The following is a 115,343-nucleotide window of genomic DNA, read 5'->3' on the forward strand; positions in this document are numbered from 1 at the left end:
TGCTGTTGTTCGTGATCGTCGGCCTGCTGATGGCGGTCGCCGTCGTCGCGAACGTCATCGTGGCCTTCCGGACCCGCCCGCGGGTCGCCCTCGCCCCGTCGCCGAGCCCAGGCTTCGAGCGGTACGGCGAACTCCTCCAGCAACGCGGAAAGATCGCCGTCGGAGTGCTCGCGACGCTGATGCTCGTCTTCGGCGGCTCGGCCGCGTCGGGGGAGTGGAAGGTCTTCCTCGCCTGGAAGAACCGGACCTCGTTCGGCGTCACGGACAAGCACTTCAACAAGGACATCTCGTTCTTCGTCTTCGACTACCCGTGGCTGCGCGTCCTGCTCGGCTTCGGCTACTCGATCGTCCTGCTGTCCCTGGTCGCCGCGATCATCACCCACTACCTGTACGGCGGGTTCCGCCCGTCCGCGAAGGGGCAGAAGGCCTCCGGCGCGGCCCAGGTGCAGTTCTCCGTACTGCTCGGTCTTCTCGTGCTGCTGAAGGCTTTCAGCTACTGGCTCGACCGGTTCGGCCAGACCACCGCGGACAGCAGGCTGTTCACCGGTATCTCCTACACGGGTGATCACGCGGTCCTGCCCAGCAAGGAGATTCTCGCGGTCATCGCCGTCCTGTGCGCCGGCCTGTTCTTCGCGAACGTGGTCCGCAAGACCTGGCTGCTGCCGGGCGTCGGCACCGTCGTACTGATTCTGTCGGCCATCCTGCTCGGCGCGTTGTGGCCGGCCTCGCTGCAGCAGCTCCGGGTGCGTCCGAGCGAGCCGGTGAAGGAAGCGCCGTACATCACGAAGAACATCGAGGCGACCCGGCAGGCGTACGGCCTGGAGAACACCAAGGTCATCAACTACGAGGCGAAGACGACGGCCCAGGCGGACCAGTTGGCGGCCGACGCCGAGGTACTGCCCGGCATCCGGCTGATCGACCCGACCGTGGTCGGCCCGACGTTCGAGCAGCTGCAGCAGGTCCGCGGCTTCTATTCGTTCCCGACCGACCTGGACGTCGACCGCTACAAGATCGGCAACCAGGTCCGCGACACCGTGATCGCGGTCCGCGAGGTGCAGGTCGACCGGTTGCCGGCCGGCCAGCGCAACTGGAACAACGACCACACCGTCTACACGCACGGGTTCGGCGTGGTGGCCGCCAACGGCAACCAGCGCGCCTCCGACGGTACGCCGGTGTGGTCCTCCAAGGACCTGCCGCCGACCGGCCAGCTCGGTGACTACGAACCGCGGATCTACTTCGGCGAGCAGTCCCCGGACTACTCGATCGTCGGCGGCTCGAAGAACGGGCAACCGGTCGAGCTGGACACCCCGGAGGGCAAGAACGGCGGCGACCCGACCCTGAACACGTACTCCGGCAAGGGCGGCGTACCGGTCGGCTCGTTCGGGAACCGGTTGCTCTACGCCACCAAGTTCCGCGACGCGAACATCCTGCTGTCCAGCCGGGTCACGCCGGAGTCGAAGATCCTGTACGACCGGACGCCGCGCGAGCGGGTCGAGAAGGCCGCCCCCTGGCTCACCCCGGACGGTGACCCGTACCCGGCCGTCGTCGACGGACAGGTGGTCTGGATCGTCGACGGCTACACTACCTCGGCGAACTACCCGTACTCCGAGAAGGTCGCGCTGGACGACAGCACCCGCGACACCACCACGGGCCGCGGCACGATCGCGCAGCAGCCGAGCGAGCAGATCAACTACATCCGCAACTCGGTGAAGGCGGTCGTGAACGCCTACGACGGGTCGGTCGAGCTGTACGCGTGGGATGAGAGCGACCCGGTGCTGAAGACCTGGATGAAGGCCTTCCCCGGCACGGTCAAGCCGCGCTCGGAGATCTCGCCGTCGCTGAAGTCGCACCTGCGCTACCCCGAGGACATGTTCAAGGTGCAGCGCGACCTGCTCGCCAAGTACCACGTGACCGACTCGACCACGTGGTACCAGAACAGCGATCTGTGGCGGGTGCCGGTCGACCCGACCCAGGGTGCGGCCTCGGCGGATTCCTCGCCGGTCTCCCAGCCGCCGTTCTACCTGTCGTTGCGGATGCCGGGTCAGACGGATCCGAAGTTCTCGCTGACCTCGGTCTACGTGCCGAACGCCGAGCGGGAGAACCTGACCGCGTTCATGGCGGTCGACTCGGAGGCTTCGTCGCCGGACTACGGCCAGTTCCGGATCCTTCGATTGCCCGGCAACGTGCAGATCCCCGGTCCGGGACAGGTGGCGAACAAGTTCCAGACCGACGACGCGATCAGAGCGGCGCTGTTGCCGATCAACCAGCCGAGCAGTGGCGCAAGGGCGCAGTACGGAAACTTGCTGACGTTGCCACTGGGCGGTGGTCTGCTCTACGTGCAGCCCGTCTATTCGGTGCGGACCAGTGGCGCCGGTAGCTATCCGGTACTGCGATACGTGCTCGTGAGCTTCGGCGATCGAGTGGCCTTCGGCGCGACTCTGCAGGAGGCTTTGACCAAGGTCTTCAATACCGAGGTCAACACCGGCGAGCCGGATCCGAACGGGACCAAGCCCGATAATCCGCCGGCGAACCCGACAGTCAAGCAGGCGCTCGCCGAGGCGCAGGCGGCTTGGGACAACGCGCAGGCGGCCCTCAAGCGCGGAGACCTGGCCGGCTACCAGAGTCAGGTCAACAAGATGAAGGCAGCGATCGACCGGGCGAACGCCGCGGTGACGCCGACGCCGACGCCGACCGGTACTCCTAGTGGCACGCCGACGACGCCGGCCACGCCGCCGACTAGTCCGCCGACGTCGCCGACCAGCTGATCGTTTCAGGCTCCCGAGCCCCGCACCGCTGTCCGGTGCGGGGCTCGGGTGCGTTTGTCCACAGGTCCGAAACCGGTCGCCGGAAGCGGCCTGGTTCGCGGCATCTTCTCAGGCAAGAAAGGACGCCTGCAGCAGGGCAGGCGCCGGTTCCGCCAAGGAGGCAGCCATGTCGCACCACTCCACCCCGGCCCGTACTACGAGGTCCCGCGCCTCGCGAGTGACCCGACGTATCGTCGGCAGCGGCCTGATCGGTGCCGCCACCGTAACCGCAGTGGTTGCGTCTCCGGCGTCAGCAGCCGGCCTGGATCCGCGGTCCGGCGTCCATCAGGCTCCTCCATCGACTCAGCAGAGGGCGTGCACCTTGGACGGATTCGTCATCGACCGGCTGCCCGGCGGCATCGGTTCGCCGAGCGACTTCGAGTACGAGTGGGAGGAGGTCGCCTTCCACAGCAGGGTTTGGGAGACCGGCCCGGACCCGGAAGGTGCCACCGTGGTGGACCTGACCGTGAAGACCATCAGGGGCATGAAGCTGACCGATCTCAGCGAGCTCCGCGACTTCCTGACCGAGTACCACGAGCAGGATCCCGACGAGTGGAAACTCACGCCGGTCAAGGTCGGCGAGTACGACGGGTATCTCGCGACGGACCACGTCTTCTACTTCGTCTCACCCGGTCTCGCGGCCGAGGTCTCGATCGACCGCTCCCGCTTCAGCGAGGACGACCTCCTGACGACAGCGGCCGGGTTCCACCCTGAGACTTCGTCCTCCTGACGGTCAGCCCTGCCGCTGCCCCGGCCACGGAGCAGCGGCAGGCCGGTCGGCCGGACCACGAGCCCGCGCTCACCGTGAACACTTGTACGCGGAGCGTTCTGGTTCAGGTCAGTACCCGAGCAGCCGGTGCAACCGGTGGAACGTCTGAACGAACCCGAGCCGCGGCCAAGCCCTCGAGCTCAACAGATTCGTCACCCGCCAATCCGTCACGACGCTGTCGTACCCGACCTCGGCCGCCCAGTTCAGCACCGCCTCGCCGACCGCTCGCCCGGCCCCGATCCCCCTGGCATCAGGGAAGACGGCCGCAAAGGCAAGGAACCCAGCATTGTCCGGCTGAGCCAGCCCAGCATGGGCACTCGACTTCTCCACCGAGCAACCGATCGACATACCGACAACCCGACCGTTGTGCTCGGCAACAAACGTCATGTACTCCGGATCGTCGATCGACTCTTCCCAGTCGGCCAGCGCCTCTTCCAGCGTGGGCACCTCCCCGGCCGAGAACACCGGCGACAACCCTTGATGCTGCGGCAACACCAGATCAAGCTCGGCCAGTACTGCGACGTCGGCACGCGCGGCACGCCGTACGGTCAATCCCTGGTGCTCCGCATACGGAGTACTAGGCACCGCTCGTACAGCGTGTGCGTGCTGCGAACCGAATCCGAGCCGGAACCACGCGTCGATCAACTCCGGCTCATCGGGCACCAGCGCGAAGTGCGCGATCAGCCCTTGCCCGTACCACTTGGCCGCCGCAGCACCGTAGAGATCCCGCACCTTCTCCGGATCCCGCACCGCGTGCCCAGCGCGCTCCACCCACACGTTTGGTCCCCAGACCGCACCCGGCTTCGGGGCCCCGAGCAAGTACCCGGTGATCTCGCCACCCTCCACCAGCACGGCGCCCGAAGCACCTTCCGTCTGCCACGTGGCGTTGACCTCGACCCGCGCGAGCTCGGGATCCTCATACTCCGCCGGCAGCAACGGATGCCGCCTCCGATGACGCGCATGCCGCTCCGCCAGCAACGCCGCTGCCCCCACCAAATCGCCGGCCTCGAACGGCCGCACCACAAGTCCACCCATAGCCGGACGCTACGCTCATCCTCGCCCCCAGCAACACAAATTTTCCCGCCAACCAGACTCACCAGCCCTCGATTTGGATGCACGGCCAGGATCCTCTAAACTAAAGACACAACGGCGCGGGGTGGAGCAGCTCGGTAGCTCGCTGGGCTCATAACCCAGAGGTCGCAGGTTCAAATCCTGCCCCCGCTACCAAAGAAGGCCTGGACCATACGGTCCAGGCCTTCGCCTTTTTCCAGCAACTACCCCCATGCCCGCAGCACGCTCGCTCCTACGTCACTCACCCGCCGCCAGCTCCCACCCACCCGAGCCGCACGCTCCTCCGTCGCCTGCTCGACAACTGCAACCGAGTCGCCAGCAACGTGAGTCGACCACGCGACCCAGGCCGTGTAATTCGCCGGCACCGTCTTGCTGAGGCAACCACCGTCGATCATGTGTCTTGGTGACCGCTTCGGTTACGGCCGGTGCGGGGTGTGAGCTCGCGTCTCGGCAATCTGGTTCATGCGGACTTGAGGGCGCCGCCGTCGACGAGGTACTCCTGGCCGGTGATGCCGGCGGCGGTCGGTGAGGCCAGGTAGGCGATCAGCGAGGCGACGTGTTCGGGTTCCACGAGCTGTCCGGAGAGGATGCCCGAGTCCGACGCCAGTCGCGCGAGCAGGTCGGCGTGGCTGATCCCTTGCGCCGCCGCGAGCATGCTGCCGATTCCGTCCGGATCGGTCCACACGGGTGTGCGGGTGGGGCCGGGCGTGACTGTGACAACCCTGACACCTTGCGGGCCGAGCTCCTCGGCGAGGGCCTTGCTGTACGCGGTGAGCGCCGCCTTCGCGGTGGTGTAAGGGACCGGCCCGGTGTGCGGCATCCGCGCTCCCAACGAGGAGATGTTGACGACCAGCCCGCGGCGACGTACGACGCTCGAGACGGCGGCGCGGCAGGTGCGCACCGCAGCGAAGAGATTCAGGTCGAAGGCCTTGTGCCACAGGTCGTCGTCGTAGTCGAAGAAGCCCCGCAGGTCGGCGGCGTCACCGCCGCCGACGTTGTTGATCAGGATGTCGAGGTCCCCGTGCTGCTCGAGCACCGCCCGGACCACTTCGGACGGTCCGGTCGCGGTGGACAGATCACCGAGGACGGCCTCGGCGCCGCTGTCGGCGAGCTCGCTCGACATGGTGCGAGCGCAGCCGATGACCGTTGCTCCTTCTGCGACCAGTGCCCGCACGACCGCCAGGCCGATTCCCCGGCTCGCGCCGGTCACCAGTGCGGTCTTGCCGGTCAGCTGTAAGTCCATCATGTCTCCTCGATCCAGGGTGTGCTGTCGGTAACGAGACAAGGTGGCCGGCCGTGCTGTGACATCCGGACCAGCGCGTGTCCGAACGAGCCGTCGACGCATCGACTCCCGAAGGACGGAGGCAGTTCCGGACGAATGTCACAGACGGCGCAGTGGTCCGGATGTCACAGCACGGCCGGCCGCCTTGTCTTGAGCAACGAGCAGCGCAAGTGCGACGAAAGGTGACGGATCATGCGAGTGTTCGTGGCAGGTGGCAGCGGGGTCCTCGGTCGGCGGCTGGTGCCGCAACTGGTGGCCGGAGGACATCAGGTGACGGCAACGACGACGAGCCGATCGAAGTTGGGCCTGCTGTCCCAGCTGGGTGCGCGCGGTGTCGTGATGGATGGGTTGGACGCGGCATCGGTCGGCGAGGCGGTGGCGTCGGCGGAACCGGAGGTGATCATGCACCAGATGACCGCCATCTCGATGACCCATGCCGGCAAGCCCGACATCAAGCATCCCGACAAGTGGTTCGCGATCACCAACCGGTTGCGCTCCGAAGGCACCGACCACCTGCTCGGGGCCGCCGAGGCGAGCGGTGTTCCGCACTTCGTAGCACAGGGGTACGCGAGCTGGAACGGTGCCCTCGAAGGCGGATGGGTCAAGACGGAGGAGGACCCGCTGAACCTCATGGAGGGCACGGCGGCGTACCCCGGACTGGCGATCCTTCGTCGGGTCGAGGAGAAGGTGCTCGAGATCGGTGGTGCGGTGCTGCGGTACGGCGCGTTCTACGGGCCCGGCGCGATCGACGATCAGGTGACACTCGTGCGCAAGCGCCAGTACCCGCTCGTGGGCGGCGGTGGTGGATACAGCTCGTGGATCCACCTCGACGATGCCGCGAGCGCCACGATGCTGGCGGTCGAGCAGAAGGTGCGCGGGGTGTTCAACATCGTCGACGACGAGCCTGCCCCGGCCAGCGCGTGGCTGCCGTACCTGGCCGAGTGCGCCGGCGCGAAGCCTCCGCGGCGGGTCCCGGTGTGGCTCGCCCGGCTGCTGGCCGGCGACCAGGCGGTGCACATGATGACGCAGGGCCGCGCCTTCTCGAACGCGAAGGCCAAGCGCGAGCTCGGCTGGCAGCTGCGGTACCCGTCGTGGCGGGTGGGCTTCAAGGAGGAGCTGGCGTGAGTCGGTCCGAGGAGTTCGAGGACCTGCGACCGCTGCTGTTCTCCATCGCGTACCGGATCCTGGGCAGTGTCAGCGAGGCCGAGGACGCTGTCCAGGACACCTGGCTGCGGTGGGAAGCTTCCGCCACGACGCCCGACTCGGCGAGGGCCTACCTCTCCGCGGCGGTGACCCGGATCTCGATCAACGTGCTGAACTCTGCGCGGATGCGGCGGGAGGCGTACGTCGGGCCGTGGTTCCCCGAACCGCTGCTCGAGGACCCGTACCAGGAGCCGGAGCGCTCGGCCGAGCTCGCCGACTCGGTGTCCATGGCCGCACTCCTGCTCCTGGAGCGGCTCAGCCCCCTGGAGAGAGCGGCGTTCGTGCTTCGTGAGGTGTTCGGTTTCGACTTTCCCGAGATCGCCTCGGCCGTCGGGCGCTCCGAAGCCGCATGCCGTCAGCTCGCGGTCCGGGCCCGCCGCCACATGGACGAAGGCAGGCCCCGCTTCGAGGCAGACGGGAACCAGCGTGATGAACTCGCCGCGCGGTTCTTCGACGCGCTCGCCGACGGAGACGTGAACGGGTTGCGCGAACTCCTGGCAGCCGATGTCAGCCTGGTCGGCGACAGCGGCGGCAAAGGCCCACAGTTCGCCGAGCGCATCGTCGGCGCCCACAACGTCACGAGGGTGCTCGCCGCACTGGGCGGCGCGTTCGCGCGGGTGGGCGGCGTCGTCGAGCCACACCAGCTGAACGGCCAGCCCGGCGGCATCTTCCGCGACCGGGACGGCAAGGTCGTCAACACCTGGACGCTCGACATCCTCGACGGCCAGATCCAGACGATCCGCTCGGTCATCAATCCCGAGAAGCTCGGGCACGTGGGTCTCGTGGCGGACCCCTGGGAGGTCCTGCGCGACGCGCAGCTCGCGCGCAAGGACAGCGCCTCCTCCCCGACACCTGACGCCGACCACCACCTCACTCCCGAGCCAGAACAGCAGGAACCGAGCTGACCAGCACCGGCACCATCCTCCCCATTACCGACCACGGTCCGCCCGAACCAACCTCGATCGAGGGAGGAGGTTCACTCCGCAGGGGGATGGACGCGTGCCGCTTTGCGGAGACCGTGGACCCATGCCGATCTCGACCACTCTGCCGGCTGTGGACGCTTCGGCCGCGCAGGCAGCCGCCGCGGACAGGCGTGCCAGGCGCACCACCTACGTTGCGTACACGGCGCTGGGATGGGTGGTGCTGTTCTTCTCTTTCCACATCTACTGGTACCTCGGCGGCTCGCTCGCGAGCCCCGGCGAGCTGCCGCCCCTCACGCCCGGCACGCACTCGGATGCGGCCGGCTCGGCGCATGCACGAGTTCGGCTGGTTGCCATGATCGTCGAAGTGCCGGTCCTCTCCGCCTGGCCGATCGGTGCGTGGGTGTGTCTCGCGATCGCTCGCGGATGGGCTCGAGGGCGACGTGCGCGGGTCATCAAGGCCCTGGTGTGGGCCGGCTGCGTGGTGCTCCTCCTGCGCGGCGGCTCGGGGATCCTCGACGACGTGACCCGCGCCACCGGCCTCCTTTCCAACGGGATCACCGGTCTCTCCATCGAGGCCACGACGGGCCACGACCATCTCCGCTGGGCCGACTGGACGATCGACGCCTACTTCCTGGCCGGCGGGATCATCTTCTGGCTCCTCGCCACTCTCCACGGCAAGCAGCCAACCCGCTCCCGAAAGCGCCGTGGGCCAGGCTCTGCGGAAGACCGGCCGCTCGGGAACGAGCTCGTCGGAATCGCCGAGTCGGCACATTCCGAGGTCTTGTCCGAGGACACCGTGGCCTTCGAACCCCTCGTGCAGCGGCCGGTGCCCCTGTGGGCCAGGCGTATGGCACACATCATTCCGTTGCTGGTTCTGCCCTCCGCTCTGTGGCGCTGGGCCGTCGCCTTCGGGTTCCCCATGGGCATGGTGAACAGCTCGGGTGATCCTGACGTCTTGCGGGGCTGGCCGGCGGTCTACGTCGCCGGCATCAGTGTCCTGACAGAGCTTGTCGCCTTGACGGCGTTCGGGCTGGTCCAGCCGTTGGGAGAGGAGGTACCGCGGTGGTCGCCGTTCTTCGGCGGCCGCGCGGTCCGACCGAAGGCCGTGATCATTGCCGCCACAGTGGGTTCTGTGGCGCTGTTCTTGATCTGGACCGTAGGGTTCTGGCAGGTCTGGACGAGTGGTCAACCGGGCCCCATGGTCAGCCCGCTCTGGGCGGCCGTCTTCACCATCTGCTACGCGCCCTTGAATCTCTGGGGCCCGGCACTGCTCACGCTGACCTGGGCCTACCATCGCCGCGCGGCAGGATCCGGCTTGGATAAAGCCACGAGCTGAGCAGAGCCGTCTGCGTGGGGCCGGGATCGCCAAGACTCAGCCTGCATTGCCGCAAAGGCACGTACGCGCACGCAATGGGGACACCGGCGCAAGCGTTAGCAATCTGTTCGACGCCGATCCGCGTCGCAGCCCAGCTCGTCGCCCACGGCAATGCCAGGCACCCGCCCCACGCCTACGACTCCCTTGTCCCCACCGTTGCGGTCAACCCCAGGTGGTCGGATGCGAAACCCGCGCCGTTCTTCATCGGCACCTTGTCGGTGAAGATCAGGTGCGCCTTCTCCGCCCGGAGCGAATTGCGCGAGAACAGCAGGAAGTCGATGCAATGAGCCCTCTGCCCAGGGCCCAGGTACTCCGGGTGAAAAGTCGGCGGGCAGTCTTCAAAAGCGTCCGCAAGCCGACTCTTCTCCACAAACTCAGCGAACAGCGAGCTGTCCCGGCTGATGTTGAAGTCGCCAGTGACGACGAGCGGACCATCAATCGACTCGACGATGGACGTGAGCGCCGCGAGTTGGTGGCGATGCACTTCGTAGTACCGGCTCTGCTCGGTCCAGTCCGCGTCGAAGTTCGCGAGCAAGTGGGTGTTGATGACTCGCAAAGAGGGCTCAGCAAGGCGAACCATCAAGCTGCCCTTCCAAGGCGCCGTCAACCGCGACCGGCGGGGGAGCGCCGCAGCCGATCGGCCCGGCAGCCGAGGGAAGCGTTGGTAAACCGTGCCGACCAACCGACGCCGCGACATGGTGACCAAGCCACCGGCCGGTCCGAGGGCCGACGGCCGGTAGCCGGCGTACCGGAAGGAGGGAAGTCCGGCTGTCAGTTGCCGCAGATGCCAATAGGTGAGGACCTCTTGGAAGCTGACGACGTCCACGTCGCCGGCTTCGAAGTACTCGCCGATCGCCCGATAGCGCTCCGCCAGCCTCGAACCGAGCAGCGGTGTCCCGCGAGTGTTGAGCGACGCAACCGACACCCGACTCCCGTACTCCGGCCGCTGACCCATGGCTCCAGTCCTACCCCACGCGCCCGTACTACGAAGCTCGCACCCTCGTCGGCGAGAAGCCGATGGCCGACCGTCAGGCCTCGGATCCAGCGGCGTCGTCCGACAGCAGCCACCGCAGGATCGCCGGGGTGGCGTCGAAATGACCTACATGACCGGCCTCCGGCTGTTCCTGGTGGACGGCCGAAGGGATCTGCTCGGCCAGCCACCGACCGTGGGTCGGCGGAATGATCCGGTCGGCGCCGCCGTGCCAAATGAAGGCCGGTACGGCGATCTCCTGCGGAGCGAATCCCCAGGGCAGACCGAACAACGCCAGTTCGTCGTCGATCCAGCCGTCGATCCCGGGACGCACGGCTTCGGCGTACGCCTCGGTCAGCATGGCGCCTACTTCGGGCCGCTGCAGTACTGCGCGTTCGGCATCGGGCAGCAGTTCGGCGAGGTCGAAGGAGCCGCTGTTGGCAAAGTGCTCCGCCAGCGCGGACCGTCCCGCGAGCGCTGCGGTTGCGCTGTCGCGATTCATCTCCACCATGTCTGCGAACCAGTCCAGCCCCGCAGCGTCGCACGGTGCCGGGCTTGCCAGGGTGGCGACCCTTGTCACCCGCTCCGGATGGCTTGCCGCGAAAGCCAGCGCGTGCGGACCGCCGCCCGAAACCCCGAAGACCGGCAACCGATCGATGCCATAGGCATCCAATACGGCTGACATGTCGGCGGCAGCGTCGGCAACCTGGCGGCCGCGAGCGACGCTGGACGCACCGAAACCCGGCCGGTCGTAGGTGATCAGCCGCACGTTGAGCGCCTCGAACAACTGGCCGTCCGGGTAGCGAGCCAGCCGACTCATCGGAGTCCCATGCGCGTAGAGGACCGGCCGGCCGTCGGGGCGCCCCCATTCCTCGGTCGCCAGCAAACGGCCACCAGCGGCTTTCACGATGTGCACAATCAGACCCTACGGTCGAATCTCGTCACCCCAGCGTCCTTCTCCGATCAGCAGAAAGGGCGCCAGCGTCGGAGGATAGTTGGTCGAAAGTGAGTGCATTCCTCCTCGAAACGGGCCAGTGGTTGCCGACCACAACTGAGTTCAGCCGGGACCTGAGTTTGGTGAGGTGTTCGAGCTGCGCCAACTGGCTGTCGATGGTGAGTGCGGCGATGCGGATCACCACCTTGCGGGCTCCGGCCGCGACGTACTGCGTGAGCTTCTCGGTCACCGCATCGAGTGTTCCGGCCGCGTGGGCCTGGAGTTGTTCCATTTGCTCGATCGGCCAGCCGTAGGTGCCGCGGAAGTAGGTGTCGAGCTCCGACCGGCCACCGTCCGAGGCAGATGTCACCAGCACATTGACGAAAAGCGCCGGGTCGATTGCATCCGGGCTGCGATGGGCAGCCTCGGCCGAGGCGTGTATCGCGGTCAGGCCGGCGGCGTAGTCGGCCGGATCCGGGGGATAGGGCAGCCATCCGTCGTACAGTCGTCCGGTACGCGCCAAGGCTGCCGGTGTGGCGCCGCCGAGCCAGATCGGGATGCCGGACGGCCGGGAGGTCGGCGTCTGCGGGACCAGGTCGGTGAAGTCGAGGACCTCGCCGTGAAACGCGAACGGCTCCTCCCGGGTCCACAGCTCGCGCCACAGCGCCACGATCTCGTCGAGCCGTTTGAAGCGCCTCGCCCATCGCATACACCGGCTCGCCGAACTTGCCAGGAAACCTGCTCCCACGCCGAGCGTCAGCCGGCCGCCGGACAGCAGGTCGACCGAGGCGAGCGTCTGGGCGGCAGGAACGGGGGATCGGAGCGCCGGCAGCAGCGCCGCCGTGCCAAGGGTCACCGTGTCTGTCACCGGGGCGAGGGCGGCCAGTGCGGTCAACGCCTCCAGCCGCGGCGTGAGAAGCGAGTCGGTGACCCACAACGAGTCCAGCCCGGCCTTCTCGGCTTGTACTCCGAACGCGATGGCCTCGCGGGGGTCCCGGTGATCGGACCAGAGCGCTGTTGCCGTCGGCACGAACACGCCGACGGTCAGGGTTTTGTCGTCATTCATACCGAAGAGCTTTCGACGCGAGCCGGCCGTGAGCAATTCCCTCGAGGGAATCGCTGCCCGGTGGAATGAGCGCGCCCGGGCACGGGAGAAGATATCCGGGCCCTAGGCAACTATCGCACGAGCGGCTCGCGCACCAGCGGCTCGACCGCCCGGCGGCTGCGGTGTCGCCGAAGCTCCTGAGCCACGACGTGATCACCGCCGGATGTCCCAGGACGGCGCCGACAATCTGCCCTGGAACTTTGCGCTGGCCCGGCTACGGTGCAGCTCGCCAGCTCGCCAGCTCGCCAGCTCGCCAGCTCGCCAGCTCGCCAGCTCGCCAGCGCGTCCGCTGCCGCACCGCCCTCCTCAACGCGCTCTATGCGTCCACCCTGCGCCAGCCGATGAGGCCAACCAGACCTCGGAAGCCAGCGGTTTGAAGCGGGCGTGCGATGACACCCTGTGGCGGGATACTCACTGGTGTGGACGGCGATCCGGAGTGGGTGTCCGATCGGGGTGGGCTGTGATGCAGGCTGGGCCTGGGGTGGCAGAGCTGGTCCCAGCGGAACTCGTGTACGGCGAGGGCCTGGTCCTCGCGGGGCTCATCATCGTCTTCGTGTTTGTGTTCGTCGGCTACACGGCCGGCGAATGGTTCGTCGGCGCCGGAGTGGTTGCCGCGGTGATCGCGGGGTTGTTCATCTACATCGGCTGGCGCGAACTGGCCGACTATCCGGCGACCTATCGAGACGGTGACCGGCCGGACACTTCGACCAGCGGCACCAGCCTCTACAGCAGTTGGGAGTTGGCCCGCGGGGCGACGGTGAACACCCGGTTCACAGTCGACGCGCCTGATGCCCAGACGCTCTCCGGCGCTCTGCACCAGCACGGCTGTTCGTCCAAGGTCGACTGGCAGGTGTACGCCGACGGCACTCTGCTGGCATCGGGCACTCTGGCGAACCGCGACGACTTCGAATTCAAGAAGGTCGCGGTCCCCGCCGGCAAGGGGCCGGTCGTCGTCAGGCTGTCCGCCACCCGCACCGACTCGAACGACTGCACCACTGAGCTCTCCTGGGAGAACCCTGGCTTCGAGGGTCCGGGCAATGGCAAATTCCGCTTCGTCTTCCCCGTGCCCGACGCCGACTAGCTCCCGGCGTCGCAGCCGACCCACCTCGGATCAGCTGGCTGCCTGGGTGACCAGTTCGGCGATCTTGGCCTCGTTGGCGGCGGTCAGCTCGGTCAAGGCGTAGGCGGTCGGCCACATGCTGCCGTCGTCGAGATTGGCGGGGTCGTTGAAGCCCAGCGTCGCGTACCTCGCCTTGAACTTCGACGCGCTCTGGAAGAAGCAGACGACCTTGCCGTCCTTGGCGTAGGCGGGCATTCCGTACCAGAGCTTCGGTTCCAGCGCCGGCGCGCTGGCCCTGACGATCGCGTGGATCCGCTCGGCCATCGGGCGCTCGTGCTCGGACAGCTCGGCGATCTTCTCGAGTACTTCGGTCTCACCGTCGACCTTCTTCGCACTCGAGCGGCGCGTGGTCGACTTCAGCTCCTTGGCGCGATCCTTCATCGCGGCCCGCTCTTCCTCGGTGAAGCCGTCGTAGGACTTCTCGGCGGTGGCGGTCTTCGTGGTCTTCGGCATCGCAGTTCCTCTCGTGGCGACTTCTGATGTCCACGAGATTAGCGAGCGCCCGGGCCAGCTGACTTCTTGAATCCTGACCGATTGCCGGCCATCCCGCACAGTACGCCGTGGTTGCCGCGGGCATCGAATACGCGGCGCCCCAGACCCCGTACGCCGAGTGCCTCGCCGGCCCCGAATTCCAACTCCTCCGCCTCAGTCGCTCGGTCGCACCGTCGGCCGCCCCCGTACTCTCCGCCACCGACGCACCGACGCACCGACGCACCGACGCACCCACGCACCGACGCGCCGACGACCGATGCGCCGACGATCGACGATCGACGCACGGACGCGCCGACGACCGACGCACGGAGGCGCCGACGCGCGGACGCGCTGACGATCGACGCTGGCCCCTCACCGGCACCCCTTCGCAGCCGCCTCGGTGGTTCTCGGCATTCGCCGCCATCCCGCCGATGAGCACAATCTGATGTTGGTCCGGCCAGGGTTTCGGTTCGGTCTTGTGGTGGGTACCAGATAGGCAGTTAGATGAGCCGCCCCGTCCGCCATTGTTTGTTGGGAGATATCGATGTTCGCCATCATTGCCGCAGTGATTTTCGGGTTGGCACTGATTCTGGATTGGGCCGACGCGCACGTGAGTGACGCGTTCACTCCGCAGACGCTGCTGATGGCCGGACTGCTCTGCATCGCCTTGCATCTGGCCGGTCTCGGGACCTCTGGCCGTCGGTGGGGCCGCAGGCGCTGACCTGTCAGTCGCGGCCGGTGCGGAGGATTCGGCGAAGCGTTTCTTCGCTGCCGATTCCGCTGCGCCGTGCTGCGGCACCGAGGGTTTCGCCGGCTTCGACCAACGCGAGCGCGGCCTCCCGGCGTACGGAGAGGACGTAGGCAGTCGGCGTCATTCCGGTCTGCGCTTTGAAGAGCCGGCTGAGGTGCCGTTCGCTCAACCCGGCCCGAGCTGCCATGCTCGCCAGGCTGTGATTGGTCCCAGGATCGGCCGCGATCTCGTCGCAGAGCAGGCGAAGGGGATCGCGGCGCGGTCGGGGAGTCCGTGCGGGGACGGACAGTTGCGGTTGTGCTCCACGCCGACGCATGAACACCACAAGGTCTTTGGCGATCTCATGCGCCACGACGTCACCGGCGTCCTCTTCGACGAGAGCCAGCGCAAGATCGATCCCCGCACTGACGCCGGCCGAGGTCAGTACCCGCCCGTCGCGCACATAGATCGACTCCTCGTCGACAGTCACGGTCGGAAAGCGCCGCCGAAGAGTGCCGATGTGCCGCCAGTGGGTCGCGGCACGCTTCCCGTCCAGCAATCCGGCCTCGGCGAGTGCGAAAGCACCCGAGCAGACAGACGCGACCCGGCGTGCACCCGCGGCCAACTGAGCGATCGCAGCTTGCAGTGCAGCATCCGGACGTTCGTGCACCAGGCGCTCGCCGCCAGGAACAACCAGCGTGTCCACCGCCGACAAGGCAGCAGCATCAGCCTGTACGCCGATACGCAAGCCACCCGACGTCGTGATGTCCGCGCCACCCGGCGAGCACACCGTCACCCGGTGTCCCGTACCGAGCGCCGCAGCCACGTCGAAAACCTCTAACGGCCCAGTGAGGTCCAACAACCGAACCCCGTCGAACACCAGTACCGCAACCGCTATCTCGCGCCGCCCACTACTCACCCGGCCACTGTAGATCCGCTTGTCTGAGCAGTGCCCGCCTGGAGGCGTCGTCGGGCGTCCAAGTGGTCCACAGCATCCGCTCGCCGAAGAGGCTGCCCTAGAGGGTGTGCTGACTGCGATGCCGGTCCATCGCCCCATCGTCTCCATCGAGGTCTCCGCGTGCTGCGTCGACCAAGCGCTCCGCACCTTCAAGGTCTCGGCCTACTGCGTCGACCAAGCGCTCCGCACCTTCGAGGTCTCGGCCTACTGCCTCGACCAAGCGCTCGGCACCTTCAAAGTCACGCGGTACCGGATGCGGCAGCTCGGCCGCGTTGGCTTTCTCAGCGATGAAGTAAGTCGAGAAAGGCGCTGGTTGCCGGCGACGGGGTGAAGCCACTGGTGATCGCCGAGTAGACCTGGCGAGGTGGGATGTCGTCCGGATGAATCAACACCAGCTTGACGTCCCGCCGTACCGCATCGGCCGCCAGCGACGGCACCATCGTGATACCGATGCCCGCAGCAACGAACCCCTGCTTGGCCATCCAGTCCCGGGCGACGAACCCGATGTGCGGCTGAAAGCCGGTTCGCAGACAGGCGCTGATCAGTGTGTCCTCCGGGTTGGAACTCCCGGCGATCCATTCCTCGTCCCGAAGATCCGTCAGCCGTACCTGACGTCGTCCCGCGAGCCGATGGTCAGCAGGCAACGCGACGTACATGAAGTCGTCGCAGATCTTGCGCAGTTCGAACCCATCGAGATGCTGCCTCCCCGGGAAGCTCACCACCGCGACGTCGGCATCGCCCGCACCAAGAAGCGCCAGTAGCTCCCGAGTGAACCCTTCCCGCAGCGACACCGAAACTCCGGGGTGACGCTGCTGGAACGCCGCGACCGCATGCGGGACCAGTGCGGCGTCGGCAGTGGCGAAGGCAGCTACCCGTAACCGGCCCGTCGCCAGGTCGCGCAGGTCGGCGAGTTCTCGGCGCGCGGCATCCAGCCGATCGAGGACGGCCTGGGCGTGAGCGAGCAACCGATGGCCGGGCTCAGTAAGGCGTACTCCGCGCGGGAGGCGGTCGAACAATGCCGTACCGGCCTCTTCTTCAAGACTTGAAATTTGTCGCGAAATCGCAGACTGGGTGTAGCCGAGCACCGGTGCGGCGGCGGTGAAGGAACCGAGGCGGGCGACTTCGACGAAGACGCGAAGGAGCGGGGTGGAGAAGTCATGCTGGACAGGCATGGCTTCTATGCTAGACATTCGCTACTCACATCGGTCGAGCGTGGCTAGCGTTGCCGACATGGACAAGAACAGCAAGATCGCGTTCCTCGGACTCGGCTCGATGGGCGCGCCGATGGCGCGGCGGGTCGCCGCGGCCGGCTACCCGTTGACGGTGTGGAACCGCTCGCCCGGCCGAACCGAGGGTTTCGCTGCCGTCGCCGCTTCGCCGGCGGAGGCGGTACAGGATGCGGATGTCGTCGTGACCATGCTGGCCGACCCCGCCGCGGTGCGCGAGGTGGTTGCTTCCTTCACGGCTAAGTTGAAGCCCGGCGCGGTACTGGTGGAGGCATCGACGATCGGACCGGCCGCAGTACAGGAAGTTGCAGACCTGCTGCCCGATGAGGTGACGCTGGTCGACGCACCCGTGATGGGGAGCATCGACCGGGCGGCGAGTGGGGAGCTGTCGCTGTTCGTGGGCGGCGACGCCGATGAGGTGATGCCGCTGCTCGAGGAGTTCGGCAGCGTCAACCGCACCGGCGCGGTGGGCACGGGCGCCGCGCTCAAACTCGTGATGATCAATGCTGTGGTCAACGGCGTGGCACTGATCGGCGAGGCTGTTGCCCTCGCGGACGCACTCGGCCTCCCGGAGGACCAGGTCAAGCGCGCGATGGCCGCATCACCTCTGGCCGGACTCGCCGGCCGGGCCTTCGCCGAGGGCGCCTATTTCCCGGTCCGCCTGGCCGCGAAGGACGTCGCGCTCGCCGTCGACGCCGCCGACCTTCCGATCGCCCGCGCTATCCACGACCGCCTCACGGCGTACCCCGATGCCGCAACCGAGGACCTCGGCCAGATCGTCAAGTACTTCAGAGCCTGAATCAAGCCTTCCACCGAAGCTCCGCGCGGTCGGTGGGAATCCACGGCTGGGAGAAGATCAGCGGGTGACGGACATTTCGCCGAGTTCGGACCAGTCGGACTGCGGGACCTCGAAGTTGACGATCTTCGGGGTCGAGGCCAGGTAGGGCGGCAGCTTCTGCTGCGCCGCCTTGAAGTGGTCGGACTGGACGTGGGCTCCGCCGGCGTCGCCGTCGCGGAAGGCCTCGACCAGGACGTACTCGTTCGGGTCGTCGAGCGACCGGGACCAGTCGAACCACAGGCAGCCGTCCTCGTTCCGCGTCGCGGCGGTGAAGTCGGCGGAGATCTCCGGCCAGTTGTCGGCGTGCTCAGGCAAGATCTGGAACTTGGCCGTAATGAAGATCATGACGGAACTCCTAGGCGACGATCGGATGCGACGGCTCGATGCTATCCACCGCCGGCGCCCCGGAGGTGTCACTTTGAGACACCGGTACTACGGGGCGCGGCGGGTGGTGGCGGCCGGGCGCATCAAGCGGCCTGAGCAGCGGCGGTACGACGGTTCGCGCGGTTCTGCTGAGCCCAGACGGCGCGGCGGAGCTTGGCCTTGTCGGGGTACCCGGCGGCTCTGCCGATCTCGTACACGTCATGGCTGCGCATGTTGACCATCGCCGCGACGAACCACACCGGGTTCCCCTCGGCCAGCATGGTGACGATCATCTGACGGGTGGTGTTCTCGGACATCTCGATCTCCTTGCCTGGTAGGTGCCTTCACTGATACGTCGGATCAGGCACCCCGATTTCGACAGGCTCAGAACAACTTTCTTACCCGTACTCCGTGCTCGCGCGAACTCCTCTACGCACAGCTACGACGACTACACGGCGCGACGAATCGCCCGCTGACGCACCCACCCTCGGCACCGACACGTCCACCACCAACCTGCCCCAGCAGGCGCCGGGAAAAAACGAATGCCCCGACCATGGATCGGGGCACTCGCCCGTGCGGGTCCCGGGGGGAGTGGGACCTCCACACGTGGGGGGATCTCGAAACTATCCCGCTCGGAGGGTCATGTCAGAACCATTTCGGCGATTCTCGAAACCTTGTCCGCTGAGCGGTTCGAACTCTGCGCTCAACGGTCGCCGACGGACTGTCCAAAACTTGTTTCAGGTGCTGCCTCAAAGCTAGCACCCTCAGGCCAGTTGAATCACCGCGTCGGCGGCGGCCCTGGTGGCCGCGATCAGTCGCGCGTTCGCCTCGTCGCTGCCGTACGTCCGCTCATGGGCCTCCTCAGCCGAACGGCCGTAGCGTCGGTGCCGGGCCTCGAGTCGCTCGAGCCTGAGGTCGTCGGGGACTTCGACGTACCAGACCTCGTCGAGCAACGACCGAGCCGTTGCCCAGGGCATCGAATCGAGCAAGAGGTAATTGCCTTCGGTGATCACCAGGCTCACCTCCGGCGCGACCGGGATGCTCGCCGCGATCGAGTCTTCCAGTTCACGGTCGAAGCGCGGCGCCCAGATCGTCTCCTCGGCCGACTTCCTCAATCGCTCGAGCAACGCCACGAACCCGTACCCGTCGAACGTCTGCGGCGCCCCCTTGACGGCAGCCAATCCCAGCTCCTCGAGAGCCGACTGCGCGAGGTGGTACCCGTCCATTGGCACGAGAGCGACCGCGTGCCCGAGGCCGGTCAACTCGGCGGTGAGCTGCTCGGCGTACGTCGACTTGCCGGCCGCCGGCGCTCCCGTGACGCCGAGGATCGCGCGTCGGCCCGCCGTCGCCAACTTGATTGCCCGAGCCAGGGCGTCGTCTCGATTCAGCTGCACGAAGAGATCTTGTCAGGCCACCGCCCGCCACCGGCATGCGCCCGCAATACGGTGCCCAGCACCGAGGCTAGGCCAGGTACCCGTCGGGACGGATGAGGATCTCGTCGCCGTCCTTCGCGTGGTAGTGGTCGAAGGCCTCGGGGGAGAGGTATGCGCCCGGCCGGGCGGCGGTCCGTACTACGGTCACTTCGTGCGCGTGCTCCGTCGTCGTGGACGGGGCGAAGCGCAGCAGTGTCTCGTGCGGCCCGCGGAACAGGTCGAAAAGACGCAACTTGTTGCCCTCAGCATCGATCAGCGGTGAGTCCGGCGCGCGGTCGCCGCGGGTGATCGGGCCGGTGTCGGACGGGTCGCGGTAGCTGATGTCGAGCTGGCGGACGTTCTCGCCGCGTTCCAGCGCGGACTCGTCACCGTCCAGGTGCTTCTGCATGAGCTCCGAGCTGATCCCCAGCACCCGAGCAGCATTCGTACGCCGTTCGGTCTCGTACGTCGCGAGCACTTCCTCGCGTCCGTCGGCGAGTTTCCAACCGAGGTTGTACGCGCGTCGGCGACCCCGGTGTTCAGGCCCTGGGGATGGGGGATCGGGGACCGCTATTCCTCTGGTGGTGGGGGGACCTCGGCGCCTTCGCGTTCGTCGCGTTCGGCCCATTCGATCAGGGTGTCGAGGGAGTAGGCGGAGTCGTCGATCGTCGCGTGCAGGTCACCCAGTTCGGCGAAGCGGGCCGGGACGGTCGCGATGGTGAACGCCTTCGGGTCGACGGTGTCGACCTCGTCCCAGTGGATCGGTGTGGAGACCGTGCCTTCCGGGTTGCCGCGGACGGAGTACGCGCTGGCGATCGTGTGATCTCTCGCGTTCTGGTTGAAGTCGACGAACACCTTCGACGGGTCGCGATCCTTGCGCCACCAGGTCGTCGTCACGTCCTCGGGCGCGCGCCGCTCCACCTCGCGTGCGAACGCGAGCGCCGCGCGGCGTACGTCCGAGAATCCGTACTCCGGTTCGATGCGCACGTAGATGTGTATGCCGGAGCCACCCGAGGTCTTCGGGTAGCCGGTCGCGCCCAAGTCGTCGAGCACCTCGCGCGCGACGTGCGCCACCCGGCGTACGCGGTCGAACGGGCAGTCCGGCATCGGGTCCAGGTCGATCCGCCACTCGTCGGGCTTCTCGGTGTCGGCGCGACGGGAGTTCCACGGGTGGAACTCGACCGTCGACATCTGCACGGCCCACGCCACGTGCGCGAGCTCGGTGACGCACAGCTCGTCGGCGGTGCGGTTGTACCGCGGGAAGTGCACGCGGACGGTCTCCATCCACGGAGGTGCGCCGTGTGGCAGCCGCTTCTGGTGCACCTTCTCGCCGGCGACGCCTTCCGGGAACCGGTGCAGCATGCAAGGTCGCTCGCGCAGCGCTCGCACGATTCCGTCGCCGACCGAGAGGTAGTAGTTGACCAGGTCGAGCTTGGTCTCACCGCGGGCCGGGAAGTAGACCCGGTCCGGATTCGAGATCCGCACGGTGCGCTCGCCGACCTCGAGCTCGATGGCCGGCGTCTTCGCTTTGGCCTTGGCCGCCTTGACCGTCTTCGTTGCCTTGGTCGCCTTGGACTCTGCCATGCCGCCAATCTATGCGCCGCCACCGACATCCGGCACTCACCAGCCCCCAGCGCGTCGGCCGCCCACACTCAGCCGCGGCCGGCATGCCGCCGGATCGCCACCGCGCGTCTGCCGCCGGATCGCCCACCAGCGTGTGTGCTGGCGGTACGCCGGCCCGCCGGCCAAGTCTGCGGACCGCCAGCACATCAGTACGGCGTCGACGTGGCGACAGTTGGCCGCCGCTGAGCGTGCATCGGCCAACCGGATCGCCAGGTGGGCGCAGTACTGGTGGCCTGGCGGTCCGGCCTCCGGCGCGGCCGGCCGGGTTAGGTGAGGCGGGTCAGCCAGCCTCGCGGGTCGGGGGTGCGGCCGTACTGGACGTCCAGGAGGGCGGCTCGGATCGAGGCCGTGACCGGGCCGACGCCGTCGTCGACCGTGTGGTCGCCGATGGTGAGGTCCCCGCCGGTCCAGGCCACCCGGCCGATGGGCGTGATCACGGCCGCCGTACCGGAGGCGAACGTCTCGGTGATCTCGCCGCTGCGGATCCCGTCGCGCCACTCGTCGGCCGAGATGCGACGCTCTTCGACCTTGTGGCCGAGGTCTGCGGCGATGTCCAGGACCGAGTCGCGGGTGACACCCTCGAGGATCGAGCCGGACAGCTCCGGCGTGGCGATCCGGCCGTCGGCGTACACGAAGAAGACGTTCATGCTGCCGCTCTCCTCGATCCAGCGGCGCTCGACCGCGTCGAGGTAGATCACCTGGTTGCAGCCGTTCTCGGTCGCTTCGGCCAATGCGGCCAGGCTAGCGGCGTAGTTGCCGCCGCACTTGGCTGCTCCGGTGCCGCCCGGGGTCGCGCGGATCGAGGTGTCCGACAGCCAGATGGAGACCGGCTTGGGACCGGTGTCGAAGTACGGTCCGGCCGGTGAGGCGATGACGCCGAACAGCACCTCACGCGCAGGACGGACGCTCAGTGCTGCTTCGGTGGCGATCATGTACGGCCGCAGATAAAGGCTGGTCTCACCACTGCCCGCCGGAGGCACCCACGCCTCGTCTACGGTCACCAGCGCACGCAGCGCCGCGATGAAGTCCTCCTGCGACACCTGTGGCAGAGCAAGCCGCTGTGCGCTCCGGCTGAACCTTGCCGCGTTCATGTCCGGACGGAACGCCCACACCGAGCCGTCCTCGTGCCGGTACGCCTTGAGTCCCTCGAAGATCTCCTGCGCGTAGTGCAGCACAGCGGCGGCCGGGCTCACCTTCAGCGGCGCGTACGCCGTCACCTTCTGGTCATGCCAGCCGAGCTCGTCCGTCCACGAGGCGAGCACCATGTGGTCGGTGAACGACTGCCCGAAGCCGGGCTTGGTCAGTACCGCCGTCCGCGCCTCTGTCGTCGCCGGCGCGCTCGCCAGCTCCACCTCGAAGTTCCAAGCGTCTGCCACTGCTGCTGTCCCGTTCTGACTCGTCACTCTCGGCACGCTACCCCTGTGACCAGGCAGAGCTCGACCCGCTGCCCACACTGCGGTTGAGATACGGCCTGCGACCCAGTAATTCGCGGTAATCGCGCACGGCAGCTCGCCCGAGCTCCTTGCCCGGTACTGCGGACAGCACGCGGCCGGCCTCGTCGTACAGGTAGTGCGTGTGCCACTGGTCGGGCAGCTCCACCAGCACGCGCATCGCCAGCGCAAGACCGGCCGCGACCTCGCCGTCCACCATGAGGCAACGTGCCAAACGCAGCTCGAGCTCTGCCCGCTCGACGAGGCGCCCAGGGGGACACAGCTCCAGTGCTCGCTCCAGGACCACGTAGCCGGCGGCCGGGTATCCCAGCTCTGCACAGACCCGACCCTCGACACCGTGCACCTTGTACGCCGGCCAGTCGAACAGCCCGCTCGTCTGATGATCGCCCGCTGTCTCGTCAGTCACGGTGAGAAGGTCCTCCACAGCCTTCCAGGCAGCTGCCCCCGACCCCTGCTGAGCCAGAACCAGTGCCCGGGCAGCGTAGGCCTGAGCCAGACAGCCTGACCTGCCACCGACGACCCCATCGCTCGTCTCAGCGGCGTCGTCAACCGGGATCCCGAGCGCGACCGCCTCGTCAGCCAGCGTCAACAGCTCACCGAGCGGCCTGCTTCCGGTCACCCCGCCGGACGCCTCCCAGCCCCTGGCCAGACTCATGGCCAACCGCTCGCCGGAACTGTCAGCAGAGGTGCGGCTGGTCCACCACCATCTCCCGGCGGCTCGACTCTGCCCGAGTGCCGTCAGGGTGAGCGCCACCAGGATGCTCAGCTCAGTCACCAGTACTGCGTGCGTCGCCGATCTGCCGGCCGACCGCTCGGCAGGCAACAACTGCAGGTGGGCGGTCAGCTCTGGGAGCAGCTCGCCGGGCGGAGTCGTAGTGAAGGCGACGGCGAGGTCGGCCACGACTGCGTTCCACTCCTCCTCCGGCCGTGCCTGACCGTAGGAGTCGACCAGTCCGTGCCTGACCGCCTCCAGCAGGTCCGCGCTCATCGCCTGCTCGACCGGGTGGCGGAGCGGCTGAAGCTGGTACGCGGCCGCCGGTGGCTGGGGAACCGGTTGCGCCCGCTGGGCTTGCTGGTAGGCGGTCGTGAGAGTGGTGCCGGTGTTCAGCTCGCGGTCGCACAGTTGGGCGAGGTGAGCCGAGCCCGGCCGCTGTCCACGCTCCACCTGGGACAGGTAGCTGTGGTCGTATCCCACCCGGGTCGCGAGCTGCCGCAGACTCAGAGCGGCCGCTTGCCGGGACTGCCTCAACTGCACGCCGAACGCTGCCTCAGCCACAGGATCCTCCCCCGTTCGAGCTGTGGGCCGACTTCCCCTTCGACTACGGAGGCCGGCTCACTGGTCGCGCCTGGTGGTTGCGGTGCGCACCGGGGACGCTACAAGGGCCTACCGACAAAACAGTGCACAGCGCCAGGCTCCTTGGATTACAGGGGTTTCAGTGGGCTCCAGTGGACTGTGGGCTGCTTGGACAGCCCACAGATCACACCTGGTGGGCGCGGCTCGCGTCGGTGAGGCTTCAAGAGTGAAGCGACAGAACACGACGCAGCAGAAGCCGCGGCTCTTCCAGCTCGTCCGGCACACCGATGTGTCCGGCGTGCGTGGCACGGGCACGCTGGCAGAGGGAGTCGAGTGGTCCGACGGAGCAGTGACACTGCGCTGGCGTGGCCGCTGGCCGGCCACGTCGGTGTGGGACGACGGCATCGAGGCCGTCCTGGCCGTGCACGGTCGCAACGGCCGCACCCAGATCCACTGGCTTGCCACAACCCACCAGCTCACCCAGCAGCAGTCCACTCCCCGCACCGCCGCTTCACACGGCTCGGATTCGCACCGCACAGCGCCCCCGGACAGCGGCTCCCCGCGTGCTGCTCGCACAGCGCCGCCGGGCAGCGGCTCCCCGCGTGCTGCTCGCACAGCGCCGCCGGGCAGCGGCTCCCCGCGTGCTGCTCGCACAGCGCCGCCGGACAGCGGCTCCCAGCAGGCCGCTCGCACAGCGCCACCTGACAGCGGCTCCCAGCAGGCCGCTCGCACAGCGCCACCTGAGAGCGGCTCTCAGCGTGCCGCTCCGGGAAGCACCGGGCGGCTGTGGCTTCCGGCTCCCGGAGTGGACGGTCTGTGCGCGCGGTGCGGACGCGGCTGGCCGTGCCTCGGCTGCGATCCCTGACCGGGCGCGAGACAACGCTGTCAGGGGTCACTGATCCGGTTTAGTGTGTGGAGGGCAGATGGTGCGAGCGCGGATGGATTGGGTGGGCAGTGCGGGGCGAAGAGGAACAGGTGGCAGAGTCGCCTGCCAGCGATCCGCTGGACGAGCTGGACGCGCAGCTGTCGAGGCTGCGCAGTGTCGCCGACGAGTTGCGCGGTTCCCGCGGCAAACCCGTGCTGACGGGGAATCAGGTCGAGTTGATCGAGGACGGCCCGACCCTGCTCCAGACCTACGAGCAGTTGCAGAAGAACGCGAAGCGCGAAGTACGGGTGCTCGATCGGCCGCCGTATGCGACGCCACCGTCCAGTCAGCAGGCACTGGAGCTGAAGCGGTTGAGCGAAGGAGTCGGCTACCGGGCGATCTACGGCACGGAGGTGTTCGAGAGCGAGGACATCATGGGGGTGCTGCCCGAGCTGCAGTCGGCGGGGGAGCGCGGCCGGGTGCTGGCTCAGGTCCCGATGAAGATGGCCGTCGGCGACGACGACACCGCACTGATCGGGTTGACGAAGCGGGCCCCGGCCGAGTCGCATCTGCTGATCCGCTCGTCGGGGCTGCTGGACGGGCTGATCGCCACGTTCGAGATGCTCTGGGCGCTGGCGATCCCGATGCCGGGGTTGCCGTTCAGCGGCGAGTTCCCGGCGCTGCGGTCGCCCGATCGGGACATTCTGCTCCTGCTGGCCGGTGGCGCGACCGACGACAAGATCAGCCGGCACCTGCGGATCAGTCCCCGGACGACCCAGCGCCGGGTCCGCGCGCTGATGGAAGCTCTCGGCGCGCAGACCCGGTTCCAGGCGGGCGTGCAAGCCGCCCGCCGCCGCTGGATCTAGCAGAACCCCGAAGGTGCCCCAGCCGATCTGGCGCGACCACGCTGACGGCACCCGTCCGGGGTCACGCCGCAACGCGACCCCGGCTCGGTGCTGCTAGTTGATCGTCACCACTGTCCCAGCGCGGTTCGGGAACTCGACGAAGCCGATGGAGCGCTGATCAGTCCGCACTCCCGACCACGCCGCCGTCACCTGGAACGGCTTGCCCGCTGCCGGGGTGACCGGCGGCGTGACCTGCAGAGCACTGCCAGAGCTAGCCGTCACGACATTGCTCTGCATCGTGTACTGCGTGGTGTCGGCGCCGGGCGGGTTCGACAGGGTGATCGCCAGCACGCCCCAGACGCCAGGAGCCGGCGCGGCCACAGTTGCCGAGGCCTGGTTCGACCCGTCGCCTTCGAAGGACAGCAACTGCATCTGACCGTTGACCACCTTGTAGAGCACCATCCAGATGCTTCCGGCCGGGTCGACCGTCTTGATGTTCCACTGCACGGCCTTGGTGTCGGCGGTCACCGTCACCGGGTAGTTCGGCAGGTCGGCGTCCGCTGCGCCGGCCGGGACCGCTCCTGGGACGAGCGGTGCCGAGACCACGCCGTACGACCTGATGGGAGTGCCCGCCTTGCCTGCGGTCACGTCGAACGACACCTGGCCGGATGCGCCCGTTCCGCTCACCGAGGCGGGGGCGAGGACGGAGGTCGGCACGACGACGATCGGGCTGCGCACCGACGTACCCGCGCCCTGCCAGGTCAGCCAGCCGCTGGTGGTCTCGTTGGATGCTGCGGTGTCCTGGGTCAGCTTGACCGTGAAGCTGCGAGTCTGGCCAGCCTGCAGGTTCAGGATCGACGGAGTGACGACTGCCTTCATCCCCGGCACCGAGACGGTCGCGCGGTACAGGCCGCCGGTCACCGCGGTGACCCGGCGAGTGATGGTCTGGGTGCCGACCAGTTGGCCGACAGCGATCGAGGGAGCGTTGTAGTCGCTCGGATCGATGGCCGGTACGCCGGTGCCCGTGTTGACCCCGCTGCCTTCCAGGTAGCCGAGCCAGTCGGTGTCACCGGAGTCGTAGACCAGCCCCGGGTCCAACATGCGCGACGGCTGGACCTCACCGGCGCCCCGGGCGAACGGGTCGTTGTCCACCGCACCACTGGCGGTCTTGACGTCGCTGGTGGTCGTCATCAGTGCCGACTTGACCATCATCGGTGTCCAGTCCGGGTGCTTCGCCAAGTAGAGCGCAGCGAGTCCGGCGATGTGCGGAGCAGCCATGGACGTGCCTGAGTAGAACGCGAAGCTGTGCCCGTCGTTGGTGGGCGGTGCAACTGCCGCGAGCACGTTGACACCCGGTGCGGCGAGGTCCGGCTTGAGCAGATCGCCGTGGCTGGACAGGGACGGGCCGCGTGAGGAGAAGTCCGCCATCTGCGGGTACGGCGTGGTCTGGCTCGTCAGGTTGCCAGGAGCGAGCTGCGCGGTAGCGCCCGGCGTACCGGCGTACGCCTTGACGGACAGCGACCCCGGGGTGTTCAGGTGCACTGTTGGTACCGAGTGCGAGTCCGCAACCATGTCCTGGTCAGTGAGGTTGAGAAGGATCATCGCGACCCCGCCGGCGCGCTTGACCTCGGCCGACTTCGCTACCCGAGCGCCGACGCCACGGTCGCAGACCACGATGCGCCCAGCGGCCTTGCCGGCGTCGAGCGTGTTGGGCAGGCACTGCGAAGCGTCGTACGCCGTGGCGTCTGCCGTCTTGGCAGCCTCACCGGTGATGAGCGGCTTGCTGCTCACGTTGGTAGCCACGCTGGTGCTGAGTCCGGCGTACTTCTCCCCGTTGCCGAGGACCGCTGTCGCTTCGTACGGCGCTACTGTGCTCGCGCCGACTGTGGTGACCCAGGGGGAGGTGTTGTCGAGCGACGATGCGTCCGGTCCGGAGTTGCCGCCGGCAGCCGAGACGAAGATGCCCGCCGAAGCCGCGGAGAGGAAAGCGAGCTGGACCGGGTCGGTGTGCTCGGACTCGAAGATGGAGCCGACCGAGTAGTTGATCACGTCGACGCCGTCAGCAACGGCCTGGTCGATCGCAGCGAGGATGTCGGACGTGTAGCCGCCCGAACCGACGCCGTCCTTGCCCTCCCACAGTGCCTTGTACACAGCGATCTTGGCCGCCGGTGCAACGCCGGAGATGGTGCCGAAGTTGATGCCGCCTTCTGCGACGTCCACACCTGCCCTGCCTGCCGCAGTAGTAGCAGTGTGCGTCCCGTGGCCTTCACCGTCACGCGGTGAGGCGTAGTCGGCTCGCGCCTCGGGCGGCGTGGCCCCGAGCCAGGCGTCGCCGAAGTACTTGGCGCTGATCAGTTTCGTGTTGCACAGGTCGGCAGTGAAGTCCTCGCCTGCCTCGCAAGAACCGGTGAAGTCGTTGCCGTCCGCCTTGTGCATGACGATGGTGCTGCCGGACCGGTACGGACGGTACGGGTCCGCGGCGGTCGCAGGCTTGGTGCCCAGCTTGGGACCGGAGAGTGAGGCGCTCTCCGGCCAGATGCCGGTGTCGACGACGCCGACGACTACGCCCTTACCGGCCTCGGCAGTGCCGCCCAGCGCTGACCACACGCCGGTCTTGCCGGACAGCTTGAGGAAGTCGGCGGGCTTCTTGTCGTCCAGGGCGACGTGCAGTTGATCCGGGGTGACGGCGACAACGCCAGGCGTCTTGCTGAGCTGGCTCACCTGCTGGCCGGACAGGTTCGCGGCGAAGGCGTTGATGGCGGTGGAGTAGTGGCGGCTCGCCTTGGCCCCGACCGCGGCAGCGATCTGGTTGTGGCGGCTGGTCAGGAAGCTGCTGTAGCGCTTGGCGTCAGCGCCGGCGGTGTCGACCTTGCGGCCCTTGGCAGGCTTGGTGGCCTTCAGGCCGGCTACGCCTCCCTGGTAGGTGGCGAGCGGCTTGTCGGCCAGCGTCACGACGTACCGGCCGGCGGCGAACTTGGGCAGCCGCAGGGACGCGGCGAGGTTGTCCGGTGGTGCACCGGTCGGGGCGGGGGCCGCGCTGCCGCTCGGTGCGGCAAAGGCGGTGGTGGTGAGGACGGCGGCCGCGATGAGCGCGGTCCGGCGACGCAGTTGATTCACGCGTTTCCTCCAGTGGCGGTGAGGGATTGCGGGAAGCCTGCCAATCCGCGCGTCCGCCCACACCGTTTTGGCTTCAACTAGCCACTGGCGGAAACCCGTCAGCCCCGTCGGGTATCGGACAGGGGCGGGAAACCGACTGGGTGGATCCATTGACCGAGAGTTTTGGAAGCTCTCTACTTAATGGACCCCCACCGCCCGGAGGTTCGGTCATGCGTTCTCGGTGTCTTGCCGCGGTTGTCGCTCTGCTGGTCGTCGTCACCGGCCTGGTGACCGGGGCGACCGGCGCCCAAGCCGCGAACCTGCTGACCAATCCGGGATTCGAGGCCGGTTCGCTGAGCGGCTGGACGTGCTCGGGCGGCTCAGTGATCAGCAGTCCGACGCATTCGGGCGGCTACGCGTTGAACGGCGCGGTGTCGGGCAGCGACTTCGCCCAGTGCAGCCAGACCGTCGCAGTACAGCCGAACACGGCGTACACGTTGTCTGCTTGGGTGCGCGGGTCGTACGTCTATCTCGGCGTCACCGGCGGCGCATCGACCTGGACGCCCTCGGCGTCGGGGTACACGCAGTTGACTGTCGCGTTCACCACTGGAGCCAGCCAGACCTCGGCACAGCTCTACCTGCACGGGTGGTACGGCCAACCGGCGTACCAGGCTGATGACGTGAGCCTCGACGGTCCCGGTGGTACGCCACCCACCGGCGGAGCACCGAGCGCTCCCGGCTCGCCGTCAGTCACCGGTACTACGAACAGCTCGATCGCGCTCTCCTGGGGAGCTTCCAGCGGCACAGTGACGGGGTACCGCGTCTACGAAGGCTCCAGCGTCGTCAAGACGGTCACCGGTACTGCGGCGACCGTCGATGCACTGGGCGCGTGCACGAGCCACAGCTACACCGTTGCCGCGTACAACAGCAACGGAGAATCCGCCAAGTCCTCAACAGCAACAGCGACTACGGGCGGCTGTACCAGTACAGGTCTCGCGAAGCACGCGCTGATCGGCTACACGCACGCCAGCTTCGCCAACGGATCCGGGTACGTCCGGATGGCCGACATCCCGTCCGCGTGGAACATCATCAACCTCTCCTTCGGCGAGCCGACCTCGGTGACGTCGGGCGACATCCGCTTCAACCGCTGCCCGGCGAGCGAGTGCCCGAACGTGGAGAGCGACGCCGACTTCGTCGCCGCGATCCGGGCCAAGCAAGCAACTGGGACGAAGGTGCTGATCTCGATCGGCGGCGCGAACGGCCAGGTCCAGCTCACGACCACGGCCGCCCGCGACACCTTCGTGAGTTCGGTCAGCGCGATCATCGACCGGTACGGACTCGACGGGCTCGACATCGACTTCGAGGGCCACTCGCTGTACCTGAACCCCGGCGACACCGACTTCCGCAACCCGACCACACCGGTGATCGTGAACCTGATCTCGGCGCTGAAGACCCTGAAGGCGCGGTACGGCGCGAAGTTCGTGCTGACGATGGCGCCGGAGACGTTCTTCGTCCAGATCGGCTTCCAGTTCTACGGCGACGGCGGGAACGGCGGCGACAACCGGCGCGGTTCGTACCTGCCGGTGATCCACGCACTGCGCGATTCACTGACCGTGCTGCACGTCCAGGACTACAACTCGGGTCCCGTGATGGGGCTGGACAACCAGTACCACACGATGGGCGGCGCGGATTTCCATATCGCGATGACCGACATGATCAAGGCAGGCTTCGGAGTCGGCACCACCGGGCAGACCTTTCCGGGTCTGCGGGAGGACCAGATCGCGTTCGGCGTACCGGCCGCCACCAGCGCCGGGAACGGCTACACCGCCCCCGCAGCCGTTCACCAGGCGCTGGACTGTTTGGTCAAAGGCCAGAACTGCGGCGGCTACTCGCTGCGCGGTGGTACTTCGCCGTCGTTCCGAGGCTTGATGACCTGGTCGATCAACTGGGACAGGTACTACAACTGGGAGTTCCAGAACAGCCACGCTCCGTACCTCGCGGCCCTTCCGTAACGCCCTCGGCGGAACCGTTCCCAGAAGTAGGCGATCCGCTGGTATGAAGGAGGCATGACAGCGTCGACAACCCGCCCGGTGATCCTCACCGTGGACGACGACCCGGGGGTCTCCCGGTCGATCGCCCGCGACCTTCGCCGCCGGTACGGCGAGGACAACCGGATCGTCCGGGCCGAGGCGCCCGACCAGGCTCTCGATGCCCTTCGCGAACTCAAGCTCCGGGGTGAGCCGGTCGCCCTGCTGCTGGCCGACTACCGGATGCCGGGGATGTCCGGGATCGACTTCCTCGAGGCCGCGATGGACCTCTTCCCGCTCGCCCGCCGGGTGCTGCTGACGGCGTACGCCGATACCGATGCCGCGATCCAGGCGATCAACGTCGTCGACCTCGACCACTACCTGCTGAAGCCGTGGAACCCACCGGAGGAGAAGCTCTACCCGGTGGTCGACTCGATGCTGGAGCTGTGGAAGGCGACCCCGGAGCCGTCCACCGACGAGACCAGGGTGATCGGCCATCGCTGGTCGGCGCCGTCGTTCGCGGCCCGCGACTTCCTGGCCCGCAACGCGGTTCCGTTCCGCTGGATGGGTGTCGATGACGAGGAGAGCAAGCGGCTGCTCGAAGCCGCGGAGGTCGACGGCTCGACCCTTCCGGTCATCATTACGCCGGACGGCGAGGTGCTGGTGGCGCCGTCCGAGTCCGAGCTGGCCGACAAGGTCGGGCTGTCCACGGCGCCGGCCGAGGAGTTCTACGACCTCGTGGTGGTCGGCGGTGGTCCGGCGGGGCTCGGTGCCGCTGTTTATGGCGCTAGCGAAGGGCTACGGACCGTCCTGGTTGAGCAGGTCGCCACCGGTGGTCAGGCCGGCCAGTCGAGTCGCATCGAGAACTATCTGGGCTTCCCGGACGGGGTCTCCGGTGCCCAGCTGACCGATCGCGCCCGGCGGCAGGCGATCCGGTTCGGCGCCGAACTGCTCACCGCCCGTCAGGTGGTCCAGCTCGAATCGCGCGGCTCGGCGCGACGGCTGGTGTTCTCCGACGGCAGCGAGATCTCCGCGCATTCGGTCATCCTGGCAACGGGCGTCGCCTACCGGTCGCTGGAGGCGCCCGGCGTCGACGACCTGTGCGGCCGGGGCATCTACTACGGCTCGGCGACCACCGAGGGTCCGGCCTGCGCCGGCCAGGAGGTCTACATCATCGGCGGCGCCAACTCCGCCGGCCAGGCCGCGGTCTATTTCTCGAAACATGCCGAACGCGTGCATATGCTGGTGAGAGGACCTTCGCTCGAGGCGACCATGTCGTCGTACCTGATCGGCCAGATCTCCGACATCGACAACATCGAGGTGCACACCTGCACCCAGGTGGTGTCCTGCAAGGGATCGGATCACCTGGAGCGGGTGACCTTGGTGAACAGTGCGACCGGGGAGAGCCGGGAGGTGGACACGGAGTGGATGTTCGTGTTCATCGGCGCGGCGCCGCGAACGGACTGGCTGCCGGGTGACCTGCTGCGCGACGAGCGCGGGTTCGTCCTGACCGGACCCGACCTGCACGGGCGGCCACCGGGCTGGTCACTGGAGCGGGAGCCCTATCACCTCGAGACGAGCATGCCCGGCGTGTTCGCGGCCGGCGATGTCCGGGCCGAGTCGGTGAAACGGGTCGCCTCGGCGGTCGGCGACGGTGCGATGGCAGTGACCCTGGTGCACAGATATCTGGAGATGCTCTGATGGCAGTAACTGATACAGACGAACCGCTGCGGCTCAGCATCGACGAGCTCCGCACGCTGTTCCTGTTCGAGAGCCTGACCGACGAGCAACTCGGCTGGCTGTCGCGGGAAGGGCACGTGGAGGCCGTCGAGGAAGGCATCGTCTTCGCCGAGGGCGACGAGGCGACGTGTTGCTACCTGCTGCTCACCGGTGGGATCCGGATGTGCAAGCTGTCTCACGGCGAAGAGGTGGAGATCAACCGCAGTACGCAACGCGGTGTGTACGCCGGTGCCGTCACCGCCTTCCTCGGCGCCGACGAGCGCAAGGCCTACGGCGCGACCATGCGGGTGCTCGAACCGTCCACGTTCTTCGTCATCACCGCCGAGACGATGGCGACGATGATGAACCGCTGGTTCCCGATGGCCGTGCACCTGATCGACGGCTTCGTCCAGGGCATGCGGCGGACCAACGAGACGATGGGCGAGCGGGAGCGGTTGCTTGCCCTGGGCTCCTTGTCCGCCGGATTGACGCACGAGCTCAACAACCCTGCGGCCGCGGCGGTCCGGGCGGCCGCGACGTTGCGGCAGCGGGTGGCCGGTATGCGGTCCAAGCTGGCGATGCTTGCCGACGGCACCCTTGACGCGACCAAGTTGCACACGATCGTCGAACTCCAGGAAGCCGCCGTCGAGAAGGTCGCCAAGGCGCCCGAGCTGTCGCCCCTGGATCTGAGCGACGCCGAGGACACGCTGACCGACTGGCTGGACGACCACGGCGTCAACGCTTCGTGGGATGTCGCGCCGGTGCTGGCCGCGGTGGGGCTCGACGTGCCGTGGATGGAGGAGGTGCTCGCGGCCGTCGGCGACGAGTACCTCGAAGGCGCGGTGCGCTGGTTGATGTACACGATCGACACCGAGTCGCTGATGAACGAGATCGACGACTCGGTGACCCGCATCTCGACGCTGGTCGGCGCCGCCAAGCAGTACTCGCAGATCGACCGGGCGCCGTACCAGGTGGTCGATCTGCGCGAACTGCTGAAGTCGACGCTGGTGATGATGTCCGGCAAGTTGCAGGGCCTGAACGTGGTGAAGGAGTTCGATCCCGACCTGCCGCACATTCCGGCGTACGCGGCGGAACTGAACCAGGTCTGGACGAACATCATCGACAACGCAGTCGGCGCGATGAACGGCGAGGGCACGCTGACGATCCGGACCAAGCGCGACGGCGCCTATGCCGTCGTGATGATCGGCGACACCGGCCCCGGCATCCCGCCGGAGATCCGGAACCGCATCTTCGAGCCGTTCTTCACCACCAAGCCGATCGGCGAAGGCACCGGCCTCGGCCTCGACATCTCCTGGCGCATCGTGGTCAAGAAGCACCACGGCGACCTTCGCGTCGACTCGAAACCCGGCGAGACCTGGTTCAAGATCATCCTCCCGATCGACCCCGACAACGAGATCGAAGCCCAGGCCGACCTGATCTGATCCGGTCGACGGCTAGTTGTCGAGGCGCTTGGCGGCGGCGTCGAGGTGGTGGCGCCACGTTTCGGCCGCCGGGGAGTCGGGCGAGTGGTCGGCGAGGGACAGTAGGCCCTGGACGATCAGGGACGGGAGTACGTCGTCGAGGCCGGTGTCGTGGCCGTAGACCGCGATGGTGGCGGGCCAGTCGTTGGGGTCGACCGAGGTGAGCAGGAACCAGCCGAGGTCGAGGATGCCGGGGGCTGCGGAGACGTCCTCCCAGTCCAGGAGGGCGACTTCGCCGGTGGGGCTGGTGCGGAGGTTCTGGGCCGAGGCGTCGCCATGGACCAAGGTCAACGGGCCGGCGTCGAGAAGTTGGCGCTCGGCGGCGGCGACGTTGCCGACCAGTCGTTCGCCGACAGCCTGGACCGCCGGCGGTAGGTTGGCGAGGCGGGGCCACGTTTCGTCGTACAGGCGTCCGACCAGGTCGACGGCCGCGCCGACCGGCCGGAGCCACGGCCAGCGCCGAACGGCCTCGCCTTCCCAGCGCGAATGGAGCAGACGGAGGGTGTGCGCCGCCCCGTCCGGGGTGGCGCCGGGTGTCCAGGCCGAAAGGTCCTCCAGTTCCAGCAGGGTGCCGTCTTCGGTCTCCTCGGCGCGATAGCAGATCGGCACGCGGATGCCGATGACCGGTGCGATCTCGCGGTAGAAGCGGATCTCCGAACCGAAGATGTCCAGGGCGTCGGCGATCGACCCGGCTGCGGCGAGCTCGCGGCGCTTCACGAAGACGGTCATCGCCTCACCTTCGCAACTCCGCCACCGGACCGCCACTCAATATCAGGGAGTCGGCTGGGTGGATTCGAGGTCGGCGATGGCGGCTCGGGTGGCGGTGGCGAAGGTGCGGAAGAGGTCCAGGGTGGTGTTCTTGCGGTCGGCTCGGGTGTTGGTGCCGAACATTGCCGAGCGCAACGAGGTGGTGAGTTCGAGCTGGGCACCGGCGCCGAGCAGGGTGCGGTTGGCGATGTTGGTGGGTTCGTCGCCGTTCAGGTCGCTGATCGACGCGGCGTCGATCGCCCGGATGCCGGCGGCACCGAGTCTGGTCAGCAACTTGGTTTTGAAGGTGCCGTTTCGGCCGCCGACCAGAACCGCCTGAGCGCCGTCCGCGAGACCTGCTTGCGCCGCAGTACAACCGTGCAGGCTGACTGCGTTCACTGAGCCGGCCGTGAGTGCGCGTGCGACCGGGTCGTCACAGTTCGTCGAGGTGACGTGCAACTCGCCGTTGTTGCTCAGCCGCAGCCCTTCGAACATCCAGTAGTCGTGAACCGGGCCGCCGGCAGGTGTCGGATCCAGGCTGGCCGGGTGATATCCGGCGATCGCCAAGCAGAGTTCCGACGTACCGGCTTCGATTCCACCGCCGTGCGGAGCCAGGATCACGGTGCGCTGTACGGCGTACCGCTGGCTGAGGTCGTCGTCGAACCACTCGTGCCGGCGGTATCGACGCGAGTAGTCGACGCCTTCGACCACGGAAGTGTCGGCGTAGAGCGCGGTGTTCGACGGGTAGCGGTCGGCGGTCGTCGCGGCCGAGGCTGTCAGGCCGCGCGATACGGCGGTCGCAGCAACAGCCAGGCCGAGAAAACCTCTTCGGCTACTACGCATGCCGCCCCTCCCCAGATCCGGTCAACCTCACCAACCTTGGGACCAACGGGATCGTCTCGCCGATCTTCCGGCGTGTCGCCGCCTGCCTCAGCGCAGAGCGGTGCCGTGCGACTGCGCCAGCAGGCTGAGTTCTTCGCGGGTAGGAAGCGACTCCCAGTCGCCGAAAGCGCCTACGCAGAAGGCGCCGCCGGCTGTGGCGCGTTCGAGGCGAGCGGTGATCGGAAGCCCGTCGAGGGTGGCGGAGAGGTACCCGGACACGAAGGCGTCTCCTGCGCCGATGCTGTCGACAACAGTGACCGGGAGGGCGGGCTGGTGGATGGTCCCGGCGCTGGTGTGGGACCAGGCGCCCTTCCCGCCGGCGGTGACGACGACTTCGCTGACCGAGGTGAGGAGTTCGGCGACCGGGTCGGTGGCGTCGGTGAGGAGGTCGAGTTCGTCATCTGAGGCGAACACGGTGTGGACGTGAGGCAGGAGCTCGCGCAGTACCGCGGCAGCGTCCGCGCGCGACCAGAGGCGGCCGCGGTAGTTGACGTCGAGCGAAACCTGGACGCCGGCCGAAGCAGCAGCCCGTACTGCGGACAGCGTCGCGGCGCGGGCCTGGTCCGACAACGCCGGCGTGATCCCGGTGACGTGAAGCAGCCGCGGTCGCGCGTCTTCCAAGGCCGCAAGGCATTCCGCGGCAGTCAGCGTCGAGCCGGCCGATCCGCGCCGGTGGTAGCTGACCCGGGTGATGTCGTGGGCCGGCTGGTCGAAGGCGATGAAGCCGGTGAACGACTCGTCCGAGAAGCGCAGGTACCGGGTGTCGACCCCTTCGGCACGCAACGTCCGCTGGATCAGCCGCCCTGGCTCATCGTTGCCCACAGCACCTATCCACGCGGCCTGATGTCCGAGCCGCGCGAGGCCGATCGCCACGTTGCTCTCCGAACCGGCGACGGACAGATGCGCCTCGCCGCCCATTCTGAGTGCCGTTTTGGACCGGATCGAGACCATCGCCTCGCCGAGGGTGAGAACGTCACTCATCGCTCACCGCGGCCAGGAAGGTGGCGGCGCGCTCAGCCAGGTCGGCTTGGGAGCCGCCGGTGCCGGCGTCGCCCAGCAGGGGAGACCCGATGCCGACCGCGAAGGCGCCGGCCGCCAGGTAGAGGGGGGCCGACTCCGCGTCGACGCCGCCGACCGCGATCAGCGGCGCGTTGGGGAGCGGGGCGCGGAGCTCGCGCAGGTAGCCCGGGCCGTGCAGCTTCGCAGGGAAGATCTTCACCGCGAGCGCACCCGCGTCGAGCGCCGTGACTACCTCTGTCGGGGTCAGAGCGCCACAGAGCAGCGGCAGGCCGAGCTCGACGCTGCGGTGAGCGCCGCGGGTGATCGCGGGCGTCACGGTGAAGCCGGCTCCGGCGGCCGCGATCTCGTCGGCCTGGGCGGCGGTGATCACCGTGCCCGCGCCGAGCAGTACCGACGGGTCGAACTCCGAGCGAGCTTTGGCGATCGCCTCCGTGGCGCCTGGGGTCGTCAGCGACACCTCGAGAGCGGTGATCCCGGCACCGACCAAGGTCCGGACGCACTCGAGCGCCCGGTCCGGTCCATCGGCCCGGATGATCGCCAGCACCTTGCGACGGCTGAGTTCGGCCAGCAGCTCCACGACAGCTCTCCTTCGACGAATTCACGGTAGTTGACACACGCCCGTGGGCGTTTGATCGATCCACACATAGGACGTGCTATGTCTGGCGTTTCAAGCGTGACTTTGGTGGATAAGTTACGAACTAAGCAACTCATCCGGTTGTTTACTTTCCGTTCACCGGAAGGCAGGTCTCCCGCCCCATGCCCAGCTTCCGCCGTTTCCTGATCCCGCTCGTCACGCTGCTTCTGCTGACCGCGGGCCTGACCGCCGCGCCGCTGCAAACCCGGCCGGCCGCGGCCGCCGTGACCCAGACGGTCCTCTTCGACAAAGGTTTCGCCGGCTACGGCTGCTACCGAATCCCCGCGATCGTCCGAACCAGGGCGGGCACCCTGCTCGCCTTCGCCGAAGCACGCCGTACCTGGTGTGCCGACTCCCAGGAGATCGACCTCGTCGTACGCCGGTCCGTCGACGACGGGCGCACCTGGTCGGCTCAGCAGACTGTGCTGTCCGGTGTCGACGGCGACCCGGACGCCGTCTCCACCCGCGGCAACCCGACGCCGATCGTCGATCTCGAGACCGGCCGGATCGTGCTTCTGACCACCATGGATCCCGGCAACGGGACCAATCGTCCGCGGACGCCGTACGTCCAGTTCAGTGACGACGACGGCCTGACCTTCAGTACTGCGAGAAACATCGCCGCCGAGATCGATGACCCGGCCTGGGGCTGGTACGCGACCGGACCGGTGCACGGCATCCAGTTGACGCGCGGCGCACACCAGGGCCGGCTCGTCGCGGGGACGAACTACGACGTCGACGGCAAGGTCGCCGGACAACTCGTCTACAGCGACGATCATGGCGAAACCTGGCACAAGGGCGCCACCGACCTGCGCAACGACGGCATCGTGCCGCAGGAGATCAGCGTGGTCGAGAAGGTTGACGGCGGCATCTATGCCGGTGCCCGGAACAACAACGGCACCGGCGGGAACAGCCGGGCATTTGCCGTCAGCAACGACGGCGGCGAGACCTACGTCGCGCCGTACGCGAGTGTCGACGGGCTGACGACTCCCACGGTGCAAGGATCGTTGCTGCGACTGCGGGCCGTCGACCAAGGTGCGAAGTACAACCGCATTCTCTTCGCTTCGCCGGCGGATCCGGAGCGGCGCAGGTACATGACGATCCGGTCCAGTTTCGACGAGGGCAGGACGTGGCAGTCCGTTGCCGATGGCACCAGGATCACCAGCGACTGGTCCGGGTACTCCGACATGACCGTGCTCGGCACGGGCGAGATCGGGTTGCTCTACGAAGGCGGTACGGTCGATGCCCGCGACCAGATCCGCTTCGCGCGGTTCACCGAGACCGACCTCGGGCTTCCGGATGGTCCGAGCGGTCCGATGACGCCGGACGTTTCCGGGCTGGGGAACAACAGCTACCTGCGCGGCGGGACGACCTCGGTGGCCGGCAGGTTCGGGCAGGCGCGAGATCTGGACGGGGTCGACGACGCGATCCAGCTCCCGTTCGCCGAGTCGCTGGCGGTCGGGGCGGGGGACTTCACCGCGATGGCCTGGATCAAGTACGGCGCCAGTACGGCGAACCAGGCGATCTTCTGGGGTTACGGCATCAACGACTTCTCCCAGTTCTGGCTGCGCGCCGAACCGGGTGACAAGCGGATCCGCGGACTGATCACCACCGGCGGCAACACGGCCGCGGTCGCGACGACGAAGGCCTACAACGACAACGCCTGGCATCACGTCGCCCTGCAGCGCAAAGCGGGAACCCTGTCGATCTGGGTCGACGGCGCTCAGGTGGCGAGTGTCGCCGCACCGATCGGATCGGTCAGCCCGGGCCGGCCGTTCAAGGTGTACGTCGGTCAACGGCTCGACGGGGCGCATCACTTCGACGGGGCGCTGGACGAGGTCCGCATCTATCGGCGGGCGTTGACCTCCGCCGAGATCGGCTCCATCCGGACGACCAACGCGACCACGATTCCCACCGCCGTCCTGGATCTCCCGCTCGAGTAGCACGATCAGACTGGCCTGGCGGACACTACGAGCCGCCAGGTCAGCTCACCCGATGCCGGAACCGTTGCCGCGTCGCCCGGACCGGCTTCGGCGAGGTCGAAGACGCGCCCGAGCATCGGCTCCACCCCGAGACTCCGGTACGGCGTACGCTCGGGAAACCCGCCGAGGTTCCGCCACACGGCGACCGATGTCGGTTGCTCAGGGCAACTGAGCGAGAGGGTCAGCTCAGCGTTCCCATCTCGAACGGAAATGGCCGAGAGATCCACCAGCACACCACCGACCGCCGATCCGTCAGTCGGACCGTACGTCTCCAGTTCGATCCCACCCGGCGACGGCCAACTCGCCTCCGTCCATGGGAGTGAGGGCGTGTTCAACAAAGGTGCAGCCTCTGGATAGAGCCTGCAGATGGTGCAGGCGGGAGCGATCAACGTTGTGCCGACGGAGCAGTCCAGCAAGGCGTGAGCCGTCCAGGTGAAGCGATAACCGGGCGAGGCGATCAGGCGGTAGTCGGCCCAGATGGCGCCTGTTTCGGTGATCTCTGCTGGAGTCTCGCCGCCGTTGAAGCGGCGGAGAAGCACCGCGTCGCCGTACTGGACGACGTCCCAGTCGTCGTCTTCGTCGAGCGAACCCCACGGCTGGTTCCACAAGCCGCCGTGGTCCGGGGTGCCGCGGACGGTCGGGAAACACTCGTCCAGTCCGCCGACGTCGACGTACGACGTGCGTCCCGTCCGTGGTCCCGAAAGCAGACCGGGTCCCGTCCACAACCATTCGCGACCGCCCAGGAACAACGACGTCCACCGGCCGCCGTCGTCCAGGTCGACCGTGACCTCGTTGGCTGGAAGGGGAAGCTCTGTCACCATTCCGCGAAGGATCCGTCCTCGTGTGTCCAGACCGGGTTCCGCCACGCGTGCCCGACCTTGTCGGCGGCGCGCACGGCGTCCTCGTCGACCGTGATCCCCAACCCAGGAAGGGGATTCCACTCGGCATGCCCATCCACCCAGGTGAACGGCGCCGGGTCGGTCACGTACGACGTGAGGTCGCTGCCGGTGTTGTAGTGGATCCCGCGACTCTGCTCCTGGATCAGGAAGTTCGGCGTCGCGAACGAAACCTGGAGACTGGCCGCCAGCGAGATCGGCCCGAGCGGGCAGTGCGGCGCCAGCAACGCGCCGTGCGTCTCAGCCAGTACTGCGATCCGCCGCAACTCCGAGATCCCGCCCGCATGGGAGACATCCGGCTGGACCACGGCGACTCCGGCATCCAGGGCGGGGACGAAGTCCGACCGGTTGTACAGCCGCTCGCCCAACGCCACCGGAACGGTCGAGCTGGCGATCACCTCCGCCAGGTGACGCTGGTGCTCCGGCAGCACCGGCTCCTCCACGAACAACGGATGCAGCGGCTCGACGGCGTGCAGGATCCGTCGCGCCGCGGCGACACCGACCCGTCCGTGCAGGTCGATCGCGACGTCGCGGGAATCACCGAGCACCGATCGTGCGGCCTCGAGCCGGGAGACGATCGTGTTCACCTCACCCAGTGAAGGCGACGGCTGGATCCGGCCCATCGCGTTCATCTTGACCGCGGTCATCCCGCCGGCGATCTGCGCGGCGACCTGGTCCGCGACCTCGGCCGGCTCGTCACCGCCGACCCACGCGTACACCCGGACGCGATCGCGCACCCGACCGCCGAGCAGCGACGACACCGGAGCGCCGTAGACCTTGCCCGCGATGTCCCACAACGCATGGTCGAGCCCGGCGACAGCACTGCTCAGCACCGGACCGCCGCGGTAGAAGCCGCCCTTCGACAGGATCTGCCAGTGCCGTTCGATCTGCAGCGGGTCCTGCCCGATCAGGTACTCCGACAGCGTTTCGATCGCCGTCCGGACCACCTCGGCGCGGCCCTCGACCACCGGCTCGCCCCAGCCGACGACGCCGTCGCTGGTCTCGATGCGGCAGAACAGCCAGCGCGGCGGGACCAGGAACGTCTCGATCCGCTCGATCTTCACTTGCGGCCCCGGACGTCCGAGAGATCCTCGGCCGCCTTCGCCAGCAGCTCGCGCATGGCCAGCTCAGCGCCTTCGGGATCGTGCGCGCGGACCGCGTCGACCACCCGCTGGTGACTGGGCACCGGATCGTCGGAGGGCTTCACCCGATGGACCAGCCGGTCGCGACCGGCCAGGCCGGTCTCCATGATGACCTCCATCTTGGTCAGCAGCTCGTTACCGGTCGCGGCCAGCAACGCCTTGTGGAACGCGAGATCCGCTTCTGCCGCAGCCAGATCGTTCTTCGCCGACGACATCGCGGCGAGCGCGGTGTCCAAAGCCTGCAGGTGCACCTCCTCAGCCCGTACTGCGGCCAGCCGGGCCGCGGCCGGTTCGACGATGCCCCGCACCTCGTGCAGCTCCTCGAGCAACTCCGGGCGGACATCGTCGTCGAAGTGCCAGCGGATCATGTCCGCGTCGAGCAGGTTCCAGTCGGATCGCGGCCGGACGAAGGTGCCGCGCTTCTGCCGCGCGTCCACGAGTCCCTTGGCGGTCAGCACCTTGAGCGCCTCCCGGACGGCGGTCAGGCTGACGCCGAGATCTGCCTGCAGTTCGACCACGTTGATGGTCGCGCCCTGCGGGATCTGGCCCGACAGGATCCGCTGCGCCATCACCTCGACGATCTGCCCGTGCAAACCTCGGGACATCCCGCGCTGAATCCCCGTCACCGGCGTCTCCCCATCCCTCTTGATACAAGCTCTGAACTAACTCCGGTCATGCCGAGTCCTTCACCGCGGACCAGCCGCCGTCGACGACGAGACTGGCCGCCGTGACGAACGAAGCCTCGTCCGACAGCAGGAAAGCGACGGCCGCGGCCACCTCGTCCGGCCGGCCGAGTCGCCCGACAGCGGTCGCCTGAGCACTCTGTTGTTTCCCTTCCGGGGTGACACGGTCCCATGCCGCGGTGTCGACCGGGCCCGGAAGCACGGTGTTCACCCGGATCGATCCGCCGTACTCGACCGCGAGTTGCCGGCCGAGAGCTACCAGTGCCCCCTTGGTGGCCGCGTAAGCGGGATGGCCCGGGATCCCGGCCAAGGCGTGCACCGAAGACACCAGTACTACGGAACCGCCGGTCGCCGCCAGGTCGGAGTACAGGGTCTGGAAGCCGAGGAAGGTGGCGGTGAGGTTGACGTCGAGTTGGCGTTGCCAGGAGCTCGGGGACAGTTCGTGAGCAGGCCGGACGTCGACCATGTACGCGTTGCTGACGAGGCCGTCGATCGGCCCGAGTTCGTCGCGGCCGCGGGACAACGCCTGTGCCCAGGTGTCGGGGGAGGCGACATCACCCAGTACGGCGATCGACCGGCCGGGGATCTCCTTGCAGGGTTGCAGGTCGAGCTGCACGACCGAGGCGCCCTCGTCGAGCAGGCGCTGCACGCAGGCAGCACCGATACCGGTGGCTGCCCCGGTCACCACGATCACCCGCTCAGCAAGCCGCAACGCCAAACCTCCACGCCAACAGTCTCCAACGATGAACGAGGCACCAGTTGATCGTGACCAAATCATCACGTCAAGCGATTTGCTCGTAATTTACGAATTAATATTGACACGCTCGACCGCACGGCTGCAAGATCCTCCGCAGAACGAACCACTCAATCGACTGGCGCGGCGGATCCCGACCGTGCCGCGAGAGCTCAGGAGTACGGGCATGGCAGGTCTGGCAGCTGATCGGCGCACGTTCCTCAAGGGGCTCGGGATGCTCGGGGCCGCGGCCCTGGTCCCGGGCTGCGCGACCTCGACCACCAACAGCAGCGGCAGTAGCGGGAGCGCGAGCGGTGAGCTGTCGCTGCAGTCCAATCTCTCCGCCGAGCAGGCGAAAGCGGCGATGGAGAAGCTGGTCGAGGCCTACGGCAAGACCGGCGGCAAGGTGAAGCTGAACACCGTCGCCTCGGAGATCTTCCGCACCCAGCTGCCGACGTACCTGACCTCTGCCAACCCGCCGGACGTCTACACCTGGTACGCCGGTTCGGTGGCGAACTCGTACGCCAAGAAGGACCTGCTGCTCGACGTCACCAGCGTCTGGGACGGCATGAAGAACTACCCGCAGTCGATGCAGACCCTGTCCACCGGCGAGAACGGGCAGAAGATCTTCGTGCCGACCAGCTACTACTGGTGGGGCATGTTCTACCGCAAGTCGAACTTCGCCAAGTGGGGCGTCACGCCGCCGAAGACCTGGGAGGAGTTCCTCGCCGTCTGCAAGACGATCCAGGGCAAGGGCGTGCCGCCGATCGGTATCGGTCTGGGTGACACGCCGTGGGTCGCGTCGGCCTGGTTCGACTACCTGAACATCCGGATCAACGGCGCGCCGTTCCACCGCCAGTTGCTGGCCGGCGAGGGCCGTTTCGACGACCCGAAGGTGAAGGCCGTCTTCACCAAGTGGAAGGAGGCGTTGCCGTACTTCGACCCGAAGGGCAAGTCGTTCCCGTTCCAGGAGGCGACGTCGGCCCTGCTCGGTGGCAAGACCGGCATGTTCCTGATCGGCACCTTCTTCGCCGACTCCGCGCCCAAGGACGCGCTCGACGACATCGACTTCTTCCAGTTCCCGATCATCGACCCGTCGGTCCCGGTCGCCGAGGAGGCACCGACCGACGGGTATTTCGCCAGCAAGAAGGCGAAGGACCCCGAGGCCGTCGAGAAGTTCCTGGCCTGGCTCGCCACCGCCGAGGCGCAGGAGATCTACGTCAAGAACTCCTCCGGCACGGTCATCCCGGCGAATCCCGACGGCAAGGCCGCCGACACGCCGCTGGTCCGCAAGGGCAAAGCCATGGTTCAAGACGCGAAAGAACTCACCCAGTTCTTCAACCGCGACTCCAGCGACGCCCTCCAGCCCACCGCCGACGCCGCCCTCACCAAGTTCCTCGACAAGCCCCACCAGATCGACCAGATCCTGAAGGACTGGCAAGCAGCGGCCGAGAAAGTGTTCAAGGCGTGACAGCGACCTCGATCGATTCCTTGCCCGAGACTGCGCCCGGGAAGTCGTTTCGGTCGGGCGGCCGTGGGCGGTCCGGGTGGCCCGGGCGGCAGCCGCGGAGCCGGTTGCATCGGATCTCGCCGTTGATTCTGGCGTTCGTGTTCGTGCCGTTCGCGATCGAGGCCGTTTGGGTGTTCTGGCCCGCGTTGCAAGGGTTCTGGTTGGCGTTGACGAACTGGGACGGGCTGACGGCGCCGAAGTTCGTTGGCTTCGGCAACTTTCACGACATGGTCACCGATCCGATCTTCCGGACCGCGCTGAAGAACACCGCGATCTGGCTGGTGCTGTTCGGCGGGCTGAGCGTGATCGGCGGCTTCGGGATGGCGCTGCTGTTGCAGAAGGAGCGTCGCGGCGTCGGCATCTACCGCGCCGCGTTGTTCACCCCGGTCGTCTTCTCGCTGGTCGTGACCGCGCTGATCTGGCGCGTCTTCTACCAGCCCGACGGCCTGGTCGATTCCGTACTACGGGGTGTCGGCCTCGGCAACTTCGTCCGGCCCTGGCTCGCCGACCCCGACACCGCTCTGTACGCCGTCATCCTGCCCGCGTTGTGGCGGCAGATCGGCTACGTGATGGTGCTCTACCTGGCCGGCCTGAAGGCAGTCGACCCCGCTCTCTACGAAGCAGCGAGAGTGGACGGCGCGTCGGCGTGGCAACGCACTCGCTACGTCACGATCCCGCAGCTCAAGGGCGTGAACTCGGTCGTGCTGTCGGTGATCGTCATCGACTCGCTCCGATCCTTCGACATCGTCTGGTCGATGACGAAGGGCGGTCCGTACCACTCGTCCGAACTGCTCAGCACCTACATGTACTCGACCGCCTTCCAGTCCACCCAGCTGGGCTACGCCTCCGCGATCGCCGTGGTGATCTTCCTGCTCGCCCTCGCGGTCATCCTCGGCTACCTGATCCGTGCCTTCCGGGAGGAGACATGACGAACCGGTTCAAGACCTCGGGCTATCACCTGGCGATGGGGCTGGTCTCGTTCCTGTGGATCGCGCCGATCCTGTGGGTGGTGGTGATCTCGTTCCGCAGCTTCGACGACGTCGCCGCGAACGGGTTGGGCTCCTTGCCGCACTCGTTCACCTTCTCGACGTACAGGTCGGCCTGGCAGGACGCGGACGAGTTCAGGGCTTTGATCAACTCGTTGCTGGTGACGATCCCGGCGGTGCTGTTGAGCCTCGGGTTCGCGGCGACGGCGGCGTACGGGCTGGCTCGGTACAACATCCCGTTCCGGCGGACGGTGCTGCTGCTGATGTTGATGGGCAACCTGCTGCCGCCGCAGATCCTGCTGATCCCGATCTCGCGGTTCGTCGAGCTGACCGGGTACTACGACACGTTGTACGCGTTGATCGCCGTGCATGTCGGCTTCGGGCTCGGGTTCTACACGTTCGTGCTGCACGGCTTCATGCGTGATCTGCCGAGGGAGATCCAGGAGGCGGCCACGATCGACGGTGCCGGGCCGGGCAAGATCTTCGGCAGTGTGATCCTGCCGCTGACCCGGCCGGCGCTGGCCGCGCTCGGTGCCTTGTCGTTCACCTGGATCTTCAACGACCTGCTCTGGTCGATCACGGTCATCCGGTCGGGCGAGAAGATGCCGGTGACTCCTGCGCTGCTCGGTCTGCAAGGACTGTTCGTCTCGTCTTGGAATGTGATTGCCGCAGGCACCGTCATTGCGGCCGTGCCGACCCTTGTCGTCTTCTTGAAGTTCCAGAAGCACTTCGTGTCGGGACTGGCGATCGGAGCCGTCAAGTGACTCAGTGGACGTTGCGCGGGGCAACCACGACGTACGTGGTCGAGGTGCCGCAACACGGGCAGTGGGCGCGCTTGGTTGCCTGGGGCCCGCATGCCGTGGCCGACGGGCCGTCGACGGTGGCCCCGGCCGGAACGGTCCACTTCCTCCCGCCGGCAGATATCGAGCCGCTGGAGTACGCCGTACGCGGGGTTCGGTATGCCGCTCCGGCCGAGCTGGTGGTGAGTGGGCCCGACGGGAACGACGAATGCCGGCCGGTCTTCGTGGCGGCTGCGCAAGATGGCGACCACCTGGAGCTGACGTTCCTGGACGAACTGCGGTCGTTGAGGCTCGTCCTGCACTATCGGATGTCTGCGGAGCTCGATGTGGTCGAGCGGTGGGTGTCTGTGCACAACGACGGGTCGGCCGCCTTCACCCTGCATCACCATGATTCGGGCGGCTTCGTCATCCCGACTTCCGGCGGCGCTTACCTGCGCTACTTGTGGGGCGAGTGGAACAGTGAGTTCCAGCAAGCGGCGATCACGCTGCCCCGTGGTCGATTCACGATCGACAGCCGGCAGGGCATCACCGGCCACTCGTACTCACCCTTCCTGTCCGTCGCCGATGCCGACGACCCGTCCGGTACTACGTGGGGCGTGCAGCTCGCGTGGTCGGGTTCTTGGCAGCTGAGCGCGGACGTCGACACCACCGGGCAGACCCGGATCCAGGCAGGCCGGGTGCCGTCTTCACTCGGCCTGCTCGTGGCCCCCGGATCGTCGTGGGTCTCCCCGGTGGCTGTCGGCGCTTGCAGTACCGAAGGACCCGACGGACTGGCGCGGGCGTTCCATGCCTATCAGCGGACATTCGCGCGTGAGCGGACGTTGTCGCACGCGGTCGCGCCGAAGGTCGTCTACAACTCTTGGTTCGCGACCGAGTTCGCTGTGCGGGCCGATCATCAGCTCGAGCTTGCCCGGCGTGCGGCGCGGGCCGGGGTCGAGACGTTCGTGGTCGACGACGGCTGGTTCACCGGGCGGCATGACGACACCGCCGGGCTGGGGGACTGGGAGGTCGACCCGGCCGCCTTCCCGCAAGGGCTCGATGCTTTTATCGAAGACCTGAAGGAAGTGGGGCTCGGCTTCGGCTTGTGGGTGGAGCCCGAGTCGGTGAGCCCGGGGTCGGAGCTCGCGGCCAAGCATCCGGAGTGGATTCTGCGGACGGAAGGACGCGAACCGCTGCTCGTCCGCAATCAGTTGCTCCTCGATCTCAGCCGGGACGACGTCGCGGAGTGGATCTGGGAGACGCTCGACCGGCTGCTGTCGTCGTACGAGATCAGCTATCTCAAGTGGGATGCCAACCGGCCGCGGTTGGACAGCGGGGTGCATCGCGATCTCGACGGACAGGTCGTGGCCAATCTCTACAAGATTCTCGAGCGGATCCGGACGAACCATCCTGGCGTCCTGGTCGAGGGATGTGCCGGTGGTGGCGGCCGGGTCGACCTCGGGATGGCCGCGCGCGTCGACACCCTCTGGCCGAGCGACAACACGGCACCGCTCGACCGGCTCAAGATCCAGCGCGGCTTTCTCACTGGTTACTCACCACACCTGATGAGTTCGTGGGTGACCGATGCCGAAGGCACTCATGACGGTCGCGAGCGGTCGCCGGACTTCAGGTTCCACGTGGCGATGGCCGGCAACCTCGGGATCGGCGCCGACCTGTCCAAGTGGTCCGACGATCAGCTGGCCGCGGCGGCTCGCCACGTGGCGCAGTACAAGGACATTCGCGACGTTGTCGCCGACGGCTTGGTTCATCCCTTGGCCGAAGGTGTGCAGTACGTCGGTGCCGACCGGTCCGTGGTGTTCCTCTGGGACACCGGTGACGGGAACATCCGGGGCACGTTGCCGACGAGACCGCGCCGGATACCGCTGGTGCGGCTGGATCCCGCGAAGTTCTACCGGGTGGGGGATGAGGTCCACCCGGGCAGCTACCTGCTGCAGGTCGGCGTCCGCTGGGACGGCACGACCGATTCGACCTGCCTGGTCGTCGAAGCCCTCGACTGACCTCCGTCCATTTCAAGGCAGCAAAGGAACAAGACGTGAAGAAACCCTCCGCCGTGCTCGGCGGGGCGATCGCGGCCGTCCTGGTGACGGCCTCGCTCGCCACCACCGCAGCCCCCGCCACCGCAACCACCGCAACCTCCGCCACCGCAACCACCGCCACCGCCTCAACCTCCGCGGCCTCAACGACCGCGGCCTCAACCTCCACCGCCTCAACCTCCGCGGCCTCAACGACCGCGGCCTCAACCTCCACCGCCTCAACCTCCACCGCCTCAACCACCGCGGCCTCAACGACCGCCGCCTCGACCACCGAATCGACAGCCGCCGGGTCGACGGCCGCGGCGGTGCTCAGTCCGACGCCGTACATGGGGTGGAACACCTACTACGGGCTCGGTGGCGACTTCACCGAGGCGACGATCCGTTCGGTCGCGGACTCGATGGTGAGTCGCGGTCTGAAGAAGGCCGGCTACGACATCGTCTGGCTCGACGGCGGCTGGCAGGCCGACGAGTCGCGCAGCGCGGCCGGCGACCTCCAGCCCAACCCGGCCAAGTTCCCGAACGGCTTGAAATCGCTCGTCGACTACATCCACAGCTTGGGCCTGAAGGCCGGCATCTACACCGACGCCGGACCTTATATCCCCGGCCGTTGCGGTCTCGGCAGCGGTGGCTACTACCAGCGTGACGCGGACCAGTTCGCAGCCTGGGGCTTCGACGCCGTCAAGGTCGACTACCTCTGCGGCATCGCCGCTAACCTCGACCCGAAGACGGTGTTCACCGAGTTCGCCCACGCGCTCCGCAACAACGCGAGCCACCGGCCGATGATCTTCAACCTGTGCAACCCGGTCACCTCACCCGACTGGGGCAACTACCCGGAGTCGCAGCAGTCGACCTTCTCCTGGTCCTACGCGCCGGCCATCGCGCAGTCCTGGCGGACGTACACCGACGTCGGGTTCCAGGGCGACATCAAGTTCAAGGACGTCCTGCGCAACTACGACGCGAACGCGAGGCACCCGGAGGTCGTGAAGCCGGGCGCGTTCGGCGACCCTGACTACCTTGCTCCCGAGCTCGGCATGTCCGACGAAGAGTTCCGCACGCAACTGACCCTCTGGTCCGTGGCCGCCGCTCCGCTGATGGTGGGCAGCGACATCCGCAAGCTCAGCGCAACCACGATCGGCATGCTCACCGACCCCGATGTCGTCGGGATCAACCAGGACCCGGCAGCAGTCCAGGCCGTTCGCGTCGGAGCCGCCGGTACTACGGAGACGTGGGTGAAGCGCCTCGCCGACGGAGGCCGCGCCGTCGTCCTGCTCAACCGCGGCGACAGCGCCAAAACCCTCACCGCCACAGCGAAAGCCGTCGGCCTGAGCGGTTCACGCTTCACCCTGAAGAACGCCTGGACCAATGCGGTCACCGAGAGCGCCGGCACGATCAGCGCGGCCGTTCCAGCTCACGGTACTGCGCTGTTCCGGGTCTCGCCGGCGACCGGCCTCCTAGGCATCCCGCACGTGACGGCTGGGATCCCGCAGGTGACCAAGGTCGGTACGGACGCGCAGCCGGAAGGTGTCGCGCCGGTCGTTGCCGGCGGCGACGAGCTCACCGCCCAGGTCGTCGTCCGCAACGACGGCCTCCTCCCGATCATGAGCCCGGTCGTCACTCTCACCGGCGAAGCCGGCTGGACCGTGAAGTCGTTGACCACCGCGCCGGCAATCCTTGCTCCAGGCAAACAAGCGACTTTCGTCTTCACAGTGAAGCTGGCCGCCGACGCGACGCCCGGAAATGCGACGCTGACGGCGAGTACGACGTACGGCGCGATCGGGTTCGGCAAGCAGCGGCAGACAACGGTCTCGCCGATCGTGGTCGCACCGGTTCCGCCGACCGGTACCGCCGCGCTGTCGCATCACCAGTGGATCGTCGCTACCAGCGGCTGGATGTCCCCGACGGTCGACCAGAGCGTCGGCGGCGGCTCGCCGATCAGCCTGGTCGGTCAGACCTACCCGACCGGCATCGGTGTCGCGTCGCCGTCCACCGTGCGGTACTACCTGGGCAAGGCCTGCAGCAGGTTGACCGCGACGGTCGGCATCGACGACGCAGTACGGAATGTCGGTCCGGAAGGTGGTACGTCGACGTTCCAGGTGGTCGGTGACGGCAAGGTGCTGTTCGACAGCGGGGTCGTCGATCGTGATCACCCGAAGCCGGTCGACGTCGATCTCACCGGCGTCCGCGTGCTCGACCTGCTGGTCGGCGACGCCGGCGACGGCGGCTACAACGACCGCGCCGACTGGGCGGCTCCGACCGCCACTTGCTGACAGTGCCCGCCTGAACAAGCGGCTCCGACAGCCACCTTGCTGACAGTGCCCGCCTGAACAAGCGGCTCCGACAGCCACCTTGCTGACAGACTCCGCCTGAACAGACGGCTCCGACAGCCATCTGCGGCAGGTTCGGCCTGAACAATTAGATGAGGGGCAGACCGTTTTCGGTCTGCCCCTCGGGTGTGTTTGGGTGGGGTCGATCATCCGCCCGGAGTGTTGTGAGGAACCGCATGAAACGTAAGCAGTGGAAGCTCGGAACCGCCGCGGTGGTGGCTGCCGGTCTGGTCGTCGGAGGGGTGGTGCACGCGGCGACCGCGGACACCGCCAAGCCCGGCGCGCAGCAGTTGCCACCGGCCACCGGTTCGGTTGCCCTGAGCCCCGCTGAACTACTCGCCGCCGCCCCGCCGGCTGCCGCCACCGGCGTGGTCCGTCCCGGTGGCGCAGTGCAGCCGAAGTCGGCCGCCGCGGTCGCCAGAGCCGTCGCCGCCGCGCCGACGTCGGGCAAACTTTCGATCAAGGCTGTCTACCAGAGCACGAACTACAACTGCGTGCCGGCGTCGAGCGCCATCAGCCTCGGCACCTTCGGCGTCAGCGTCACCCAGGAGACGCTGGCCAAGAAGATGGGCACGACCACGTCGGGGACCTGGGACAAGACCGCCCTGCCGGTCATCAACGGCTACATCAATCCGCTCGGGTACTCGGTCTGGGACACCGACACCACCAGTAGCGCGACCAACCTGCTGAACTGGGCGGCGTACGACATCGGCACGCTGAAGCGCGCGCCGAAGATCGGCGTCTGGATGGAGAAGCTGCCCTGGAACAAGGGGCTGAGCGGCCACTTCGGGCACGCGATCCTGATCTACGGCTACGACCTGACGGCCAAGACGCTGACGGTCTGGGATCCGTGGAAGCCCACCGGCGGCACGCACACCCTGACCGCCGCAGCACTGAACGCGACGATGCAGACCGGCGGCCTGTCGTACCTGGCCGGTCACTCGGACGCGGACCTGACCAACGCGGGGGATCTGAGCGGCGACAAGCTCAACGACATGGTCGCGGTGCACAGGCCGACCGGCACGCTCTACCGCTACACCAACAACGCGGCGGGCGCGTTCGAGGGCGGCAGCAACGCCGTGAAGCTCGGCACCGGCTGGAACGGGTACACCGAGTTGACGGGAGTCGGCGATCTCACCGGAGACGGCGTCGCTGATCTGGCGGCGATCGAGAAGGCGACCGGCAAACTGTGGCTCTACCGCGGCCCGGCACTGTCGGCCTCCACCCGGCTGTTGATCGGGACCGGCGGCTGGAACGGGATGCGCGACCTGATGGGCATCGGCAACGTCACCGGCGACGCCCACCCCGACCTGGTCGCGATCGAGAAGTCGACCGGCAAGCTCTGGGTCTACCCGGGCAAGGCGAACGGGCTCGGCACCCGCAAGCAGATCGGCACCAGCTGGACCAGCATGACGAAGCTGGCCGCTGTCGGCGACCTGTCCCGTGACGGCAAGCCCGACTTCGTCGCGGTCGACTCGGCCGGGAAGTTGTGGCTGTACAAGGGCCTTACCTTCGCCGGCGGCACCAGCCGGGTCCAGATCGGCACCGGCTGGAGCGGCATGCGTTCGCTCACCGGCGTCGGTGACCTGAACGGCGACAAGATCCCCGATCTGATCGCGGTCGCGAACACCGGCGGGGACATGTACCTGTACCCCGGCAAGGCGAACGGACTGGGCACCCGCACGAAGCAAGGCAGCGGCTGGAACGGCTGAGCCGGCCGGTGGGTGGTGGTCGGTGACTTCGCGGGAACACCGACCACCACTACTCCTATTTGATCAGATCTCCGACCCGTTGGGCAGCCGCCAGGACGTCCGAATCGTGGCTGTGCGCGTACGCGTCGAGGGCGGTGTCCGCGAACTTGATCACGTGCTCGTCGGAATGCTTCAGCGCGTAATCCATCAGCTCGTCTGCGTGGACACCACCCGCCGGCAATTCATCCCGCGGCAGCGGCTGCGCGGGCGCATACGCGGCAGTGATCGCAGCGCTGGCCGCCCAGACCGACGACAGACTCGGTGCCCACAGTGACTGCGGCAGCGCAGGGAGTGTGTGCAGTACTGCGTTTGGCGCGGTCGCCGTGTGCACCAGGAGCACCGGGCTGCCGTGCCCATGCGTGAGATAGCGCGCCGCGGCCCCGGAGACGAGGTCGGCCAGTTGGCGCTCGACGTCGGCCGGGCTGGTCGGCGTACGGAGGGATCGCAACGACGCCGGCCAGGTCGGCAGCTCGGCGAGCTGGCCGAAGCGGACAGCCACCGTTCCTTGCTGGGACGGGATCCGCGGGATGGCGTCGAGCGCGTCGTTCACCTCGAGCGTGCCTTCAGAGCGTCGGTGACGACCAGGCGCCGCCTCTGCGGCACCCGGCACGCTCCGCATCCGAGCTGCCCAGAACGCGAGACCATGAGCCAGTTCCGTTACGGCGGCCGGGCTCTCGTCGCCACGCAGCAGGGTTCGTACTGCGTGGCTGACGCGGATCACCCCGTGCGTCGCGCCGGCCACGATGCCCGGCAGCAGGCGCGGCCACCAGGTGACCAGCACCTCGCGCCACGGGTGCTCTTGCATCTGTTCCACGAAGTACGCCGACCAGTCACCGATTCGTCGGCCGTCTCCGAGCGCGTCCCGCCAGCTCTCGTCGGTGATGCGGTCGCTCACCGACGGGAGTTCGCTGAGCTTGCCGACGTAGGTGTCGACCCAGCGATGTACGCCGTCCGCGAGACCACGTCGTACGAGGACCTCGACGGCCATCGGGCCATGGTTGGTGAGCGTGTTCTCGCCCCACTCCGGCCCGGTTCGCGCGAACCGTTCGTACGCCTCGTCCAGAATCCCGTCGCTCATGCGCGCAGTGTGCCGAACCCACCTGTAGATCCACTGTGGAGCAAGCAGGTGCGGTGACACATCGGCCGCATCCGAGACCCACAGTGCCCTAGTCTCGGCGTCATGCGGTTCGGCGTACTGGGGCCGGTGGCGGTCTGGACGGACGACGGGGAGCCGGTGCGGATCCCCGAGCGGAAGGTGCGCGCCCTGTTGGCCGAACTGCTCGTGTCCGAAGGGCGAGTGGTTCCCGCCGCGCGGTTGATCGCTGATCTCTGGCCGGAGCGGATGCCACGGGATCCTGCCAACGCGTTGCAGCTGCGGGTTTCGCAACTCCGCCGGGCACTCGAAGCCGCCGAGCCGGGAGCTCGGGACTTGGTGGTCTCGCAGCCGCCGGGTTATCGGCTCGACGCGGTCACGGACGTTGCGGAGTTCCGCTCGCTGGTCGAGGCTTCCGGCGAACTGCGGTCCCGCGCCAGGCGATTGAGCGAGGCGCTCGCGTTGTGGCGCGGTACGCCGTACGCCGATTTCTCGGCGGAGCCGTTCGTCCGGGCGGCCGTGGATCGCCTGGACGAGGAGCGACTCACTGCAGTCGAGTCGCTGTCCGAGCTCCGGTTGGAGCTGGGAGAGCACGCTGAACTGATCGGGGAGCTCGGTGATCTGGTGCGGCGGCATCCACTGCGCCTGCGCTTGCGGGCGGCGTACCTGAAGGCGCTCTATCGAACGGGACGGCACAGCGAGGCGCTCGACAGTTACCGCAGGTTGCGCGAACGGCTCAAGGAAGAGCTCGGCCTGGAGCCGTCTGCGGAGTTGATGGAGCTGCAGCAGGGGATCCTGCGGCAGGACCCCCGACTGGACGCACCGCCGACCCGACGGCGCTCGAACCTGCCGGCTGCGGTGACGGAGCTCATCGGCCGCGAGCAGTTGCTGGCCGAGGCGGTCTCGGCATTGAAGACGAACCGGTTGGTGACCCTGACCGGGCCGGGTGGCGTCGGCAAGTCCCGGATTGCAATCGAGGCGGCGCGACAGGTCGCCGGTGACTTCGCGGACGGTGTCTGGCTGGTCGAACTCGCAGCCTTGGAGCGATCCGACTCGAACGCCGCCGCGGTAATCGGCTTGGCTGAGGCGATTGCCGCGGCGGTGGGCGTCCGGGACCGCCAATTGGCCGATGCCTTGAGCAACCAGTCGGTGCTGCTGGTCCTCGACAACTGCGAGCATCTGGTCGGCTGCGTTGCCGGGTTGATCGGAGATTTGTTGCGCAAGGCCCCCGGTTTGCGAGTGCTGGTGACGAGCCAGGAGCCGCTGGCTGCGAACGGCGAGCGGCTGGTGGTGGTCCGCCCGCTCGCAGTCGAGGCCGCCGCCGAGCTGTTCGTACTGCGGGCGTCGGCGGCCGGCGGTGTGGTGGAGGAGGACTCCGCCGTCGCCGCGATCTGCGACCGGCTGGACGGCCTGCCACTCGCGCTCGAGTTGGCCGCGACGCGGGTCAGGTCGCTCGGCGTCACGGAGTTGTCGGCGCGGCTGGACGATCGGTTCAAGATGCTGGAGTCCGGACGACGTGATGGTCCGCGGCGGCATCAGACGCTGCGGGCGATGGTCGACTGGAGCTGGGAACTCCTGAGCGAGCCGGAACAGGTGGCATTGCGTCGGCTGTCCGTCCACGCGGACAGTTGCACGCTGGAGGCCGCCGCAGCGGTTGGCGCCAGCGCTGAGTTGGTCGGCCGCCTCGTCGACCGCTCGCTGGTGAGCGTCGTGGACGGCCCGCGGTACCGGTTGCTCGAATCGATCAAGCTGTACGCCGGGGAGCGGCTTCGGGAGGCCGGTGAGGCGGCCGAGATCCAGCGCCGGGCGATCGACTGTTACGGCTGTCTCGCGGTCCAGGCCGAGCCGAAGTTGTACGGGCACGAGCAGCGCGACTGGCTGGGCCGGCTCGACGCGGAGACGGCCAACCTGCGCGCAGTACTGGACGCCGCGGTCGCTCTCGGCGATGGCGAGTCGGCGCTGCGATTGGTGGATGCGCTTGCTTGGTACTGGTTCCTGCGCGGGCGGATCGGGGAAGCAGAACGCGCTTTCGCTGCTGCTCTGGGTATTGCTGGAGCCGGTGATGAGGGCCTTAAGCAACGGGTTGTCGGATGGCAGGCGGGAATCCGGCTGCTGAGGGACGACTCGGCGCGTGGGACGGCGGCCCGGACGTTGCTGGCGGCCGACCGGCGGATCAGGGCGCACTGGTTCCTGGGGTTCGCACATCGTGGAGGAGCCGTGGCGGCGACTGTCGAGGTCGTCGACGCGGCGCTGGCGGAGTACGAGTCGGCGGGGGACCAGTGGGGGATCGCGGCGGCGTTGAGCGTGCGCGGGACGCTCGGGCGGGCTCGTGGGGAGTTGGCCGAGGCCCGCAGGGATGCGGCCCGGAGCGAGGAGATCTTTCGTCGGCTCGGTGATCGGTGGGGACAGGTGAAGGCGACGAACAGCCTGGCCGAACTCGCCGAGATCTCCGGCGACTACGAGCGGGCAGCCGAGTTGCATCGCGACGGCGTACGGATGGCCGAAGAGCTCGGACTCTGGGGTGAAGCGTCACTGCGGTTGTCAGGGCTCGGCCGGATCGCCTTGCTGCAAAGGGACTTCGCGGCGGCTGAAGAGTTCCACACCCGGGCGATGAAGCTGGCTGCCGAGCAGGGCAACAAGCCGGCTGAGGAGTTCGCCGAACTCGGACTCGGTCTGGGCGCACGTAGACAGGGCAAGCTCGACATCGCCGAGCGCCATTTCCGCCGCTGGCTCGACTGGCTCCGTCACCTCGACTCGCAGCCCGGCGTACCCCTCGTGCTCGCCGAACTGGGCTTCATCGCCGAGCAGCGTGGTGACGGTTCAGCGGCCCTGGCCCTGCACACCGAAGGCCTGGCGGCAGCCGAAGCGGTGGGCGACCCCCGCGCCCTCGCCCTGGCCTACGAAGGCCTGGCCGGCGCGCACTCACTCACCGATGACGCTCTCGGGGCTGCGCGGTTGCTTGGGCGAGCGGCGCACCTCCGCGAGTCTGTCGGCGCACCCCTCCCGCCGGCCGAGCGCGCCGACGTAGACCGCATCACCAACCGCCTCATCGGGACCCTCGGCAACACCACCTTCACCGCCGAACACACCCGCGGCCGCACGCCCTGACCGCAGCAACCGGTCTTCAAGGCCGCGCGGGCGGCGGGTGGACGGCGGCGGCCAGATCGTCAGCTGTCGGCGGGCAGGTCGAAGTGGGGTGGGCGGCGGATACCCGCGATGGTCGGGATCGGGTCCTTGGTGAGGAAGTCGAGCACGATCCGGTTCACCAGGTCGGGCTTCTCCTGGGTGAGGAAGTGCGACGTCCCCGGTACGACGGCGAACTCGGCGCCCGGGATCGCGTCGTACATCTCCACCGCGTGCGCCAGCGTCACCAGGTCGTCGTCGGAGAACATCACCAGCGTGCGCGCGGTGATGACGCCGAGCTCGGACGCCTGCAGGTTCGGCTCCTTCGCGGCCATCTCACCGATCTTGGTCGCGACCACCTTGAAGTGCTCCTCGCCGTCCGGCGACACCTCGCCGTACGCCGGGCCGAGGAACTGTGCGATCTGGTCGACGTCCCACTCCATCTCCGGACCGGCCTCGCCGGACTTGTTGAAGCCGCCGCTGATCAGCACCAGCCGCTTCACGAGTTCGGGCCGCTGCATCGCGATCAGCATGGCGATGAACGCGCCGTCGCTGTGCCCGACCAGGTCGGCCGGCTCGCCCACGACGGTCTCCAGGAACGCGATCGTGTCGTCCGCCATCACCTGGTAGCTGATCGGCCCCTCGACGTCCGGCGTATGCCCGTGGCCGCGGCGCTCCGGGGTGTAGACGTGGAAGTGCTCGGCCAGCGCGCCGATGTTCGCCGCGAAGAACCTGGCGTCCACCAGTCCACCGTGCATCAGCACCAGCGGCGTGCCCTCGCCGACCTCGTCGTACCACGTCTTCACGGCACCCAGTTGGACGTACTCAGCCATGATTTGAACCCCCTCGTTCGTTGGTAACGCGCAAGCTACCGCAGGTCGGGTGCGGTTGGCCTACCGAGAGGTGGGTACCTCGTGGGCGTGACCAACTCTGCGATCGCAGTCCTCGATATCGACGGGACGCTCATCGACTCCAACTACCAGCATGCGCTGGCGTGGTACCGCGCGCTGCGCTCGGTGGGCGAGATCTTTCCTGTCTGGCGGCTGCATCGGCTGATCGGCATGGGTGGAGACCAGGTCGTCGCTGCCATCGGGGGCGACGACCTCGAGCGCCGGGTGGGCGATCAGGCCCGCGAACAGCAGGGCAAGGAGGTCGACGCGCTACTCGATGAGATGGCGCCATTGCCCGGAGCGCGCGACCTGCTGCTGGCAATCAAGGAACGCGGTCACCGTTTGGTGCTGGCCAGTTCCGCTCAGGAGCGCCACGTCGACGTCTTCCTGGACAAACTGGACGCCCGTGACATCGTCGATGCCTGGACCAGCAGCGCCGACGTCGAAGCCTCGAAACCCGCGCCGGACCTGCTCCACGTCGCCCTGCAGAAGGTCGACGCCCCGCCGGACGCGTCCAGCGTGATGATCGGCGACTCGGTCTGGGACGTCAAGGCAGCAAAGAAGGCCGGCCTCCCCACCATCGTCGTCCGCTCCGGCGGCTTCGGCGACGACGAACTCCGAGCAGCAGGCGCCATCGCCATCTACGACACCCCGGCCGACCTCACCGAGGCTCTGGCCGAGACTCCTCTCGCTTAACTGCCCCGGCCGAACCGCCAGCACATCAGTACGGCGTGGGCCGGCCGAAAGTTGACTGCTGGTGAGCGTGGCACGGCGAAGAGGTCCGCCAGGCAATCGCCGTACTGATGGCCTGGCGGTCCGGGGGTGCGGTCGGAGCGGCCGACGCTGGAGGGCGTCGGGTGCCCATCGCCAGGAATGGGCACCCCTGCGAGTTAACGGTTGCGGTGTCGGTGGGCTACTTCGCGAAGGTAGAGGGCGCTCTGCTTGGGGGTTCGGGTTTGGGTCTCGTAGTCGACGCGGACGATGCCGAAGCGCTTGTCGTAGCCGTAGGCCCATTCGAAGTTGTCCAACAGCGACCAGGCCAGGTAGCCGCGGATGTCGGCGCCTTGCTGGATCGCTGAGGCCACCGCGGCGAGGTGCGACGCGAAGTACGCCGTACGGCCTTCGTCGGAGACGTACCCGTTCTCGTCCGGGACGTCGGCGAAGGCGGAGCCGTTCTCGGTGATGACCATCGGGAGGCCGGGGTAGTCGCGGCTGATCCGGACGAGCAGGTCGGTGAAACCTTCCGGCACGATCTCCCAGTCCATCGCGGTCCGCGGCCGATCAAGCGGCAAGGTGCGGCTGATCGGCAGGCCGTCGTCGCCGACGGTCCGCCCGTCCTCGTCGAAGCCGGTGAACTTCTGGCTGAAGTAGTAGTTGATCCCCAGTACGTCGATCGGCGCCGAGATCGTCGCGAGGTCGCCGTCCTTGACCGGCAGTTCGATCCCCTCAGCGGCAAGATCGGCGATCACGTCGGCCGGGTAGTGCCCGTTCACGAGCGGGTCCAGGTAGATCCGCGCACCCATCCCGTCCGCCCGCCGAGCGGCCTCCAGGTCGGGTTCGGCGTCGCTGGCCGGGTACGCCGTGGCCGCGTTCAGCGTGATCCCGATGTCGATCGGCCGGGTCGCGGCCTCGCGCATCCGCTCGGTGGCCAGACCGTGCCCGAGCAGCAGGTGATGGATGGCCGCGATCGCCGCCGGGTACTCCTTGCGTCCCGGAGCGTGCACGCCGTACGCGTAACCGAGCATCGCCGAGCACCACGGCTCGTTCAGCGTCGTCCAGGTGTCGACCCGATCGCTCAGCGCGTCGAACACCAGCATCGAGTAGTCAGCGAACCGGTACGCCGTGTCGCGCGCCGGCCAGCCGCCTGCGTCCTCGAGCTCCTGCGGCAGGTCCCAGTGGTAGAGCGTCACCCAAGGGTCGATGCCCTGGGCAAGCAGTTCGTCGACGAGCCGGTCGTAGAACCCGATCCCGGCCGGGTTCACCGGACCGGTGCCGTGTGGCTGCACCCGCGACCAGGACACCGAGAACCGGTACGTGTCGAGGCCGAGGTCCTTGATCAAGGCAACGTCTTCAGGCATCCGCGTGTAGTGCTCGCACGCGATGTCACCGGTGTCGCCGTTGTCGATCGCGCCGGGCACCCGGCAGTAGGTGTCCCAGATCGACGGCGTCCGGCCGTCCACGTCGATCGCACCTTCGATCTGGTACGCCGAGGTCGCGACACCCCAGCGGAAGTCCGTCGGGAGACTGGCGATCAGCTCCTGCTCGGCCGCCGGTGCGGTGAACACCGAGCTGGTGGGAAGAGCGGTTGGGTTCATAGTCGTGCGTACGGCGCCCGCCGGTGGGCGAACGCCGTACTGGCTCCCTTCGGGGAAGGTCGTTGTGAGGTGGGGTCAGCCGACCGGTACTCGGCCGGGCAGCCAGCAGGCCACCTGGCGGTTCGGGTCGTTCCTGGCCTCGGGTACGCCGAGCACGGGGATCTCCGTCGAGCACCGGTCGAACGCGTGCGGGCAGCGGGGATGGAACGCGCAGCCGGACGGCATCCCGCGCAGGTCGGGCGGCGAGCCGGGGATACCGGCCAGCTCCTTGCGCGGCCCGCGCAGCGCCGGGAAGGACTTCAGCAGACCCTCGCTGTACGGATGCAGGGAGTCCTTGTACAGGTCGGCCGACTTCGCCTCCTCGACGATCCGGCCGCCGTACATGATGGCGATCCGGTCGGAGAACTCGACCAGGAGCGACAGGTCGTGGGTGATGAACAGGACCGAGAAGTCCAGTCGCTCCCGCAGTTCGACCAACTGGGCAAGGATCTGCCGCTGCATCACCACGTCGAGGGCGGTGGTCGGCTCGTCCATGATGACGACCTGCGGTTCGAGTACCAGCGCCATCCCGATCATCACCCGCTGCCGCATGCCGCCGGACAGTTGGTGTGGGTAGGCATCCATCCGGTCCGCCGAGATACCGACCAGCTTGAGCATCTCGTGGGCACGAGCCAGCCGTGCCTCGGCACTGAGCTGCGGCTCGTGCGCCTTGATCACGTCGAGCATCTGGGTGGACACCTTGTGCACCGGGTTGAGCGAGTTCATCGCGCCCTGGAACACGATCGACGTCTCGGCCCAGCGGAACTTGCGCAACTCGGAGTTCGAGAGCGCCATCACGTCGTACGGGTCCTCGCCGGGCGGGTGGTAGATCACCGAGCCACCGCTGATCACGCCCGGCGGCGGCAGCAACCGCGTGATGCCGTAGGCAAGCGTCGACTTGCCGCTGCCGCTCTCGCCGGCCAGGCCGAGCACCTCACCGCGGTGCAGAGTCAGCGTGACGTCACGGACCGCCTGGACGGACTGATCGCCCAGTCCGTAGTCGACGTTGAAGTCCTTGATCTCGAGCACTGGAGACTTGAGGCCCGTCATCACGCGGCACCCTTCGCTTTGTCGGCGGTCTTGCGCAGGACCGGGGTGACCGGTTCCTTCGCGCTGCTGGTGGACAGGACCGGCGTGAACCCGACCCGCATCCGGACCGTGTGGCCGTCGGTGGTCTTCACCTTGGTGTGACCGGCGCTGCGCAACCGCGGGCTGACGAACTCGTCGATCCCGAAGTTGATCAACGACAACGCGGTGCCCAGTACGGCGATCGCCAGGCCGGCCGGGACGAACCACCACCAGGCGCCCTGGGCGAGAGCCTGCTGACTCTGGGCCCAGAACAAGATCGTGCCCCAGTTCCATTCGGAGATGGTCGAGATGCCGATGAAGGCCAGGGTGATCTCGGACATGACGGCGAAGATCACGGTGCCGACGAAACCGGAGGCGATGATCGCGGTCAGGTTCGGGAGGATCTCGACGGTGATGATCCGCCAGGTGCTCTCGCCGGTCGCACGGGCTGCCTCGACGTAGTCGCGCCTGCGCAACGAGAGGGTCTGCGCCCGGAGTACGCGGGCTCCCCAGGCCCAGGACGTCAACCCGATGACCAGGGCAACCATCAGGTCGCCGGCGCTCGGGATGGTGGAGGCCACGATGATGATCAGCGGCAGCGCCGGGATCACCAGGAAGACGTTCGACAACGCGGACAGGCCCTCGTCCGCGGCACCACCGAGGAAGCCCGAGCTGACGCCGATCAGGACCGACAGCGCGGTGGCGATGATGCCGGCCAGCAGCCCGACGAACATCACCCCGCGGGTGCCGACCAGGACCTGGCTGAAGATGTCCTGGCCGAGGTGCGTCGTACCGAACCAGTGTTTGCCCGACGGCGCCTGGATCAGGTCGCTGCTGCGGGCCGACGGGTCGAACGGGGCGATCCAGGGGCCGATGATCGCGATCAGGCAGAAGAAGGCGAGGACGACGAGACCCGTGGCGGCCTTGGGGTTCGCGACGAAGCGCAACCGCTGGCGCTTGGCCGGGGCGGCTGCCTCGACCGGGCCCTCGGGGGTGACCGCGGTGACGGTGCTGGCTGGTGCGGACATAGGTCAGCCCTCCTTGCGGGTGCGGGGATCGAGCAGCAGGTAGGCGACGTCCGCCACCAGGTTGGCGATCAGCACCGACATCGTGATGACCAGGAACACGCCCTGCATCAACGGATAGTCCTTGGCGCCGACGGCCTGGAAGAGGTTGTAGCCGATGCCGGGGTAGGAGAAGACGATCTCCACCAGCAGCGTGCCGCCGACGATGAAGCCCAGCGAGAGCGCGAAGCCGGAGACGTTCGGCAGCAGCGCGTTGCGGGCGGCGTAGCTGACCATCACCCGTCGCTCGGGCAGGCCCTTGGCGTGCGCGACGGTGATGTAGTCCTCCGACGCGACCGTGACCATCATGTTCCGCATGCTGAGGATCCAGCCGCTGACCGACGAGATCAGGATGGTGATCGCCGGCAACAGGCTGTGCTGGATCGCGCTGCCGATGAACTCGCCGTTCCAGGACGGCACCAGCCCGGGCTCGTAGCCGCCGGACGAGGGGAAGAAGCTGTCCGTGCCGGCCAGGAACGTGATCGCCAGCAGACCGAGCCAGAAGTACGGGATGGACGACAGGAACGTTGTCACTGGCAACAATCCGTCGAGCCAGGAGCCGCGTCGCCAGCCGGCCAGTACGCCGAGCGCCGTACCGATCATGAAGCTGGCGAAGGTGGTGATGCCGACCAGGGCGATGGTCCACGGCAGGCTCTGCTTGAGGATGTCGGAGACGGGGGTGGGGAAGAAGGTGAACGACAGTCCGAGGTTCCCGTGGAAGATCTGGCCCCAGTAGTCGACGTACTGGCTCCACATGCTCGCGTTCTTGTCCAGGCCGAACAGCACGTACAGCGACTGGATCGCCTCGGTGCTCATCTGGCCCTGGAACTTGTTGATCAGCGAGGTGACCGGGTCACCGGGGATCAGGCGCGGGATGAAGAAGTTGATGGTGATCGCGGCCCAGGCCGTGAACAGGTAGAACGCGATCCGCTGCAGCAGGAACTTCACTTCGCGGCTCCTTCCTCGTAGAGCCAGCACGCGGCCCAGTGCTCGCCTTCACCGGAGATGACCGGCAGTTCGAACCGGGGCGGCAGTTCGGTCGAGCACTTCGGCATCGCGTGGATGCAGCGCGGGTGGAACCGGCAACCGGTCGGCGGCGCGATCAGGCTCGGCGGCTCACCGCCCGCCTCGTCTTCCGGCGCGTCCTTCGGATCGCCGACGCGGTCGAGGCGGTCCGGGTCGGGCGCGCTCTCGATCAGCAGCCGGGTGTACGGGTGCGCGGGTTGCTGGGTGACCGTTTCGGAATCGCCGCCCTCGACCAGGCGACCGGCGTACATCACCATCGTCTCGTCCGCGAAGTAGCGCGCCGATGCGATGTCGTGGGTGATGTAGAGAATGGCTAAGTTCAAGCGTTCTTTCAAGTCTCGCAACAAGTTCAGTACGCCGAGGCGGATCGACACGTCGAGCATCGACACCGGCTCGTCGGCCAGCAGGACCTCGGGGTCGGCGCCGAGTGCGCGCGCGATCGAGACCCGCTGGCGCTGACCACCGGACAGTTCGTGCGGGAACTTGTCCAGGTAGCGCTCGGGCGGGGTGAGCTGGACCCTGAGCAGCAGTTGCCTGAGGTTGTCCTCGAGCTCGGCGGAGGTCTTGCCGTCCCGGCCGTGGATCTTCAGCGCGCGGGTCAGGTGATAGCGCACGGTGTGGACCGGGTTCAGCGAGGCGAACGGGTCCTGGAAGATCATCTGCACCTGGCGGCAGTACGCGCGGAACTTGCGGCCGCCGTGCACGGTGATCGTCTCGCCGTGCAGCCGGATGTCGCCCGACGTGCGCGGATACAGCTGGGCCAGCAGACGGGCCACCGTGGACTTGCCCGAGCCGGATTCGCCGACGAGGGCGGTGACCCGGCCCCGGCGAAGCGTCAGCCTCAGGTCGTCCACCGCGTGCACCGCTTTGCGCTCCCGGGTGAAGAGACTGCGCAGCCCCCGGCGTACGGGGAAGTGTTTGGTGAGGCCCTCGGCCTCGAGGACCACCTCGTGGGTGGTCGCCGGTTCTGTGTCGGTCGCCGTCATGACTTTGTCGAACTCCTAGCTTGATCGCGGCACCGCGGCCGGGACCCCCAGGTGGTGGGATCCCGGCCGCGACGTCTTCCTTAGGCGCCTGCGGGCTTCAGGTTCAGGACGATCTGGAGTGCGTTCTGCTGCGTCGGCTGGGCCGGCGCGTACTGGTTCGACTCGTCCGGCCAGCCGACCCAGTGCTTGGTGCTGTACAGACCACCGACGTTGGACGCCGAGGTCGGGATCACCGGCATCTGCTCGACCATGATCTTCTGCAGCGTGTTCAGCGCCGCCGTACGGGCCGACTCGTCCTTGGCGTTGGCGTACTCGTCCAGCGCCTTGGTGGCCTCCGGCGAGTTGAACCGGCCGTAGTTGCCGCTCACGCCGCCCTTGCCGACGGGCTTGAGGATCTTGCCGTCCATGATGTTCTGGTAGATGTCGAACGGCGTCGCGCCGCCGTTGGTCCAGTGCATCGCGGCGTCGAAGTTGCCCTCGTCGATCGCCTTGAACCAGGAGTCCTGGTTCGCCTTGTCGACCGTCGCCTTGATCCCGATCTGGGACAGGTTGTCCTTGATGATCTCGAGGTCGGTGATGTAGTCCGACCAGCCGGCCGGGTCGGTCAGCTTCATCGTGACCGGCTTGCCGGTCGGGTCCTTCAGGGTGTCGCCCTCGAGCTTGAAGCCGGCCGAAGCGAGTTCGGCCTTGGCGCCGTCGACGTCGACCGCGTGCTTCTTGTCCTTGAAATCCGGTGCGATGAACGACTCACCGGCCGGGGTCGGGATGCCCGTGACGGATTCGATCTTCGGGTAGAAGTAACCGGCCTCACCCTGGTTGAAGATGTCGTCGCGGTTGATGACCTTGTCCATCGCGCGGCGCAGGGCCGGGTTGTCGAAGGGCTTGCGAGTGGTGTTGATCCACAGACCGTGGATGCCCAGGTTCGCCGGGAACCAGAGCTTGTGGTGATCCGGGTCCTTGTCGACGTACACGGCCTTGTAGTTCGGGACGAAGACGAAGCTCCACTCCGACGAACCGTTCGACAGCGCCGTGGTCTGCGCGTTGTTGTCGTTGTACGACGTGTAGCGCAGCTCCTTGATCTTCGGCAGGTCCTGCCAGTACGAGTCGCGGACCTCCAGCGTCGTGGTCTGCGGCGTGAACGACTTCAGCTTGTACGGGCCGGTGCCGATCGGGTTCTTGACGACGTCCTTGGTCGGGTCCGCGAAGGTGGACCACTGCTTCTTCGGGACGACGAAGACGGTCAGAACCTTGTTCTGGTTGGTGAACTGCGACTTGGTGAAGGTCAGGTCGACCTTGTTGCCGGAGGCCGTGATGGTCCCGTAGGGGATCGCGTCGGTGTTCAGGCCCTCGTTGTCCTTGCGGAGCTGGAACGAGTACGCCACGTCGTCGGCCGTCATCGGTGAGCCGTCGGAGAACTTGACGCCGTCGCGGATGGTGAGTGAGAGCTTGGTGAAGTTGTCCGACCAGGTCCACTCGGTGGCCAGCCAGGGCTTACCCTTCTCGGCCGGCTTGATCCCGTTGATCATCACCAGCGGCTCGTAGATCATCCAGCGGTAGCCCAGCGAGGCTCCCGACGAGGATCCGAGGAACGGGTTGTGGTTCTCCGTCTGCGGGCCGTTCGGCATGCCCACGTTCAGGGCTGTGACGGCACTGCCGGAGCCGGCGGTGTCCTTCTTCGCATCCCCGTTACTGCAGGCAGCCAGTGTGACTGCCGCGAGCACGCCCGTGAGGGCTAGCGCGACTGAGCGTCGAGCTCGCATCGTTCCTCCTGTGGTTCGTCCAACTGTTGATTGGCGGTTGACGGTCGGATGACTGTCGGGTGGAGCCTGGGGGCCATCGCATCGTGCCGTGAAAGCGCTCTCATGGGAATATCGGCGGCGCTAACAGATCGGTATCGGTGTGTTCTTCACCGGCGGCGGGGCGGGGGCAGCCGCCCCGCCGCCGGAGCTGTGCGGACTACGTCCGGCGGGCGGTCACGGGGGCGGTGGAACTGCGGACGATCAGCGTCGTGGGCAGCACTTTGGGCTCGGCAGGCATCGGCTTGCCGTCGAAGTAGCCCATCAGCATCTGGGCCGCGGCCTGGCCCATCAGGCGCATCGGCTGATGCACCGTGGTCAGCGGCGGCTCGGTGTGCTGGGCATAGGGGATGTCGTCGAAACCGACCACCGACACGTCGTTCGGCACGTTCCGCCCGGTCTCCCGGACGGCCTGGATGGCGCCGCCGGCGGACAGGTCGTTGTGCGCGAAGATCGCGTCGAACTTCAGTCCGGCGTCGAGTGCCTGCTGGACGCCTTTGCGGCCGCAGTCATGGGTGAAGTCGCCTTCGTAGACGAGCTGTGGGTCGAGCTCGATCCCGGCCGCCGCATAGGTGTCGCGGAAACCGTCCAGGCGTTCCTGGGTACAGCCGAACCAGTCCACGCCGGTGATCACCAGCGGCCGGCGGCGGCCGAGTTCCAGCAGGTGCTGGGCGGCTGCCTCACCTCCGGCCCGGTTGGTGGTGGCGACGGAGGGGAAGAGGGGCTGCTTGGCCCGGTCGTCGATCAGGACGACGGGCAAGCCGCGGGAATGCAGTTGTTCGATGTAGGCGAGCGTGCCTTCCGGCTCGATCACCAGCAGGCCGTCGAAGGACTGGGCCGAGACCTGGGAGGCGAACTGCTGCATGGATTCCTCACCGCGGTTGCAGGTGAACAGCAGCAGGCCGTAGCCCGCGGACTCGACCACGTCGACGGCCCCTTGAAGCACCTCGCCCATCCAGGGCCAGGTCAGCGAAGGGACCAGCATGCCGACGATCCGGGTCCGGCCGCGGGCCAGGCCGACGGCCCTGGCGCTGGGTACGTAGCCGAGCTCGGCGATCACCTGGCGGACCCGCTCCGCGGTGCGCATGTCGAGTTCGCCTTTACCGTTCAGGACGCGCGAAACGGTGGTCTTGCTGACCCCGGCGCGGGCGGCCACATCGGCGATGGTGATCGACACTGTCAACTCCCCTCGGGGGCGGTTGGGGGTGTGTTTCCGAATCGTGTCGCTGGGATTCGGAACCGGTTTCGGAAGCGGTTCCGTAGAGTGAAGCCGAGTGAGTCAGCTCACGTCAATCACGACGCGATAACGAATCAAGGCTAAGTTCACGATTTGTAAGAAGTGCGCCGTGCGGGTCGGCACTCGTACTTCCCGGGCGGTCCTGCGGCATGATGGACTGGAGCGCGCGGGGATCGAACCGACGATCTGCCGCGCTGTGCCGGCAGGTCTTCCCGTCGGCGGTTGCATCGGGAGAGCTGACCGAGAGCTGACAAGGGGCGGGTCGACAAACCATGGACGGACGCCGGACCACTGTGCGCGACATGCGGCGGTCCAACCGCTCGGTCATCCTCACCAGCATCTATCGCGAAGGCCCGCTGAGTCGCTTCGAACTCGGTCACCGGACGTCGCTGAGTGCCGCGAGTGTGAGCAATCTGGTCGGCGAACTGCTGGAAGAAGGTGTCGTCGAAGAGGCCGGTTCGGTCGAGTCCGACGGTGGCCGGCCGCGGGTGCTGCTCCGGGTCGCTCCGCGATTCGGGTACGTGGTCGGCGCCGAAGTGGGTGAGACGCGGGTCCGGGTCGAGCTGTTCGACCTCGCGATGAACGTGCTCTCGACAATGGTCTATCCGATCGAGACGCCGAAGCCGGAGCCTGCGCTGGCCGTGAAGCTCGTGCTGGCCGGGCTGGCGGAGGTGCTCCGCGAGGCGCGGGTCGCGCCGGATCGGGTGCTCGGCCTGGGCGTCGCCGTGGCCGGGATCGTCGAGGGTCCGGGTGACGCCGTAGTACACGCTCAGACGCTTGGCTGGGATGCGGTTCCGTTCGGTGCCTTGCTTGCTGCCAAGACGGATATCCCGATCCAGGTGGACAACGGGGCCAACACGCTGGGGCAGGCCGAGATGTGGTTCGGGGCCGGGCGGGGTGCCACGGATGCCGTGGTGGCGCTGGTCGGATCCGGCATCGGCGCCGCGCTCGTCACGGGCGGCTCGAGTTACCGGGGTACTCGCAGCAGTGCCGGCGAGTGGGGCCACACGACGATCATGTACGGCGGTCGCCAGTGCCGATGTGGAGCACAGGGTTGCCTGGAGGCGTACGTCGGCGCCGAGGGAGTGCTCGAGCGTTTCCAGGCGGAGAACGGTGGTACCGCGGCGCCAGGTGCTGACGAGGAGGAGGCCTTCACCGCACTGCTCGACTCGGCCGGTACGTCGAAGGTCGCGGCGAAGGTCGTCGAGGACACCATCGGCTATCTGGGCGCGGGCTTCGCGAACTTGGTCAACCTCTTCAACCCGGAGCGCATCGTGCTCGGCGGCTGGGCGGGTCTGCTCCTGGGTGAGCGCTATCTCCCGCAACTGCGCGAGGCGGTCGGCAAGCACGCCCTCCGCCAGCCCTACGCCCAAGTCTCGATCGAACTCTGCTCCCTGGGCCGCGACGCCGTCGCCCTAGGAGCCGCCACCCTCCCCATCCTCCGCCTCCTGCGCGAAGGCGGCGTTCCCCCCACCCGAACCCTCGCCGCCCGAACCCACTAGCTCCACCCCGTCACCACCACCTCCACCTCCACACATCCGCCGCGCTCACCGGGCCCTCACGCTGCCCACCGCGTCCTCCGCACCCGCATACCGCCGCGTGCTCGGCGCCCGCATGTCGTCGAGTGCTCGGCACCCACATGCCGTCGCGTGTCGGCACCCACATACCGTCGAGTGCTCGGCACCCACATACCGTCGAGTGCTCGGCACCCGCATGCCGTCGCGTGGCTCCGCACCCGCACGCTGCCGCGCCTGGCGGGCGCCGTCTCTCGTGCTCTTGCAATCCTCACCGCGCTCGCCTGGTTGGTGTGGTTCCGGAACCTGGTCGGGTGGGATGTCGGTACTGCGGTTCAGAACTTCAACTATGCTTTGAAAAAACCCGCCTACTCACCCCTTGGGGGTCACCGATGGTCGAGCTCTCCCCGCTCCGGCAGGACTTCGTCTGGGGTACTGCCACCTCGGCGTACCAGATCGAAGGTGCGATCGACGCGGACGGCCGGCTGCCGTCGATCTGGGACACCTTCTGCCGGGTTCCCGGTGCGATCGACAACGGCGACACCGGGGACGTCGCGTGCGACTCCTACCATCGCTGGCGGGACGACATCGACCTGCTGAAGCAGCTCGGCGTGGACGCGTACCGGTTCTCGATCGCCTGGCCGCGGGTGATCCCGGCCGGCTCCGGCGCGGTGAACGCGGCCGGCCTGGACTACTACGACCGGCTCGTCGACGGATTGCTTGCCGAGGGCATCAAACCGTTCGTCACCTTGTACCACTGGGATCTGCCGCAGGCGTTGCAGGACCTGGGTGGCTGGGAGAACCGCGACACGGCGTACCGGTTCTCGGAGTACGCGGCCGTCGTGGGCGCCAAGCTGGGCGACCGGGTGCGGGACTGGGCGACCTTGAACGAGCCGCTGTGCTCGGCCTGGATCGGGCACTGGGAAGGCCGGATGGCGCCGGGGATCACCGATCCGGCGATCGCCGTACGAGCGTCGTACAACTTGCTGCTGGCGCACGGGCTCGGCGTCGCGGCGCTGCGCGAGTCGTCGCCGGAACCGGCCTCGATCGGGCTGGTCGTCAACCTCAGCGGGATCGAGCCGGCCAGCGACAGCGCCGCCGACATCCGCGCGGCCCAGATCGCCGACGGGCACATCAACCGGTGGTGGCTCGACCCTGTGTTCGGTCGAGGTTTCCCGGCGGACATGGTTCAGACGTACGGCGTGGAGTTGCCCGAGCAGCCGGGGGATGCCGAGATCATCGCGGCACCGACCGATTTCGTCGGGCTGAACTACTACTTCCGCCAGATCGTCAAGGCGGACGAATCCGTTCCCCTGCTGGGATTCAGCCAGGTGCCGGGGCCGAACGCCGAGCACACGATGCTCGACTGGGAGGTGCACCCGGCCGGGCTGGAGGAGCTGATCCTGCGGCTGGCCAAGGAGTACGGCGCGGAGAAGATCTACATCACCGAGAACGGTTCGGCCTGGGTCGACGAGCCGGATGCGTCATTCGCGGTGGACGACCCGCAGCGAACCGCCTACCTGGAAGGGCACCTAGCGGCTTGTGTGCGGGCCGTCCAGCAAGGTGCTCCGTTGGCCGGGTACTTCGCCTGGTCGCTGATGGACAACTTCGAATGGGCCTACGGCTACGCGCCGAGGTTCGGCCTGTCGTACGTCGACTACCCGACCGGCACCCGAGTAATGAAGACCAGCGGCAAAACCTACGCCAACCTGATCAAGTCCCACCGAGCCCTCTGAGAGCCCCACAGGCCCCGCTTCCCCTTCTGTGCAAGGGGAAGCGGGGGAGTGTAGGCCGACTCTGCCGACTGGTGGGCGGGCTGCTCCTCAACGATCGCCCTGGACGCAGGCGACCGCCCAGCCTTCCTTCAGACGATGGAAAGAGCCGGGGACGGCCCGGCTCGACCGATGGTGGGCGGAGCGGTCCGCTACGGTCGTTCTGCGCACGGCGCCGCCCGCTTCTCCTTCTGTGGAAGGGAAGCGGGCGGTTTTGGGGTGTGGGTCAGATGGTCCACTTCTGGGCAGCGGTGCCGTTGCAGGTCCAGATTTGGAGGCGGTTGCCGTTGGTGGCGTTGGCGGAGGGGATGTCGACGCACTTGTTGGCCTGTGGGTTCACCAGGTCGTGTGCGGATGAGTAGGTGAATTGCTGAGCGGGGTTGCCGCTGCAGGTGGCTATCTGGAGCTTGGTGCCGTCGGCGGTTCCGCCGCCGGCGACGTCCAGGCACTTGCCGAGGGCCCGGATCGTGCCGTCACCCGGACGGGTCCACTGCTGTGCGGCGGTGCCGTTGCAGTCGTAGAGCTGGACCGCAGTGCCGTCGGCCGGGTTCGCGCCGGCCACGTCCATGCACTTGCCGAGGGCCGAGATCTGGCCGCCGCCGCTACCGCCGCCGCTCAGGCTCGAGACACGGACGTAGTCGACGGTCATGGTCTGGGGCATCACCGTGCTGCCGTCCGGGTCGCCCGGCCAGCCGCCGCCGACAGCCACGTTCATGATCATGAAGAACGGGTGGTTGTAGACCCAGGTCTTGCCGCCGAGGTCGGCCGGCGTGCGCTGCTGGTACTGGATGCCGTCGACGTACCAGATGATCGAGTTCGGCGACCAGTCGATGGTGAAGGTGTGGAAGCCGTCGGCGAACTTCTGGCCGTTGGGCAGGCTGTACGGTGCGCCGATACCGCCGGCGCCGGAGTAGCCCGGTCCGTGGATGGTGCCGTGCACGGTGCTCGGCTCCTTGCCGATGTTCTCCATGATGTCGATCTCGCCCTGGTTCGGCCAGCCGGCACCACCGTCGCCGAGCATCCAGAAGGCCGGCCAGAGACCTTGTCCGCGCGGCAGCTTCATCCGCGCCTCGAAGCGACCGTACTGCTGGGTGAAGGTGGCGGCGGTGAGCAGCCGGGCCGAGGTGTACTCACACGTGCCGTACCAGCAGCTGTGGCCACCGGACTCGCGGCGGGCGGTGATCACCAGGTTCCCGCTGCCGTCGAGAGCGGAGTTGCTGGTGCTGTTGGTGTAGTACTCGCGCTCGTTGTTACCCCAGCCGGAGCCACCGATGTCGTACCGCCACTTGCTGGCGTTAGGTGCCTGGCCGGCCGGGCCGTCGAAGGTGTCCTCCCAGATCGTCGGGCCGACGGCGGCTGCTGACATCGGCGCCGCCGCTGCCCCGGCCGCCGTGGTACCTGCGGTGGCGGGGGCTTGCAGGAAGGCGGTGCCGAGCAGGGCCGCACCGGCGGCGACCATCAGGGTGGAACGGAACCGGGGACGCTGAAATCTCATGCGTGCCTCATTTCTCGCGCGGCCGGATCATGCTCCTGGTCCAGCCGTTGGGGGCGGGGGGCGGACTGTTGCGAGACAGGGAATCGCTGGGAGGCAGCCTGCTGTGAGAACGCTCCCACGTCAAGACCACATATAAATATAAGTCGTGAAAAAAGTGGTACCACGCCGTTGACACCGACATGTACCGATGGTTACCTCGTGCTGACCACCTGTTGCGGCGCGGGCAGACGCCGGTACCCGGGGGTCCCATCCGCCCTGTGAAAGCCCTTGAGCAAAAGGGAGATTCCGCCATGCGCCCCCACGGGATCCAACGACGCGGCCGTCGCCGCAGACGCGTACTTCCTGCCCTCGCCGGCCTCGCGGCCCTGTGCCTGGCCGCCACCGGCCTGAGCGTCACCAATCCACAGCCCGCGCACGCCGCCGGCGAGCAGGTGAACATCTGGCTGACCACCACGAACGACTCGGCCGGCCAGAACGTCACCCGCGGCCTGCAACAGCAGGCCCCGGTCACCTTCGGCCCGGCCGGCGGCACCGCCAACCAGACGATCACGGTCAACGAGAACACGACGTACCAGTCGTTCGAGGGTGGCGGCGCGTCGTTCGCCGACAGTTCGGCGTGGCTGCTGAACAGCAGCAACACGATCTCGGCCGCGACCCGCGACCAGGTGATGAAGGACCTGTTCGACCCCGTGAACGGGATCGGTCTGGCCTTCATCCGGAACCCGATGGGTGCCTCGGACCTGGCCCGGTTCAACTACTCCTTCGACGACACCTGCTGCGACCTGAACGACTTCAGCATCAACCACGACCTGGCCGACGTGGTCCCGCTGACCAAGCAGGCCAGGCAACTCAACCCCGCGGTCAAGGTGATGGGCTCGCCGTGGAGCGCTCCGGCCTGGATGAAGGACAACAACGACTTCGTCCACCGCGGCTGGCTGAAGGCGGAGTACTACCCGATGTACGCGCAGTACTTCGTGAAGTACCTGCAGCAGAACGAGGCCCAGGGCAACCACATCGACTACGTCTCGGTGCAGAACGAGCCGACGTGCTGCGGCAGCGACAGCACCGGCTACGCGTCGATGAACTGGAACGGCGCCGGCCTGCTGAACTTCACCAAGAACCACCTGTTCCCGGCCCTGCACGCCGCCGGACTCAGCACCAAGGTGCTGATCCTCGACTACAACTGGGGCAACTACAACGACCTCGGTTCGGTCCCGATCGCCGACGCCGGACTGCGCGCCGACCCGAACTTCGGCGGGATCGCCTGGCACGGGTACGGCGGTGACGTGAACCTGCAGACCCAGGTCCACAACCAGTACCCCGGCGTCAATGCCTACATGACCGAGCACTCGGGCGGCACCTGGATCCCGAACCAACAGGTCGAGGACATGAACAACCTCATCGACTACACCCGCAACTACGACAAGTCGTGGGTGAAGTGGGGCATCGCCCTGGACGAGGCCCACCTGCCGTACGTCGGCTCCGGCTGCAACGTGTGCACCGGGCTCGTCACCGTGCACCGCAACGACGGCCAGCGCGGCCAGGTCACCAAGACCGTCGAGTACTACACGATGGGCCACCTGACCAAGTTCGTGAAGCCGGGGGCGCTGCGGATCGACTCGACCGCCAACGCCTCGGTCAAGAACGTCGCCTGGAAGAACCCTGACGGCTCCAAGTCGCTGATCGCCTTCAACACCACCGGCGGCAGCCAGTCGGTGCGAGTGAACTGGGGCAGCCAGTCCTTCGTCTACACGCTTCCCACCAAGACCTCGGCGACCTTCACCTGGTCCGGGACTCAGAGCGGTGGCGGCGGTGGCACCACCGGCCAGATCACCGGCCTGGCCGGCAAATGTATCGACGTGGCCGGTGCCAACTCGGCCGACGGTACTGCGGTTCAGCTCTACGACTGCAACGGGACTGCCGCACAGCAGTGGAGCCGTCCGGGCGACGGCACGATCCGTGCCCTCGGCAAGTGTCTCGACGTCGCGGCCGGCTCGACCGCCGACGGCGCGGTGACGCAGCTCTACACCTGCAATGGCAGCGGTGCCCAGCAATGGACCTATACGAGTGGGAAAGATCTAGTGAATCCACAAGCGAACAAGTGTCTCGATGTCACCGGCAACAATTCCGCGAACGGCACCCGGCTGCAGATCTGGACCTGCACCGGCGCCGCGAACCAGAAGTGGAACGCCTGATGCGCCGGCTGCTGGCCGCGGGAGCGGTCATCGCCGTCGGCGCGGGAATGCTGATCTCCTCGGCACCGGCTCAAGCCGCCGAGGCGAGTGGAATCATAACCGGGCTGGCCGGCAAGTGTCTTGACGTCGCCGGTGCGAACTCGGCTGACGGTACGACCGTGCAGCTCTACGACTGCAACGGCACCGCCGCGCAGAACTGGACGCGGAGCAGCGACGGCACGATCAAGGCGCTCGGCAAATGCCTCGACGTGAGTGCCGGCTCTGTCGCCAACGGCGCGAAGGTTCAGCTGTGGACCTGCAACGGCAGTGGCGCACAGCAGTGGAACTACACCTCCGCAAAGGATCTGGTGAACCCGCAGGCGAACAAGTGCCTCGATGTCACCGGCAACAACTCCGCCAACGCCACACCGGTACAGCTGTGGACCTGCGGTGGGACCGCCAACCAGAAGTGGAACGCGCCGGCTCTGCCGGACGGACCGCCGCCGACCGGCGGCGCGGGAATGGGAGCGGCTCCCTACCTGTACCAGGGGTGGGGCAGCCCGCCCAGCCCGGCGACGGTGATGAACGCGACCGGCGTCAAGTGGTTCACGATGGCGTTCATCCTCTCCAACGGGTACTGCAACCCGATGTGGGACGGCAACCGGGCACTCACCGGTGGCGTCGATCAGGCAGCGCTCACCACGATCCGGGCGAACGGCGGTGACGCGGTCGTCTCCTTCGGCGGCTGGTCCGGCGCCAAACTCGGTGAGCACTGCAACAGCGCCGGCGAGCTCGCGGCGGCGTACCAGAAGGTGATCAACGCGCTGTCGCTGAAGGCGATCGACATCGACATCGAGGACACCGAGTTCAGCAACGCGACCGTTCGGCAGCGCGTGATCGATGCGCTGAAGATCGTCGAGAACAACAACCCGGGGATCACCACCTATGTCACTTTCGGAACCACCACCAGTGGTCCGGACGGGACTGGCCAGGATCTGATCCGGCGCGGTGCGGCGTCCGGGCTGGCGCTGGACGGCTGGGTGATCATGCCGTTCGACTTCGGCGGCGGTTCGACGAACATGGGGTCGCTGACGATCCAGGCGGCGAACGGGTTGAAGAACCAGGTCAAGAGTGCGTACGGCTACACCGACGACCAAGCATTCCGGCACATCGGGATCTCCTCGATGAACGGGATCACCGATGTGGCCGGCGAGCGGGTCAACCTGTCGGACTTCCAGCAGATGCTGACCTACGCCAACACCAACCACCTGGCCAGGTTCACCTTCTGGTCGGTGAACCGGGACCGCCCCTGCGGTTCCAGCGGTGGCGGCGACGACACCTGCAGCCAGATCCCGCAGCAGAACTGGGACTTCACCAAGGTCATCGCCCAGTTCCGCCCATGAGCTGAGCTGTTCGGGTGTCCACCCGAGGACACCAGCAGAGCGACCACGCCCGCGCCCCCGGGTGGTGGTCGTTTCTGCGTTTCCGAGGGTGGTGTTGACTCTCCGGTTGCCGGAGGGTGGAAGCTTTGGGCATGACCGCGTCGGTGACTATTGGTGAGTTCTCCCGGCTCACCCATCTCAGTGTCAAGACCTTGCATCACTACCACGAGATCGGGCTGCTGGCGCCGGCTCGGGTCGACCCCTCGTCGGGGTACCGGCGTTACGACACCTCGCAGGTCGATGTCGCGCAACTGATCCGGCGGCTGCGCGACCTGCAGATGCCGCTCGCCCAGGTGCGCGAGGTCGTCGAGGCGCCCGATGTCGCCACCCGGGACAAGACCTTGCGCCACCACCTGGACCAGATGGAGCGCGAGCTGGTCCAGACCCGGGAGGTCGTCGCCTCGCTCCGGTCGATGCTGACCCTGCCGGTGACCGAGTTGTCCGTCGAGTACCGCTTCATGCCGGCGTTTCGTGCGTACGGCGTGCGCGGTCACCTCGAGCGGACCGCGATGGATCCCTGGTTCGAGATGACGTTCGGCCGGCTCGGTGAGCTGGCGGCGAGCCGGCAGATCGCGGCCACCAGCGGAGCGACGTACAGCAATGAGTTCTTCACCGAGGATGCCGGTGAGGTGGTCGCGTTCCTCCCGGTCGCGCCCGATCAGGAGCCGGCCGACGGCGTCGAGCTGATCGACCTGCCCGCCGGGTACTTCGCGATCGCACGCCATGACGGGCCGTTCACCGACTTCGACCGGACCTACGGCGCCCTCGGCAGCCACGTCGCGGAGTACTGCCAAGTCGCGGACGGGCCGATCCGCGAGCTCTATCTGGTCAGCCCGGGCGAGACCGACGACCCGGCCGACTTCCGTACCGAGGTCTGCTGGCCGATCCAGCAGCTCCCAACCCTGAAAGGCTGAATCACCATGCCCATCACCCTCGAACACGTCACCTTCGACTGCACCGACGCGGCCGCGCTGGCCGGATTCTGGGCCCAGGTCCTCGAATCCAGCGTCGATGACGGGGCGAACGAGTTCTTCGCGACCGTGGACAAGGAGGCCGACGGACCGGCCCTGATGTTCATCCAGGTGCCGGAGGAGCGGGCCGGTAAGAACCGGCTGCACATCGACTTCGCGAGCACCGACTGGGCCGCCCAGGTCGACCGCATCGTCGGGCTCGGCGCCAAGCGGGTCGGCGAGTACGACGAGTACGGCGCCCACTGGGTCACCCTCGCCGACCCCGAAGGCAACCTCTTCGATCTCGCCGAGGTCCGCTGACGGTTACGAGGGCCGATACCGGTTGCCGTCGGCAACGGCGTGGCCGGTGTCGGCCAGTTCGCCGAGGACAGCGCGCGCCTGGGCGCTTGACCAGCGGAAGGCGCGGGCCAGTTCGGTGGGGGTGGCGGTCAGCATCGTGTCGAGGTACTGCGCTGCCGCTGCCCTGTGATCGGTGCCGCCACCGACGTCGAACTGCTCGCAGGTGAGAGTGAGCAGCGCCGCCGGCCAGCCGTTCGAGCTTTCCTGTACGCCGGCCGTGGTGACCAGCAGATTCTTCTGGAGTTCGCCGATCGCGCGCTGGTAGCGGTTCTTGTCGCCGAGAAGTTGCCGCAGGGTGGCGCTGGACAACGGCTCGACCGCGAGGGCCGCGGCGATTTCATGGGCGGCCGGCGAGAGGTCGAGGCGCTCGTGGTCGTCCAGTTCACCGTCGCCGGGGTAGAGCGCGGCCAGCAGGGCAGGGGACAGGAAGGAACCGCGGCCGCCGAGATAAGCGCCGTACCAGGCGAGGCCGCGGCGGGGGAGTTCGTCCTTCCAGGTCCAGACGCGTTGCTCGTTCTCGCCCATGCCGCTGCCGAACGGTTCGTCGTCCTCGTCGGCGACCGCCTCCCACAGTGACGGAGCGATCGGCTTCGGCGCAGGGAAGAGCAGCGCGAAGCCGACGTCGTCGATGAACTTGCCGGCCCGCTCCACCGAGCCGATCCGGCGACCACGGACCCACCAGCGCCGAGCGAGTTCTACTGCAGAAGGCATCTACTGATCATCCTGTTCCAGGTGGGCATCGAGGCGTCGAGGCGGCAGTTGCCACCCAAGGAATATAGATCCGCCCTGGTCAGGCTGCCCGCGATGAGGAGCGCGAGAGCTTTCGGTGGGCCGGTTCGGTGTCAGGATGGCGGGGTGGAGTCCTACCTCGAGCGGGCGCCGGTGGCGGCATTGGCGGGGGTGGTGCGGACTGTGTGGATCCAGCGCACCGGCCCGACGGCGTACGCGCAACGGCATTTGCCGACCGGCGGTGTGGAGCTTCACTTTCCGATCGGTGGGCGGCCGCAGTTGCTCGGTCCGTTGACCGGTGCGGAGGTCGAGATCATCCCGGCGCACACCACGATCGTCGGCGTGCGGTTCCAGCCGGGCACTCCGCCGCCGCTGCCGACAGTGCTCGACGATCTGGTGGACCAGCGGCTCGGGCTGGCTGACTTGTGGCGCGGATCGGCGGATCGTCTCGCGGAGGCGATGGCATTGGCCGGTACGCCGGAACGGGCGCTCGGGATCTTGCAGGCCCACTTGGTCCAGGCGTTTCGCAGTTCGGACTCCGATCGCTTGGTGCGTGCGGCGGTCCAGGCGCTGATGCCGTGGCAGCCGGTCAACATCGACGCGCTGGCCAACCACCTCGCACTCTCCAGCAGCCAACTGCGCCGCCGGTGCCTGCAATCGGTCGGGATGACGCCCAAGGTGCTGCAGCGGACGCTGCGATTCCAGGGATTCCTCGCGCTGTTCCAGGCCGGTGCGGCAGCGTCCGGTCGGCGCGGAGCCGACGGCACAGCGGGGCTGGCGATCGACGCGGGGTACGCCGACCAGGCCCACCTCAGTCGGGAATGCCTCCGCTTGACCGGCCTGACGCCACGGGAGTTCCTCGGCGCGAACGCCGACCGCTGCGCCTGCGACCACGACCACTCGGCGTCGTACCGGACCTACCTCGCCAGTCGTCCGGTGCCTGAGCTTGCGCGATTTGTTCAAGATTCGGCCGGCCGGAAGCTCGTAGTTTCGGGGGCGTGACAGAGCTCATCGATCGCCTCGACGGCGAACTGTTCAGTCCGGACTCACCGGGGTACGACGCGGTTCGCCGACCGGTGAATGTGGCGTTCCAGGGCCGGCGCCCGAAGTACGTCGTACGGTGCCGCTCGGTCGCCGACGTCGTCGCCGCGCTGGCCTTCGCGCGTGCCACCAGTGAGCGTCTCGTCCCCCGTGGCGGCGGGCACTGCTTCGCGGGCCGGTCTTCGACAGACGGGATCGTGCTCGACCTGTCGGGCCTCGACGGCATCTCGGTGGCTGCGGACGGGACCGCGACCATCGGGGCCGGTGTCCGGCTCGGGCAGCTCTATGCGGCGTTGCATGCGGAGGGTCGGACCATCCCCGCGGGGTGTGGTCCGACTGTGGGCATCGCTGGTCTCACGCTTGGTGGCGGTATCGGTCTGCTGGGCCGCAGGTACGGGCTGACCTGCGACCACCTGGTCGGGGCTCAGGTGGTCCTCGCCGACGGCAGCGTCGTGGACTGCGACGAGGACCACGAACCCGAGCTGTTCTGGGGTCTGCGGGGTGCGGGTGGCGGTCAGTTCGGGGTGGTCACCGTACTGCGGTTCGCCACCGTCCCGGAGCCGACGGCGACCTACCTCGTGGCGCGCCTGCCGATCACGGCACCCGAGGAACTGGTGGCGACGTGGCAGACCTGGGCGCCGGACGCGCCGGACGACCTCACGGTCAAACTCGTCGTCGCAGCGGAACCAGGCCGGCCCCTCGAGCTGACGCTCATCGGCGCGTCGCTGCTGGCAGAAGGACCGACTCGATCGCTTCTGCGGGAGTTCGCGGAACCTTCCGCGCTGGAGGTGCGCAGGATGCCGTACAGCCTGTTGAAGGAGGCGTTCGACGATCCGCGCGGGCTGCCCGCGATCCGGCTGAGATCGGAGTACTTCTCGCGGTCGATGACCCCGGGGACTGTCGCTGCTCTACTGGGGGCGCTTGACGGCGGCGACGGCCCGCGTGAGCTGAACCTCCACGCGATGGGTGGCGCCTACGGCCGGGTTGCCGAGGACGCCACTGCCTTTGCCCACCGCAACGAGCGCTTCCTGCTCGAGCACGTCGGCGCGGTCACCGATCCGTGGGTGGACGTCTCCTGGTCGATCGCTCACCCGGAGGGGTCCGGACGCGTCTACCCCAACTTTCCCGATCCGGCGCTCGACGACTGGGCCACGGCGTACCACGGGGGCAATTACGCCAGGTTGCAGGCGATCAAGCGCGCCTATGACCCGGATCGGTTCTTCGACTTCCCGCAAGCCATCTGAAGGAGAGCAATGAGCAAGGTCTTGAGTGCTCTGTCCGTCTCGGTGGACGGCTACATCACCGGCCGCGATCCCGGCGAGGGGCGCGGGCTCGGTGACGGATCGATGCTGTTCGACTGGTACTTCGACGGGGACACGCCGAGTCAGGTGTTCGACGGGTTCAAGCTGAGCGAACCCAGCGCCCGAGTGTTCGACGTCGCGGCCGCGCGGGTCGGTGTGAGCCTCGTCGGCCGCAACACCTACGACGATTCCGGCTGGATCAACGGCGGAACCCCGCACCCGGACGCACCACTGGTCCTCCTCACCCATCACCCGTTGCCGGAGGAGCGGGAGCGGCAGACGGTCGTCACGACCGGGATCGAGGACGCCGTGGCGGCGGCTCGTGAGCTTGCCGGTGGCAAGGATGTCGCTCTGATGGGTGGTGGCGTGGTGACGGCGGCACTGGCCGCGGGGCTCGTTGACGAGCTGATCCTGCATCAGATCCCGATCCTGCTCGGCGCCGGCAGGCCGTACTTCCAATCGCTGCCGGAGCACGTGAAGCTCCGGCTCATCGAGGCCGTGCCGGCACCGGGTGTGACGCATCTGCACTACGAGGTCGTCCGATGATCCTCGTCACGGGAGGACTGGGCATGATCGGCGCCCACACAGCTCGCGCGCTGGTGGACCTCGGCGAGGAGGTGGTCGTCACGACGTACCGGCGTACCGAGGTGCCGTCCTTCCTTGACGGGAAGGTCGCGGTGGAATCGCTCGATGTGACCGACCGGGACGCGTTCCTTGCTCTCGGCAAGCGTTATGAGATCAGCGACATCGTCCACCTGGCCGGCACGATTCCCGGCGAGGATCCGGTCGGCTTCTTCCGTGCGGACCTGGCCGGGCTGCTCAATGCGCTGGACGCCGCCCGGAGTTGGGGCGTCCGGAGATTCGCCGTGGCGAGCAGCATCGGTGTCTACATCGGGCGGAACGAGATTCCCTGGCACGAGGAGCTCGACCTGCCGTCGGCGGACCTGCCGCATCTGATCATCGCCTTCAAGAAGGCGGTCGAGCCGATCACCACGCACAGCCTTCGAGGCACCGGTGTCGAGCCGGTGCTGCTGCGGATCGGCAGCATCTGGGGACCGCTGATGGACCCCGAATCCGCGTTCAGCCCGCGGCCGCCGTACATCAGCGCCGTCCTCCGCGGCGAGAAACCACAAGCCCTGTACGCCGACGACGGCGGCGACTGTTGCTACGCCCCCGACGCCGGCCGCGCGATCGCCTTGCTGACAACAGCGGAGACCCTGCGGCACGAGATCTACAACGTCTCCAACGGCCGACCGTCCACCTACCGCGAGTTCGTGGACGCCGTCCAGGCGGCGGTTCCCGACGCTCAGGCCAACTTGCTGCCAGGCCGGCAGAACGGGCCTGGCGACGATCCGTACCTCGACATCACCCGCCTCACCGAGGAGACCGACTTCAAGCCTGCCTTCGACACCACCGCGGCCGTCGCCGACTACATCAGTTGGCGCACAAGCAATCCCCGTTGAGAGTTTCTGCTGTTCGGTACTGTGAAGAAGATGACCACGCTGCAGGTGACGCAGGAGCCGACCGGGGGAGTGGCCGGGTGGGCTATCGACTTGATGGAGAAGCTGGGGGCGCCGGGGGCCGGGCTCGCGGTGGCGCTGGAGAATCTGTTTCCACCGTTGCCGAGTGAGGTGATCCTGCCGCTGGCGGGATTCGCGGCTGCGCGGGGTGATCTCGGGCTGGTCAGTGCGATCGTCTTCACCACGCTCAGCTCGGTCGTGGGGGCGCTGGCTCTGTACGGCGTGGGCGCGGTGCTTGGGCGGGATCGGACCCGCGGGCTGGCCGCGAGGCTGCCGTTGATGAAGGTCGAGGATGTCGACAAGGCCGAGGCGTGGTTCGGTAGGCACGGGCCGAAGGCGGTGCTGATCGGCAGGTTGGTGCCCGTCGTGCGGAGCCTGATCTCCGTGCCTGCCGGGGTGGAGCGGATGCGGGTGGCGGTCTTCTTGGCGCTGACCGCGGTTGGCAGCCTGGTCTGGAACTCCGCACTGATCGTCGCCGGGCACCAACTCGGGGAGAAGTGGCACCTGGTCGAGTCGTCGATCGGGGTGTTCCAGTGGGTCGTGGTGGCCGGTGCGGTGCTCGCGGTCGGCTGGTTCGTCACGGTGAAGATCCGGGCGAAGGCGGAGCCGGACAGATCATGAGAGTCCGGCCCAGGTGTTCGGTATCTGAGAAAGTCAAGTGAACCGCTAGACTTTGGCTAGGCTCGGAGTCTCACCCCCGAACCGCTGGGAGCTGTCCCCGATGCCATCGATCGCTTTCGAGCCCCGGATCGTGCCCGATCCGCCGGTCTGGCCACAATCAGTCGTCACCGTGGTCGGCAATCCCAAACCAGGTTCCCGGACCGCGGCAGCCGCCGCCTCCGTGGCCGAACTGCTGGCCGGCGAGCTCGGTACGCCGTACCGGATCACCGAGTTGGTCGACCTCGTCACGTTCGCCCCCGCGATCTTCCAGGGGGAGGCGGCCGCTGAGGCGGACCGGACCGCGCTGGACGATGCCGTCGACCTGGCCTCATCTGCGTCGGTGCTGGTGCTCGCGACGCCGGTCTACAAAGGCAGCTACACCGGGCTGCTGAAGAGCTTTCTCGATGTTCTGCCGCATCAGGCGCTCGCGGGTTCGGTCGTCGTACCGGTGACGGTGTCGGCCGCGCCAAGCCACAAGTTGCTGGCCGACATCCACCTGCGACCGGTCCTCGCCGAACTCGGCGCCAGCGTGCCGACGCCCGCGGTCGCGCTGGAAGAACGCGACCTGGAGGATCTCCAGCTCGCGGTGTCCGCGTGGGTTCGCAAGCACGCGGGGTTGATCCAGGCCACGACGATCGCCTTGCAGCCGGTTCCGGAGCCGAATCCGGTCAAGTGATGAGGACCTGCTCCACCGAAGTGGAGCAGGTCCTCGGAGGCGTGCGGCGGATGTCTCACCGCAGGCCACCAGCCGCCGCGGGGGATGGTCAGTCGGCGCGAGCGGCTGCTTCGGCCGGGCGGGTGCGCAGGGTGGCGACCGCCGGTAGCAGGATCGAGGAGAAGGTGAGCGTTGCGGCGACGCCGATGATGACCAGATAGATCCACAGCGGTCCACTCGGCACTGCCGAGGTGGAAACCGTTGCGCTGAAGGGGATCAGCGTTGCCAGCGCCACCAGCGTTCCGAGGATGATGCCGGCCAGGGCCACCAGGAAGCTCTCGGTGGTGAGCATCCGTAGTACCTGGCCACGGGTGGAGCCGGTGAGACGTTGCAGACCGAGTTCGCGCCGACGACGCACGGTCGCCGAGGCGAGAGTGTTCACGATCGAGACGGCCGTGTAGGCGATCAGCATGCCGACCAGCAGGTAGTTCACCCAGGCCTGCGTCTTGAGATCCGCGCTGTTCCCGGCGATCAAGGCGTCCCGATCGGAGACCTGTACGCCGGGATGCCTGGCCGCGAGCGCTTGCAGTGGACCGTTGATCTCGGCACCGGTCTTGGCCCGGACCAAGAGCTGCTTGGCCAGCCGGTCCGTGGTGTGCGTGGCCAGCAGCTCGGCCGGCAGCACGATGCTCTCGTAGCCGCGGTCGGCCGCGAAGGTCGCCACGACCCGCAGGTCCACGTGCGCCCCGTCGCCAAGGGTCATCTTGATCGTCGATCCGACGCCTCGCCCGATCTTCGAGGCGACGTAGTCGGGCAACGCGACCGTCGTACCGGCCAGCCCTTCCAGCGATCCCGAGGTGACCTTCACCGGCGCGGCACCATCATTGCCCTGGGCACTGATTCCTCGCAGCGGTGCGCCGTCCTCGTCGAAGGGTGCGTTCCGCGGCTCGTCGATGACTCCGGTGCTGGTCACGTACGCCGAAGCGCTCGCGACCCCCGGCTGTTTGCGAACCTCACCGAGCAGCGCGGGATCGAGTCCGCCCGCGGTGGAGACCAGGACCGCGTCCGCCCGCAGTTCCTTGGTGAACGCCTTCTCGGACGCGTGCACCTGCGTGGTCTGCATGTAGATGTTCGAGGTGGAGATCCCGACCGCGAGCATCACCGGCATCACCGCGGCCGACATCGCCACCGATCGCGCCGTGACATTGAGGATCGCGAGCCGCCCGTTCACCCGGCTGACGGCGTACAGGGGCCAGCGGAGGACCGCCAGCACCGCCTTGGTCCAGAACGGGCCGAGCAACGCGATCCCGATCGCCCAGCAGAGGACGGCCGGCCCGGCGGTCGCACCGGCGAGTGGGCCGGTCATCACTGCCACCGTGACGATCACCAGCGCCAGACCGCCACCGGTGAACAGCAGCCCGAACACGAGCCGCACCCAGCCGAACCACTTGCGCTGCAAGCCGGCTTCGAGCAACGCCTCGACCGGACGGATCTTCGCGGACTTGCGGGCGGCGATCAGAGCGGCACCGATGGCAGCCAGTACCGCGGCGCCCGCACCGGCCGCGAACGGGATCAGGCCCTGGCGGTACTCGACGGCCGCCGAGGCGACCCCGTTCGCCGCCAGCCGGTCGAACAGGAACCGGCCGAGCCACAACCCCGGCACCGTCCCGACCACCACGGCCGGCAGCGACACCAGCATCGCCTCACCGAGAATCATCCGCCGGACCTGGCCCGGCGTCGTACCGATGCCGCGCAACAGAGCGAATTCGCGCTCGCGGTGCTGTGCCGACAGCGCCAGCGTGGAGGCGACCACGAACATCATCGTCATCGCCGCGATCCCGCCGAACGACCCGGCGATCGAGATCAGCGCGGTCTGGAAGGTCGCCGCGTCGGGATGCTCGGCCGATCCGCGGTCGACGCCGCTCATCACGGTGACGTCGCCGATGGCCTTCAGGTGCTTCTTCACCTCTTTCAGATCGGTGCCTGGAGCAACCAGTACGCCGATCGCCGCATAGGTCCCCGGTCGCCCGGACAGCCGCGACGCCTCGTCGTTGGAGAAGAACGTGTGCCCAGCGGGCCCTTGCGCAATACCCCGGACTACGAACGGCGTCGGCCGGCCCTGAGCCAGCAAGGTGACCTTGCTGCCCACCTTGGCGTGCACGGCAGCGGCGGTCGAAGCGTCCAGAACGACCTCGTTCGCGCGGGCTGGCGCAGTACCGGATTGCAGCTTGTACGGCGCCAAGCGGGCCGACGACCAGTCGTGGCCCTGTCCGCCGGCACCGTTCGCCAGCAGCGGAGCCGGGAAGGTCAGCGAGCCGATCGCGTCCTTGACTCCGGCCACCGACCGGATCTTGGGCAGCAACGAGGCGTCGAGGTCGACCTGCTCGGTGAGTGGGGTGGCGTCCTCGGCTCCGGGCCGGAGATGAGTTTGCTTGCCGGTGACAACCAGGTCGGCAGCGGCCAGCCGCTGCGGCGGAACGTTCGACCGGATGCCGGTCTCCAGCAGACCACCGCAGGCCATCACGATCGCGGTACCGAAGACGACGGCCACGAAGGTCGCGATGAAACCGTTCTTGCGGAATCTCAGGGTGCGTACGGCCAGTCGCATCATCGGACGACCGCCCGCAGCCTCGCGGCGGCCCGCGCGCCGAGGTGGGTCAACCGGTCGGCGACCTGCTCGGCCGTCGGCGCGACCAGGCTGCCCGCGAGCATCCCGTCGGCGAGGAAGACCACCTGGTCGGCGTACGAGGCGGCGACCGGGTCGTGGGTCACCATCACGACGGTCTGGCCCTGCGTGCGGACCGGCTCGCGGAGGAGTTCGAGCACGTCCGCGGCGGTCTGGGTGTCCAGCGCGCCGGTCGGCTCGTCGGCGAAGATCACCGCGGGCCGGGCGACCAGCGCGCGGGCGATGGCGACGCGTTGCTGCTGGCCACCGGACAGTTCGCCGGGACGGTTCTTGTGCTTGTCACCGAGGCCTACCCGGTCGAGGACCTCGCGGACCTGGGCACGGTTGGTCCGGCGGCCGTCGAGTTCCTGCGGCAGCGTGACGTTCTGCCAGACGGTCAACGCCGGCAGCAGGTTGAACGACTGGAAGACGAAGCCGATCCGCTCGCGGCGGAGTTCGGTCAACTGGCGCTCGTTCAGGTCGGCCAGCGGCTGGTCGTCGATGACGACGGTGCCCGACGTCGGCCGGTCGAGGCCGGCCGCGCAGTGCAAGAAGGTGCTCTTGCCGGACCCGGACGGGCCCATCACCGCGGTGAACGTCCCGCGGCCGAAGCTGATGCTGACGCCGCCCAGCGCGACGAGGGTGTTACCGCCCTTGCCGTAGACCCGGCGGACGTCTTGCAGAACGACCGAATCATCGGTCCTGGTGGTCTCTTGCTTGCGCCTCATGGCTACCCCTTGCGTACATCCCGACTGACGAGATCGACGCTACGGAGAGTCGGCGGCGCTCCCCAGGGAGCTGAGTAGCCGATCGGGGGTAGGCCTAGCACCCCTATTCGAGGCATACGAGGATGGTTACGACAGAGCGTCCAGCTCGCGCAGCAGGTGACGCCGGACCCGGCGCGACCTCTGCTCGTTCTCCGGCCCGTCGTAGCCTCTGGGTGTCGCCTCGATCACCATGATCAGGTAGAGATACACGCGATAGAGCGCAAGCAGCTCTCGATCCACCGGAGCGCCGTATCCCTCGAGCAGGTCGTCGTCCAGCTCGCTGAACAAGGTGAGCGAGACGAACTCGGCCGTCGGGTCACCCCAGAACGCCCGCTCGCCGTCGATCAGCCCGGTGATCCGGCCGTCCTCGACGAGGATGTTGCCGTCCCACAGGTCGAAATGGATCAGCGAGGCGGTCTGTACGCCGAGGAGCTTTTCCCTGCGGGCCAAGACCTTGGCGCGGATCTGCTCGGCGCGGCAGGGGAGCTCGACGTCGAAGTGGGAGGCGTCGCGGAGGATGTCGTCGATCATCGCCAGGAACGCCTTGTCCCAGCTGTCGACGAGTCCCTTTTGCGGATAGCCGAATCCGCCGTTGGTGATCTTGTGCAACTCGGCGACCAGGCCGCCGAGGTCGCGGCGAAGGCGGGGACGGTCGAGCGGTTCGGTCGCCGAGAACCACGTCGTACCGGGCAGTGCGGTCATCAGCAGGAAGTCGTCGCCGGCGTGAACGACCTCCGGTACGGGGACCTTGCCGCGGGCGGCTCGGTAGAACTCGGTCTCGGTCTGAATCAAGCCTTGTTCATAGGAAAGAACCGGCGCTGCGGGGTCGGGGGACAGCTTCAACATCAGGTCCCCGGCCGGCCGCAGGATCCGGTAGACGGTGTTGAAGGTGCCCTCGCTCAATTCCTCGTACGCCGTGACGCCGGTGGCCGGGTCGATCCCGGCTTCGGCGAGGAGCTTGTCCAGTCCGGCGTCGTCGAGTTGCCGCTTGTTGCTCATCTGAGTCCTTTGCTGCGCAGGAGGTTTCGGCCACCGACGCGACCGGGTGGCGAAAGGTGGGGATCACTTCAGCAGGGCGCTGAGACCGATGCTGAAGGAGCGCGGCGAGACGTCGCCGAGCAGCAGGCGCTGGAGCAGGAAGCCGGGGACGAGGGCGAAGAGCACCTGGCCGATGTAGTCGGGGTCCGCGTCGGCCCTGATCGTGCCGTCGGCCTGGCCGCGCTCGGCGACGGCGACGAACTTGCGGCGGAGCAGGGCGTACTTCTCCCGCGCGATGCCGGCGATCGCGTCGTTGTGCATCGCCTCGGCCCAGGCCTGCAGGGCGACTCTGGTGACGTCGCCGCCGGGTTGCTCCGCGATCTGGACGACGTGCTCGAGGGTTGCTTCCAGCGCGGCCACGGGGGTGAGGGGCTGGTCGCTCGCGAGGATGTTCTCGAAGAGTTTGTCGACGGTGCTGAGTGCCTGGTCGGCGATGGCCGCGACCAACTCGTCCTTGCTCTTGAAGTAGCCGTAGACGGCGCCGGCGGACAGCCCGGACTCGCGGATGACGTCGGCCATCGTCGTCTTGTGGAAGCCCTGCTCGATCGCGCACCGGCGGGCCGCGGCGACGATCTGGTCGTACCGGGCGGCGCGGTGTTCGACGGTGACCTTCGGCATGACCGAAACGTAAAACGAATGCCCGTTCTTGACAAGTCACCAAGCCGAGTCTGTAATAAAGAACGAACATTCGGTTTGAGAGAGGGAGTCCCGGAATGTCTGAGCCACTCGGTGGGCAATCGGGTGCGGAGGAGCGGCGGCCGCCGGTGGTGGTTGTGGTCACCCTGCTGACCGCTGTTCTCACGGTCTTGCTGATCGCGTTCGCGTGGCCGGCCGCCCGGTCCGAGCCGCGCGACCTGCCGCTGGCCGTGGCGGGTCCGGATGCCGCGGTCGCGCAGGTGAGCGCAGGCCTGGAGAGGGCCCGCCCCGGCGGCTTCGAGATCAAGGCGATGGCCGACCGCGGCGCTGCCGTCCGGTCGATCGAGGATCGGGACGTGTACGGCGCGATCGTGCTCGACCCGCAGAACCCCGAGGTGCTGACCGCATCCGCAGGCAGCCCGGCGGTGGCCCAGATCCTGACCCAGGTCGCGGCCGGCCTGGCTGCCCAGAACGGCGGGGTCGCACCGAAGGTGACCGACATCGTGCCGCTGCCGAAGGACGACCCCCGCGGAGCCGGTCTGGCGGCCGGGGCACTGCCGCTGGTGCTGGGCGGAATCATTGGCGCCGCCGCCTTGATTCAACTCCTGAAAAAAGAGCAGAACCGGGTGCCCGCTGCGATCACCTTTGCGGTCACCGGCGCACTCGCGCTGACCGCGGTGCTCCAGTTCTGGCTCGGCTCGCTCGAAGGCAACTACTTCGCCAACGCGAGCGTGATCGCCCTGTCGATCGCAGCGATCAGCCTCACCCTGCTCGGCCTCGAGTGGCTGCTCGGCGTCGCCGGACTGGCCCTCGGCGGAGCCACCATGATGCTGCTCGGCAACCCGTTGTCGGGTCTCACCAGCGCACCGGAGATGCTGCCGACCGGCTGGGGCGCGCTCGGCCAGTTCCTGCCGCCCGGAGCCGCCGGTACGGCGTTGCGCTCGGTCAGCTTCTTCGACGGGGCCGGCTCGGGGCGGCCGTTCGTAGTACTCGGGTGCTGGCTGGTGCTCGGCCTGGTGCTGTGCGGGCTCGGTGCTGCCCGCGACCGCAACCGGCGACCCGCAGTACACGGGCGTCACGAGGCGTCGGCCGTCACGGTCTGACCCGAGGGTCCCGAACCCGTTCATGAGCCGTTGACAACGCGGTGACCGGATCGTTACGAACCGGTCGCCGCGCAGTCGCGTTCTTGCGGGGACAACGTTGTCTACAAACCATTGACTTCACTGGTCCGCGCCTCCTACGGTCACGGGAAAGCCCGACGGGTTTGAGCGGTGGTACCGGGATGACAACGATTGCCCGAAGGTGGACGTGATGGTGATGAAGAACGGTTTCAAGCGGGCGGGTGTACTCGCCGTCGGCGCACTCCTGCTGGGCGTCTCCGCCTGCAGTCAGGGGTCGACTACCAAGACGCCCGAAGCGGGCGGTCAGAGCTCCGGTCCGGCGAACATCAAGATCGCCTACCAGCAGTGGGGCCCCGGCACGGTGATGAAGAACTTCCTCACCGGCGCCAAGACGGAGTACGAGGCGGCCAACCCCGGCTCGAAGGTCGAGATCGTCCCGGTCGTGGCCAGCGAGAACGACTACTACACGAAGATCCAGCTGATGATGCGCTCGCCCAACACGGCGCCGGACATCGTCTACGAGGACACCTTCCTGATCAACTCCGACATCACCGCGGGCTACCTGCGGCCGTTGGACGACTACATCAAGAACTGGTCGGACTGGAACCAGTTCGAGGAGACCGCCAAGGGCGCCGCGAAGGGCCAGGACGGCAAGGTGTACGGCGTACCGGACGGCACGGACACCCGCGCGCTCTGGTACAACAAGCAGCTGTTCGCCAAGGCAGGCCTGCCCGCGAACTGGCAGCCGAAGACCTGGGACGACGTGCTGAACACCGCTCGCACGATCAAGTCCAAGGTGCCCGGCGTGATCCCGCTGAACGTCTACTCGGGCAAGCCGATGGGTGAGGCGTCGGCCATGCAGGGCTTCGAGATGCTGCTCTACGGCACGAAGGACACCCTGTACAACTACGACCAGAAGAAGTGGGTCGTCGGCAGCCAGGGCTTCAAGGACTCGCTGAACTTCATCAAGACCGTCTTCACCGAGGGCCTGGCCCCGCAGCCGAAGCAGTCGCTCGATCCCAACTGGGGCAACAAGGTCGGCAGCGACCTGCTGCCGAACTCCAAGCTCGCGATCGCGCTCGACGGCTCCTGGCTCTACAACAACTGGCTGAAGACCGGCGCGAAGCCGTGGCCGCAGTGGTCCGAGGTGCTCGGCCAGACCGCGATGCCGACCCAGGACGGCAGCGGCAAGGGCAAGGTCAGCCTCTCCGGCGGCTGGACCTGGGCGATCCCGGCCAAGTCGAAGTCGCCGGACGCGGCCTGGAAGTTCATCCAGTCGCTGCAGACCCAGAAGAACGCGACCAAGTACGCCACCGACGGTGCGCAGATCGCGGTCCGCAAGGACGTCGCCGCCGACGCCGGGTACAAGTCGTCGTCGAAGAGCACCCAGTTCTTCACCGACCTGGTCTCGGTCACCGTCTACCGGCCCGCGCTGCCGGAGTACCCCAAGGTCTCCAACGAGATCATCACCGCGATGGAAGCCGTGATGACCGGTCAGTCGACACCGGACAAGGCGGCGACGAACTACGACGACGCGGTCGAGGGCATCGTCGGCGGCAAGGACAAGGTCACCACCTCGAGCAACTGAGCAGCGCCGCTACCCCCTCGAAAGGGACTTCTCAGTGACGACTTCTGCTACCGCGGTACCCGTTCCGGCCGGTCGAAAGGCCGGCCGGAACGGCCGCCCGCGCGGCGCCAACTTCGTGAAGATGATGCCGTTGGCGCCGGCCATCGGACTGATGCTGGTCTTCCTGGCCGGCCCGATCCTGTACTGCGTCTACGCCGCGTTCACCAACATGGCGCTGACCGGCACCGGTGCGGCCAACGTGAAGTTCGTCGGTCTCGACAACTTCCGCAAGGCCTTCGGCAGTTCGGCGTTCACCAACTCGATCTGGCTCACCCTGGTCTTCACGCTGATCTCCGCGATCATCGGCCAGAACACCCTCGGACTCGGCCTGGCGCTGCTGATGCGCCGCTCGCACCGGCTGGTGCGGAACTTCGTCGGGACCGCGGTGATCGGTGCCTGGGTGCTTCCGGAGATCGTCGCGGCGTACCTGCTGAGCGCGTTCTTCAACGACGACGGCACGCTCAACGTGATCCTGCACAAGGTCGGCCTGCCTGGTCAGGACTGGTTGTACGCGGCACCGATCATCGCGGTGTCGATCGCGAACATCTGGCGCGGTACGGCGTTCTCGATGCTGGTCTACTCGGCCGCGCTGAGCGAGGTACCGAAGGAGATCGAGGAATCGGCCGAGATGGACGGCGCGGGCGGCTGGCGCCGGCTGGTGTTCGTGACGGTGCCGATGATCTCGCGCGCGATCATGACCAACCTGATGCTGATCACGCTGCAGACGCTGAGCGTCTTCGGCCTGATCTACGCGATGACCCGGGGTGGACCCGGGACCAAGAGCCAGACTCTTCCCCTGTACATGTACGAGCAGGCGTTCAGCTTCTCGCAGATCGGCTACGGCACCGCGATCGCCTTGGTGATGCTGGCCATCGGCGCGGTCTTCTCGCTGATCTACCTACGTGGACTGAACTCGGAGGCCGCATGATCGCCCGCGACCGGATCAGCAAGCTGACCGCCAATCTGATCCTGCTTGCCCTCGGCATCCTTTTCGTCCTGCCGTTGCTCTGGGTGCTGTTCGCCTCGGTCAACCGGACCGCCGGCCTGCGGGTCGAGCTGCCGACCAGCCCGACTTTCGCGAATTTCAAAGCGGTGCTGAACACCACCACGACGTACCGGCCCGTGCTGAACGGTCTGGTGCTGTGCGGCGGGGCAGCGTTGCTGACGATGGTGTGTGCGGTGCTGGCGGCCTATCCGTTGTCCCGGTTCAAGACGAAGTTCAACCGGCCGTTCTTGCTGACGGTGTTGTTCTGCACGGGATTGCCGATCACCGCGGTGATGGTGCCGGTCTATGGCCTGTTCGTGCAGCTGAACCTGGTGGACACCCTCGGCGGGACGATCATGTTCATGGCGACCTCGTCGCTGCCGTTCGCGATCTGGCTGACGAAGACGTTCATGGACGGCGTACCGATCTCGCTGGAGGAAGCAGCGTGGGTGGACGGCGCGAGCAACATGAAGGCGCTCCGCCGGATCGTCCTGCCGCTGATGTGGCCGGGGATCGCGGTCGTGCTGATCTTCACCTTCATCGGGATGTGGGGAAACTTCTTCGTCCCGTTCATGCTGCTGCTGTCCCCTGAACGGCTGCCGGCCTCGGTGAGCATCTTCACCTTCTTCGGCCAGTACGGCGAACCCAACTACGGCCAACTCGCGGCGTACTCGCTCATCTACACGACTCCGGTCCTGCTGCTTTACCTGTTGCTGAGCCGCAAACTGGGCGGCGCTTTCGCTCTGGGCGGCGCGATCAAGGGCTAGTACTGCGTACTTCGCGTGCCGCGCCGGTTCTTCGGAGCCGGCGCGGTTCGCGTGCGGAACGGACTTGACCCTGACGTCGCGTGAGGGCTCAGGGTGAGGGGTATGGCTGATCACTTTCCTGCTTTTGAGTTGAGCCCTGTTCCTGCGCCGGCGGTCGATGCGGTGGCGCCTGAGGTTCATCGGGGCATCTACGGGATGCCGATGTTCGTGACGCTGCCGACGGCGGATCTCGTTGCTTCCGTCGACTTCTGGATGCAGGGGCTGGGGTTCATCGATCTGTTCACGATTCCCGGCCGGATGACGCATCTTCGGCGCTGGGCGTTCCAGGATGTGCTGGTGGTGCCGGGTGAGCAACCGGCCGCGGCGCCCGCGGCGAGCGTCAGCTTCGCGTGCGTGCTTGGCCAGCTCGACGAGATCGCGGCGGCCTGTGAGGAGGTGTCCCCGGGCTGCACCACGGGGCCGCGGCCGACGCCTTGGAACACTGTTGACCTGGAGGTCATCACTCCCGAGAACACCCGGGTCGTCCTGACGGCTGCCCGTCCGCTCGACCCCGACAGCGCCGAAGCGAAGAATCTTGCCGCTGTCGGAATCGAGACTCCGCGGGTGTGAGCACGACGACGCCGGGGAGGCGAGGCGGGACGGCGTACGGGGCGGTGCGTGGCGTGGCTGGCAGACTGAGCGTTGTGACGAAGGGGGTCGACGCGGTGCCGTCCGACGGGTTGACCGTCGGGGCGGCGGCATCGCTGGTCGGCGTGACCGTGCGGACTCTGCACCACTGGGATGCGATGGGACTCGTCAGCCCGTCCGAGCGCACCGCCGGCGGCTACCGGCTCTACTCCGCGACCGACATCGCCCGCATCCACAGAGTGCTCATCTATCGAGAGCTCGGCCTGCCTCTCGACGGCATCGCCGACCTCCTCGAGGCTCCGGCGACCGAACCGTTGGTCGAGCAGCGCGCACAACTCGTCGAACGCATCTCCCGCCTGCAGGAGATGGTCGCGGCCGTCGACCGGCTGATCGAAGCCAAGAACGCCGGTCTCCTGCTGACCGCGGAGGAACAGGTCGCCATCTTCGGCCGCGACTGGCAGCCGTCCTGGGTCGCCGGCGCCCGCGAGCGCTGGGGCGAGACGGATCAATGGGCCCAGTACGCCGAACGTTCGGCGGAGATGACCACCGAGGACTGGAAGCAGGTCGCGGCGAGCATCTCAACTCTCGACGAAGACCTGGCCGCGGCGAAACGCGCGGGAGTCGTTGCCGGCAGCACCGAAGGCAACGCGCTCGCCGAACGGCACCGAGCGTCCATCGGCGCGTTCTTCGACTGCACCCACTCGATGCATGTGTGCCTTGGTCGCAAGTACGTGGCCGATGCTGGGTTCACCGCCCACTACGACGCCTTCGAGCCGGGTCTCACGCTGTGGTTACGCGATCTCATCAACGCCAATGCCGTTGCCAACGGCATCGACCCCGAAACCGCCACCTGGTCGTGAGGTTCGCGCCCTTGGCTGTGGAAGCATCAGGTGGTGCTGGCGGCCAGCAGAACGAAGACCAGGATGGCGCCGCCGATGAGGAAGAGGGCCAGGAAGACGGTGCCGATGATGCCGGTGATCTGGCCGCCCACCGCCATGCCGCGGTTGTTGTAGACGCCGGGGTTGGCGTCGATCTCGCGGAGCGCCTGGTTCGCCTTCCACCACGCGAAGGGCGACGCGATCAGCACGAAGGTGCAGAGACCGACGAGCCCGAGGACCAGAGAGACGGTCGCGTTCGAGTTGTCGCGCAGCACGCCGTACGCCGGTTGCTGATCCGGGTAGCCGGGCTGGAGCGGGTAGCGAGTCGGCTCGGGACCGGGGTTGGGCGTCCCGGAGTACGGGGGGTCGTCCTGGGGGCGCTCGTACGACATCGGGTCTCCTCTACTCCGGCCAAGGGAGGCCTGAACAAGGATGATCTCAGTTCGGAGGGTGATGGTGCCCCGGTCGCCGAGTTGGCTGGTCGTGGTCTTCGGTCGTCAGGAGATCGACGGCGCGAGATACGTCAACGCGTAGCTGTCGCCGGCACGGGTCACGCGGGCGATACCGGGTGAGTCCAGATGCGCGCCGGCGACGAAGTAGCCCGGCTTGACGAGTTGTTCGAGCAGGGTGGCTCGGGCCGCACGCGCCTGAGTCTGGTCGCCGTCGAATTCCCACGCGACGTTCGGTTGGTCGAACTGCAGTGACGGCACGTGCACGGTGTCGCCCCAGACCAGAAGATGCCCTGTGCTGCTCTGGACGTCGAAGACGGTATGGCCGGGCGTGTGGCCCGCGGTCGGGACAGCTGTGAGCCAGCCGTTGATGGCAACCTCGGCCTCGATCGGCACGACGCGGTCGCGGACCGGCTCCAACCGGTCGGTGAACACCGACTTGTCACCGGCTCCGATCCACACCCGCTCAAGGCGCGGGAACGCCTCGGAACCGTCCGGTGCGATCAGTCCGTGGACGTGGTCCCCGTGCCTGTGAGTGATGGCGACGTCGGTGATGTCGTCGCGCTCGATGCCGGCCTCGCTCATGGCGTCGTAGAGCGATCCCATCGTGGGCTCCAACGCGTTGGATGCGCCGGTGTCGACGAGCACAGACTGCGTGCCGTCGCTGATGCAGAAGGCGTTGACGGACAACCGTAGGTTGCCCTCGGCAAGCGGGACGGTATCCGGGACCGGATCAAGCGGGCTCCCGGTCTCGTCGCGCAGCCGCGTCGGCGGCATGTCGAGGTAGCCGTCCCGCAAACAGACCACCCGCAGGTCGCCGAATTCGAAGAGAGCGTGCCGCCGACCGGCCGAGATGAAACGCATAGATCCTCCACTGCCTGGTCGTCGTCGCTCGCGTCGGTCGATGTTCGCGATGTTGCTTATGGCAACAATTGCGGTGTGCTGGTGTTGCTCTGACGGGCGGGGCCGGCGAAGAGATGACTAGTTGTCGGATCTCGCCTACTCACGCAGCCATCTGGGTCGCTGACAGAAGACACGCTATCTAATGGCTACGGCGATACAGGCGGGGCGCCCGAACTCGTGGCGAGCGCTGGGGCCGACTGGGATCGCCGGAGGTTAGCTGCCACGAAGAGGCGGCTTGGCGGCAGGGGAGGCCAGGGGAGTCGCGCGAGCTGGATCGCCGGTGGGGTTCAGCTGCTGCGACGAGCAGCGGCGTGCTTGGGGTGGGTGGTGGAGCGCCGACATAGGAGGGCGAGGCGGGCGGCTCGGCGGCGAGGTGGCTCGGGGCGGGGCGAGTTGGATCGCCGGAGAGCTTCAGTCGCGACGGAGGAGCGGCGTGTGGGGGTGGGTGGGTCGAGCTCCGACGTAGGAGGGGCGACGCGGGCTGCTTGGCGGCGGGGTGGGCCCGGGGCGGGGGACATGGGTCGCCTGGGAGGTTTAGCTGCGACGGAGGAGCGGCGTGTTGGGGTGGGTGGGGTGAGCGCCGACGTAGGAGGGGCGATGCGGGCTGCTCTGCTCGGGCTCGCGGGGAGCCCGAGCAGAGGCTTTGTCAGAGTTCGATGAGGTTGCCCAGGTTGAGGGCGGTCAGTTGGGGGCGGACGTCTTTGGCTTCGCCGACGACGATGACGAGGAGGCCGTTGGTGCCGACGTAGCGGTTGTAGGCGTCGGTGGCGATCTCGGCGGTGGTGGCGGCGATCTGGGCGAGGTAGGTGTCGGCGAAGTCGAGGGGTACGCCGACGGCGATGTTGCTGCCGACCTGCTGGGCGATGGAGTCGGCCTGTTCGTAGCGCAGGGGAGCGGTGCGGATCAGGTTGTCCTGTGCTTCTTGGACCTCGCGGTCGGTGAGGCCGTCGCGGGCTTCGTGGAGGATGCGGAGCGCCTCGGTGATCGCGGCGCCGGTCACCTCGGTGCGGACGGCGCCGCCGAGGGTGAAGGTGCCACCCTTGCGGGGTGCGTTGAAGCTGCTGCGGGTGCCGTACGTGTACCCCTTCTCCTCGCGCAGCACGGTGTCGATGCGAGAGGTGATCGTCCCGCCCACCACGTGGTTCGCGACAGCGGCCGCTCCCCAGATGTCCTCGCGACGGTCCGGACCCGGGCAGCCGATCAGCAGCTGGCTCTGCACCGAGCCAGGCCGGTTCACCAGTACTACGCGGTCGCCCAGCACGTACTGCGGCTCCGGCACCTCCGATGCGGGACCCGCGGAAGAGGTCCAGTCACCGAAAGCGTCATCGACGATCGCAGCGACATCCACACCGGTGGCATCGCCGGCGAACAGGATCTGCGCACGCGCCGGTCCGATGTTCTCGCGGTAGAACTCGGCCACCTGGACGTTCGTCAGCGGCCGGATCGTGTCCGGCGTACCGGCGGTCGGGCGCGAACGGCGTACGGACGAATCGAAGAGATGGGCCGCGAAAGCTTCGCGGGCGCGGTAGCCCGCGTTGGCGCGCTCCTGGTTGATCTCACCGAGCCTGATCGTCACGTGGCGACCGACGTCCTCTGCATTGAAGGCGGGCCGCGTGACTGCTTCAGCGAGCAGCTTCACGGCCGGTGCCAGATGTGAGGTCGGCACCGAGATCTCGACGTGCAGCGCGTCGGAGCTGACGTCCACCCCGTACGCCGCGCCGTGGCGCTCCAAGGCGGCCGCGAACTCGTTGGCCGACCTGAACTCGGTGCCTTCGTCGAGCGTGCGCGACATGATCGTCGCGATGCCTTCGAGCTCGCGCGGCTCGGCGAACAGCGGCAGCGCGATCGTGACGCGCACGGTGGCGACGTACTGACCGGGCCGGTCGAACACGTGCACCGGTGTGCCGGCCCGGGTGGTCGTCGTGGTCGACAGCGGGAACTTCCAGGGCCGCGGCGGGGCGACCGAGGGCGGTGTGGTCAAGGCCTGGCTGGTCATTCCTGCTCCCCTGCGTTGCTGCGGCGGTACGTCACCTGGGCGCGGCCACCGGCGCGGATCCACTTCGCGGCGGCCTGCTGGACCTGCTCGGCGGTGACGGCGCGAATCTCGTCGATCCTGGTGTTGATCCTGTTCGGGTCACCGAACAGCAAGGCGTGGTGCGAGATCTCGTCGGCGCGGCCGGAACAGGTCGCGAGCTGCTCGAGCCAGTCGCGCTCGTTCTGTGCCTGCACGGTGGCGAGCTCGTCCTCGGTGACGCCGTGCTCGGCGAGCTTCTCGATCTCCTCGACCAGTGCGTCCTCGACCTTCTGCAGGTCGACATCGGCCGAGGCGATCCCGGTCAGCGTGCCGAACGAGACGCCACCGATCAGCGGCAGCGCGCCGCCGGACACCGACTGCGCGATCTGCTCGTCACGCACGAGCCGGCGGTTGAGCCGCCCACTCTGCCCGGCGGCCAGTACGTCGAGCGCGAGCGCCGCGGCGTCCAGCTCGGGCGTGCCGTCGACCGGGAGCCGGAACATCATCGTGATCAGGTCGGACGGAACGTCCTCGACCACGTCGTCGCGCAGTACTTCGGTGAGCGGGCCGATCGTGCCGTCCGGCGCCGGTGGCGGCGCCGGGATCGCCGGGATGTGGCCGAAGTACCGCTTGGCGGCGTCGAACGCGTCCTCTTCGGAGACGTCACCGACGATCGTCAGTACGGCGTTGTTGGGGCCGTAGTACTTCCGGAAGAACGCGTGCACGTCCTCCAGCGCGGCCGCGTCCAGGTCGGCCATCGACCCGATCGTCATGTGCGCGTAGGGGTGGTCGGCAGGGAAGAGCAGCCGCACGAGGCGCTCGTACGAATCGCCGTACGGGCGGTTGTCGTAGCTCTGCCGCTTCTCCTCCTTCACCACGTCCCGCTGGTTGTCCAGGTTCTCCTGGGTCACCGCGTCGAGCAGGTAGCCCATCCGGTCGGCCTCGAGCCAGAGCGCGAGATCGAGACCGCCGCTCGGCAGCGACTCGAAGTAGTTCGTCCGGTCGAAGAAGGTGGTCGCGTTCAGACTCGCGCCGGCGGTCTCCAGCAGGCTGAAGTGCTGGCCGGACTCGACGTTGCGCGAGCCCTGGAACATCAGGTGCTCGAAGAGGTGCGCGAAACCGGTCAATCCGGGTGGCTCGTGCCGCGATCCCACGTCGTACCAGAGGTTCACAGCGACGATCGGCACGGCCTTGTCCGAGCTGACGATCACACGCAGACCATTGTCCAGCGTCTGCTCGGCAAGGGGATAGTTCAGCGGCATGCCGCCACCCTACGTGCTGCGCCGAGGCCACCCCATCCGCGTTCGCCGCGGGCTGAGCGTTTAGGTATTTGAACGCTCAAGAGGTCTTTGGTCCCTAGCCGCGAGGGCCCGCTGTTACCTAGCGTTACCGGCAGTGGTGCACGCGGAGGGGTGCGCACCACAGAACGGGAGGCATTGACATGCAGTTCACTTCACAGTTCGTACCGTGGCGCACGGCAGTCGGGGCCACCATCGTATCGGTGCTCGCACTCGGCCTCGCGGGCCTCGCCCACTCGGACAACAACGTCCACACGACCGACGTCGGTACGTACACGAACCATGCCGCCCCGCCGAACAGCACGTCTCCCTGAGCTGGTCACAGCGCAGTTGAGCTGCGGGGGGTGACCTGACATCAGGTGAGGGCGGCGGCGAGGGGGGCCGCCCTCACGTGGTGTCGTCCCGCAGCAGATCGATCGCTGCCTGGCGGTCCTTCACGCGGAGCTTGCGCAGTACCGACGAAACGTGGACCCGGATCGTGGTCGGCGACAGGAACAGCCGCTTCGACACCTCGTCGGTGCTCAGACCGTCGCCGAGCAGTTCCATCACCTCCCATTCGCGGGAGGTCAACCGGGCCGCCACCTTCGGCTTGTGGCCGAGTCGCGGCCGGCCGGGGGAGCGGAACTCGTCGAGGATGCGCGCGACCAGCGTCCGCGGAATGGCAGCCTCCCCGGACAGTACGCCGCGCAGGGCCGCCGGAAGCCGCGCGGGATCGGTGTCCTTGAGCAGGTAGCCGGCCGCGCCGGCCCGGAGCGAATCGAACAGGTCGGCGTCCTGGCGGGACACGGTCAGCATCACGATCGCCACGTCCGGGAGCAGTCTGCTGATCTCTCCGGCGGCACGGATCCCGTTACCCGGCATGTGAATGTCGAGCAGTACGACGTCCGGTACGTGCTCCTGCGCCAGCCTTACCGCCGCCGGGGCGGTGGCTGCCTCGGCGCACACCTCGAAACCGCCCGCCTCCAACGCTTCCCGGATCCGGGCCCGCAGTTGCGGATGGTCGTCGGCCATGACGACGCGGATCGGCTCGTTGGTCACCATGTCACGGTCACCGTCGTTCCGCGTCCCGGCTCCGAGTGCAGGTCGAACGTGCCCGGCAGAGCCTCGGCGCGTTCCCGCATGCTGACCAGGCCGAACTCACCTCGCCGCGGCGTCCGCACCTTCGGGTCGAACCCGGCACCGTCGTCCGCCACCACCAAAAAGCAACCGGTCTTGCTCCGGTCGAGCCGCACGGTGACCTTCTCGGCTCGACCATGTCGTGCACCGTTCAGTGCGGCCTCCCGCGCGATTCGTACCAGGGCATGACTCTGAGACGGATCGACCGAGATCGAGTCGTCCAGCTCCAGCTCCAGTACGACGTCGTGCCGCTCGGCGATCTGCGCGACAGCGCGGCGCAGTACGGCGCTGAGCGCTTCGTCACCGGTCCGGCCGAGCGTCTCGACCAACTCCCTCGCCTCGTCGACCGCGCGTTCGCTGGCCGCCCGGATCCGGTTCACTCGCGGCTCGTCGACCGTCTCGAACGCTGCGACCTCCGACCGGATGTAGGCCAGCTCCTGCAGCACACCGTCGTGCAGCTCGCGCGCGAGCCGGCGCCGATCCGCCGCGACCGCGGTCTGGGCTCTCGACGTCCAGTACTTGCTGATCTCACGCCCTGCGGCGATCAGCAGCAGGAGATAGCAACCGGTCCGGAGTACGTCACCGCTGTACAGCCAGTCGGGCTGACTCGAGGGAAAGAGCAGGTAGTTCAGCCGGGCCAGTGCACCAAGCACACAAGCAGGCCCGAGCCACCGCAGCAGTACGTCGTTCCGTCCGCGCGCCTGTACTGCGAACGCCGCCGCCGCGACAGCGAAGCAAGTCAGCGTCAGCAGTTGGGCGACCAGCAGCGCCGGATGACCGCTGGTCGAGGTAGCCATTCCTTCGCCGGGCACCCCGAGGTCACGCCTACGGGGCAGGTGCTGCTCCTGCGACAGCAACCCGATGATCAACACAGTCACAGCCGCGGCGACCGGCGCGAGCGCCCACCGTCGCCAACCGGGCCAACTGGCCACGCGGTCCGGCAGCAAGGCCGCCGCAGTGAGCAGCAGGGTTCCCAGTACACGCATCGAGGGTGGCAACCAAAGGTTCAGTACGCCGGACCTGTCGCCTTGCACCAAAGACAAGAGCAACAGCACGTTCGCGCCCCCCAGTAGCGCGAGACCCTGCAGCAGCAACAGGTCCTGCCACCGGTTGGCCCGGAGGAACCGTCCGTAGACGAGATAGGCGAGCAGTAGCGCGACGCAGGCGTCGACTGTCTCGAGCACCAGGTGCCACGCCGCGCTCTGGTACCCGAGGATGCGCTCCGGTCCCACCACCACGATCGCCGTTGCGATCGCCCCGGCAACTCCCACCCCGAAGGTGACCGTCGCAGGATCCACCTTCCGGACCAGTGCGACCGTCTGTCCCGAGGCAGCCAGATCGCTCATGATCACCGACCGTACGCCCAACGCACCCGAGAGCGACAGATCTGGACCAGTTTTCGGCGACCGAAGCACCAGGCGAGTCAAGTGTTTGATCGAGAATTCTGACAACGTCGGCGGCCTGCTGGAGTCTGGTGGCCGTGCTGAGGCTGACCTAGCGTGTGCCGCGTCAAGCTCACTTCAGGGAGGGGATCCGCTCGTGAGAGACATCCGTAGATCGTTGTATGCGGCATCAGGTGCGGTGGCGCTGGTCGTCACCGCCCTGGCCGTTCCGGTGAACGCCGGAGCCGGGGTGACGGCCGTGGCGGGGGGCAACACGGAGTACCTCGTGCTGGTCAAGGCAGGCGCGGACCACGCGCAGGCGCTGGCGGCGGTGCAGGCGGCCGGCGGGCAGGTGACGAAGGAGAATCGGAACCTGGGCACGATGACCGTGCGGGCCGCGGACACCGGGTTCAGTACGCGGGTCTCGGCGTCGGCGGTGATCGACGGCGCGGCTCGCAGTCAGGTGATCGGGAAGCTGCCGCAGAGCAAGCCGGCCGTCATCGAGCAGGAGCACCTCGGCGCGGCCGCGGCCGGTGCGAAGGCCACGGGCAAATCCGTTGCCAAGGGCATGGATCCGCTGGATGCCCAGCTCTGGGGGTTGCGGATGGTCCGGTCGGATCTGGCCCGCACGGTGCAGCCGGGCAAGAAGGCGGTCAAGGTCGGCGTACTGGACTCCGGCATCGACGCGCGCAACCCGGACATCGCGCCGAACTTCGACTGGAAGCTGTCCCGGAACTTCGCTCCGGACCTGCCCGAGATCGACGGCCCGTGTGAGTTCCGTGGCTGTGTCGACCCGGTCGGCTGGGACGACAGCGGACACGGTACGCACGTGGCCGGCACGATCGGCGCCGCGGCGAACGGGCTCGGTGTCTCCGGTGTCGCACCCGGTGTCACGCTGGTGGAGATCCGGGGCGGACAGGACAGCGGGTTCGTGTTCCTCGGCCCGGTCACCGACGCTCTCACCTATGCGGGTGATGTCGGTCTGGACGTGGTGAACATGTCCTTCTACGTCGACCCGTGGCTGTACAACTGCGTGAACAACCCGGCGGACAGCCCGGAAGCGCAGTTGGAGCAGCGGACCACCATCGCGACGATGCGCCGCGCGCTGGGCTATGCGCACGACAAGGGCGTCACGCTGGTCGCTGCCCTCGGCAACAATCACGAGGACCTCGGCAAGCCGCGGACCGACGTCAGCAGCCCCGACTTCCCGGCCGGTACGGCGTACCCGCGGGTGATCGACAACGCGACCTGCCTGGACCTCCCGGTCGAAGGGCCGCACGTCATCGGAGTCTCCGCACTCGGACCGTCCGGCAAGAAGGCCGACTACTCCAACTACGGGCTCGAGCAGACCGACGTGTCGGCGCCGGGCGGCTACTTCCGTGACTACTTCGGTACGCCGCAGTTCCGCACCAACGAGAACCTGATCCTCTCGACGTACCCGGTGAACGCGCTGCAGGTGCAGGGCCTCGTCGACGCGGCAGGCGAGATCACTCCAGCCGGTGTGGCCGGCGGCGTACAGAAGCAGTGTCCTGCCGGGGTGACCGACTACACCGGTTGTGGCTACTACAACTGGCTCCAGGGGACGTCGATGGCGTCACCGCATGCGACAGGTGTCGCGGCGCTGATCGTCAGCGAGTACGGGAAGAAGGGGCCGCACGGCTCGTTCGGACTGTCGCCGGACCGGGTGCAGCAGATCCTGCTCGGCTCTGCGCAGCACCGCGCCTGCCCGGTGCCACCGCTGGTGAGCTACGTGAACGAAGGAAGGTCCACCGAGTTCGACGCGCTCTGTGAGGGCAGCCGGACGTTCAACGGCTTCTACGGCAACGGCATCGTCGACGCCTGGGCCGCCGTCACGCGGTACTGACAGCCGGTACTACGTACGCAAGGCCCGGCGACTGGTTCGTCGGGCCTTGCGGCTTCCGGCTGTTCTAGCCAGAGATGTAGTTGGACAGCTGTTCGCGCTCGAACTCCAGCTCGCCGATCCGGGTCTTCACCACGTCGCCGATGCTGACGATGCCCGCCAGGGCGCCGTCCACGACGACCGGGACGTGCCGGATCCGTCGGTCGGTCATCAGCCGCATCAGGGTGTCGACCAGGTCGTCCGGCGTACAGGTGTGCACCTCCGACGTCATGATCGCGTTGACGCGGACGTCGCCGGCATCCGGCGTACGGTTCAGCAGCCGCACGACGTCGCGCTCGGAGACGATGCCTGCCACCGACGATCCGTCAGGGCTGACGACGAGCGCACCGACGTTGTGCTCGGCCAGCAGTGCGAGTAGTTCGGTAACCGTGGCTTCTGGGGAGATGGTGACGACCTGGTTGCCTTTACCGCGCAATACGTCGTTGATCTTCACGGAGCCTCCTGATGATCGAACCAATACCCAAAGGTAGCGAATCCGGGCCGCGAACGGCAGGTCTGGCAGAATGCGGATCGTGACCGCCGCCTGTCCCGCCCGCCGGAGCCGTGGCCGGACTCAGTCACGCCCGGTGACCGGGTGAGCTGGCGCACGGACCTCGCCGTACTGCGCCATCGCGACGTCCGGATCTTCGTCTCGGCCAGGTTCGTCTCGCTGATCGGCAACTCGATCGCGCCGATCGCCTTGGTCTTCGCCGTGCTCGACGTGTCCGACAAGGCCAGCGCGGTCGGCATCGTACTCGCGGCCCGCAGCATCCCGAACGTGGTGCTCCTGCTGGTCGGCGGCGTCATCGCGGACCGGCTGCCCCGGCACCTGGTGCTGGTCGTCGCCAACACAGTCAGCGGGTTGACGCAGGCACTCGCGGCCGGCCTGGTGCTGTCCGGACACGCCCAGATCTGGCAGCTCGCGGTGATCGAGGCGGTGAACGGGATCGCCTCGGCGTTCGTGATGCCGGCGATGACCGGCATCCTGCCCTCGATCGTCGACCGGAACGAGTTGCCGCAGGCGAACGCCATCTCCGGTTTCGCCCGCTCCGTCGCGACGATCGGCGGCAGCGCGGTCGCCGGGGTGATCGTCGGATTCACCGGACCGGGCGTCGGACTCGCGGTCGACGCCGTCACCTTCGGCCTCGCGGCGCTGCTCGTCTCCCGGCTCACCCTGCCGCACATCGAGCGGGTGCGCTCCTCGATGATCGAGGACCTGCGGGTCGGCTGGACCGAGTTCGTCTCCCGGCAGTGGGTCTGGGTGATCGTGTTGTCGTTCGGCCTGCTCAACATGATCTTCAGCGCCTGCTACGCCACCCTCGGCCCCGTGATCGCGGACGACACGTTCGGTCGCGCGGGCTGGGGTGTCGTCAGCGCCTGCTTCGGCGCCGGATTGATTGCCGGTGGCATCGTGATGATCCGGCTGAAACCGCGGTACCCCTTGCGGATCGGCATGTTCGGCGTACTGCTGACCGCGCCGATCTTCGTCTGCCTGGCCGTCGCGCCGAACACGATCGCGGTCGCCGCGATGGCCTTCGTCGTCGGCATCGGCTTCGAGATGTTCGGCATCGGTTGGGAGACTGCTTTGGGTCAGCACGTCCCGATCGACAAGCTGTCCCGCGTCTCGTCGTACGACATGCTCGGCTCGTTCGTCGCCATCCCCGCCGGTCAGCTCGCCGTCGGCTATGTGGCGGCGCTGGTCAGCATCAAGGCGGTCGAGCTCTACGGCGCGGCGATCCACATCGTGCTCGTCTTCTTGACCCTCGCGGTCCCGTCGGTGTGGCGACTGCAACGACAGTCTGAGGCGAGTTAGTCCTTGTACTACGGGCAAATCCCCCTACGCGACTCCTTCGTCGTCGCTCCCGCCCACCCCTGGGCGCTGCTCCTGCGTCGCAGCTAGACGACTGCGGCCTGGTCGCTGTGCGGCCAGTTCCGCCAGGGTTCAGCTGGTGCGCTCCTATCGCCAACCAGCGAGACGACCAACTGGTCATCACCAGCTCGACCGCCTCGGCTGGTACATCGAGGCGGCGTGTGTAACCTTGCGGGTACGTACCTGAGTGGTTACATTAGCGCCATGGATTTGGTGCTGCACGCGTTGGCGGACGAGAGTCGGCGAACGGTTCTGGAGATCCTGCGTGATCATCCGGCGAGCGCGGGAGAGTTGGCCGAGGCGCTCCCGATCGCCCGGCCGGGCGTGTCCCGGCATCTGCGGGTGCTGCGGGAGGCCGGGCTGATCGACGTACGCCGGGAGGCGCAGCGCCGGATCTACAGCCTCCGTCCGGAGGCGCTCATCGAGGTGGACGAGTGGCTCGCGGAGTATCGCGTGCTCTGGCAGAGCCGGCTCAACGCCCTTCATACAGAGATCGCTCGAGGGAAGAAGGCGCGAACGTGAACATCATCGGGACGATGCGGGTGCTTGACGAGACCCGCGGCGCGGTCCGTGTCGAGGACGTCTACGACACGGACATCGACGACCTGTGGCAGGCATGTACGACACCGGAGCGGCTCGCGCGCTGGATCGCTGAAGTCTCCGGCGACCTGCGGGTGGGCGGCACGATCCATGCCGTCTTCACCAGCACCTGGACCGGTCCGGGGCGGGTCGAGGTGTGCGACGCACCGCATCATCTGCTCCTCACCATGGAGCCAGGCACCGACGATGAGTCTCAGATGGAGGCGTGGCTGACCGAGGAGGGATCGCAAACCAGGCTGGTGGTCGAGGAGCGTGGACTGCCGGTGGACAAGCTGTACCTGCACGGGGCCGGGTGGCAGGCGCATCTGGAGGACCTCGGGCGGTCACTGGCAGAGGACGCCGAGGCCCACCCCGAGCGCTGGTCGGAGCAGACGCCGGCACCGGCGTGGCGGCGGCGCTGGGACGAGTTGACCCCTGCCTACGAAGCGATGGAGGTCAAGTGATGTCCGACGACATCAGACTCAGCGGAACCACGGTGAACGCGCCCGACGCGCTCGCCCTCGCGACCTTCTACGCCGAACTCACCGGCGGCGAAGCGTTGGGCAGCGAGCACTGGGCGACCGTCTCCGGACCGAACGGCTTCATCGCCTTCCAGCAGGTCGACGACTTCTGCCCACCGGTGTGGCCGGGTGCCGACGTACCCATGCAGATGCACCTCGACTTCTTCGTCGACGATCTCGAGGCAACGGGAGCCCGTGCAGTCGCCGCCGGCGCCACCCGGCTCGACTTCCAGCCGAACTCCGACCACTGCTTCGTGTACGCCGACCCGGCCGGCCACCCCTTCTGCCTGTCCACCTGGGACGGCCCACACCTGAACGACGACCCCGACGAGTAGGCGGAAACAGCACCAGGTCTCACGGGAGCCCGAGGCGAAAGCCGACGAAGCTGCCGGAGTAAATAGACGGTAGATGGGAGTGCGCGGCAGATCGCAGACCAGCTCGGGCACGCTCGGCCGTCGCTGAACGACCAAGGCGTGGTTGCTGTGCGACCGCCAGGTCCCAGCGAGAAGATCTCCTCCCGATCAGGTGACGTCGAGGAGCGGGTTCACGCAGCGACTAGGCCGTAGTCGTCTAGCTGTGACGGAGGAGCAGCGTCCCCGGGGTGGGTGGGAGCGCCGACGTAGGAGGTGCGTGGGGGACTACTTCGTGCCGAGCCGGCCCAGTACCTCGTCGTGGAGGCGGCCGTTGGTGGCTACGGCGTTGGGGCCGTTGGGGCCGGGGGTGCCGTCTAGGGAGGTGAAGCGGCCGCCGGCTTCGTCGACGATGATGGCGAGGGCGGCCATGTCGTAGAGGTTGAGTTCCGGCTCGGCCGCGATGTCCACGGCACCTTCGGCGACCAGCATGTACGACCAGAAGTCGCCGTACGCGCGGGTGCGCCAGCAGGAGTCCATCAGGCCGGCGAACTCGTCCTTCTTGCCGAGCTTGTCCCACCCCTTGAGCGACGAGTACGAGAGCGATGCGTCTTCGATGGACGAGACGTCGCTGACCCGGCACGGCTGGGCGGACATCAGCGCGCGGCCGGTCCACGCGCCGTCGCCGTACGAGGCCCACCAGCGCTTGCCGAGAGCCGGGGCCGAGACGACCCCGACGACGACCTGGTCCTCGATCATCAGGCTGATCAGCGTGGCCCAGACCGGTACGCCGCGGATGTAGTTCTTCGTACCGTCGATCGGGTCGACCACCCAGCGGCGGACGCCCCAGCCGGTGGTGCCCTCTTCCTCGCCGACGAAGGCGTCCCGCGGCCGGGCCCGGGCCAGCGTCTTGCGCATCACGTCCTCGACCTTGCGGTCGGACTCGCTGACCGGGGTGAGGTCGGGCTTGGTGGCGACGTGCAGGTCGAGCGCCTTGTAGCGGTCCATCGTGGTGGAGTCGGCGTCGTCGGCAAGAATGTGGGCGAGCCGCAGATCGTCGGTGTGCGAGGGCATGGCGGAAGGCTAGCCTGACCGCGGAGCGAGCGGTCGTCCTGTCCGGCAACGTTGCGGCAAGGTTACGGCGGCGATTGAACCATCCGGGGTAGTTGAACGTGCAGTTAGTGTCGGGACCAACCAAACTGCAGGAGTCGACATGTTCGAGCGCTTCGGGGATCTTCCGCTCCACGTCCTGGTGATCCATCTGACCGTGCTCGTGCTGCCGGTCGGCGCGCTCACCGCGATCGCGTTCGCACTCGTGCCGAAGTGGCGCTGGCTGCTGCGCTGGCCGACTCTCGTGCTCGGGCTGGGCTCGCTGGTCTGCGCGTTCGTCGCCAAGCAGAGCGGTCAGGCCTTCGTCGCGGCGGTCCCCGAACTGGAGCAGTTGGTGAAGGTGCACCGGGCGCGGGGCAACCTGCTGTTCTGGTTCTGCCTCATCTTCGCCGTTGTGATCGTCGTGGCATTCCTGGTGCTCTCCGGTCCGACCGCGCTCGCGAGCGGCAAGGGCAGCAAAGAGACCAAGAGCCGGCCGCTCGAGCTCCTGGTGAGTGCGGCGGTCGTGGTGATCGGGGTCGTGGTCATCTACCAGACCGTCCGCACCGGTGACGCCGGCGCAAAGGCAGTCTGGGACGGCCGGCTACCGGCCAAATAAGGCCCGTACTACGGCGAAGGTGTCTCGACGTCGCGGCCTTCGCGGCTGGCCAGCAGCCGGCGGAACGACGCAACCCGCTCGGCGTCGACCCGGCCTTCGGCGACGGCGTCGTCCAGCGCGCAGTTCGGCTCGGACTCCGAATGCGTGCAGCCGCGTGGGCAGTCCCGGGCCTCGTCCGCGAGGTCGCCGAACGCGTTGATCAGCTGGTCGGGCTGCACGTGGGCCAGCCCGAACGACCGGATCCCAGGCGTGTCCACGATCCAGCCGCCTTCGGGCAGCCGGAGCAGCAGCGCGCTGACCGACGTATGACGGCCGCGGCCGGTGTTGTCGTTCACCACGCCGATCGCCCGGTTGGTCCCCGGCACGAGCGCGTTCACCAGCGTCGACTTGCCGACGCCCGAGTGCCCGACCAGCACACTCGTCCGGTCCAGCAGTTGCTCGCGGAGCTCGCTCAGGTCCCCGTCGCGTTGGGTGGCGACGGACTCGACGCCGAGCGGCCGGTAGATCGACAGCAGATGGTCGGGGTCCGCGAGATCGGTCTTCGTCAGGCAGAGCAGCGGTCGCATACCGGCGTCGTACGCAGCGACCAGGAAGCGGTCGATCAGTCTGGTCCTGGGCTCGGGATTCGCCACCGAGACCACGATGACGAGCTGATCCGCGTTCGCCACCAGCGGCCGCTCGATCGGGTCGTCGTCGTCCGCGCTGCGCCGCAGCAGGGTCTTGCGGGGGAGGACCTCGACGATCCGGGCCAGTGTGCCCTCGTCGCCGCTCGAGTCGCCGTCGAGTTTGACCAGGTCGCCGACGATGACGCCCTTGCGACCGAGCTGGCGGGCCTTCATCGCCGTGACCACCCGGTCGCCCTCGCCGACCCAGCAGGTGTACCGGCCGCGGTCGCGGGTGATCACGAAGCCGGTGACGGCATCGTCGTACGCCGGACGGTCCTTCGTCCGCGGCCTGGTCCGGCGCTTGGGCCGGTCGTACTTGGCTTCCTCGTCGTACCGCGACATCAGCTCACCAGCGCCGACCAGAGATCCGGGAACTCCGGCATCGTCTTCGCGGTGGTACCGATGTTCTCGATCGCCAGCCCGTCCACCGCCAACCCGACCACGGCGGCCGCGTGCGCCATCCGGTGGTCGTGGTAGGTGCCGAAAAGCCCACCGTGCAAGGGTTTCGGCCGGATCTCCAGGCCGTCCGGGGTCTGGTTGACGTCGCCGCCGAGCGCGTTGAACTCGGTCTCCAGCGCCGCCAGCCGGTCCGTCTCGTGGTTGCGCAGATGGGCGATGCCCCGCAGGTACGACGGTCCGTCGGCGAGCACCGCGACGGCCGCGAGCACCGGCGAGAGTTCGCCCACCTCGCTCAGGTCGAGGTCGACGCCCTGGATCCGGCCGGTCCCGCGGACCGTGAGGCCGTCTTCTGACAGCGACACCTCGGCGCCGAAGCGGGTGAAGATCTCCGGCAGTTGGCCGCCGGGCTGGGTCGTCTCGGCCGGCCAGCCGGTCACGGTGACCGAGCCGCCCGTGACGACGGCCGCCGCGAGGAAGGGAGCCGCGTTGGACAGATCCGGCTCGATCGCGGTGTCGAGAGCGCGGATGGGGCCGGGGGCAACGACCCAGCGGTTCGGCTCGCTGTCGTCGACCTGGACGCCACGTTCGCGCAGCATCGCGACCGACATGTCGAGATGCGGCTGGGACGGCACGGGTTTGCCGTCGTGCCGCAGGTCCACGCCCTCGTCGTACCGGGCTCCGGCGAGCAGCAGAGCGGAGACGAACTGGCTCGACCCGGACGCGTCCAGGGTCACCTTGCCGCCGCGAACCGAGCCGGACCCGTTCACGGAGTACGGCATCCGGCCGGTGCCCTGGTCGTCGATCTGCACGCCGAGGGTGCGCAGCGCGCCCAGGATGACGTCCATCGGGCGCTCGCGGGCGTAGGGGTCGCCGTCGAAGGCGACGACGCCGTCGGCCAGGGCGGCCACGGGCGGTACGAACCGCATGACCGTGCCGGCCAGGCCGCAGTCGACCGACGCCGGGCCTTTGAGTGAGCCGGGCGTCACGGTGACCAGGCCGTCGCGCTCACTGATGCCGACGCCGAGGGAGACCAGGGCTGAGCGCATCAGGGAGGTGTCGCGGGCGGCGAGCAGGCCGGACAGGGTCGACGGGCCGTCGGCGATCGCGGCGAGGATCAGAGCCCGATTACTGATCGACTTCGATCCGGGCACGGTGACCCGCCCGCTGACCGCTCCCTGGGGGCGCGGCGCCGGCCAGCCCTCGGTGATCCCCATCTCACTCCTTCAGCTCGGTGCTACCACCCCGAGCCTATCGGGAGTCAGCTGCCGACTCCGCCCTCGGCCGAAGCGCAGCCGGGGGCGAGGTCAGGTGAAGGGGAGTTCCGCCTTGGCGGTGCGGGCGGCGAGCTTGGCCTCGCGGCGGGCGGTACGGGCGAACTGCTTGGTCTCGCGCTTGGCGAGTTTCCCGGCCCGCTTGGTCTCCCGCTTGACCGCCTTCGCACCGTGGGTGGCGCGCCAGGCGACGCCCGGCTTGCCCTCGGTGTCCACCGCGGCCAGCAGCAGGCCGCCCATCAGGCCCAGGTTCTTCATGAACTGGACCTTCTGGGTCGCCTTGGCGGCCTTGTCGGTCTCCTGCCAGAAGCTGTGTCCGGCGAGCGTGGTCGGCACCAGCGAGGCAGCGAGCAGCGCCGCCCCGAACCGGCGGCCCTTACCGCTGGCAAGCGCGAGGCCGCCGAGCACCTGGGCAGCACCGTTGAGCCGCACGAGGTTCGCCGTACTGTCCGGCAGCCGGTCGCCGACCTGGGCCGGGGCGACCTTCTTGATCATCGGCACCATCCGGTCAGTCACCGGCTGCGCCTTCGCCACGAACGGCTCGGGGGAGCGGGCGGCCTTGGCGCCCTGCACGATGAAAATGGTCGACAGCAACGGCCTGGCCAGCGCTCGCACGACAGTCATGTCTCCTTCTTACCTGGTCCGGCTACCTGAACGGCACATCAGGGTGTACCGGTGTGTCTTGTACCCACCTCTAAATCGGGCAGCCGTCCGGTCCACAGGCGTCGGCGTCCGAGCCACCGGGAGCGGTGATCAGGGTCACCGGCTGCCGGTCGGCAGCGGCCCGGCGGAGCGCTTCGGCGAACACCTCGACCGGCTGAGCGCCACTCACGCCGTACTTCTGGTCGATCACGAAGAACGGCACCCCGTTCGCGCCGTACGCGAGAGCCTGCGCCTGATCGGCCGCGACATCGTCCGCGTACTGCGAACCCGCGAGCACCTCAGACACCTGTACTTCGGGTAGGCCGACCTCCACGGCGAGGCGAGTCAGCGTCGCGTGGTCTCCCATCGGCAGGCCCTCGGTGAAGTAGCCGCGCAGGAACCGCTCCTTCAGCCGACCCTGCGTGTCGGCTGCGACCTCACCAGCCTCGGCCAGTTCGCGGGCCAGGTGCAGAACGCGGTGCGCGTCGACGGTGTTTGCCGCCTTCGCGACGTCGAGGTGGAACTCCAGCCCGACCTCCGCCGCGATCGTGGTCACCCGCTCGTTCGCCTGCAGCCCGAACTCCCGGCCGCCGCCGAACTTCTCACCCAGCCTGGTCGCCAGATCCCGCTCGTCGTCGTTCGTCGCCGACGGGTCCAACTGGAAGCTGTGCCAGACCACCTCGGCCTGTTCACCGGACTTGGCCAGGGCCTCTTCGAGCCGCCGCTTGCCGATGTAACACCAGGGGCACACCACGTCGGACCAGACATCAATACGCATGTTCAATGCCAACTGGCCGCCCCGGAGAGGTATTCCCCGGAGCGGCCGGCAGGTGGTAGGTCAGTGCGCGGCCTTCTCGATCAGCTTCGTGACGGTGCCGGCCTCGGAGATCATCACCAGGTGCGAAGCGCCTTGCACCTTGACGATGCGGGCTCCGGCCCGCTCGGCCATGAACTGCTCACCGGCCGGCGGGATCGCTTTGTCACCGGACGGGACCAGCGCGTACTTCGGCAGGCCGGCCGGCGCCGACCGGGCGACCGTCTCGCCGAAGACCGCGGCGGCGACGGGTCGCTGCGAGGCACCCAGGACGGCGGCCTCGCGGGCCGGGAGATCCGCGGCGAACACGGCCCGGAACGACTCCGGCTTCATCACGAGGTCGGCGCCAGCGGCGTACGTGATGGTGTTCGTCGTGTCCGGGCCGATCTCGCTGCCCGGATACTTCGCGTTGAGGGCCCCGATCGTCTCGCCGGCCTGCGGGATGAAGGCCGCGACGTACACGAGCGACTTCACGCCGGCTGTCCCGGCGAGTTCGGTGATCAGCGCACCGCCGTACGAATGGCCGACGAGCACCTTGGGTCCGGGGATGCTCGCCAGGACTCCGGTCAGGTAGCTGGTGTCGCTGGCGATACCGCGAAGCGGGACGGCCGGGACGACGACCTGGTAGCCGTCACGCTGCAGGCGCTTGGTGACGCCGGCCCAGCTGCCACCGTCGGCGAACGCTCCGTGAACGAGGACGATGGTCGGCTTCGGGTCCTTCGGGTGGGCTACTGCGCTGGTGGCGCCGGTGACGAGCAGGGCGGCGCTGGCGGCGACGGCCAGGATGCGGCGGATCATGAGTTGGCTCCGGTCTTCTCAACTGCGGTGGCGATGAAGGCGGCGACGGCGGCGGGCTGGGAGACGGCCACGGCGTGCGAGCCGTCGACCTCGATCGTGGTCGAGTTGCTGCGGGCGGCCATCTTGCGCTGGCCGTCGGGGTGGATGGCCTGGTCACCGGTGGCGACCAAGGTGAAGGACGGCAGTCGCTTCCAGCTGGCCGGGCCGGCCTTCTCCTCGAACGCGGCGGCCGCGATCGGGCGCTGGGTGCGGGCGCCGATCTCGTTGTCGGCGACGTCGGCCGCGAACAGCTTCGGGTAGGCGTCGATGTCGATGCTCAGCCACGGCTCCTCGCCACCGTCGCCGGTCGGCAGCATGTGCGGCACCAGGCCGGAGGCGAAGTCGTTCGCCGGGAACGAGCCGAGCAGGTCCTGCAGGCTCTCGCCCTCGTCGGGCGAGAAGGCCGCCACGAAGACCAGCCCGGTGACGTTGTCCGCCTGGTTCGCGGCGGTGGTGATCACGGCGCCGCCGTAGGAGTGGCCGACCAGGACGACCGGGCCGTCGATCTCGCGGACCTGGGCGGCGATCCGGCTGCCGTCGAGGCCGGGGCCACGCAGTTCGTTGGCCAGGGCGAGGGCGGGGATGCCGCGGCTCTTCAGTTCGCTGATCACGCCGTTCCAAGCCGACGCGTCGGCGAACGCGCCGTGCACCAGGACGACGGTGGGGGTGGTCTCACTCATTTTCGGTTTCCTCGATCTCGTCTGCGGGTTTCCTGTCGGTTTTCCGGCACCGCAAGGAAACCGCGGAAACACGAGTCGGCGGATCGACCGAACAGCGGAACTCGTCAGGCCGGACGACGGCCCGAGGGCGGCCTGCCGCACCCGAATCTCATGCGTTTGGGGGAGACCCGAACCGCCCCAGCACCAGCCGGGTGAGCTGGACCCGCGAATTGACCCCCAGCTTGCCGAACGCGGCCCGCAGATGCGTGCCGACCGTACTCGCGGACAGCACGAGCTCCTCGGCCGCCGACCGGTTCGTATGCCCCTCCGCCACCAGCAGGGCCACCCGGCGCTCCATCGGCGTGAGCGCCTCCCAGCCGGTATCAGGCCGATGCTGTACTGCGGCCCACCGGCGTCGGCGCACCCCGGCTGCCTGCAGCACAGCCTGGACGCGGCCGGCCGCACTGGTCGCCCCATGAGTCGTGTAGGACTCCAGTGCTCGCTCCAGCGTGGCTACACCGGTCGCACGGTCGCCCTGTTGCAGCTCGGCCCGTCCGTACAGTTCCTCGGCCCTTGCCAACAGCAACGGCCTGGTGGTCTCCCGTAGGAGTTCTATCGCCTTTGCGAGGCCAGCCCGGTCGTCTTCGTTGTACGCGGCAACCACTTGCGCAGCGCCACGGAAACCCGGCGCGGGAGTGGCGTCGGCCTGCTCGGCAAGCAGATCCGCCGCCGCCTTCGCACTGCCGGGGTCTGTGACGGCAGCCTGCACCAGGACCTCCGTACGCTCCGGAAAGTCCAGCGGTACTGCGAGTAGGCGGGCCGCTGCGCTCGTGTCGCCGTCCGCGATCGCCAGCAGCGCCCGGATTCCGTCGTCGGCGCCGGCCTGCTCTCGGGCCTCGGACAGGTGGCCCCTGAAAAGCGCTACCAACGCAAGGATCTGCCGGGCGACCGGCTCGGCCGAGTGATCGTTCAGCTCCGACATCCAGCGCAGCGCGGTCGTGGCCGCGTCGGCTGCGTCGAGAAGGTTGCCTGCGGCAAGTTCGAGTCGCGCACGGAGTACCGACAGCTGCGGCGCCAGCCAGGAGTCGCCTGCGGTCAGCAACTCGCCCAGCCGCTTGAGCGCGCCGTCGAGATCGTCGACCTGGGCCCGGCAGAACAACTCGGCCAGCTCGATTCGCAGTACGGGCGGACTGCCGACCTCGGCCGTCGCGGTCGCCCGGGCTTGCGCGTAGTGGTCGCGCGCCACGCCGTACCGGCCGTCGGCCTGGGCTGCCGCACCTGCTGCCAGGAGCTGTACTGAGCGGGCTACTGGATCGTCCGTCTGGAAGGGATGCTCGACGCCGGCCAGGACGCGGTACGCCGTGAGGCGATCGGCCAGGTGCGGGGCAGCGCCCTCGATGGCGAGCTCAGCCCGGTCCAGCTGGCCGGTGGCCCATTGCTGGGGAGCCAGCCGGAGCCGGACCGAGGCTCTGAGGTCAGCTGACACAGGGCCTTGGAGCAGCACGGAACCGCTCAGTAGGTCATCGGCGAAGGCCTTGGCAGCGTCGTACCGGCCGCCGCGCAGCAGGATCTCGACGACATCCTCGCCGACCTCACTGCGCAGTGGGTGATCCGCCGGAGTGAGCTCGAACGTCTGCTGGATCACCTTGATGGCTGTGGTCGACATCGTGGCCAGTAGCTCCTGCGCTGCCTTCCGCAGCGTGCCGATCGCCTCTACGTCACCCGGTGCAGCAGTAGCCAGCAGGTGCGGTGCTGCAGCGGCCGGACCACGCCCGGTCGCCAGTAGTTGGTTCGCGATCGCCCTGTGCAAGGCCCGCTGAGCAGAAGGCGGCACCTCAGCCAGTACTGCGGTACGCAGCAACTCGTGTCGGAACGACACCGTGGCGCCGCCGTCGGCCAGCAGGCCCGCCCGGATCGCCTCGTCCAGAGCGCCTGCCAGCTTGGCGATCGACTCCCTCATCAGCTCGGCCACATCTTCCAGCCGGAACTCGCTGCCGAAGACGGCCGCCGTACGCAACAGGTCGCGGCACAGCTCCGAAGTACTGGCCGTTCTGCGCCGGACGCCTTCCACCAGGCCGTCGGGGAGGCCTTCGTCGGTCAGGTAGAGCCCAGCGATGAGCTGCTCTGCCAAGAAGGGAACGCCTTGTACGCCGCCGAGTCGCACGGACAGACTCGGGTCCACCGGGGCGTTCAGCCGGTCGGCCGCCAGTTCCAGAACGGCGTCGGTACTGAGCGGGGCGAGCTGGATCGAGTGCACGGGGACCTGGTCGCGTACGGCGTCGATCAGCTGGTCGGTCATGCCACCCGGAGTGGGCCTGGTTGCCAGCAGCCACATCACCTTGCACTCGGACAACCTGGCGATGACGACCCGCAGTACGAAGCTTGTCAGCGGGTCGGACCATTGGGCGTCGTCCAGGACGACCAGCGCCACCACACCTTGCAGGCGGCGGTTGATGAGGTCGGCCAGCCGCTCTGCGAGCCACAGCGGCTGGCCGTTGAGCGCAGCGAGCTCCAGGAACTGCTCGGTACT

101 protein-coding genes and 1 tRNA gene (2 of these 102 cut by a window edge) are annotated in these 115,343 nt (G+C 67.8%); 48 read left to right on the plus strand and 54 right to left on the minus strand.

Features of this window, described 5'->3' with window-relative positions:
• Positions 1 to 2,765, plus strand: the 3' portion of a protein-coding gene (locus EV138_RS26190) for a UPF0182 family membrane protein (RefSeq protein ID WP_133981402.1). The gene continues 208 nt to the left of window position 1, outside the view; 2,765 of the gene's 2,973 nt are visible here — the last part of the coding sequence; its start codon lies beyond the left edge, outside the window; it ends in the stop codon at positions 2,763 to 2,765.
• Between the two features lie 361 nt (positions 2,766 to 3,126).
• Complete coding sequence (locus EV138_RS26195) at positions 3,127 to 3,534, plus strand: hypothetical protein (RefSeq protein WP_202866824.1); 408 nt, start codon at positions 3,127 to 3,129, stop codon at positions 3,532 to 3,534.
• A gap of 108 nt (positions 3,535 to 3,642) precedes the next feature.
• Here EV138_RS26195 and EV138_RS26200 read toward each other — a convergent pair whose 3' ends face one another.
• A complete protein-coding gene (locus EV138_RS26200; protein WP_166678685.1) occupies positions 3,643 to 4,608 on the minus strand; it encodes a GNAT family N-acetyltransferase in 966 nt (321 codons plus the stop codon).
• Between the two features lie 115 nt (positions 4,609 to 4,723).
• On the opposite strand from EV138_RS26200, the gene EV138_RS26205 reads away from it, so the two are divergent.
• A tRNA-Met gene (locus EV138_RS26205) sits at positions 4,724 to 4,800 on the plus strand.
• A gap of 304 nt (positions 4,801 to 5,104) precedes the next feature.
• On the opposite strand, the gene EV138_RS26210 is transcribed toward EV138_RS26205, so the two are convergent.
• Positions 5,105 to 5,890 carry an SDR family oxidoreductase gene (locus EV138_RS26210; RefSeq protein WP_238158360.1) on the minus strand — a complete coding sequence of 262 codons (786 nt, stop codon included), beginning with the start codon at positions 5,888 to 5,890 and terminating at the stop codon, positions 5,105 to 5,107.
• Between the two features lie 228 nt (positions 5,891 to 6,118).
• On the opposite strand from EV138_RS26210, the gene EV138_RS26215 reads away from it, so the two are divergent.
• The 3 genes from EV138_RS26215 to EV138_RS26225 all read left to right on the plus strand — a co-directional run bounded on the left by EV138_RS26215 (position 6,119) and on the right by EV138_RS26225 (position 9,388).
• Positions 6,119 to 7,051 carry an NAD-dependent epimerase/dehydratase family protein gene (locus EV138_RS26215; protein WP_133981404.1) on the plus strand — a complete coding sequence of 311 codons (933 nt, stop codon included), beginning with the start codon at positions 6,119 to 6,121 and terminating at the stop codon, positions 7,049 to 7,051.
• A complete protein-coding gene (locus EV138_RS26220) occupies positions 7,048 to 8,034 on the plus strand; it encodes an RNA polymerase sigma-70 factor (protein ID WP_133981405.1) in 987 nt (328 codons plus the stop codon). Before EV138_RS26215 ends, EV138_RS26220 begins: the two co-directional genes overlap by 4 nt.
• A gap of 121 nt (positions 8,035 to 8,155) precedes the next feature.
• Positions 8,156 to 9,388 carry a DUF3995 domain-containing protein gene (locus EV138_RS26225; protein WP_133981406.1) on the plus strand — a complete coding sequence of 411 codons (1,233 nt, stop codon included), beginning with the start codon at positions 8,156 to 8,158 and terminating at the stop codon, positions 9,386 to 9,388.
• Positions 9,389 to 9,560: 172 nt separating this feature from the next.
• On the opposite strand, the gene EV138_RS26230 is transcribed toward EV138_RS26225, so the two are convergent.
• From EV138_RS26230 to EV138_RS26240, 3 genes are all read right to left on the minus strand, one after another.
• Positions 9,561 to 10,382 (minus strand): endonuclease/exonuclease/phosphatase family protein, encoded by an 822-nt coding sequence (locus EV138_RS26230; RefSeq protein ID WP_133981407.1) that lies wholly within the window; start codon positions 10,380 to 10,382, stop codon positions 9,561 to 9,563.
• Positions 10,383 to 10,455: 73 nt separating this feature from the next.
• Positions 10,456 to 11,313: an alpha/beta fold hydrolase gene (locus EV138_RS26235; protein WP_238158361.1), complete on the minus strand. Its 858-nt coding sequence runs from the start codon at positions 11,311 to 11,313 to the stop codon at positions 10,456 to 10,458.
• Positions 11,314 to 11,338: 25 nt separating this feature from the next.
• Entirely contained in the window at positions 11,339 to 12,397 is a 1,059-nt protein-coding gene (locus EV138_RS26240; RefSeq protein WP_133981408.1) for an LLM class flavin-dependent oxidoreductase, read from the minus strand.
• A 502-nt stretch (positions 12,398 to 12,899) separates the two neighbouring features.
• On the opposite strand from EV138_RS26240, the gene EV138_RS26245 reads away from it, so the two are divergent.
• Positions 12,900 to 13,517, plus strand: coding sequence for a hypothetical protein (locus EV138_RS26245; RefSeq protein ID WP_133981409.1), 618 nt, complete (start codon positions 12,900 to 12,902; stop codon positions 13,515 to 13,517).
• Positions 13,518 to 13,547: 30 nt separating this feature from the next.
• On the opposite strand, the gene EV138_RS26250 is transcribed toward EV138_RS26245, so the two are convergent.
• Positions 13,548 to 14,009: an iron chaperone gene (locus tag EV138_RS26250; RefSeq protein WP_133981410.1), complete on the minus strand. Its 462-nt coding sequence runs from the start codon at positions 14,007 to 14,009 to the stop codon at positions 13,548 to 13,550.
• Positions 14,010 to 14,571: 562 nt separating this feature from the next.
• Here EV138_RS26250 and EV138_RS37390 point away from each other — a divergent pair.
• Entirely contained in the window at positions 14,572 to 14,748 is a 177-nt protein-coding gene (locus tag EV138_RS37390) for a hypothetical protein (protein WP_166678686.1), read from the plus strand.
• A gap of 4 nt (positions 14,749 to 14,752) precedes the next feature.
• Here EV138_RS37390 and EV138_RS26260 read toward each other — a convergent pair whose 3' ends face one another.
• The gene (locus EV138_RS26260; RefSeq protein WP_202866825.1) at positions 14,753 to 15,676 is read right to left on the minus strand and encodes a GlxA family transcriptional regulator; all 924 of its coding nucleotides are present in this window, start codon (positions 15,674 to 15,676) and stop codon (positions 14,753 to 14,755) included.
• A gap of 320 nt (positions 15,677 to 15,996) precedes the next feature.
• Entirely contained in the window at positions 15,997 to 16,887 is an 891-nt protein-coding gene (locus EV138_RS26265; RefSeq protein WP_202866826.1) for a LysR family transcriptional regulator, read from the minus strand.
• A 58-nt stretch (positions 16,888 to 16,945) separates the two neighbouring features.
• On the opposite strand from EV138_RS26265, the gene EV138_RS26270 reads away from it, so the two are divergent.
• On the plus strand, positions 16,946 to 17,740 hold the full coding sequence (locus tag EV138_RS26270) for an NAD(P)-dependent oxidoreductase (RefSeq protein WP_133981412.1): 795 nt from the start codon (positions 16,946 to 16,948) through the stop codon (positions 17,738 to 17,740).
• Between the two features lie 57 nt (positions 17,741 to 17,797).
• Here EV138_RS26270 and EV138_RS26275 read toward each other — a convergent pair whose 3' ends face one another.
• The 7 genes from EV138_RS26275 to EV138_RS26305 form a co-directional block, all read right to left on the minus strand.
• Positions 17,798 to 18,124, minus strand: coding sequence for a putative quinol monooxygenase (locus EV138_RS26275; RefSeq protein ID WP_133981413.1), 327 nt, complete (start codon positions 18,122 to 18,124; stop codon positions 17,798 to 17,800).
• Between the two features lie 122 nt (positions 18,125 to 18,246).
• Entirely contained in the window at positions 18,247 to 18,459 is a 213-nt protein-coding gene (locus tag EV138_RS26280; protein ID WP_133981414.1) for a hypothetical protein, read from the minus strand.
• A 447-nt stretch (positions 18,460 to 18,906) separates the two neighbouring features.
• Positions 18,907 to 19,536: a nucleoside/nucleotide kinase family protein gene (locus EV138_RS26285; protein ID WP_133981415.1), complete on the minus strand. Its 630-nt coding sequence runs from the start codon at positions 19,534 to 19,536 to the stop codon at positions 18,907 to 18,909.
• A gap of 67 nt (positions 19,537 to 19,603) precedes the next feature.
• Positions 19,604 to 20,032, minus strand: a complete 429-nt coding sequence (locus tag EV138_RS26290) for an FAD-dependent monooxygenase (RefSeq protein ID WP_133981416.1) — start codon at positions 20,030 to 20,032, stop codon at positions 19,604 to 19,606.
• Positions 20,033 to 20,124: 92 nt separating this feature from the next.
• On the minus strand, positions 20,125 to 21,138 hold the full coding sequence (ligD, locus tag EV138_RS26295; RefSeq protein ID WP_202866827.1) for a non-homologous end-joining DNA ligase: 1,014 nt from the start codon (positions 21,136 to 21,138) through the stop codon (positions 20,125 to 20,127).
• 305 nt (positions 21,139 to 21,443) lie between these two features.
• A complete protein-coding gene (locus EV138_RS26300) occupies positions 21,444 to 22,580 on the minus strand; it encodes a branched-chain amino acid aminotransferase (protein WP_439649011.1) in 1,137 nt (378 codons plus the stop codon).
• A 10-nt stretch (positions 22,581 to 22,590) separates the two neighbouring features.
• Positions 22,591 to 23,904, minus strand: a complete 1,314-nt coding sequence (locus EV138_RS26305; RefSeq protein WP_133981418.1) for a helix-turn-helix domain-containing protein — start codon at positions 23,902 to 23,904, stop codon at positions 22,591 to 22,593.
• Between the two features lie 244 nt (positions 23,905 to 24,148).
• On the opposite strand from EV138_RS26305, the gene EV138_RS37715 reads away from it, so the two are divergent.
• Both EV138_RS37715 and EV138_RS26315 read left to right on the plus strand, forming a co-directional pair.
• Positions 24,149 to 24,787, plus strand: coding sequence for a hypothetical protein (locus tag EV138_RS37715; RefSeq protein ID WP_202866828.1), 639 nt, complete (start codon positions 24,149 to 24,151; stop codon positions 24,785 to 24,787).
• A 110-nt stretch (positions 24,788 to 24,897) separates the two neighbouring features.
• Complete coding sequence (locus EV138_RS26315; RefSeq protein WP_133981419.1) at positions 24,898 to 25,653, plus strand: helix-turn-helix transcriptional regulator; 756 nt, start codon at positions 24,898 to 24,900, stop codon at positions 25,651 to 25,653.
• Positions 25,654 to 25,746: 93 nt separating this feature from the next.
• On the opposite strand, the gene EV138_RS26320 is transcribed toward EV138_RS26315, so the two are convergent.
• Complete coding sequence (locus EV138_RS26320) at positions 25,747 to 28,749, minus strand: S8 family peptidase (RefSeq protein ID WP_202866829.1); 3,003 nt, start codon at positions 28,747 to 28,749, stop codon at positions 25,747 to 25,749.
• A 209-nt stretch (positions 28,750 to 28,958) separates the two neighbouring features.
• Between EV138_RS26320 and EV138_RS26325 the strand changes: the two genes are divergently transcribed.
• The 3 genes from EV138_RS26325 to EV138_RS26335 are packed head-to-tail and all read left to right on the plus strand — an operon-like array spanning position 28,959 to position 33,916.
• Positions 28,959 to 30,740 (plus strand): chitinase, encoded by a 1,782-nt coding sequence (locus EV138_RS26325; protein ID WP_133981421.1) that lies wholly within the window; start codon positions 28,959 to 28,961, stop codon positions 30,738 to 30,740.
• A 54-nt stretch (positions 30,741 to 30,794) separates the two neighbouring features.
• Positions 30,795 to 32,456 (plus strand): NAD(P)/FAD-dependent oxidoreductase, encoded by a 1,662-nt coding sequence (locus EV138_RS26330; RefSeq protein WP_133981422.1) that lies wholly within the window; start codon positions 30,795 to 30,797, stop codon positions 32,454 to 32,456.
• Positions 32,456 to 33,916, plus strand: coding sequence for an ATP-binding protein (locus EV138_RS26335; protein WP_133981423.1), 1,461 nt, complete (start codon positions 32,456 to 32,458; stop codon positions 33,914 to 33,916). The genes EV138_RS26330 and EV138_RS26335 overlap by 1 nt, the downstream gene beginning before the upstream one ends.
• Before the next feature lie 12 nt (positions 33,917 to 33,928).
• Here EV138_RS26335 and EV138_RS26340 read toward each other — a convergent pair whose 3' ends face one another.
• The 4 genes from EV138_RS26340 to EV138_RS26355 form a co-directional block, all read right to left on the minus strand.
• Entirely contained in the window at positions 33,929 to 34,684 is a 756-nt protein-coding gene (locus tag EV138_RS26340; RefSeq protein WP_133981424.1) for a phosphotransferase family protein, read from the minus strand.
• 42 nt (positions 34,685 to 34,726) lie between these two features.
• Positions 34,727 to 35,545, minus strand: coding sequence for a poly-gamma-glutamate hydrolase family protein (locus EV138_RS26345; RefSeq protein ID WP_133981425.1), 819 nt, complete (start codon positions 35,543 to 35,545; stop codon positions 34,727 to 34,729).
• Positions 35,546 to 35,632: 87 nt separating this feature from the next.
• Positions 35,633 to 36,565, minus strand: coding sequence for a sugar kinase (locus EV138_RS26350; RefSeq protein ID WP_133981426.1), 933 nt, complete (start codon positions 36,563 to 36,565; stop codon positions 35,633 to 35,635).
• Entirely contained in the window at positions 36,558 to 37,181 is a 624-nt protein-coding gene (locus tag EV138_RS26355) for a bifunctional 4-hydroxy-2-oxoglutarate aldolase/2-dehydro-3-deoxy-phosphogluconate aldolase (protein WP_133981427.1), read from the minus strand. Before EV138_RS26355 ends, EV138_RS26350 begins: the two co-directional genes overlap by 8 nt.
• A 179-nt stretch (positions 37,182 to 37,360) precedes the next feature.
• Between EV138_RS26355 and EV138_RS26360 the strand changes: the two genes are divergently transcribed.
• On the plus strand, positions 37,361 to 39,178 hold the full coding sequence (locus tag EV138_RS26360) for a sialidase family protein (protein WP_133981428.1): 1,818 nt from the start codon (positions 37,361 to 37,363) through the stop codon (positions 39,176 to 39,178).
• Positions 39,179 to 39,183: 5 nt separating this feature from the next.
• Here EV138_RS26360 and EV138_RS26365 read toward each other — a convergent pair whose 3' ends face one another.
• The 4 genes from EV138_RS26365 to EV138_RS26380 are packed head-to-tail and all read right to left on the minus strand — an operon-like array spanning position 39,184 to position 42,650.
• Positions 39,184 to 40,038: a hypothetical protein gene (locus EV138_RS26365; RefSeq protein ID WP_133981429.1), complete on the minus strand. Its 855-nt coding sequence runs from the start codon at positions 40,036 to 40,038 to the stop codon at positions 39,184 to 39,186.
• Complete coding sequence (dgoD, locus tag EV138_RS26370) at positions 40,032 to 41,177, minus strand: galactonate dehydratase (RefSeq protein WP_133981430.1); 1,146 nt, start codon at positions 41,175 to 41,177, stop codon at positions 40,032 to 40,034. Before dgoD ends, EV138_RS26365 begins: the two co-directional genes overlap by 7 nt.
• Positions 41,174 to 41,881 carry a FadR/GntR family transcriptional regulator gene (locus EV138_RS26375; RefSeq protein ID WP_238158362.1) on the minus strand — a complete coding sequence of 236 codons (708 nt, stop codon included), beginning with the start codon at positions 41,879 to 41,881 and terminating at the stop codon, positions 41,174 to 41,176. Before EV138_RS26375 ends, dgoD begins: the two co-directional genes overlap by 4 nt.
• Positions 41,882 to 41,927: 46 nt before the next feature.
• Entirely contained in the window at positions 41,928 to 42,650 is a 723-nt protein-coding gene (locus tag EV138_RS26380) for an SDR family NAD(P)-dependent oxidoreductase (RefSeq protein WP_133981431.1), read from the minus strand.
• A 208-nt stretch (positions 42,651 to 42,858) separates the two neighbouring features.
• On the opposite strand from EV138_RS26380, the gene EV138_RS26385 reads away from it, so the two are divergent.
• The 6 genes from EV138_RS26385 to EV138_RS26415 all read left to right on the plus strand — a co-directional run bounded on the left by EV138_RS26385 (position 42,859) and on the right by EV138_RS26415 (position 52,036).
• Positions 42,859 to 44,142, plus strand: coding sequence for an ABC transporter substrate-binding protein (locus EV138_RS26385; protein ID WP_133981432.1), 1,284 nt, complete (start codon positions 42,859 to 42,861; stop codon positions 44,140 to 44,142).
• Positions 44,143 to 44,246: 104 nt separating this feature from the next.
• Positions 44,247 to 45,110, plus strand: coding sequence for a carbohydrate ABC transporter permease (locus EV138_RS26390; protein ID WP_238158363.1), 864 nt, complete (start codon positions 44,247 to 44,249; stop codon positions 45,108 to 45,110).
• Positions 45,107 to 45,931, plus strand: coding sequence for a carbohydrate ABC transporter permease (locus tag EV138_RS26395; protein WP_133981433.1), 825 nt, complete (start codon positions 45,107 to 45,109; stop codon positions 45,929 to 45,931). The genes EV138_RS26390 and EV138_RS26395 overlap by 4 nt, the downstream gene beginning before the upstream one ends.
• Entirely contained in the window at positions 45,928 to 47,964 is a 2,037-nt protein-coding gene (locus EV138_RS26400) for an alpha-galactosidase (RefSeq protein WP_133981434.1), read from the plus strand. The genes EV138_RS26395 and EV138_RS26400 overlap by 4 nt, the downstream gene beginning before the upstream one ends.
• 35 nt (positions 47,965 to 47,999) lie before the next feature.
• Positions 48,000 to 50,267 carry an NPCBM/NEW2 domain-containing protein gene (locus tag EV138_RS26410; protein WP_202866830.1) on the plus strand — a complete coding sequence of 756 codons (2,268 nt, stop codon included), beginning with the start codon at positions 48,000 to 48,002 and terminating at the stop codon, positions 50,265 to 50,267.
• Between the two features lie 233 nt (positions 50,268 to 50,500).
• The gene (locus EV138_RS26415; RefSeq protein WP_133981435.1) at positions 50,501 to 52,036 is read left to right on the plus strand and encodes an FG-GAP-like repeat-containing protein; all 1,536 of its coding nucleotides are present in this window, start codon (positions 50,501 to 50,503) and stop codon (positions 52,034 to 52,036) included.
• 55 nt (positions 52,037 to 52,091) lie between these two features.
• Here EV138_RS26415 and EV138_RS26420 read toward each other — a convergent pair whose 3' ends face one another.
• A complete protein-coding gene (locus tag EV138_RS26420) occupies positions 52,092 to 53,153 on the minus strand; it encodes a questin oxidase family protein (protein WP_133981436.1) in 1,062 nt (353 codons plus the stop codon).
• Between the two features lie 102 nt (positions 53,154 to 53,255).
• On the opposite strand from EV138_RS26420, the gene EV138_RS26425 reads away from it, so the two are divergent.
• Positions 53,256 to 56,276: an ATP-binding protein gene (locus tag EV138_RS26425; protein ID WP_133981437.1), complete on the plus strand. Its 3,021-nt coding sequence runs from the start codon at positions 53,256 to 53,258 to the stop codon at positions 56,274 to 56,276.
• A gap of 59 nt (positions 56,277 to 56,335) precedes the next feature.
• Here the strand turns inward: EV138_RS26425 and EV138_RS26430 are convergent, their stop codons facing one another.
• Positions 56,336 to 57,124, minus strand: coding sequence for an alpha/beta fold hydrolase (locus tag EV138_RS26430; RefSeq protein WP_133981438.1), 789 nt, complete (start codon positions 57,122 to 57,124; stop codon positions 56,336 to 56,338).
• 87 nt (positions 57,125 to 57,211) lie between these two features.
• Here EV138_RS26430 and EV138_RS26435 point away from each other — a divergent pair, with 87 nt between their 5' ends.
• Positions 57,212 to 57,877 (plus strand): HAD family hydrolase, encoded by a 666-nt coding sequence (locus tag EV138_RS26435; protein WP_133981439.1) that lies wholly within the window; start codon positions 57,212 to 57,214, stop codon positions 57,875 to 57,877.
• Between the two features lie 194 nt (positions 57,878 to 58,071).
• Here the strand turns inward: EV138_RS26435 and EV138_RS26440 are convergent, their stop codons facing one another.
• From EV138_RS26440 to EV138_RS26470, 7 genes are all read right to left on the minus strand, one after another.
• Entirely contained in the window at positions 58,072 to 59,496 is a 1,425-nt protein-coding gene (locus EV138_RS26440) for a GH1 family beta-glucosidase (RefSeq protein WP_133981440.1), read from the minus strand.
• A gap of 75 nt (positions 59,497 to 59,571) precedes the next feature.
• On the minus strand, positions 59,572 to 60,585 hold the full coding sequence (locus EV138_RS26445) for an ABC transporter ATP-binding protein (RefSeq protein WP_133981441.1): 1,014 nt from the start codon (positions 60,583 to 60,585) through the stop codon (positions 59,572 to 59,574).
• Positions 60,585 to 61,631: an ABC transporter permease gene (locus tag EV138_RS26450; protein WP_112243823.1), complete on the minus strand. Its 1,047-nt coding sequence runs from the start codon at positions 61,629 to 61,631 to the stop codon at positions 60,585 to 60,587. The genes EV138_RS26445 and EV138_RS26450 overlap by 1 nt, the downstream gene beginning before the upstream one ends.
• A gap of 3 nt (positions 61,632 to 61,634) precedes the next feature.
• Positions 61,635 to 62,615 (minus strand): ABC transporter permease, encoded by a 981-nt coding sequence (locus tag EV138_RS26455; protein ID WP_133981442.1) that lies wholly within the window; start codon positions 62,613 to 62,615, stop codon positions 61,635 to 61,637.
• Positions 62,612 to 63,679 carry an ABC transporter ATP-binding protein gene (locus EV138_RS26460; RefSeq protein WP_133981443.1) on the minus strand — a complete coding sequence of 356 codons (1,068 nt, stop codon included), beginning with the start codon at positions 63,677 to 63,679 and terminating at the stop codon, positions 62,612 to 62,614. The genes EV138_RS26455 and EV138_RS26460 overlap by 4 nt, the downstream gene beginning before the upstream one ends.
• An 80-nt stretch (positions 63,680 to 63,759) precedes the next feature.
• Entirely contained in the window at positions 63,760 to 65,439 is a 1,680-nt protein-coding gene (locus EV138_RS26465) for an ABC transporter substrate-binding protein (protein ID WP_133981444.1), read from the minus strand.
• Between the two features lie 196 nt (positions 65,440 to 65,635).
• Positions 65,636 to 66,652 (minus strand): LacI family DNA-binding transcriptional regulator, encoded by a 1,017-nt coding sequence (locus EV138_RS26470; protein ID WP_133981445.1) that lies wholly within the window; start codon positions 66,650 to 66,652, stop codon positions 65,636 to 65,638.
• 362 nt (positions 66,653 to 67,014) lie between these two features.
• Here EV138_RS26470 and EV138_RS26475 point away from each other — a divergent pair, with 362 nt between their 5' ends.
• Positions 67,015 to 68,214 (plus strand): ROK family protein, encoded by a 1,200-nt coding sequence (locus EV138_RS26475; protein WP_238158364.1) that lies wholly within the window; start codon positions 67,015 to 67,017, stop codon positions 68,212 to 68,214.
• Between the two features lie 404 nt (positions 68,215 to 68,618).
• Complete coding sequence (locus EV138_RS26480; protein WP_133981447.1) at positions 68,619 to 69,962, plus strand: GH1 family beta-glucosidase; 1,344 nt, start codon at positions 68,619 to 68,621, stop codon at positions 69,960 to 69,962.
• A gap of 262 nt (positions 69,963 to 70,224) precedes the next feature.
• Here EV138_RS26480 and EV138_RS26485 read toward each other — a convergent pair whose 3' ends face one another.
• On the minus strand, positions 70,225 to 71,493 hold the full coding sequence (locus EV138_RS26485; RefSeq protein ID WP_133981448.1) for a family 16 glycosylhydrolase: 1,269 nt from the start codon (positions 71,491 to 71,493) through the stop codon (positions 70,225 to 70,227).
• 290 nt (positions 71,494 to 71,783) lie between these two features.
• Between EV138_RS26485 and EV138_RS26490 the strand changes: the two genes are divergently transcribed.
• The 4 genes from EV138_RS26490 (at position 71,784) to EV138_RS26505 (ending at position 76,380) form a co-directional block, all read left to right on the plus strand.
• The gene (locus tag EV138_RS26490) at positions 71,784 to 73,688 is read left to right on the plus strand and encodes a ricin-type beta-trefoil lectin domain protein (protein WP_133981449.1); all 1,905 of its coding nucleotides are present in this window, start codon (positions 71,784 to 71,786) and stop codon (positions 73,686 to 73,688) included.
• Entirely contained in the window at positions 73,688 to 75,070 is a 1,383-nt protein-coding gene (locus tag EV138_RS26495; RefSeq protein WP_133981450.1) for a chitinase, read from the plus strand. Before EV138_RS26490 ends, EV138_RS26495 begins: the two co-directional genes overlap by 1 nt.
• Before the next feature lie 131 nt (positions 75,071 to 75,201).
• On the plus strand, positions 75,202 to 76,023 hold the full coding sequence (locus tag EV138_RS26500; RefSeq protein WP_133981451.1) for a MerR family transcriptional regulator: 822 nt from the start codon (positions 75,202 to 75,204) through the stop codon (positions 76,021 to 76,023).
• Between the two features lie 6 nt (positions 76,024 to 76,029).
• On the plus strand, positions 76,030 to 76,380 hold the full coding sequence (locus EV138_RS26505) for a VOC family protein (RefSeq protein WP_133981452.1): 351 nt from the start codon (positions 76,030 to 76,032) through the stop codon (positions 76,378 to 76,380).
• A 3-nt stretch (positions 76,381 to 76,383) separates the two neighbouring features.
• On the opposite strand, the gene EV138_RS26510 is transcribed toward EV138_RS26505, so the two are convergent.
• Positions 76,384 to 77,130 (minus strand): AlkZ-related protein, encoded by a 747-nt coding sequence (locus EV138_RS26510; protein ID WP_133981453.1) that lies wholly within the window; start codon positions 77,128 to 77,130, stop codon positions 76,384 to 76,386.
• Between the two features lie 144 nt (positions 77,131 to 77,274).
• Here EV138_RS26510 and EV138_RS26515 point away from each other — a divergent pair, with 144 nt between their 5' ends.
• From EV138_RS26515 to EV138_RS26540, 6 genes are all read left to right on the plus strand, one after another.
• A complete protein-coding gene (locus tag EV138_RS26515) occupies positions 77,275 to 78,150 on the plus strand; it encodes a helix-turn-helix domain-containing protein (RefSeq protein WP_166678687.1) in 876 nt (291 codons plus the stop codon).
• Positions 78,147 to 79,433 (plus strand): FAD-binding oxidoreductase, encoded by a 1,287-nt coding sequence (locus EV138_RS26520; RefSeq protein WP_202866831.1) that lies wholly within the window; start codon positions 78,147 to 78,149, stop codon positions 79,431 to 79,433. Before EV138_RS26515 ends, EV138_RS26520 begins: the two co-directional genes overlap by 4 nt.
• A gap of 9 nt (positions 79,434 to 79,442) precedes the next feature.
• Positions 79,443 to 80,036, plus strand: a complete 594-nt coding sequence (locus EV138_RS26525; RefSeq protein ID WP_133981456.1) for a dihydrofolate reductase family protein — start codon at positions 79,443 to 79,445, stop codon at positions 80,034 to 80,036.
• A complete protein-coding gene (locus tag EV138_RS26530) occupies positions 80,033 to 80,953 on the plus strand; it encodes an NAD-dependent epimerase/dehydratase family protein (RefSeq protein ID WP_133981457.1) in 921 nt (306 codons plus the stop codon). The genes EV138_RS26525 and EV138_RS26530 overlap by 4 nt, the downstream gene beginning before the upstream one ends.
• 30 nt (positions 80,954 to 80,983) lie before the next feature.
• Positions 80,984 to 81,631, plus strand: coding sequence for a DedA family protein (locus tag EV138_RS26535; RefSeq protein WP_133981458.1), 648 nt, complete (start codon positions 80,984 to 80,986; stop codon positions 81,629 to 81,631).
• A gap of 100 nt (positions 81,632 to 81,731) precedes the next feature.
• Positions 81,732 to 82,346: an NADPH-dependent FMN reductase gene (locus tag EV138_RS26540; protein WP_133981459.1), complete on the plus strand. Its 615-nt coding sequence runs from the start codon at positions 81,732 to 81,734 to the stop codon at positions 82,344 to 82,346.
• 88 nt (positions 82,347 to 82,434) lie between these two features.
• Here EV138_RS26540 and EV138_RS26545 read toward each other — a convergent pair whose 3' ends face one another.
• From EV138_RS26545 to EV138_RS26560, 4 genes are all read right to left on the minus strand, one after another.
• Entirely contained in the window at positions 82,435 to 84,936 is a 2,502-nt protein-coding gene (locus EV138_RS26545) for an ABC transporter permease (RefSeq protein WP_166678688.1), read from the minus strand.
• Positions 84,933 to 85,718, minus strand: coding sequence for an ABC transporter ATP-binding protein (locus tag EV138_RS26550; RefSeq protein WP_133981460.1), 786 nt, complete (start codon positions 85,716 to 85,718; stop codon positions 84,933 to 84,935). Before EV138_RS26550 ends, EV138_RS26545 begins: the two co-directional genes overlap by 4 nt.
• A gap of 126 nt (positions 85,719 to 85,844) precedes the next feature.
• Positions 85,845 to 86,756, minus strand: a complete 912-nt coding sequence (locus EV138_RS26555) for a phosphotransferase family protein (RefSeq protein ID WP_133981461.1) — start codon at positions 86,754 to 86,756, stop codon at positions 85,845 to 85,847.
• A gap of 63 nt (positions 86,757 to 86,819) precedes the next feature.
• Entirely contained in the window at positions 86,820 to 87,413 is a 594-nt protein-coding gene (locus EV138_RS26560; protein ID WP_133981462.1) for a TetR/AcrR family transcriptional regulator, read from the minus strand.
• A gap of 95 nt (positions 87,414 to 87,508) precedes the next feature.
• On the opposite strand from EV138_RS26560, the gene EV138_RS26565 reads away from it, so the two are divergent.
• The 6 genes from EV138_RS26565 to EV138_RS26590 all read left to right on the plus strand — a co-directional run bounded on the left by EV138_RS26565 (position 87,509) and on the right by EV138_RS26590 (position 93,418).
• Positions 87,509 to 88,534: a hypothetical protein gene (locus tag EV138_RS26565; RefSeq protein ID WP_133981463.1), complete on the plus strand. Its 1,026-nt coding sequence runs from the start codon at positions 87,509 to 87,511 to the stop codon at positions 88,532 to 88,534.
• 208 nt (positions 88,535 to 88,742) lie between these two features.
• Positions 88,743 to 90,140 carry an extracellular solute-binding protein gene (locus EV138_RS26570; RefSeq protein ID WP_202866832.1) on the plus strand — a complete coding sequence of 466 codons (1,398 nt, stop codon included), beginning with the start codon at positions 88,743 to 88,745 and terminating at the stop codon, positions 90,138 to 90,140.
• A gap of 34 nt (positions 90,141 to 90,174) precedes the next feature.
• Entirely contained in the window at positions 90,175 to 91,107 is a 933-nt protein-coding gene (locus tag EV138_RS26575; RefSeq protein ID WP_133981464.1) for a carbohydrate ABC transporter permease, read from the plus strand.
• The gene (locus EV138_RS26580) at positions 91,104 to 91,931 is read left to right on the plus strand and encodes a carbohydrate ABC transporter permease (RefSeq protein ID WP_133981465.1); all 828 of its coding nucleotides are present in this window, start codon (positions 91,104 to 91,106) and stop codon (positions 91,929 to 91,931) included. Before EV138_RS26575 ends, EV138_RS26580 begins: the two co-directional genes overlap by 4 nt.
• Positions 91,932 to 92,033: 102 nt before the next feature.
• Positions 92,034 to 92,540 carry a VOC family protein gene (locus tag EV138_RS26585; RefSeq protein WP_133981466.1) on the plus strand — a complete coding sequence of 169 codons (507 nt, stop codon included), beginning with the start codon at positions 92,034 to 92,036 and terminating at the stop codon, positions 92,538 to 92,540.
• Positions 92,541 to 92,614: 74 nt separating this feature from the next.
• Positions 92,615 to 93,418 carry a MerR family transcriptional regulator gene (locus tag EV138_RS26590; protein ID WP_238158365.1) on the plus strand — a complete coding sequence of 268 codons (804 nt, stop codon included), beginning with the start codon at positions 92,615 to 92,617 and terminating at the stop codon, positions 93,416 to 93,418.
• Between the two features lie 26 nt (positions 93,419 to 93,444).
• Here the strand turns inward: EV138_RS26590 and EV138_RS26595 are convergent, their stop codons facing one another.
• From EV138_RS26595 to EV138_RS26610, 4 genes are all read right to left on the minus strand, one after another.
• Entirely contained in the window at positions 93,445 to 93,828 is a 384-nt protein-coding gene (locus tag EV138_RS26595; RefSeq protein ID WP_133981467.1) for a DUF4190 domain-containing protein, read from the minus strand.
• Between the two features lie 105 nt (positions 93,829 to 93,933).
• Entirely contained in the window at positions 93,934 to 94,749 is an 816-nt protein-coding gene (locus EV138_RS26600) for an MBL fold metallo-hydrolase (protein ID WP_133981468.1), read from the minus strand.
• A gap of 685 nt (positions 94,750 to 95,434) precedes the next feature.
• Entirely contained in the window at positions 95,435 to 96,784 is a 1,350-nt protein-coding gene (locus EV138_RS26605) for a M16 family metallopeptidase (protein WP_133981469.1), read from the minus strand.
• Positions 96,781 to 98,064, minus strand: a complete 1,284-nt coding sequence (locus EV138_RS26610) for a M16 family metallopeptidase (protein WP_133981470.1) — start codon at positions 98,062 to 98,064, stop codon at positions 96,781 to 96,783. The genes EV138_RS26605 and EV138_RS26610 overlap by 4 nt, the downstream gene beginning before the upstream one ends.
• A 179-nt stretch (positions 98,065 to 98,243) precedes the next feature.
• Here EV138_RS26610 and EV138_RS37395 point away from each other — a divergent pair, with 179 nt between their 5' ends.
• Positions 98,244 to 98,414 carry a hypothetical protein gene (locus EV138_RS37395; protein ID WP_166678689.1) on the plus strand — a complete coding sequence of 57 codons (171 nt, stop codon included), beginning with the start codon at positions 98,244 to 98,246 and terminating at the stop codon, positions 98,412 to 98,414.
• A 73-nt stretch (positions 98,415 to 98,487) separates the two neighbouring features.
• Here the strand turns inward: EV138_RS37395 and EV138_RS26615 are convergent, their stop codons facing one another.
• Entirely contained in the window at positions 98,488 to 99,141 is a 654-nt protein-coding gene (locus EV138_RS26615; protein ID WP_133981471.1) for a response regulator, read from the minus strand.
• On the minus strand, positions 99,135 to 100,562 hold the full coding sequence (locus EV138_RS26620; protein ID WP_133981472.1) for a sensor histidine kinase: 1,428 nt from the start codon (positions 100,560 to 100,562) through the stop codon (positions 99,135 to 99,137). Before EV138_RS26620 ends, EV138_RS26615 begins: the two co-directional genes overlap by 7 nt.
• Before the next feature lie 193 nt (positions 100,563 to 100,755).
• Here EV138_RS26620 and EV138_RS26625 point away from each other — a divergent pair, with 193 nt between their 5' ends.
• Positions 100,756 to 102,462 (plus strand): S8 family serine peptidase, encoded by a 1,707-nt coding sequence (locus EV138_RS26625; RefSeq protein ID WP_133981473.1) that lies wholly within the window; start codon positions 100,756 to 100,758, stop codon positions 102,460 to 102,462.
• A 64-nt stretch (positions 102,463 to 102,526) separates the two neighbouring features.
• Here the strand turns inward: EV138_RS26625 and EV138_RS26630 are convergent, their stop codons facing one another.
• Positions 102,527 to 102,952: a CBS domain-containing protein gene (locus EV138_RS26630; RefSeq protein ID WP_133981474.1), complete on the minus strand. Its 426-nt coding sequence runs from the start codon at positions 102,950 to 102,952 to the stop codon at positions 102,527 to 102,529.
• A 141-nt stretch (positions 102,953 to 103,093) separates the two neighbouring features.
• Here EV138_RS26630 and EV138_RS26635 point away from each other — a divergent pair, with 141 nt between their 5' ends.
• The 4 genes from EV138_RS26635 to EV138_RS26650 all read left to right on the plus strand — a co-directional run bounded on the left by EV138_RS26635 (position 103,094) and on the right by EV138_RS26650 (position 105,803).
• Positions 103,094 to 104,311, plus strand: coding sequence for an MFS transporter (locus EV138_RS26635; RefSeq protein WP_133981475.1), 1,218 nt, complete (start codon positions 103,094 to 103,096; stop codon positions 104,309 to 104,311).
• Between the two features lie 261 nt (positions 104,312 to 104,572).
• Positions 104,573 to 104,890, plus strand: a complete 318-nt coding sequence (locus EV138_RS26640; RefSeq protein WP_133981476.1) for an ArsR/SmtB family transcription factor — start codon at positions 104,573 to 104,575, stop codon at positions 104,888 to 104,890.
• Entirely contained in the window at positions 104,887 to 105,411 is a 525-nt protein-coding gene (locus EV138_RS26645; protein WP_238158366.1) for an SRPBCC family protein, read from the plus strand. The genes EV138_RS26640 and EV138_RS26645 overlap by 4 nt, the downstream gene beginning before the upstream one ends.
• A complete protein-coding gene (locus tag EV138_RS26650; protein ID WP_133981477.1) occupies positions 105,411 to 105,803 on the plus strand; it encodes a VOC family protein in 393 nt (130 codons plus the stop codon). Before EV138_RS26645 ends, EV138_RS26650 begins: the two co-directional genes overlap by 1 nt.
• A 303-nt stretch (positions 105,804 to 106,106) precedes the next feature.
• On the opposite strand, the gene hisN is transcribed toward EV138_RS26650, so the two are convergent.
• Positions 106,107 to 106,892: a histidinol-phosphatase gene (gene hisN, locus EV138_RS26655; RefSeq protein WP_133981478.1), complete on the minus strand. Its 786-nt coding sequence runs from the start codon at positions 106,890 to 106,892 to the stop codon at positions 106,107 to 106,109.
• Positions 106,893 to 107,031: 139 nt separating this feature from the next.
• Between hisN and EV138_RS26660 the strand changes: the two genes are divergently transcribed.
• Positions 107,032 to 107,526, plus strand: coding sequence for a DUF2231 domain-containing protein (locus tag EV138_RS26660; RefSeq protein ID WP_133981479.1), 495 nt, complete (start codon positions 107,032 to 107,034; stop codon positions 107,524 to 107,526).
• A gap of 8 nt (positions 107,527 to 107,534) precedes the next feature.
• Here EV138_RS26660 and rsgA read toward each other — a convergent pair whose 3' ends face one another.
• From rsgA to EV138_RS26695, 7 genes are all read right to left on the minus strand, one after another.
• Entirely contained in the window at positions 107,535 to 108,533 is a 999-nt protein-coding gene (rsgA, locus tag EV138_RS26665; protein ID WP_133981480.1) for a ribosome small subunit-dependent GTPase A, read from the minus strand.
• Complete coding sequence (gene aroA, locus EV138_RS26670; protein ID WP_133981481.1) at positions 108,533 to 109,804, minus strand: 3-phosphoshikimate 1-carboxyvinyltransferase; 1,272 nt, start codon at positions 109,802 to 109,804, stop codon at positions 108,533 to 108,535. The genes rsgA and aroA overlap by 1 nt, the downstream gene beginning before the upstream one ends.
• Before the next feature lie 90 nt (positions 109,805 to 109,894).
• Positions 109,895 to 110,485, minus strand: a complete 591-nt coding sequence (locus EV138_RS26675) for a DoxX family protein (protein ID WP_133981482.1) — start codon at positions 110,483 to 110,485, stop codon at positions 109,895 to 109,897.
• 70 nt (positions 110,486 to 110,555) lie between these two features.
• Entirely contained in the window at positions 110,556 to 111,281 is a 726-nt protein-coding gene (locus tag EV138_RS26680) for a DsbA family oxidoreductase (protein ID WP_133981483.1), read from the minus strand.
• A gap of 60 nt (positions 111,282 to 111,341) precedes the next feature.
• Positions 111,342 to 112,115, minus strand: coding sequence for an alpha/beta hydrolase (locus EV138_RS26685; RefSeq protein ID WP_133981484.1), 774 nt, complete (start codon positions 112,113 to 112,115; stop codon positions 111,342 to 111,344).
• Positions 112,112 to 112,834 (minus strand): alpha/beta fold hydrolase, encoded by a 723-nt coding sequence (locus tag EV138_RS26690; protein WP_133981485.1) that lies wholly within the window; start codon positions 112,832 to 112,834, stop codon positions 112,112 to 112,114. Before EV138_RS26690 ends, EV138_RS26685 begins: the two co-directional genes overlap by 4 nt.
• 148 nt (positions 112,835 to 112,982) lie before the next feature.
• Positions 112,983 to 115,343 carry the 3' portion of an ATP-binding protein gene (locus tag EV138_RS26695; protein WP_133981486.1) on the minus strand. 258 nt of this gene lie beyond the right edge of the window, so 2,361 of the gene's 2,619 nt are visible here — the last part of the coding sequence; the start codon falls outside the window, past its right edge; the stop codon is at positions 112,983 to 112,985.

Source organism: Kribbella voronezhensis, from assembly GCF_004365175.1.
Lineage (GTDB): Bacteria > Actinomycetota > Actinomycetes > Propionibacteriales > Kribbellaceae > Kribbella > Kribbella voronezhensis.

Excerpts from the sequence above, each read along its gene's own strand:
- EV138_RS26200 (WP_166678685.1), bottom strand. The coding sequence starts at position 4,608 with ATGGGTGGACTTGTGGTGCGGCCGTTCGAGGCCGGCGATTTGGTGGGG.
- EV138_RS26210 (WP_238158360.1), bottom strand. The coding sequence starts at position 5,890 with ATGATGGACTTACAGCTGACCGGCAAGACCGCACTGGTGACCGGCGCG.
- EV138_RS26215 (WP_133981404.1), top strand. The coding sequence starts at position 6,119 with ATGCGAGTGTTCGTGGCAGGTGGCAGCGGGGTCCTCGGTCGGCGGCTG.
- EV138_RS26225 (WP_133981406.1), top strand. The coding sequence starts at position 8,156 with ATGCCGATCTCGACCACTCTGCCGGCTGTGGACGCTTCGGCCGCGCAG.
- EV138_RS26230 (WP_133981407.1), bottom strand. The coding sequence starts at position 10,382 with ATGGGTCAGCGGCCGGAGTACGGGAGTCGGGTGTCGGTTGCGTCGCTC.
- EV138_RS26240 (WP_133981408.1), bottom strand. The coding sequence starts at position 12,397 with ATGAATGACGACAAAACCCTGACCGTCGGCGTGTTCGTGCCGACGGCA.
- EV138_RS26245 (WP_133981409.1), top strand. The coding sequence starts at position 12,900 with ATGCAGGCTGGGCCTGGGGTGGCAGAGCTGGTCCCAGCGGAACTCGTG.
- EV138_RS26250 (WP_133981410.1), bottom strand. The coding sequence starts at position 14,009 with ATGCCGAAGACCACGAAGACCGCCACCGCCGAGAAGTCCTACGACGGC.
- EV138_RS37390 (WP_166678686.1), top strand. The coding sequence starts at position 14,572 with ATGTTCGCCATCATTGCCGCAGTGATTTTCGGGTTGGCACTGATTCTG.
- EV138_RS26265 (WP_202866826.1), bottom strand. The coding sequence starts at position 16,887 with ATGCCTGTCCAGCATGACTTCTCCACCCCGCTCCTTCGCGTCTTCGTC.
- EV138_RS26270 (WP_133981412.1), top strand. The coding sequence starts at position 16,946 with ATGGACAAGAACAGCAAGATCGCGTTCCTCGGACTCGGCTCGATGGGC.
- EV138_RS26275 (WP_133981413.1), bottom strand. The coding sequence starts at position 18,124 with ATGATCTTCATTACGGCCAAGTTCCAGATCTTGCCTGAGCACGCCGAC.
- EV138_RS26280 (WP_133981414.1), bottom strand. The coding sequence starts at position 18,459 with ATGTCCGAGAACACCACCCGTCAGATGATCGTCACCATGCTGGCCGAG.
- ligD (WP_202866827.1), bottom strand. The coding sequence starts at position 21,138 with ATGGCAGAGTCCAAGGCGACCAAGGCAACGAAGACGGTCAAGGCGGCC.
- EV138_RS26325 (WP_133981421.1), top strand. The coding sequence starts at position 28,959 with ATGCGTTCTCGGTGTCTTGCCGCGGTTGTCGCTCTGCTGGTCGTCGTC.
- EV138_RS26330 (WP_133981422.1), top strand. The coding sequence starts at position 30,795 with ATGACAGCGTCGACAACCCGCCCGGTGATCCTCACCGTGGACGACGAC.
- EV138_RS26335 (WP_133981423.1), top strand. The coding sequence starts at position 32,456 with ATGGCAGTAACTGATACAGACGAACCGCTGCGGCTCAGCATCGACGAG.
- EV138_RS26340 (WP_133981424.1), bottom strand. The coding sequence starts at position 34,684 with ATGACCGTCTTCGTGAAGCGCCGCGAGCTCGCCGCAGCCGGGTCGATC.
- EV138_RS26345 (WP_133981425.1), bottom strand. The coding sequence starts at position 35,545 with ATGCGTAGTAGCCGAAGAGGTTTTCTCGGCCTGGCTGTTGCTGCGACC.
- EV138_RS26350 (WP_133981426.1), bottom strand. The coding sequence starts at position 36,565 with ATGAGTGACGTTCTCACCCTCGGCGAGGCGATGGTCTCGATCCGGTCC.
- EV138_RS26360 (WP_133981428.1), top strand. The coding sequence starts at position 37,361 with ATGCCCAGCTTCCGCCGTTTCCTGATCCCGCTCGTCACGCTGCTTCTG.
- EV138_RS26365 (WP_133981429.1), bottom strand. The coding sequence starts at position 40,038 with ATGGTGACAGAGCTTCCCCTTCCAGCCAACGAGGTCACGGTCGACCTG.
- EV138_RS26385 (WP_133981432.1), top strand. The coding sequence starts at position 42,859 with ATGGCAGGTCTGGCAGCTGATCGGCGCACGTTCCTCAAGGGGCTCGGG.
- EV138_RS26395 (WP_133981433.1), top strand. The coding sequence starts at position 45,107 with ATGACGAACCGGTTCAAGACCTCGGGCTATCACCTGGCGATGGGGCTG.
- EV138_RS26415 (WP_133981435.1), top strand. The coding sequence starts at position 50,501 with ATGAAACGTAAGCAGTGGAAGCTCGGAACCGCCGCGGTGGTGGCTGCC.
- EV138_RS26420 (WP_133981436.1), bottom strand. The coding sequence starts at position 53,153 with ATGAGCGACGGGATTCTGGACGAGGCGTACGAACGGTTCGCGCGAACC.
- EV138_RS26425 (WP_133981437.1), top strand. The coding sequence starts at position 53,256 with ATGCGGTTCGGCGTACTGGGGCCGGTGGCGGTCTGGACGGACGACGGG.
- EV138_RS26430 (WP_133981438.1), bottom strand. The coding sequence starts at position 57,124 with ATGGCTGAGTACGTCCAACTGGGTGCCGTGAAGACGTGGTACGACGAG.
- EV138_RS26440 (WP_133981440.1), bottom strand. The coding sequence starts at position 59,496 with ATGAACCCAACCGCTCTTCCCACCAGCTCGGTGTTCACCGCACCGGCG.
- EV138_RS26445 (WP_133981441.1), bottom strand. The coding sequence starts at position 60,585 with ATGACGGGCCTCAAGTCTCCAGTGCTCGAGATCAAGGACTTCAACGTC.
- EV138_RS26450 (WP_112243823.1), bottom strand. The coding sequence starts at position 61,631 with ATGTCCGCACCAGCCAGCACCGTCACCGCGGTCACCCCCGAGGGCCCG.
- EV138_RS26460 (WP_133981443.1), bottom strand. The coding sequence starts at position 63,679 with ATGACGGCGACCGACACAGAACCGGCGACCACCCACGAGGTGGTCCTC.
- EV138_RS26465 (WP_133981444.1), bottom strand. The coding sequence starts at position 65,439 with ATGCGAGCTCGACGCTCAGTCGCGCTAGCCCTCACGGGCGTGCTCGCG.
- EV138_RS26475 (WP_238158364.1), top strand. The coding sequence starts at position 67,015 with ATGCGGCGGTCCAACCGCTCGGTCATCCTCACCAGCATCTATCGCGAA.
- EV138_RS26480 (WP_133981447.1), top strand. The coding sequence starts at position 68,619 with ATGGTCGAGCTCTCCCCGCTCCGGCAGGACTTCGTCTGGGGTACTGCC.
- EV138_RS26485 (WP_133981448.1), bottom strand. The coding sequence starts at position 71,493 with ATGAGATTTCAGCGTCCCCGGTTCCGTTCCACCCTGATGGTCGCCGCC.
- EV138_RS26490 (WP_133981449.1), top strand. The coding sequence starts at position 71,784 with ATGCGCCCCCACGGGATCCAACGACGCGGCCGTCGCCGCAGACGCGTA.
- EV138_RS26495 (WP_133981450.1), top strand. The coding sequence starts at position 73,688 with ATGCGCCGGCTGCTGGCCGCGGGAGCGGTCATCGCCGTCGGCGCGGGA.
- EV138_RS26500 (WP_133981451.1), top strand. The coding sequence starts at position 75,202 with ATGACCGCGTCGGTGACTATTGGTGAGTTCTCCCGGCTCACCCATCTC.
- EV138_RS26505 (WP_133981452.1), top strand. The coding sequence starts at position 76,030 with ATGCCCATCACCCTCGAACACGTCACCTTCGACTGCACCGACGCGGCC.
- EV138_RS26510 (WP_133981453.1), bottom strand. The coding sequence starts at position 77,130 with ATGCCTTCTGCAGTAGAACTCGCTCGGCGCTGGTGGGTCCGTGGTCGC.
- EV138_RS26525 (WP_133981456.1), top strand. The coding sequence starts at position 79,443 with ATGAGCAAGGTCTTGAGTGCTCTGTCCGTCTCGGTGGACGGCTACATC.
- EV138_RS26530 (WP_133981457.1), top strand. The coding sequence starts at position 80,033 with ATGATCCTCGTCACGGGAGGACTGGGCATGATCGGCGCCCACACAGCT.
- EV138_RS26535 (WP_133981458.1), top strand. The coding sequence starts at position 80,984 with ATGACCACGCTGCAGGTGACGCAGGAGCCGACCGGGGGAGTGGCCGGG.
- EV138_RS26540 (WP_133981459.1), top strand. The coding sequence starts at position 81,732 with ATGCCATCGATCGCTTTCGAGCCCCGGATCGTGCCCGATCCGCCGGTC.
- EV138_RS26545 (WP_166678688.1), bottom strand. The coding sequence starts at position 84,936 with ATGATGCGACTGGCCGTACGCACCCTGAGATTCCGCAAGAACGGTTTC.
- EV138_RS26550 (WP_133981460.1), bottom strand. The coding sequence starts at position 85,718 with ATGAGGCGCAAGCAAGAGACCACCAGGACCGATGATTCGGTCGTTCTG.
- EV138_RS26555 (WP_133981461.1), bottom strand. The coding sequence starts at position 86,756 with ATGAGCAACAAGCGGCAACTCGACGACGCCGGACTGGACAAGCTCCTC.
- EV138_RS26560 (WP_133981462.1), bottom strand. The coding sequence starts at position 87,413 with ATGCCGAAGGTCACCGTCGAACACCGCGCCGCCCGGTACGACCAGATC.
- EV138_RS26565 (WP_133981463.1), top strand. The coding sequence starts at position 87,509 with ATGTCTGAGCCACTCGGTGGGCAATCGGGTGCGGAGGAGCGGCGGCCG.
- EV138_RS26570 (WP_202866832.1), top strand. The coding sequence starts at position 88,743 with ATGGTGATGAAGAACGGTTTCAAGCGGGCGGGTGTACTCGCCGTCGGC.
- EV138_RS26580 (WP_133981465.1), top strand. The coding sequence starts at position 91,104 with ATGATCGCCCGCGACCGGATCAGCAAGCTGACCGCCAATCTGATCCTG.
- EV138_RS26585 (WP_133981466.1), top strand. The coding sequence starts at position 92,034 with ATGGCTGATCACTTTCCTGCTTTTGAGTTGAGCCCTGTTCCTGCGCCG.
- EV138_RS26595 (WP_133981467.1), bottom strand. The coding sequence starts at position 93,828 with ATGTCGTACGAGCGCCCCCAGGACGACCCCCCGTACTCCGGGACGCCC.
- EV138_RS26600 (WP_133981468.1), bottom strand. The coding sequence starts at position 94,749 with ATGCGTTTCATCTCGGCCGGTCGGCGGCACGCTCTCTTCGAATTCGGC.
- EV138_RS26605 (WP_133981469.1), bottom strand. The coding sequence starts at position 96,784 with ATGACCAGCCAGGCCTTGACCACACCGCCCTCGGTCGCCCCGCCGCGG.
- EV138_RS26610 (WP_133981470.1), bottom strand. The coding sequence starts at position 98,064 with ATGCCGCTGAACTATCCCCTTGCCGAGCAGACGCTGGACAATGGTCTG.
- EV138_RS37395 (WP_166678689.1), top strand. The coding sequence starts at position 98,244 with ATGCAGTTCACTTCACAGTTCGTACCGTGGCGCACGGCAGTCGGGGCC.
- EV138_RS26615 (WP_133981471.1), bottom strand. The coding sequence starts at position 99,141 with ATGGTGACCAACGAGCCGATCCGCGTCGTCATGGCCGACGACCATCCG.
- EV138_RS26620 (WP_133981472.1), bottom strand. The coding sequence starts at position 100,562 with ATGAGCGATCTGGCTGCCTCGGGACAGACGGTCGCACTGGTCCGGAAG.
- EV138_RS26640 (WP_133981476.1), top strand. The coding sequence starts at position 104,573 with ATGGATTTGGTGCTGCACGCGTTGGCGGACGAGAGTCGGCGAACGGTT.
- EV138_RS26650 (WP_133981477.1), top strand. The coding sequence starts at position 105,411 with ATGTCCGACGACATCAGACTCAGCGGAACCACGGTGAACGCGCCCGAC.
- hisN (WP_133981478.1), bottom strand. The coding sequence starts at position 106,892 with ATGCCCTCGCACACCGACGATCTGCGGCTCGCCCACATTCTTGCCGAC.
- EV138_RS26660 (WP_133981479.1), top strand. The coding sequence starts at position 107,032 with ATGTTCGAGCGCTTCGGGGATCTTCCGCTCCACGTCCTGGTGATCCAT.
- rsgA (WP_133981480.1), bottom strand. The coding sequence starts at position 108,533 with ATGTCGCGGTACGACGAGGAAGCCAAGTACGACCGGCCCAAGCGCCGG.
- aroA (WP_133981481.1), bottom strand. The coding sequence starts at position 109,804 with ATGGGGATCACCGAGGGCTGGCCGGCGCCGCGCCCCCAGGGAGCGGTC.
- EV138_RS26675 (WP_133981482.1), bottom strand. The coding sequence starts at position 110,485 with ATGACTGTCGTGCGAGCGCTGGCCAGGCCGTTGCTGTCGACCATTTTC.
- EV138_RS26680 (WP_133981483.1), bottom strand. The coding sequence starts at position 111,281 with ATGCGTATTGATGTCTGGTCCGACGTGGTGTGCCCCTGGTGTTACATC.
- EV138_RS26685 (WP_133981484.1), bottom strand. The coding sequence starts at position 112,115 with ATGATCCGCCGCATCCTGGCCGTCGCCGCCAGCGCCGCCCTGCTCGTC.
- EV138_RS26690 (WP_133981485.1), bottom strand. The coding sequence starts at position 112,834 with ATGAGTGAGACCACCCCCACCGTCGTCCTGGTGCACGGCGCGTTCGCC.